General features: G+C 73.2%; 109 protein-coding genes and 2 pseudogenes (1 of these 111 running past the window's edge). 55 read left to right on the top strand and 56 right to left on the bottom strand.

Annotation, left to right across the window (positions count from 1 at the left end; genetic code table 11):
• On the bottom strand, positions 1–1,579 hold the 5' portion of the coding sequence (locus ABEA81_RS23560; RefSeq protein WP_345607474.1) for a thiamine pyrophosphate-requiring protein. It extends 152 nt beyond the left edge of the window; the window shows 1,579 of its 1,731 coding nt (coding positions 1–1,579); its start codon is at positions 1,577–1,579; its stop codon lies off the left edge, out of view.
• 270 nt (positions 1,580–1,849) lie between these two features.
• Here ABEA81_RS23560 and ABEA81_RS23555 point away from each other — a divergent pair, with 270 nt between their 5' ends.
• The 12 genes from ABEA81_RS23555 (at position 1,850) to ABEA81_RS23500 (ending at position 15,649) form a co-directional block, all read left to right on the top strand.
• The gene (locus tag ABEA81_RS23555; protein ID WP_345607473.1) at positions 1,850–3,208 is read left to right on the top strand and encodes a Rieske 2Fe-2S domain-containing protein; all 1,359 of its coding nucleotides are present in this window, start codon (positions 1,850–1,852) and stop codon (positions 3,206–3,208) included.
• Positions 3,209–3,284: 76 nt separating this feature from the next.
• Positions 3,285–4,907 carry an ABC transporter substrate-binding protein gene (locus ABEA81_RS23550; RefSeq protein ID WP_345607472.1) on the top strand — a complete coding sequence of 541 codons (1,623 nt, stop codon included), beginning with the start codon at positions 3,285–3,287 and terminating at the stop codon, positions 4,905–4,907.
• A 73-nt stretch (positions 4,908–4,980) separates the two neighbouring features.
• On the top strand, positions 4,981–5,322 hold the full coding sequence (fdxA, locus tag ABEA81_RS23545) for a ferredoxin (protein WP_345607471.1): 342 nt from the start codon (positions 4,981–4,983) through the stop codon (positions 5,320–5,322).
• A gap of 7 nt (positions 5,323–5,329) precedes the next feature.
• Positions 5,330–6,358, top strand: coding sequence for an ABC transporter permease (locus ABEA81_RS23540; RefSeq protein ID WP_345607470.1), 1,029 nt, complete (start codon positions 5,330–5,332; stop codon positions 6,356–6,358).
• Positions 6,351–7,241 carry an ABC transporter permease gene (locus ABEA81_RS23535; RefSeq protein ID WP_345607469.1) on the top strand — a complete coding sequence of 297 codons (891 nt, stop codon included), beginning with the start codon at positions 6,351–6,353 and terminating at the stop codon, positions 7,239–7,241. The genes ABEA81_RS23540 and ABEA81_RS23535 overlap by 8 nt, the downstream gene beginning before the upstream one ends.
• Positions 7,238–8,302: an ABC transporter ATP-binding protein gene (locus ABEA81_RS23530; RefSeq protein ID WP_345607468.1), complete on the top strand. Its 1,065-nt coding sequence runs from the start codon at positions 7,238–7,240 to the stop codon at positions 8,300–8,302. The genes ABEA81_RS23535 and ABEA81_RS23530 overlap by 4 nt, the downstream gene beginning before the upstream one ends.
• Positions 8,299–9,948: an ABC transporter substrate-binding protein gene (locus ABEA81_RS23525; protein WP_345607467.1), complete on the top strand. Its 1,650-nt coding sequence runs from the start codon at positions 8,299–8,301 to the stop codon at positions 9,946–9,948. Before ABEA81_RS23530 ends, ABEA81_RS23525 begins: the two co-directional genes overlap by 4 nt.
• On the top strand, positions 9,933–10,979 hold the full coding sequence (locus ABEA81_RS23520) for an ABC transporter ATP-binding protein (RefSeq protein WP_345607466.1): 1,047 nt from the start codon (positions 9,933–9,935) through the stop codon (positions 10,977–10,979). Before ABEA81_RS23525 ends, ABEA81_RS23520 begins: the two co-directional genes overlap by 16 nt.
• On the top strand, positions 10,979–11,857 hold the full coding sequence (locus ABEA81_RS23515) for a MaoC/PaaZ C-terminal domain-containing protein (protein ID WP_345607465.1): 879 nt from the start codon (positions 10,979–10,981) through the stop codon (positions 11,855–11,857). Before ABEA81_RS23520 ends, ABEA81_RS23515 begins: the two co-directional genes overlap by 1 nt.
• Positions 11,854–12,768 carry an amidohydrolase family protein gene (locus ABEA81_RS23510; protein ID WP_345607464.1) on the top strand — a complete coding sequence of 305 codons (915 nt, stop codon included), beginning with the start codon at positions 11,854–11,856 and terminating at the stop codon, positions 12,766–12,768. Before ABEA81_RS23515 ends, ABEA81_RS23510 begins: the two co-directional genes overlap by 4 nt.
• Positions 12,765–14,405 carry an AMP-binding protein gene (locus ABEA81_RS23505; RefSeq protein WP_345607463.1) on the top strand — a complete coding sequence of 547 codons (1,641 nt, stop codon included), beginning with the start codon at positions 12,765–12,767 and terminating at the stop codon, positions 14,403–14,405. Before ABEA81_RS23510 ends, ABEA81_RS23505 begins: the two co-directional genes overlap by 4 nt.
• 38 nt (positions 14,406–14,443) lie before the next feature.
• Positions 14,444–15,649: an MFS transporter gene (locus ABEA81_RS23500; RefSeq protein ID WP_345607462.1), complete on the top strand. Its 1,206-nt coding sequence runs from the start codon at positions 14,444–14,446 to the stop codon at positions 15,647–15,649.
• 108 nt (positions 15,650–15,757) lie between these two features.
• Here the strand turns inward: ABEA81_RS23500 and ABEA81_RS23495 are convergent, their stop codons facing one another.
• The 4 genes from ABEA81_RS23495 to ABEA81_RS23480 form a co-directional block, all read right to left on the bottom strand.
• Complete coding sequence (locus tag ABEA81_RS23495; RefSeq protein WP_345607461.1) at positions 15,758–16,663, bottom strand: alpha/beta hydrolase; 906 nt, start codon at positions 16,661–16,663, stop codon at positions 15,758–15,760.
• 16 nt (positions 16,664–16,679) lie between these two features.
• The gene (locus tag ABEA81_RS23490) at positions 16,680–17,366 is read right to left on the bottom strand and encodes a DUF4230 domain-containing protein (protein ID WP_345607460.1); all 687 of its coding nucleotides are present in this window, start codon (positions 17,364–17,366) and stop codon (positions 16,680–16,682) included.
• 146 nt (positions 17,367–17,512) lie between these two features.
• A complete protein-coding gene (locus ABEA81_RS23485) occupies positions 17,513–18,991 on the bottom strand; it encodes an aldehyde dehydrogenase (protein ID WP_345607524.1) in 1,479 nt (492 codons plus the stop codon).
• Between the two features lie 23 nt (positions 18,992–19,014).
• Entirely contained in the window at positions 19,015–19,887 is an 873-nt protein-coding gene (locus ABEA81_RS23480) for a methylenetetrahydrofolate reductase (RefSeq protein WP_345607459.1), read from the bottom strand.
• Positions 19,888–20,153: 266 nt separating this feature from the next.
• Here ABEA81_RS23480 and ABEA81_RS23475 point away from each other — a divergent pair, with 266 nt between their 5' ends.
• From ABEA81_RS23475 to ABEA81_RS23460, 4 genes are read left to right on the top strand one after another with little or no spacing between them, the layout of a single operon-like run.
• Entirely contained in the window at positions 20,154–21,257 is a 1,104-nt protein-coding gene (locus ABEA81_RS23475) for an amidohydrolase family protein (protein ID WP_345607458.1), read from the top strand.
• A 5-nt stretch (positions 21,258–21,262) separates the two neighbouring features.
• Entirely contained in the window at positions 21,263–22,321 is a 1,059-nt protein-coding gene (locus tag ABEA81_RS23470) for an amidohydrolase family protein (protein ID WP_345607457.1), read from the top strand.
• On the top strand, positions 22,321–22,764 hold the full coding sequence (locus tag ABEA81_RS23465) for a Rieske (2Fe-2S) protein (protein ID WP_345607456.1): 444 nt from the start codon (positions 22,321–22,323) through the stop codon (positions 22,762–22,764). Before ABEA81_RS23470 ends, ABEA81_RS23465 begins: the two co-directional genes overlap by 1 nt.
• 3 nt (positions 22,765–22,767) lie before the next feature.
• The gene (locus ABEA81_RS23460) at positions 22,768–23,898 is read left to right on the top strand and encodes an ROK family transcriptional regulator (protein WP_345607455.1); all 1,131 of its coding nucleotides are present in this window, start codon (positions 22,768–22,770) and stop codon (positions 23,896–23,898) included.
• On the opposite strand, the gene ABEA81_RS23455 is transcribed toward ABEA81_RS23460, so the two are convergent.
• The 6 genes from ABEA81_RS23455 to ABEA81_RS23430 all read right to left on the bottom strand — a co-directional run bounded on the left by ABEA81_RS23455 (position 23,883) and on the right by ABEA81_RS23430 (position 30,857).
• A complete protein-coding gene (locus ABEA81_RS23455) occupies positions 23,883–24,854 on the bottom strand; it encodes a DMT family transporter (protein WP_345607454.1) in 972 nt (323 codons plus the stop codon). The genes ABEA81_RS23460 and ABEA81_RS23455 overlap by 16 nt on opposite strands.
• A 31-nt stretch (positions 24,855–24,885) precedes the next feature.
• Positions 24,886–26,010 (bottom strand): cytochrome P450, encoded by a 1,125-nt coding sequence (locus ABEA81_RS23450; protein WP_345607453.1) that lies wholly within the window; start codon positions 26,008–26,010, stop codon positions 24,886–24,888.
• On the bottom strand, positions 26,007–27,629 hold the full coding sequence (locus ABEA81_RS23445) for a SagB/ThcOx family dehydrogenase (protein WP_345607452.1): 1,623 nt from the start codon (positions 27,627–27,629) through the stop codon (positions 26,007–26,009). The genes ABEA81_RS23450 and ABEA81_RS23445 overlap by 4 nt, the downstream gene beginning before the upstream one ends.
• A 1-nt stretch (position 27,630) precedes the next feature.
• Complete coding sequence (locus ABEA81_RS23440; RefSeq protein ID WP_345607451.1) at positions 27,631–28,572, bottom strand: aldo/keto reductase; 942 nt, start codon at positions 28,570–28,572, stop codon at positions 27,631–27,633.
• A gap of 38 nt (positions 28,573–28,610) precedes the next feature.
• Positions 28,611–29,555, bottom strand: coding sequence for a tetratricopeptide repeat protein (locus tag ABEA81_RS23435; protein WP_345607450.1), 945 nt, complete (start codon positions 29,553–29,555; stop codon positions 28,611–28,613).
• 108 nt (positions 29,556–29,663) lie between these two features.
• Positions 29,664–30,857 carry a multidrug effflux MFS transporter gene (locus tag ABEA81_RS23430; protein WP_345607449.1) on the bottom strand — a complete coding sequence of 398 codons (1,194 nt, stop codon included), beginning with the start codon at positions 30,855–30,857 and terminating at the stop codon, positions 29,664–29,666.
• Between the two features lie 541 nt (positions 30,858–31,398).
• Between ABEA81_RS23430 and ABEA81_RS23425 the strand changes: the two genes are divergently transcribed.
• A complete protein-coding gene (locus ABEA81_RS23425; protein WP_345607448.1) occupies positions 31,399–31,659 on the top strand; it encodes a DNA glycosylase family protein in 261 nt (86 codons plus the stop codon).
• A 4-nt stretch (positions 31,660–31,663) separates the two neighbouring features.
• Here ABEA81_RS23425 and ABEA81_RS23420 read toward each other — a convergent pair whose 3' ends face one another.
• From ABEA81_RS23420 to ABEA81_RS23390, 7 genes are all read right to left on the bottom strand, one after another.
• Positions 31,664–32,065, bottom strand: coding sequence for a transcriptional regulator GutM (locus ABEA81_RS23420; RefSeq protein ID WP_345607447.1), 402 nt, complete (start codon positions 32,063–32,065; stop codon positions 31,664–31,666).
• A 1-nt stretch (position 32,066) separates the two neighbouring features.
• The gene (locus tag ABEA81_RS23415) at positions 32,067–32,330 is read right to left on the bottom strand and encodes a hypothetical protein (protein ID WP_345607446.1); all 264 of its coding nucleotides are present in this window, start codon (positions 32,328–32,330) and stop codon (positions 32,067–32,069) included.
• Positions 32,327–33,652: an NAD(P)H-dependent oxidoreductase gene (locus tag ABEA81_RS23410; RefSeq protein WP_345607445.1), complete on the bottom strand. Its 1,326-nt coding sequence runs from the start codon at positions 33,650–33,652 to the stop codon at positions 32,327–32,329. The genes ABEA81_RS23415 and ABEA81_RS23410 overlap by 4 nt, the downstream gene beginning before the upstream one ends.
• A gap of 9 nt (positions 33,653–33,661) precedes the next feature.
• Positions 33,662–34,030, bottom strand: a complete 369-nt coding sequence (locus ABEA81_RS23405; protein WP_345607444.1) for a PTS glucitol/sorbitol transporter subunit IIA — start codon at positions 34,028–34,030, stop codon at positions 33,662–33,664.
• Positions 34,031–34,041: 11 nt separating this feature from the next.
• Positions 34,042–35,031 carry a PTS glucitol/sorbitol transporter subunit IIB gene (gene srlE, locus ABEA81_RS23400; protein ID WP_345607443.1) on the bottom strand — a complete coding sequence of 330 codons (990 nt, stop codon included), beginning with the start codon at positions 35,029–35,031 and terminating at the stop codon, positions 34,042–34,044.
• Positions 35,028–35,672: a PTS glucitol/sorbitol transporter subunit IIC gene (srlA, locus tag ABEA81_RS23395; RefSeq protein ID WP_345607442.1), complete on the bottom strand. Its 645-nt coding sequence runs from the start codon at positions 35,670–35,672 to the stop codon at positions 35,028–35,030. The genes srlE and srlA overlap by 4 nt, the downstream gene beginning before the upstream one ends.
• Positions 35,673–35,781: 109 nt before the next feature.
• A complete protein-coding gene (locus ABEA81_RS23390) occupies positions 35,782–36,048 on the bottom strand; it encodes an HPr family phosphocarrier protein (RefSeq protein ID WP_345607441.1) in 267 nt (88 codons plus the stop codon).
• Positions 36,049–36,154: 106 nt separating this feature from the next.
• On the opposite strand from ABEA81_RS23390, the gene ABEA81_RS23385 reads away from it, so the two are divergent.
• From ABEA81_RS23385 to ABEA81_RS23360, 6 genes are all read left to right on the top strand, one after another.
• Positions 36,155–37,111 (top strand): sugar-binding transcriptional regulator, encoded by a 957-nt coding sequence (locus ABEA81_RS23385; protein WP_345607440.1) that lies wholly within the window; start codon positions 36,155–36,157, stop codon positions 37,109–37,111.
• A 91-nt stretch (positions 37,112–37,202) separates the two neighbouring features.
• Entirely contained in the window at positions 37,203–38,189 is a 987-nt protein-coding gene (locus tag ABEA81_RS23380) for a thiamine pyrophosphate-dependent dehydrogenase E1 component subunit alpha (RefSeq protein WP_345607439.1), read from the top strand.
• Entirely contained in the window at positions 38,186–39,184 is a 999-nt protein-coding gene (locus tag ABEA81_RS23375) for an alpha-ketoacid dehydrogenase subunit beta (protein ID WP_345607438.1), read from the top strand. Before ABEA81_RS23380 ends, ABEA81_RS23375 begins: the two co-directional genes overlap by 4 nt.
• Positions 39,185–39,186: 2 nt before the next feature.
• A complete protein-coding gene (locus tag ABEA81_RS23370; protein ID WP_345607437.1) occupies positions 39,187–39,468 on the top strand; it encodes a biotin/lipoyl-containing protein in 282 nt (93 codons plus the stop codon).
• A gap of 46 nt (positions 39,469–39,514) precedes the next feature.
• Positions 39,515–41,188, top strand: a complete 1,674-nt coding sequence (gene ptsP, locus ABEA81_RS23365; RefSeq protein ID WP_345607436.1) for a phosphoenolpyruvate--protein phosphotransferase — start codon at positions 39,515–39,517, stop codon at positions 41,186–41,188.
• Positions 41,189–41,199: 11 nt separating this feature from the next.
• Positions 41,200–41,592 (top strand): hypothetical protein, encoded by a 393-nt coding sequence (locus ABEA81_RS23360; RefSeq protein ID WP_345607435.1) that lies wholly within the window; start codon positions 41,200–41,202, stop codon positions 41,590–41,592.
• A 26-nt stretch (positions 41,593–41,618) separates the two neighbouring features.
• Here the strand turns inward: ABEA81_RS23360 and ABEA81_RS23355 are convergent, their stop codons facing one another.
• The 3 genes from ABEA81_RS23355 to ABEA81_RS23345 form a co-directional block, all read right to left on the bottom strand.
• Entirely contained in the window at positions 41,619–42,458 is an 840-nt protein-coding gene (locus ABEA81_RS23355) for an alpha/beta hydrolase family protein (RefSeq protein WP_345607434.1), read from the bottom strand.
• A gap of 134 nt (positions 42,459–42,592) precedes the next feature.
• Positions 42,593–43,645 (bottom strand): maleylacetate reductase, encoded by a 1,053-nt coding sequence (locus ABEA81_RS23350; RefSeq protein WP_345607433.1) that lies wholly within the window; start codon positions 43,643–43,645, stop codon positions 42,593–42,595.
• Positions 43,635–44,498, bottom strand: a complete 864-nt coding sequence (locus ABEA81_RS23345; protein ID WP_345607432.1) for a dioxygenase family protein — start codon at positions 44,496–44,498, stop codon at positions 43,635–43,637. Before ABEA81_RS23345 ends, ABEA81_RS23350 begins: the two co-directional genes overlap by 11 nt.
• 119 nt (positions 44,499–44,617) lie before the next feature.
• Here ABEA81_RS23345 and ABEA81_RS42745 point away from each other — a divergent pair, with 119 nt between their 5' ends.
• A complete protein-coding gene (locus ABEA81_RS42745; RefSeq protein WP_425570639.1) occupies positions 44,618–45,598 on the top strand; it encodes a helix-turn-helix transcriptional regulator in 981 nt (326 codons plus the stop codon).
• Positions 45,599–45,609: 11 nt separating this feature from the next.
• Here the strand turns inward: ABEA81_RS42745 and ABEA81_RS23330 are convergent, their stop codons facing one another.
• The 7 genes and pseudogenes from ABEA81_RS23330 to ABEA81_RS23300 form a co-directional block, all read right to left on the bottom strand.
• The gene (locus tag ABEA81_RS23330; RefSeq protein ID WP_345607525.1) at positions 45,610–45,783 is read right to left on the bottom strand and encodes a hypothetical protein; all 174 of its coding nucleotides are present in this window, start codon (positions 45,781–45,783) and stop codon (positions 45,610–45,612) included.
• Positions 45,766–46,028 (bottom strand): annotated as a pseudogene (locus tag ABEA81_RS23325) (aminotransferase class III-fold pyridoxal phosphate-dependent enzyme); the annotation flags it as partial. The gene ABEA81_RS23330 and the pseudogene ABEA81_RS23325, both read right to left, overlap by 18 nt.
• 25 nt (positions 46,029–46,053) lie before the next feature.
• On the bottom strand, positions 46,054–46,686 hold the full coding sequence (locus tag ABEA81_RS23320; protein WP_345607431.1) for an EthD domain-containing protein: 633 nt from the start codon (positions 46,684–46,686) through the stop codon (positions 46,054–46,056).
• Positions 46,683–47,564: an amidohydrolase family protein gene (locus tag ABEA81_RS23315; protein WP_345607430.1), complete on the bottom strand. Its 882-nt coding sequence runs from the start codon at positions 47,562–47,564 to the stop codon at positions 46,683–46,685. The genes ABEA81_RS23320 and ABEA81_RS23315 overlap by 4 nt, the downstream gene beginning before the upstream one ends.
• A 9-nt stretch (positions 47,565–47,573) precedes the next feature.
• Complete coding sequence (locus ABEA81_RS23310) at positions 47,574–48,374, bottom strand: SDR family NAD(P)-dependent oxidoreductase (protein ID WP_345607429.1); 801 nt, start codon at positions 48,372–48,374, stop codon at positions 47,574–47,576.
• Positions 48,374–48,910 (bottom strand): carboxymuconolactone decarboxylase family protein, encoded by a 537-nt coding sequence (locus tag ABEA81_RS23305; protein WP_345607428.1) that lies wholly within the window; start codon positions 48,908–48,910, stop codon positions 48,374–48,376. The genes ABEA81_RS23310 and ABEA81_RS23305 overlap by 1 nt, the downstream gene beginning before the upstream one ends.
• 26 nt (positions 48,911–48,936) lie before the next feature.
• A complete protein-coding gene (locus tag ABEA81_RS23300) occupies positions 48,937–50,268 on the bottom strand; it encodes a cation:dicarboxylate symporter family transporter (protein ID WP_345607427.1) in 1,332 nt (443 codons plus the stop codon).
• A 102-nt stretch (positions 50,269–50,370) separates the two neighbouring features.
• On the opposite strand from ABEA81_RS23300, the gene ABEA81_RS23295 reads away from it, so the two are divergent.
• Positions 50,371–51,135 carry an IclR family transcriptional regulator domain-containing protein gene (locus tag ABEA81_RS23295; protein ID WP_345607426.1) on the top strand — a complete coding sequence of 255 codons (765 nt, stop codon included), beginning with the start codon at positions 50,371–50,373 and terminating at the stop codon, positions 51,133–51,135.
• Between the two features lie 10 nt (positions 51,136–51,145).
• Positions 51,146–52,126, top strand: a complete 981-nt coding sequence (locus ABEA81_RS23290) for a 2-hydroxyacid dehydrogenase (protein ID WP_345607425.1) — start codon at positions 51,146–51,148, stop codon at positions 52,124–52,126.
• A 5-nt stretch (positions 52,127–52,131) separates the two neighbouring features.
• Here ABEA81_RS23290 and ABEA81_RS23285 read toward each other — a convergent pair whose 3' ends face one another.
• Entirely contained in the window at positions 52,132–53,157 is a 1,026-nt protein-coding gene (locus ABEA81_RS23285; protein ID WP_345607424.1) for a DUF4185 domain-containing protein, read from the bottom strand.
• A 53-nt stretch (positions 53,158–53,210) separates the two neighbouring features.
• On the opposite strand from ABEA81_RS23285, the gene ABEA81_RS23280 reads away from it, so the two are divergent.
• Positions 53,211–54,020: a PaaX family transcriptional regulator gene (locus ABEA81_RS23280; protein ID WP_345607423.1), complete on the top strand. Its 810-nt coding sequence runs from the start codon at positions 53,211–53,213 to the stop codon at positions 54,018–54,020.
• Between the two features lie 10 nt (positions 54,021–54,030).
• Here the strand turns inward: ABEA81_RS23280 and ABEA81_RS23275 are convergent, their stop codons facing one another.
• The 4 genes from ABEA81_RS23275 to ABEA81_RS23260 are packed head-to-tail and all read right to left on the bottom strand — an operon-like array spanning position 54,031 to position 57,141.
• Positions 54,031–54,429, bottom strand: coding sequence for a RidA family protein (locus ABEA81_RS23275; protein ID WP_345607422.1), 399 nt, complete (start codon positions 54,427–54,429; stop codon positions 54,031–54,033).
• Complete coding sequence (locus ABEA81_RS23270; RefSeq protein ID WP_345607421.1) at positions 54,426–55,175, bottom strand: SDR family NAD(P)-dependent oxidoreductase; 750 nt, start codon at positions 55,173–55,175, stop codon at positions 54,426–54,428. The genes ABEA81_RS23275 and ABEA81_RS23270 overlap by 4 nt, the downstream gene beginning before the upstream one ends.
• A gap of 14 nt (positions 55,176–55,189) precedes the next feature.
• Complete coding sequence (locus ABEA81_RS23265) at positions 55,190–56,017, bottom strand: enoyl-CoA hydratase family protein (RefSeq protein ID WP_345607420.1); 828 nt, start codon at positions 56,015–56,017, stop codon at positions 55,190–55,192.
• Entirely contained in the window at positions 56,014–57,141 is a 1,128-nt protein-coding gene (locus tag ABEA81_RS23260; protein ID WP_345607419.1) for an acyl-CoA dehydrogenase family protein, read from the bottom strand. Before ABEA81_RS23260 ends, ABEA81_RS23265 begins: the two co-directional genes overlap by 4 nt.
• 57 nt (positions 57,142–57,198) lie before the next feature.
• Between ABEA81_RS23260 and ABEA81_RS23255 the strand changes: the two genes are divergently transcribed.
• Entirely contained in the window at positions 57,199–59,550 is a 2,352-nt protein-coding gene (locus ABEA81_RS23255) for a bifunctional salicylyl-CoA 5-hydroxylase/oxidoreductase (protein ID WP_345607418.1), read from the top strand.
• Positions 59,551–59,557: 7 nt separating this feature from the next.
• Here ABEA81_RS23255 and ABEA81_RS23250 read toward each other — a convergent pair whose 3' ends face one another.
• The 8 genes from ABEA81_RS23250 to ABEA81_RS23215 all read right to left on the bottom strand — a co-directional run bounded on the left by ABEA81_RS23250 (position 59,558) and on the right by ABEA81_RS23215 (position 68,321).
• On the bottom strand, positions 59,558–60,370 hold the full coding sequence (locus ABEA81_RS23250; protein ID WP_345607417.1) for an SDR family NAD(P)-dependent oxidoreductase: 813 nt from the start codon (positions 60,368–60,370) through the stop codon (positions 59,558–59,560).
• A 29-nt stretch (positions 60,371–60,399) separates the two neighbouring features.
• Positions 60,400–61,710, bottom strand: coding sequence for an MFS transporter (locus ABEA81_RS23245; protein ID WP_345607416.1), 1,311 nt, complete (start codon positions 61,708–61,710; stop codon positions 60,400–60,402).
• A gap of 45 nt (positions 61,711–61,755) precedes the next feature.
• Positions 61,756–62,787 carry a zinc-dependent alcohol dehydrogenase gene (locus ABEA81_RS23240; RefSeq protein ID WP_345607415.1) on the bottom strand — a complete coding sequence of 344 codons (1,032 nt, stop codon included), beginning with the start codon at positions 62,785–62,787 and terminating at the stop codon, positions 61,756–61,758.
• Position 62,788: 1 nt separating this feature from the next.
• Complete coding sequence (locus ABEA81_RS23235) at positions 62,789–64,252, bottom strand: FAD-binding oxidoreductase (protein ID WP_345607414.1); 1,464 nt, start codon at positions 64,250–64,252, stop codon at positions 62,789–62,791.
• Positions 64,249–65,766 (bottom strand): xylulokinase, encoded by a 1,518-nt coding sequence (locus tag ABEA81_RS23230; RefSeq protein ID WP_345607413.1) that lies wholly within the window; start codon positions 65,764–65,766, stop codon positions 64,249–64,251. Before ABEA81_RS23230 ends, ABEA81_RS23235 begins: the two co-directional genes overlap by 4 nt.
• Positions 65,763–66,440, bottom strand: a complete 678-nt coding sequence (locus tag ABEA81_RS23225; RefSeq protein WP_345607412.1) for a GntR family transcriptional regulator — start codon at positions 66,438–66,440, stop codon at positions 65,763–65,765. The genes ABEA81_RS23230 and ABEA81_RS23225 overlap by 4 nt, the downstream gene beginning before the upstream one ends.
• Before the next feature lie 132 nt (positions 66,441–66,572).
• Positions 66,573–67,376 carry a 2-keto-4-pentenoate hydratase gene (locus ABEA81_RS23220; RefSeq protein WP_345607411.1) on the bottom strand — a complete coding sequence of 268 codons (804 nt, stop codon included), beginning with the start codon at positions 67,374–67,376 and terminating at the stop codon, positions 66,573–66,575.
• Between the two features lie 9 nt (positions 67,377–67,385).
• Complete coding sequence (locus tag ABEA81_RS23215) at positions 67,386–68,321, bottom strand: LysR family transcriptional regulator (protein WP_345607410.1); 936 nt, start codon at positions 68,319–68,321, stop codon at positions 67,386–67,388.
• A gap of 88 nt (positions 68,322–68,409) precedes the next feature.
• Here ABEA81_RS23215 and ABEA81_RS23210 point away from each other — a divergent pair, with 88 nt between their 5' ends.
• From ABEA81_RS23210 to ABEA81_RS23200, 3 genes are read left to right on the top strand one after another with little or no spacing between them, the layout of a single operon-like run.
• Complete coding sequence (locus tag ABEA81_RS23210) at positions 68,410–69,273, top strand: HTD2 family dehydratase (protein ID WP_345607409.1); 864 nt, start codon at positions 68,410–68,412, stop codon at positions 69,271–69,273.
• Entirely contained in the window at positions 69,270–70,448 is a 1,179-nt protein-coding gene (locus tag ABEA81_RS23205; protein ID WP_345607408.1) for a CaiB/BaiF CoA transferase family protein, read from the top strand. The genes ABEA81_RS23210 and ABEA81_RS23205 overlap by 4 nt, the downstream gene beginning before the upstream one ends.
• Positions 70,449–70,472: 24 nt before the next feature.
• Positions 70,473–71,624: an acyl-CoA dehydrogenase family protein gene (locus tag ABEA81_RS23200; protein WP_345607407.1), complete on the top strand. Its 1,152-nt coding sequence runs from the start codon at positions 70,473–70,475 to the stop codon at positions 71,622–71,624.
• A gap of 90 nt (positions 71,625–71,714) precedes the next feature.
• On the opposite strand, the gene ABEA81_RS23195 is transcribed toward ABEA81_RS23200, so the two are convergent.
• Positions 71,715–72,005: a YciI family protein gene (locus tag ABEA81_RS23195; protein ID WP_345607406.1), complete on the bottom strand. Its 291-nt coding sequence runs from the start codon at positions 72,003–72,005 to the stop codon at positions 71,715–71,717.
• Positions 72,006–72,053: 48 nt separating this feature from the next.
• Between ABEA81_RS23195 and ABEA81_RS23190 the strand changes: the two genes are divergently transcribed.
• Positions 72,054–72,350: a YciI family protein gene (locus tag ABEA81_RS23190; protein ID WP_345607405.1), complete on the top strand. Its 297-nt coding sequence runs from the start codon at positions 72,054–72,056 to the stop codon at positions 72,348–72,350.
• A complete protein-coding gene (locus tag ABEA81_RS23185; RefSeq protein WP_345607404.1) occupies positions 72,347–73,165 on the top strand; it encodes an SDR family NAD(P)-dependent oxidoreductase in 819 nt (272 codons plus the stop codon). The genes ABEA81_RS23190 and ABEA81_RS23185 overlap by 4 nt, the downstream gene beginning before the upstream one ends.
• A 651-nt stretch (positions 73,166–73,816) precedes the next feature.
• On the opposite strand, the gene ABEA81_RS23180 is transcribed toward ABEA81_RS23185, so the two are convergent.
• A complete protein-coding gene (locus ABEA81_RS23180; RefSeq protein ID WP_345607403.1) occupies positions 73,817–74,584 on the bottom strand; it encodes an IclR family transcriptional regulator in 768 nt (255 codons plus the stop codon).
• Positions 74,585–74,663: 79 nt separating this feature from the next.
• Between ABEA81_RS23180 and ABEA81_RS23175 the strand changes: the two genes are divergently transcribed.
• The 9 genes from ABEA81_RS23175 to ABEA81_RS23135 are packed head-to-tail and all read left to right on the top strand — an operon-like array spanning position 74,664 to position 85,571.
• Positions 74,664–76,226 carry an ABC transporter substrate-binding protein gene (locus tag ABEA81_RS23175; protein ID WP_345607402.1) on the top strand — a complete coding sequence of 521 codons (1,563 nt, stop codon included), beginning with the start codon at positions 74,664–74,666 and terminating at the stop codon, positions 76,224–76,226.
• Positions 76,223–77,263 carry an ABC transporter permease gene (locus ABEA81_RS23170; RefSeq protein WP_345607401.1) on the top strand — a complete coding sequence of 347 codons (1,041 nt, stop codon included), beginning with the start codon at positions 76,223–76,225 and terminating at the stop codon, positions 77,261–77,263. The genes ABEA81_RS23175 and ABEA81_RS23170 overlap by 4 nt, the downstream gene beginning before the upstream one ends.
• Before the next feature lie 5 nt (positions 77,264–77,268).
• On the top strand, positions 77,269–78,087 hold the full coding sequence (locus ABEA81_RS23165) for an ABC transporter permease (protein WP_345607400.1): 819 nt from the start codon (positions 77,269–77,271) through the stop codon (positions 78,085–78,087).
• Positions 78,084–79,871 (top strand): ABC transporter ATP-binding protein, encoded by a 1,788-nt coding sequence (locus tag ABEA81_RS23160; protein ID WP_345607399.1) that lies wholly within the window; start codon positions 78,084–78,086, stop codon positions 79,869–79,871. The genes ABEA81_RS23165 and ABEA81_RS23160 overlap by 4 nt, the downstream gene beginning before the upstream one ends.
• Positions 79,872–79,895: 24 nt before the next feature.
• Entirely contained in the window at positions 79,896–80,783 is an 888-nt protein-coding gene (locus tag ABEA81_RS23155) for a beta-keto acid cleavage family enzyme (protein ID WP_345607398.1), read from the top strand.
• A complete protein-coding gene (locus ABEA81_RS23150; RefSeq protein WP_345607397.1) occupies positions 80,780–81,736 on the top strand; it encodes a 3-hydroxyacyl-CoA dehydrogenase NAD-binding domain-containing protein in 957 nt (318 codons plus the stop codon). The genes ABEA81_RS23155 and ABEA81_RS23150 overlap by 4 nt, the downstream gene beginning before the upstream one ends.
• The gene (locus ABEA81_RS23145; RefSeq protein ID WP_345607396.1) at positions 81,726–82,166 is read left to right on the top strand and encodes a thioesterase family protein; all 441 of its coding nucleotides are present in this window, start codon (positions 81,726–81,728) and stop codon (positions 82,164–82,166) included. Before ABEA81_RS23150 ends, ABEA81_RS23145 begins: the two co-directional genes overlap by 11 nt.
• Before the next feature lie 27 nt (positions 82,167–82,193).
• Positions 82,194–85,184, top strand: coding sequence for a DUF3604 domain-containing protein (locus tag ABEA81_RS23140; protein WP_345607394.1), 2,991 nt, complete (start codon positions 82,194–82,196; stop codon positions 85,182–85,184).
• Positions 85,185–85,238: 54 nt separating this feature from the next.
• Positions 85,239–85,571 (top strand): hypothetical protein, encoded by a 333-nt coding sequence (locus ABEA81_RS23135; RefSeq protein WP_345607393.1) that lies wholly within the window; start codon positions 85,239–85,241, stop codon positions 85,569–85,571.
• Here the strand turns inward: ABEA81_RS23135 and ABEA81_RS23130 are convergent.
• The 5 genes from ABEA81_RS23130 to ABEA81_RS23110 form a co-directional block, all read right to left on the bottom strand.
• On the bottom strand, positions 85,495–86,433 hold the full coding sequence (locus ABEA81_RS23130; RefSeq protein ID WP_345607392.1) for a DMT family transporter: 939 nt from the start codon (positions 86,431–86,433) through the stop codon (positions 85,495–85,497). The two genes, ABEA81_RS23135 and ABEA81_RS23130, sit on opposite strands and share 77 nt — an antisense overlap.
• A 109-nt stretch (positions 86,434–86,542) precedes the next feature.
• Complete coding sequence (locus ABEA81_RS23125) at positions 86,543–87,034, bottom strand: Lrp/AsnC family transcriptional regulator (RefSeq protein WP_345607391.1); 492 nt, start codon at positions 87,032–87,034, stop codon at positions 86,543–86,545.
• Positions 87,035–87,171: 137 nt separating this feature from the next.
• Positions 87,172–87,381 carry a hypothetical protein gene (locus ABEA81_RS23120; RefSeq protein ID WP_345607389.1) on the bottom strand — a complete coding sequence of 70 codons (210 nt, stop codon included), beginning with the start codon at positions 87,379–87,381 and terminating at the stop codon, positions 87,172–87,174.
• A gap of 97 nt (positions 87,382–87,478) precedes the next feature.
• On the bottom strand, positions 87,479–87,982 hold the full coding sequence (locus ABEA81_RS23115) for a CAP domain-containing protein (RefSeq protein WP_345607388.1): 504 nt from the start codon (positions 87,980–87,982) through the stop codon (positions 87,479–87,481).
• A gap of 106 nt (positions 87,983–88,088) precedes the next feature.
• The gene (locus tag ABEA81_RS23110) at positions 88,089–89,255 is read right to left on the bottom strand and encodes an aminotransferase (RefSeq protein ID WP_345607387.1); all 1,167 of its coding nucleotides are present in this window, start codon (positions 89,253–89,255) and stop codon (positions 88,089–88,091) included.
• 222 nt (positions 89,256–89,477) lie between these two features.
• Between ABEA81_RS23110 and mreB the strand changes: the two genes are divergently transcribed.
• Positions 89,478–90,473 carry a rod shape-determining protein gene (gene mreB / locus ABEA81_RS23105; protein ID WP_345607386.1) on the top strand — a complete coding sequence of 332 codons (996 nt, stop codon included), beginning with the start codon at positions 89,478–89,480 and terminating at the stop codon, positions 90,471–90,473.
• Positions 90,474–90,479: 6 nt separating this feature from the next.
• Here mreB and ABEA81_RS23100 read toward each other — a convergent pair whose 3' ends face one another.
• Complete coding sequence (locus ABEA81_RS23100; RefSeq protein WP_345607385.1) at positions 90,480–93,425, bottom strand: FtsW/RodA/SpoVE family cell cycle protein; 2,946 nt, start codon at positions 93,423–93,425, stop codon at positions 90,480–90,482.
• A gap of 20 nt (positions 93,426–93,445) precedes the next feature.
• Positions 93,446–94,624, bottom strand: coding sequence for a hypothetical protein (locus tag ABEA81_RS23095; RefSeq protein ID WP_345607384.1), 1,179 nt, complete (start codon positions 94,622–94,624; stop codon positions 93,446–93,448).
• A gap of 403 nt (positions 94,625–95,027) precedes the next feature.
• Between ABEA81_RS23095 and ABEA81_RS23090 the strand changes: the two genes are divergently transcribed.
• Positions 95,028–95,999, top strand: coding sequence for an EamA family transporter (locus tag ABEA81_RS23090; protein ID WP_345607383.1), 972 nt, complete (start codon positions 95,028–95,030; stop codon positions 95,997–95,999).
• A gap of 41 nt (positions 96,000–96,040) precedes the next feature.
• On the opposite strand, the gene ABEA81_RS23085 is transcribed toward ABEA81_RS23090, so the two are convergent.
• Complete coding sequence (locus tag ABEA81_RS23085) at positions 96,041–96,925, bottom strand: LysR family transcriptional regulator (RefSeq protein WP_345607382.1); 885 nt, start codon at positions 96,923–96,925, stop codon at positions 96,041–96,043.
• Positions 96,926–97,008: 83 nt separating this feature from the next.
• On the opposite strand from ABEA81_RS23085, the gene ABEA81_RS23080 reads away from it, so the two are divergent.
• The 5 genes from ABEA81_RS23080 to ABEA81_RS23060 all read left to right on the top strand — a co-directional run bounded on the left by ABEA81_RS23080 (position 97,009) and on the right by ABEA81_RS23060 (position 102,448).
• Complete coding sequence (locus tag ABEA81_RS23080; protein ID WP_345607381.1) at positions 97,009–97,695, top strand: CoA transferase subunit A; 687 nt, start codon at positions 97,009–97,011, stop codon at positions 97,693–97,695.
• Positions 97,692–98,357: a 3-oxoacid CoA-transferase subunit B gene (locus ABEA81_RS23075; protein WP_345607380.1), complete on the top strand. Its 666-nt coding sequence runs from the start codon at positions 97,692–97,694 to the stop codon at positions 98,355–98,357. Before ABEA81_RS23080 ends, ABEA81_RS23075 begins: the two co-directional genes overlap by 4 nt.
• Positions 98,358–98,428: 71 nt before the next feature.
• Positions 98,429–100,234: an ABC transporter ATP-binding protein gene (locus tag ABEA81_RS23070; RefSeq protein ID WP_345607379.1), complete on the top strand. Its 1,806-nt coding sequence runs from the start codon at positions 98,429–98,431 to the stop codon at positions 100,232–100,234.
• 13 nt (positions 100,235–100,247) lie between these two features.
• Positions 100,248–101,582, top strand: coding sequence for a M20/M25/M40 family metallo-hydrolase (locus ABEA81_RS23065; protein WP_345607378.1), 1,335 nt, complete (start codon positions 100,248–100,250; stop codon positions 101,580–101,582).
• 56 nt (positions 101,583–101,638) lie between these two features.
• Complete coding sequence (locus ABEA81_RS23060; RefSeq protein WP_345607377.1) at positions 101,639–102,448, top strand: SDR family NAD(P)-dependent oxidoreductase; 810 nt, start codon at positions 101,639–101,641, stop codon at positions 102,446–102,448.
• A 6-nt stretch (positions 102,449–102,454) separates the two neighbouring features.
• On the opposite strand, the gene ABEA81_RS23055 is transcribed toward ABEA81_RS23060, so the two are convergent.
• From ABEA81_RS23055 to ABEA81_RS23040, 4 genes and pseudogenes are all read right to left on the bottom strand, one after another.
• Positions 102,455–103,054, bottom strand: a complete 600-nt coding sequence (locus ABEA81_RS23055; protein ID WP_425570641.1) for a methionine ABC transporter permease — start codon at positions 103,052–103,054, stop codon at positions 102,455–102,457.
• 56 nt (positions 103,055–103,110) lie between these two features.
• Positions 103,111–104,121, bottom strand: coding sequence for a methionine ABC transporter ATP-binding protein (locus ABEA81_RS23050; RefSeq protein ID WP_345607375.1), 1,011 nt, complete (start codon positions 104,119–104,121; stop codon positions 103,111–103,113).
• 30 nt (positions 104,122–104,151) lie between these two features.
• Positions 104,152–105,063, bottom strand: a complete 912-nt coding sequence (locus tag ABEA81_RS23045) for a MetQ/NlpA family ABC transporter substrate-binding protein (RefSeq protein WP_345607374.1) — start codon at positions 105,061–105,063, stop codon at positions 104,152–104,154.
• 346 nt (positions 105,064–105,409) lie between these two features.
• Positions 105,410–105,535 (bottom strand): annotated as a pseudogene (locus ABEA81_RS23040) (DUF3761 domain-containing protein); the annotation flags it as partial.
• 223 nt (positions 105,536–105,758) lie between these two features.
• On the opposite strand from ABEA81_RS23040, the gene ABEA81_RS23035 reads away from it, so the two are divergent.
• The 6 genes from ABEA81_RS23035 (at position 105,759) to ABEA81_RS23010 (ending at position 111,904) form a co-directional block, all read left to right on the top strand.
• A complete protein-coding gene (locus ABEA81_RS23035) occupies positions 105,759–106,907 on the top strand; it encodes an extracellular solute-binding protein (RefSeq protein ID WP_345607373.1) in 1,149 nt (382 codons plus the stop codon).
• A 9-nt stretch (positions 106,908–106,916) separates the two neighbouring features.
• Positions 106,917–107,810: an ABC transporter permease gene (locus ABEA81_RS23030; protein ID WP_345607372.1), complete on the top strand. Its 894-nt coding sequence runs from the start codon at positions 106,917–106,919 to the stop codon at positions 107,808–107,810.
• Positions 107,810–108,616, top strand: a complete 807-nt coding sequence (locus ABEA81_RS23025) for an ABC transporter permease (RefSeq protein WP_345607370.1) — start codon at positions 107,810–107,812, stop codon at positions 108,614–108,616. The genes ABEA81_RS23030 and ABEA81_RS23025 overlap by 1 nt, the downstream gene beginning before the upstream one ends.
• Entirely contained in the window at positions 108,613–109,641 is a 1,029-nt protein-coding gene (locus ABEA81_RS23020) for an ABC transporter ATP-binding protein (protein ID WP_345607369.1), read from the top strand. Before ABEA81_RS23025 ends, ABEA81_RS23020 begins: the two co-directional genes overlap by 4 nt.
• Before the next feature lie 115 nt (positions 109,642–109,756).
• Positions 109,757–110,572 carry an inositol monophosphatase family protein gene (locus ABEA81_RS23015; protein ID WP_345607368.1) on the top strand — a complete coding sequence of 272 codons (816 nt, stop codon included), beginning with the start codon at positions 109,757–109,759 and terminating at the stop codon, positions 110,570–110,572.
• A 159-nt stretch (positions 110,573–110,731) separates the two neighbouring features.
• Positions 110,732–111,904, top strand: coding sequence for a class I SAM-dependent methyltransferase (locus ABEA81_RS23010; protein ID WP_345607367.1), 1,173 nt, complete (start codon positions 110,732–110,734; stop codon positions 111,902–111,904).
• A gap of 44 nt (positions 111,905–111,948) precedes the next feature.
• Here the strand turns inward: ABEA81_RS23010 and ABEA81_RS23005 are convergent.
• On the bottom strand, positions 111,949–113,018 hold a 1,070-nt coding region (locus ABEA81_RS23005), incomplete at its 5' end, for an HNH endonuclease signature motif containing protein (RefSeq protein WP_345607366.1).

Below are 113,018 nucleotides of genomic sequence, written 5' to 3'. Positions count from 1 at the left end.
GGCCGAGCTGGGCGAGAGGGGAGAGCCCGCCACCCGTCGCCGTGTGCCCGACGGGGTACATGCGCAGGGTGGAGCCCTGCACCGCGCCCCAGTGCGCGTTGGTGCACACGATGGTGAGCACGGGCAGGCCGTGCATCGCCATGGCGTGGTGGCAGGCGGCCGGGTTCGCGAACAGGTAGGCGCCGTCGCCGACGGCCGCGATCACAGTGGCGTCCGGCCGCGCCATCTGCAGGCCGAGCGCGGCCGGGAGCCCCCAGCCGAGGCCGCCGGCGGGCGGGGTGCCGAACCAGGTGCCGGGGAGGGTGGACGCGAGCAGCTCCGCCGACGCCCAGTACTCGTTGACGACGACGGCGTCGGGCGGGCGGACCTGCGCCAGCGCGGCGTTCAGGGCCGCCTTGGTGATCGGCCCGTCGGCCACTGCCTCGGCCTCGAGGACGCGCGCCCGGCGGCCGCGCCAGCCGCTCACCCGCGCCGCCAGCCGATCGGCCCGCGCGGGGTCGACGGAGCGCGCGTCGAGCGCGGACGCGAGCGCGCCGAGGAGCGCCGCCGACGTCGTGGTGATGGACAGGTCCGCGCGGTGGGTGCGCACCGGGTAGCGGCTGAAGTGGGGGTCCGGTCCGCACTGGACGACCACGGCGTCGTCCCGGGGCGCGGCGTTGCCGGGGATCCACGGGACGTCCAGGTCCAGGACGCAGAGCACGTCGGCCTCGCCCAGCACGGCGTCGACGGCGTAGCCGGCGTGCAGCGGGTGGTCGGCGGGGAGGCTGACGTGGCGCTGCCCGTGCTCGACGACCGCGATGCCGAACCGGCGGCACAGCTCGTCCAGCAGCGCCACCGCGTCCGGGTCGGCGCCCGCGTCGGCCGTGACGATCACCGGGAACCGGGCGCCCGCGAGCAGGTCGGCCAGCCGCGCGACGGCGGTGGGGTCGGGGTGGGGCGGTGCCGGGCGGGCCGGGGCGGGACGCGCCTCGGCGCCGGGCACCGGACCGGCCAGCACCTCGCGCGGCAGGGTGAGGTACACCGGGCCGCGCGGTTCGGTGCACGCCACGTCCAGCGCCCGGTCGACGACGTCGGTGACGTGCGCACCGTCGCGCAGCTCGTAGTCCCAGGCCACCAGCTCGCGCAGCATGCCCGCCTGGTCGAACATCTCCTGGGCCCAGTGGATGCCGGCGTCGCGGGCGCCGAGGCGGGAGTGCTCGTACAGCGGGGTGCGGCCCGCCGTCAGCAGGATCGGCACCCGGCTGCGGGCGGCGTTGAACACCGCGCACACGGCGTTGGCCGTGCCGACGCTCGTGTGCAGCATGACCGCCTGCACGCGCCCGTCGCCGAGGTAGGACCCGTGCGCCATCGAGACCGCCACGTTCTCGTGGGCGCACACGACCACGTCGGGCAGGTCGAGTTCGGACTCGTGGCGCCGCGCGTACGCCTCGACGAGCGGCGCGAAGTCCGTGCCGCTGTTCACGAACAGGCGATCCACCCCGCGTTGCCGCAGCCGCACGAGGAAGGCCTCTGCCACCGTCTCGGCTCGCTGGTCCCCGGGGTGGAGGCGTGCCGTCGGTTCGGCTGCTCGCAGCTCCATGCTCACCTCCGCCATCAGCGCCGGTGAAGCGTACGCATAACCAAGATTGTTGACAATATGGTTGCCGTAATTGGTTTTCCAGAGCTAAGGTCTGCGCATTCATCCCGCAGCCAGGGGGCCAGCCAATGGGTTCAGCCGTCGGAGCGGACGGACCGGAGGTCGAGGTCGGCGCGGCCGTTCCCGCGCCGGATCCCCTGGAGCGCGAGGAGGCAGCGGCGGTGGCCGCCGGCTGACACTCCCGACCCACCACCACACCCCGAGAGGCCGACGATGCTGTCTGCACAGGACAACGAGTTCCTGACCCGGGTTGGCCCGGGTACGCCGATGGGCGACCTGTTGCGCCGGTACTGGACACCCGCGTTGCTGGTCAGCGAGGTGCCCGAGCCGGGGGGTGACCCGGTACGCGTGCGGCTGCTCGGCGAGGACCTCGTGGGGTTCCGGGACGTCAACGGCAGGGTCGGGCTGATCCAGGAGAACTGCCCCCACCGCGGCGCGTCGCTGTTCTACGGCCGCAACGAGCTCGGCCCGGGCGGCACCTGCGGCCTGCGCTGCCCGTACCACGGCTGGCAGTTCGACGCCGACGGCGCGTGCATCGACATGCCCAGCGAGCCGCCCACCAGCACGTTCAAGGAACGCGTGCACGCCAAGGCCTACCCCACCCACGAGTCGGGCGGGATCGTCTGGACCTACATGGGCCCGGCCGACACGATGACGCCCTTCCGCGACTTCGGCACCGAGTCGCTCGAGCCCCACCAGGTCGCCGCCACCAAGTTGCACACCAGCTGCAACTGGATGCAGGCCATGGAGGGCAACATGGACACCTCCCACATCTCGTGGCTGCACCAGTGGAACGGGGTCGACGACATCCCGGACGACGGCAGCGACAAGCCCGGCTACCCCACGAACGCGATGTCGTGGAAGTTCTGGAAGCACGACCGCGCGCCGCGCCTGGAGATCGAGGACACCTGGTACGGGTTCAAGTACGTCGGCATCCGGGAGACCCCGGCCGGGCACACGCACGTGCGGATGAGCGCGTACTGCTTCCCGTACCACACGGTGATCGCGTCGGTGCCCTTCAGCACCCAGCACGGGCTGTTCGTGCCGGTCGACGACCACAACACCTACCGCTACAGCTTCTCCACCCGGGTGAACGAGGGGCTGGCCGAGGTCGGCGGCACCAACCTCTTCGCGCTCAGCCCGTTCGAGTTCGGCCCGTCCGAGGTGGGCCGCAACGGGATCATCCCGCGGCGCTACACCCTGGAGAACGACTACGGCATCGACCGCGAGGAGCAGCGCACCACCACCTACTCGGGCGTGCGCGAGTTCATCAGCCAGGACTTCATGGTCACCGAGACGATGGGCCCGATCTACGACCGCTCGCAGGAGCACCTCGGCACCTCCGACAAGGCGATCATCCGGATGCGCAGGCTGCTGATCGCCGCCGCGAAGCGCCTCGCGGAGGGCGGCGAGCCGCCGGCGGTGGACCCGGATCTCGACTACCGGAGCATCCGGTCCGCGGAGAAGATCCTGGAGCCCGGTGAGGACTGGCGCCTCCTGGGCACCGACGCCGACCCGATGGTCCAGAGGTACGACGCCGGCAACACGCGCACCCCGCTGGCCGGTAGCTGACGCGCCCGCGGTGCGCTCCGGCTCCCCCCGGTGCGCACCGCTCCCACCACCCCTCTCGAGACACCGAGGTTTCCGGATGAGGTTGCGACCCCGCACGTCCCGCGTCGTCGCGGGCGTGGCGCTCGCGTGCTGCGCCCTGCTGGTGGGGGCGTGCGGGGCGGCCGACCGGGGCGCGGTGTCCGAGGGAGCGCTGCAGGAACGCGACCCCTACGGCGGTGACCCGGCCGCCGAGGGCACGCCGAAGCCGGGCGGCACCCTCCTGCTCGGCATGGACCGCGAGATCGTGAGCTTCGACCCCACCGTCCAGAACTCGAACATGGCGGCGACGGCGGTCTACGACTCGCTGATGAAGCTCACCCCGGACGGCAAGGCCGAGCCCTACCTCGCGCGGTCGATGGAGACCACCGACGGCGGCACGACCTGGGTGCTGGCCCTGCGGCCGGCCGTCACGTTCTCCGACGGCACCCCGCTCGACGCGAACGCGGTGATCGTCAACACGCAGCGGCACATCGACAAGGTCTCCTCACCCGCGCACGCGTTCGCGGAGCGGATCACCTCGATGCGCGCGGTGGACCCGCTCACCGTGGAGTTCGTGCTGGACGGGCCGTTCGGTGACTTCCCGGTCGTGTTCGCCCAGCCGATCACCTACGGCAGCCTCGGCCTGATCGTCTCGCCCGCCGCGCTGCAGCGCTACGGCGACGACATCGGCCGCCACCCCGTCGGCGCGGGCCCCTTCACGTTCACCGAGTGGGTCCCGGACTCCCGGACCGTGCTCACGAAGAACCCGTCGTACTGGCAGGAGGGCAAGCCCTACCTGGACGCGCTGGAGTTCCGGCCGCTGCCGGACACCGAGACGCGCTACGCCTCCATCGAGAACGGCGACGTCGACGTGGTGTTCGGCGGCTACAACCAGGAGCTCGTGCGAGCGGGCCAGAACCCGAACCTGCGCGTCTACTACGGGCCGGGCAACGCGGGCGAGTACCTCTACTTCAACTTCACCGGGCCACCGTTCGACGACCGCCGCATGCGGGAGGCGCTGATCAGGTCGCTCGACCTGAAGGCGCTCGCGGCGAGCCAGTACAGCGGGCGGCTGGTGGCGGCCACCAGCCTGTTCACCGAGAGCAGCCCGTACCACACCGCGGCGGCGTCGGAGGCGTGGCCGGCCTACGACCCGGAGCGGGCGAAGCAGCTGATCGCCGAGTACCGCGCGGACGGCGGCAACCCCGACTTCACGTTCAAGACCACCCAGACGCGGGTGCCGTTCGGCGAGTTCCTCCAGGCGCAGATGGCCGCCGTCGGGATCGACGTGCAGCTGCAGTTCTACGACCTGGCGCAGTTCTCCTCGTCGGTCGTGCAGAGCAACGACTTCCAGCTCACGACCTGGATCGGCACCTTCGACAGCCCGTTCCCCGGCGTCACCCGGCTGCTGCACACCGGCGGCAACACCAACTACGGCAAGTACTCCAACCCGCGGGTGGACGCCCTGCTCGACGAGGCCGCGGCCACGTCGGACCCGGCCGTCCGCACCAACGCCTACCAGCAGGTGGAGACGCTGGTGGGGCAGGACCTGGCCATGGCGTGGTTCAGCCGCAGCTACCTGTCGACGATCACCAAGCCCGAGGTCAAGGGCGTCGACCGGTACGTATCCCGCGACATGTTCTACGCGACCACCTGGCTCGACCGCGACACCGCCCGCTGATGACCCCGACCACCCTCCCGACGACCACCCTCCCGACGGCCACCGCAGCCCGCCACCGAAGGGCCCGAACCCGATGACCTACCTGATCGCCGAATCCTGCGTCGACCTCATGGACCGCAGCTGCGTCGACGTCTGCCCGGTCGACTGCATCTACACGGGGGAACGCAAGCTCTACATCAACCCCGCCGAGTGCATCGAGTGCGGAGCGTGCGAGCCGGAGTGCCCCGTCGACTCCATCGTGCTCGAGCAGCAGGCCTCCGACGCCGAGGCCGTCCACATCGCCGACAACGCGGCCTTCTTCTACGACGTGCTCCCCGGCCGGGACGCCCCGCTGGGAGACCCCGGCGGGGCGTCGCTCACCGGCCCGATCGGCGTGGACACCCCGCTCGTCGCGGCGTTGCCGGTGAAGGGCTGAGTGCGCGATGGCCGACACGCTGAGTGCGACACCGCAGGTCACGGCCGCGGGTCCCGTCGCGCGCCGCGGCGGGGCGCGGAAGGCCGCGGTGCGCCGCGTCCGCAAGCGGCTCACGCACCTGCTGCTCGTGCTGCTCGCCGTCACGTTCCTGTCGTTCATCGTCGTCGACCTGCTGCCCGGCGACGCGGCCGTCGTGGTGGCCGGCGACAACGCGACCCCCGAGCAGGTGCAGCAGGTCCGCACGGAGCTGCAGCTCGACCGGCCGGTGCTCGTGCGCTACGTCGACTGGCTCGGCGGCGTGGTCACCGGCGACCTCGGCCGCTCGTTCCGGACCGGCCAGCCCGTGGTCGAGGCGCTCGCCCAGCGCATCCCCGTCACCTTCGAGATCACGATCATCGCCCAGCTGCTGGCGCTGGTGGTGGCGGTGCCGCTCGCCGTCTACTCCGCGTACCGGCCCGGCGGGCTGGTCGACCGGACGTCGATGACGCTCGGGTTCGGCGCCGCCGCCATGCCGAACTTCGTGTTCGGCATGGTGCTGATCGTGCTCTTCGCGGGCGGCGTGTCGAGCATCCTGCCCGCCACCGGCTACACGGGGTTCTTCGAGAACCCACTGGCCAACCTGCAGTCGATCGTCCTGCCCTGCCTGACGCTCATGATCGCCGAGGCGGCGGTCTACCGACAACTCCTGCGCTCGGACATGGTGTCGACGCTGCAGGAGGACTTCATCCTCATGGCCCGGTCGAAGGGGCTGCGCCCGGCGCGCATCCTCTTCCGCCACGCGCTGCGGCCCTCGTCGTTCTCCCTGATCACGCTCTCCGGGGTGAACATCGGCCGGCTGCTCGGCGGCACGGTGATCGTCGAGACGCTCTTCGCGATCCCGGGGCTCGGGCAGCTCATCGTGCAGGCGGTGTTCAACCGCGACTACATGATCCTGCAGGGCGCGCTGCTCTTCGTCGCCGTCGCCTACGTCGTGATCAACATGCTGATCGACCTCCTCTACCTGGCCCTCGACCCACGGGTGCGCAGAGATGCCTGAACACGTGATGACGGGGCAGGTGGTGCCCGAGAGCGCTGCCCCGAAGAGCCGGACCGGCAGGCGCCGCGCCGAGCGCACCCCGTTCGGCTGGTACGTGGCGTGGACCTGGCTCGGCGCGGTCGTGCTGGCGGCCGTGTTCGCGCCGCTGCTGCCGCTGTGGGACCCGGCGGTCCCCGACTACACGGCCGTGTTCTCGGGCATCACCCCGCAGCACTGGCTGGGCGGGGACACCCTCGGCCGCGACACGTTCTCCCGCGTGGTCTACGGGGCGCGGGCGTCGCTGCTCGTCGGCATCTGCGCCGTCGGGCTCGGTGCGCTCGTCGGGGGCTTCCTCGGGATGCTCGCGGGCTACTTCGGCGGCCGCACCGAACGGGCGCTCGCGCTGGTCACCGACGTGGTGCTGGCGTTCCCGGGGCTGGTGTTCATCATCGCGATCGTCGCGATCCTCGGGTCCAGCCTGACCCACCTGATCATCGGCCTCGCGATCCTGTCGGTGCCGACGTTCATCCGGCTGGCCCGCGCGGCCACCCTCGTGGTGGCTCAGCGGGAGTTCGTGCTCGCCGCCCGCGCGTACGGGTGCAGCCCGATCCGGATCATCGCCCGCGAGATCGCGCCGAACGTCGTCCTCCCCGTCGCGGCGTACGGCTTCATCATGATCGGCGTCTTCATCGTCGTGGAGGGCTCGCTGTCCTTCCTGGGGCTCGGCATCCCGCCGCCCACGCCCAGCTGGGGCGGGATGATCGCCGGCGGCCGCCAGGAGCTCCTGAACTACCCGCACATCTCGCTGTTCCCGGCCGCGGTCATGTTCCTCACGGTGCTGTCGATCAACTACATCGGCGAGCGGATCCGCAAGCAGTTCGAGGTCAAGGAGAGCAACCTGTGACTGACTTGCTGACCGTCGAGGACGTCGTCGTGCGCTTCCACACCAAGAAGGGTGTGGTGCACGCGGTCGACGGCGTCTCGCTGCGGCTCGAGGAGGGGGAGGTCCTCGCCGTCGTCGGCGAGAGCGGTTCGGGCAAGACCGTGTTCACCCGCCGCGTCATGGGGCTCGTCTCCGGCGGGCGCGGCACCGAGGTCGAGGGCACCGTCACGTTCGACGGCACGGCCCTCACCGAGCTCTCGGGCAAGGAGCTGTCCCGGTTCTGGGGCGCGGAGATCGCGCTGATCCTCCAGGACCCGATGACGTCGCTGAACCCCGTGAAGCGCATCGGTGAGCAGCTCACGGAGACGATCGTCCAGCACGAGCGCGTGACCAAGCAGGAGGCGCGGGACCGGGCCGTCGAGCTCCTGCGCTCGGTGGGGCTCTCGGAGCCGGAGCGGCGGGTGCGCCAGTACCCGCACGAGCTGTCGGGCGGCATGCGCCAGCGCGTCACGATCGCGATCGCGCTCTCGTGCAACCCGCGGCTCCTGCTCGCCGACGAGCCGACCACGGCGCTCGACGTCACGGTGCAGGCCCAGATCCTCGACCTGCTCGCCGATCTGCAGTCCCGCCTCGGCATGGCGATGCTGCTGGTCACGCACGACCTGCGGGTGGTGCGCAGCCGCTCGGACCGCATCGCCGTGATGTACGCGGGCCGGATCGTGGAGACGGCGCCGACGCCGGTGCTCTTCGCCGATCCGAAGATGCCCTACACCGAGGCCCTCATGAACGCGGTGCCGCCGCTCGCGGGGCCGAACCACACCCGGCTCTCGGTGATCCCGGGCCGTCCACCGGACCTGATCGACCCGCCCACGGGGTGCAAGTTCAGCCCGCGCTGCCCGGTGGCCCAGGACAAGTGCCTCACCGAGGAGCCGCCGCTGCGGGATGCGGGTTCCGCCGAGCACCGGTACCGGTGCTGGTTCCCCGTGGGCAGCCCGGCCTGGGCGGAGGCCAGGGCCCGCAACATCGAGCGAGGCGAGAGCGCCGCAGGCACTCCGCTGACCGAAGAGGTGGTCCTCGCATGAACGCGTACGAGCAACGGCGCTCGTCCCCCGGCACCCGCCGACGACTGCGGCGGGTGGTGGCGCTGCTGTTCGGGCTCACGGTGCTCGCCGCCTGCGGCAACGTCACGCCCGCCGCGACGGTGCCGGCGGGCACCGACGGCATCAGCGCGGTCAATGCGCGCGGCGGTGACCTCGCCGCCGAGGGCACGCCGCGCCGTGGCGGCACGCTGATGATGGGCACGGACCGGGAGGCGATCTCCTTCGACCCCGCCGTGCAGAACACGAACCAGGCCGCGCTCGCCGTCTACGACTCGCTGCTGAAGCTCGACGACAAGGGCGATCCCCAGCCCTACCTCGCCGAGTCGATGCAGACCACCGACGGCGGCGTGACCTGGCGCATGGGCCTGCGCGACGGCGTCGTGTTCTCCGACGGCACACCGCTGGACGCGCAGGCGGTGATCACCAACGTGCAGCGGCACGTCGACAAGGCGTCCTCGCCGGGCCACCTCTACGCGCAGCGGATCGCCTCGATGCGCGCGGTGGACCCGCGGACCGTCGAGTTCACGCTGTCGGGCCCGTTCGGCTCGTTCCCCTCGGCGTTCGCGCTGACCCCCACGAACGGCAGCCTGGGCGCGATCGTCTCGCCTGCGGCGTTGGAGCAGTACGGCGACGAGATCGGCATGCACCCCGTCGGCGCCGGCCCGTTCGTGCTGTCCGAGTGGGTGCGCGACTCCCGCATGGTGCTCACCCGGAACCCGCACTACTGGCAGCAGGGCATGCCCTACCTCGACGCGCTGCAGTTCCGGCCGCTGCCCGACACCGAGACGCGCTACGCGTCGATCGAGAACGGCGACGTCGACCTGATCTTCGGCGGCTACCACACGGAACTGCTGCGCGGGCTGCAGAACCCGAACCTGAAGGTGTACTACGGGCCCGGCAACGGCGCGGAGTACATCTACTTCAACCACACGAAGGCACCGTTCGACGACAAGCGCATGCGGGAGGCCGTGGTCCGGGGCATCAACCTCGACGCGCTCGCGGCCACCCAGTTCCGCGGCCAGATGGCGCGCGCGTCGAACTGGTTCGGCGCCGACAGCGGGTACTCGACGCCTGAGGCCGAGGCGGCGTGGCCCGCCTACGACCCCGAGCGGGCGCGCCAACTGGTGCAGGAGTACGTAGCCCAGGGCGGCAGCGCCACCGTGCAGTACAAGACGACGAACGCGCCCAACCGCGTCCAGTTCGCCGAGTTCCTGCAGGCGCAGATGGCCGAGATCGGGATCACGATCCAGCCGCAGTTCTTCGACCTCGCCCAGTACTCCTCGAGCGTCGTGCAGAGCCACGACTTCCAGATCGCGGGCTGGGTGGGCGGCCCGACCGACGTCCCCTACCCCGGCGTGCTGAACCTGATGCACACCGGCGGCAACGCCAACTACGGCGGCTACTCCAACCCGGAGGTCGACGCGCTGCTCGACAAGGCCGCCGCCACCACCGACGACGCCGAGCGGACCCGGCTCTACCAGCAGGTCGGCCTGAAGACCAACCAGGACATCCCGGTCGCCTACTACAGCAGGGGTTACCTGTCCACGATTGCGAAACCGGAGGTCAAGGGCGTGGTGCGCTATCTGACCAGGGACATGTTCTTCGCGACGACATGGCTCGACCGGTGACGGCGGCGCGCACCGAGCGGGGGCCGCACGCGGCGGGCGCGCCCGCCGCGTCCGAGGACAACGACGTCGTCCTCCGGTTGACGGACCTCGTCGTCGAGTTCCCGGTGGGCGGCGGGCAGACCGTGCACGCCGTCTCCGGGATCGACCTCGAGGTCCGCAGGGGCGAGACGATCGGGCTGGTCGGCGAGTCCGGGTGCGGCAAGTCGACCACCGGCCGGGCGATCATGCAGTTGCCCAGGCCGACGAGCGGGTCGGTGGAGTTCGAGGGCCGCGACCTCACCACGCTCACGCACCGTGAGCTGCGGGAGCTGCGGCCCAAGCTGCAGATGATCTTCCAGGATCCGATCTCGTCCCTGAACCCGCGGCGGCGGATCCCGGACATCGTCGGCGACCCGCTGGTGGTGTGGGGCCGCGCCGCCGACCGGGCCCGGGTCGTGCCCGAGGTGCTCTCCGCGGTCGGGCTCGACCCGGAGCAGGTGGCCGACCGGCGGCCGCACCAGTTCTCCGGTGGGCAGTGCCAGCGCGTGTCGATCGCGCGGGCGCTGGTGCTCGAACCCGAGGTGCTGATCTGCGACGAGCCGGTGTCGGCCCTGGACGTCTCGGTGCAGGCGCAGATCCTCAACCTGCTCGAGGACATGAAGCGCCGCTACGGGCTCACGCTGGTGTTCATCGCCCACGACCTCGGGGTGGTGCGCAACATCAGCGACCGGGTCGCGGTGATGTACCTCGGCCGGATCTGCGAGCTGGGGGAGACCACCGCGCTGTTCGACGACCCGGTGCACCCGTACACGCGGCTGCTCGTCTCGTCGATCCCGTCGATCGAGGCCCCGTCGACGGAGGCGGGGGCGAAGGCCGACCGGGGGCGCGGCGAGATGCCCTCGCCGATCAACCCGCCCAGCGGCTGCCGCTTCCGCACGCGATGCCCGCTCGCCGACGAGCGCTGTGCCGCCGAGGTGCCCGAGATGCGCGAGGTGAAGCCCGGCCGGTTCGCCGCCTGCCACCACCCCATCCTCGAGCCCGAAGGAGCCTGATGCCGATCGACCCCGGAGCCGTCGGCCGCCACGGTGAGCCGCGTTCCCGGACCTGGACCTCCACCGACGCCCTGCTCTACGCGGTGGGCGTCGGCGCGGGGCTGGGGGAGCCGACCCAGGAGCTCGCCTTCACCACCGAGAACTCCGCAGGCGTGCCGCAGCAGGTGCTGCCGACGTTCGCGGTGCTCCTGTCGCAGGCGCCGCCGCCCCCGTTCGGCACGTTCGACCGGGCGATGCTGGTGCACGCGGAACAGGAGATCACCCTGCACCGCCCGGTGCCGGTCGAGGGCACGGTCACGGCGACGTCCCGGGTGGCGGGCGTGTACGACAAGGGCAAGGGTGCCCTGGTCGTCACCGAGTCGACCGCGGTGCTCGCGGCGGGGCCGGACACGGGCCAGCCGCTCGCCACCAACCGCAGCGCCGTGTTCATCCGCGGCGAGGGCGGCTTCGGGGGAGACCGCGGCCCGCGCGACGACTGGGCCGCGCCCGACCGCGCACCCGACCACAGCGTGCGGTACGAGACCCGCCCCGAACAGGCGCTGCTCTACCGGCTGTCCGGGGACCGCAACCCGCTGCACTCCGACCCGGCGTTCGCGGCGCGGGCCGGGTTCGGCAAGCCGATCCTGCACGGACTCTGCACCTACGGCGTCACCGGGCGGGCGCTGCTGCACGCGGTCGCGGGCGGCGACCCGGCCCGCCTCACGGGCGTGTACGGGCGGTTCAGCGCAACCGTCACCCCGGGGCAGGCCCTGACCGTGGACATCTGGGACGAGGGCGGCGGGCGGATCCTGCACCGCACCCGCACCGAGGACGGCACCGTGGTGATCGACCGCGGTAGAGCGACCGTCGTCGCCGCCGTCGCGGGAGGGGAGCGATGACGGGCACGAACCCGCCCGAGCTGGTGGCGGCCGATCTCGTCGCGATCGACGTGCACACCCACGTCCACTTCTCGACGAAGGCCGCGCAATCCGAGGCGGGCGCCGAGCGCATGGCGCAGATGAAGGCGCACTTCAAGTCGGACGTGCTCGGCATGGACCTGCACCAGCTCGCCGCGTTCTACCGGGAGCGGCGCATGGCGGCCGTGGCGTTCACGGTCGACACGCTCGGCGACCGCGCCGAGCACGCCCCGACCAACGAGGAGATCGGCGAGATCGCCGCCGAGCACCCGGACGTGATCATCCCGTTCGCCAGCGTGCACCCCGCGCGTGGCAAGGCGGGCGCGAAGATCGCGCGGCGGTTGATCGAGGACCACGGGTTCCGCGGCTTCAAGTTCCACCCGAGCGTCCAGGAGGTCTTCCCGAACGACCCGGTCGCGTTCCCGATCTACGAGGTGCTCGCCGAGCACGGCCTGCCCGCGCTGTTCCACACCGGGCAGAACGGCGTGGGCGCCGGCACCCGGGGCGGCGGCGGGGTGCGCCTGAAGTACTCCAACCCGCTGGCCCTCGACGACGTGGCCGTCGACTTCCCGGACATGCCGATCATCATGGCGCACCCGTCGTTCCCGTGGCAGGACGAGGCACTCGCCGTGGCCACGCACAAGGCGCAGGTGTACATCGAGCTGTCGGGCTGGTCGCCGAAGTACTTCCCGCCGCAGCTCGTGCAGTACGCGAACACGCTGCTGCGCAAGAAGGTGATGTTCGGGACCGACTTCCCGCTGTTCACGCCGGAGCGCTGGATGGCGGACCTGGAGAAGACGGAGATCCGCGACAGCGTGAAGCCCGACATCATGCTGCACAACGCGGCGCGGCTGTTCGGGTTGGAGAAGGACCCGGAGGACGGCCAGGCATGAACATCGGGCTGGAGGACAACTTCGCCTCGCACTTCGAGCACATCGCCGACCTCGTGCCGCGGCGGGTGGCGATCGCCGCGGGTGAGCGGGAGCTGACCTGGGCGCAGTTCGACGAGCAGGCCGACCGGCTCGCCGGGTACCTGGCCGCCCGGGGCATCCGCGCGGGCGACCGGGTGGGGGTGGACGCGCGGAACTCGCCGGAGCACCTGATCGCGCTGCACGCGCTGTTCAAGCTGATGGCCGCGCCGGTGAACGTCAACTACCGGTACCGGGCCGCCGAGGTGCGGTACCTGCTGGAGATCTCCGGGGCCAGGGCCGTGATCGTCGACGACGACCTCGCCGGCGTCGTGGCGGAGGCCGCCGCGGCCGTGCCCGGCTGCGACCTGCTGGTCCGGATCGATCCCGCGGGCGGCTTCGGGGCCTCGGTCGCCGTCGCCGACCGGCACCCCCGCCGCCCGCGGGGGGACACCGAGTGGCGGTTGTTCACCGGCGGCACCACCGGGCACCCGAAGGCCGTGCTCGGGAGCCACACGGAGCGGCTGCGGTCGGTCCGCTCCGGCGGGTTCGCGACGCTGGGGCTCGCCGGCATCGACCCGGTGGAGGCGCTGCACCAGGCGCTCGACATCGACCCGCACGGGCCCCGTGGGATGGTGCAGCTGCCCGCGTCGCCGCTGATGCACGGCACGGGGCTCTACTCCGCGCTCGGCGCGCTGTCCGTCGGCGCGCCGGTGGTGCTCCTGACCGGGCGGCGCGTCACGGGTGACGCACTGTTGGCGGCGATCGAGCGGCACCGCGTCACCGACCTGGTGATCGTGGGCGACGCCTTCGGGCTGCGCCTGCTCGACGCCCTCGACGAGCGGGCCGCGGCGGGCCGGCCGCTCGGGATCGACTCCCTGCGCCGGGTCCGCAGCATCGGCGCCGCGTGGACCCCCGGCGTGAAGCGCAGGCTGCTCGCCCACGCCGACCTCACCCTGAGCGACACCGTCGCGTCGACGGAAGGCGGGGTGTTCGCCCGGTCCGAGACCACGCGGGCCTCGCTCGCCACGGGGATCGACGACGAGGCCGGCACCTTCGAGCTGGCGCCCGGCGCCCGCCTCCTCGACGACGACGGCCACGACGTCGTGCCCGGCTCGGGAACGATCGGGGTGCTCGCCGCGCCGGTCGTGCCCGAGGCGGGCTACGAGGGCGACGAGGAGCAGACCGCGAGCGCCTTCCGCGACATCGACGGCGTGCGGTACACGATGCCGGGCGACCTGGCCACGCTCGAGGCGGACGGGCGGCTGCGGCTGCTCGGCCGGGGCAGCACCGTGGTCAACACCGGTGGCGAGAAGGTGTTCACCGACGAGGTGGAGCTCGTGCTGCGCACCCACCCGGCCGTCCGCGACGCCACCGTGCTCGGGGTGCCCGACCCGCGCTGGGGCAACGTCGTGGCCGCGGTGGTGTCGCTCGAGCGCGGGGCCGCCGCCGACCCCGACGAGCTCGCGGCGTTCGTCGGTACCCGCCTGGCCGGCTACAAGAAGCCGCGCCGGATCGCCGTGGTGCCCGAGGTGCAGCGGCTCAACACCGGTAAGGCCGACCTCGGATGGGCGCGCCGGCAGTTCGGGGCGGCGGCCGCTCCGGCGCCGACCGCCCCGTGAGCCTGCGACCCTCGACACGGAGCGGTTGGTGGGTGGTGGTGGGCGGGTCGATCCTGCTCACCCTGCAGAACGGCCTGATCATCAGCGCCTTCGGCGCGTACCTCGTGGTGATCACGGCGGACACGGGCTGGTCGGCGGGAGTGGTCGCGCTCGGGTACGCGATCGTCCAGCTCGGCAACGGGTTCCTCTCGCCGCTCACCGGGTGGATCTGCGACCGGGTGGGGGTGCGTGCGGTTGCCAGGGCCGGAACGGTCGTCACGGCGGCCGGTTTCGCCATCGCCGCCGTCGTCACCGACGCGCCCCACTTCGTCGGGGCGGTGGTCGTGATCGCCCTCGGCTGTTCGGCGGCGGGCATCACGCCGCTGACCGTGGCGGTGGTGCAGACGATGACCGCGCGGCGCACGCTGGCACTGGGGTTGCTCCCGACGGGCATCGCACTCGGTGGGCTGGCCGTGCCGCTCGTGACGTGGGCGCTGGCCGGAGCCGGCTGGCGCGCCACCTTCCTCGGCGTCGCCGGGGTGATACTGGCGGTGGGCCTCGTGGCGGGCTCGGCCCTCCCCACCGATCGGCGCCCCCGCCCCGTCGCGAAGGCCGCGCCGCGCGACGGGCCGAGCGACCGGGGCAGCGACCACGACCTGGGCAGCGCCCTGCGCACTCCGGCGTTCTGGCTGCTCGTGGCGGGGCACGGCACGGCGCTGGTCGCGGTGAGCGCCGTGAACCTGCACCTGGTGCCGTTGATGACCCACCACAACGGCATCCCGCTCGCGACCGCGGGCCTCGCGGTCGCGGTGATGTCGACGGCACAGCTGCTCGGCCAGGTCGTCACCGGCATCGTCGCCGATCGCCTGGACAAGCGCAGGCTCGCCGCCGCGTGCATGGTCGTGCAGACCGGCGTGCTGGTCGCGTTCGCGACGGTGTCCGGCTTCTGGCTCCTCCTGGCGGCGGCCACCGTCCACGGCATCGCCTGGGGGCTGCGCGGGCCGGTGATGACCGCGATGCGCGCGGACTACTTCGGCGTCGGCTCGTTCGGCACGATCATGGGGTGGTCGGCGGGGTTCGTCTCGATCGGGCTGGTGGTCGGGCCCCTCCTCGTCACCGGCATCGCCGGCGGGACGGGCGGGTACCCGGCCGCCTTCCTCGTGCTGGCCGCGGTGACCGCCGCCGGTGCCGTCGCGTTCGTGGTGCTGCGGCGGCCGCGGGTTCGCGTGCCGGTGCGCTGCGGTGACGGCGCCGGCCGGGCATGAGCGCTCACGGGAGGGGCAGGACCGCGCCGACCCCGCCGCCGAAGGCGTGCACGTCCACCGCGCCGTCGGTGCGCAACATGCAGAGCGCGAGGCCGTCCCCGAGCGTGGTCAGGTCGCCGCGGCGAGGTGCTCGACGAACCAGTCGCGGGCCGCGCCGCTCGCTGCGTCGAACCCCTTCGTGTAGGCGTCGAAGTGGCCGCCGGGCAGGATCACCAGCTTCTTGGGCTCGCGCGCCTGCTCGTAGGCGTTGATCGCGAGGTGGGCGGGCGTGAGGTGGTCCTCCCTGGCGACGACGAGCAGCAGGGGTGTCGGTGAGACCCGCCCGATGTACGTTGCGGGTTCGTACTCGCCGAGCATCTCGACGGTGCGCAGGGTCACCTCGTTCCGCCACGACGGTGCGCGGGTCTTGCCGGTTTCGGTGAACCAGGCCCACGAGTCCGGCGTCGGCAGGGCGGAAGCTGCGAGCGGGTCCTCCGCCACGACGGGCACCATCGCGGGCGGGTCACCGGCGAAGCGCGCCACGCGGTCGGCGTCGAACTGCTCCCGGAAGCCCGCGCGGAAGTCGGAGCGCACCAGTTCGGCGACGTTCGCCGACCCGCTCACCAGGGGTACCTGGGCGGCGACGGCCTTCACCCGCCGGTCGATCGCCCCGACGACGAGCACGTGACCGCCCGAGTAGCTCGAGCCCCACACGCCGATGCGCGTGCCGTCGACATCGCCCAAGGTGCCGGCGTAGGTGATCGCGTGGCGGTAGTCGCGCACCTGCTGCCACGGGTCGATCTCCTGGCGCGGTTCGCCGTCGCTGGCGCCGAAGCCGCGGTTGTCGAAGACCAGCGCATTCACCCCGCCGGCCGCGAAGACCTCGGCGAACGCGTCGAGGTACATCTCCTTCACCGCCGAGAACCCGTGGGCCATCACGACCGTGGGGCGGCGCCCCGAGGCACCTTCGGCCGGGTAGAACCACCCGCGCAACGTGACGCCTTCGGCGTCGAACGCGATGTCGCGCCTCGCCATCGCCCCTCCTCGGGTGTCAGCTCGGATCGGTGAAGGTCACCGTGACCCGGTCGTACCCGAGCGAGCGCGCCAGCGACGTCAGCATGTCGCGGGTGTTGGTCTCGGCACGGGTGAGGAGGTCGCTCTGCCGGGCCGTCTCGTCCAGCTTCCGGGACGCCAGCTGGTAGAGCTCTTCGTCGTCGACGGGGTCGTTCTGGATCGCGCCCGCGATCCGCTCGACGATGCCCCGTTCCCGCCCGACGACGCGGCTCGCCGACGGGTCGAGGGTGGCCGGCGCCAGCCTCGCCGCCGGCAGCGTGAAGGTCACGGCATCGCCGCCGGCGGACACCTGCTCCGGCCCGAGACCGGACAGGTCGACCAGGGCGTCGACGTGGCCGGTGGCGAACATCGTGGTGCGTTCGCCGCTGATCAGGGCGGGGACGTGCGGGGTGTCGCGTTCGATGTCGACGAGCACCTGGAACGTGCCGGTGGCGGCGTGGTACTCGGAGACGTCGGCCAGCGCGGCCAGCAACGGGGCCGGGCCCCGGTCGACGGTCTGCGGCGCGAACGTGGCGGACAGCGCCGGGAACATGCCCACGGCCTGCGCGCCGATCGGCACGGCGATGGCCAGGGCGGCGACGGCCGCGAGGAACTTGAGCCGGCGGCGCCGCAGCAGCCGGCCGGTCCACGTCCTGGTGTCGGGCTCGAACAGGTGCTGCGGCATGGTGCGACTCTCTCCGGGGTCGAGCTCGGCGTCCGCGTCGAGAACACGCCCCGTCACCAGTCCGTGTCAAGGGGTCGCGGCGATGCGGTGCGCCAGGTGGACGCCGCCGCTGCTGCGCATGCCGCGCCGGTGCGGTGTCGATCCGGCTAGCCGAGCGTGAAGGGGTCGCGGGTGCCGCCGGTCAGCTCGACCCAGACGGCCTTCTCCTGGAGGTACTCGTCGATCGCGTGCAGCCCGTTCTCCCGCCCGAGCCCGGAGTTCTTGAACCCGCCGAACGGCACGCTGGGGGCGACGACCCGGTACGCGTTGATCCACACGCTGCCGGCCCTGATGCGGGCGGCGACGCGGTGGGCGCGGTGGACGTCCTTGGTCCACACCGCGCCCGCCAGGCCGTACGGGGTGTCGTTGGCGAGCCCGATCGCCTCGTCCTCGTCGGTGAAGGTCAAGGCCGCGAGCACGGGCCCGAAGACCTCCTCCCGGTACACGGTGGACCCGGGCGTGACGCCGGTCAGGACGGTCGGCTGCACGAAGAGCCCCCCGAGCGCGGCCGCCGGGCCGCCCCCGCAGGCCACCGTCGCCCCTTCGGAGCGGGCGGTGTCGAGGTAGCCGACGACCTTCTCGTACTGCGGCGCGTTGGCGACCGGGCCCATCTCGGTGCCGGGGTCGTTGGGGTCGCCCAGCCTGATCGCCGCGGCCCGCTCGGCGACCAGCCGCACGAGCTCGTCATGGACGTCGGCGTGCACGATCAGGCGGGACCCCGCCATGCAGGTCTGGCCGGTCGCGGCGAACACGCCGGCCACGATCCCGTTGGCCGCCGCGGCGAGGTCGGCGTCGGGGAACACGACCTGCGGGGACTTGCCGCCCAGCTCGAGGGTGACCTTGTTGATGTTGTCGGCGGCGGCCTTCGCGACGGCGCGCCCGGTGGCGGTGGAGCCGGTGAACGCCACCTTGTCCACGCCGGGGTGGGCGGCCAGCGCGGCGCCGGTGTCCCGGGACAGGCCCGTGACGACGTTGACCACGCCCGGCGGGAAGCCCGCCTGCTCGACGAGCTCGGCGAACCCGAGCGTGGAGACGGGCGAGTGCTCCGACGGCTTCACCACCACGGTGCAGCCCGCGGCAAGGGCCGGGGCGAGCTTCCAGGTCATCAGCAGCAGCGGCGAGTTCCACGGCGTGATCGCCGCGACCACGCCGACCGGCTCCCGCCGCGTGTAGACGAGGTAGTTCGGGTTCGGCGAGGGGATCTGGCGGCCCTCGATCTTGTCGGCCAGCCCGGCGAAGTAGTGGTACCAGGAGCCCAGCGCGTTCAGCTGGCCGATCATCTCGCGGTACAGCTTGCCGGAGTCGTTGACCTCCAGGCGGGCCAGCCGTTCGGCGTTCTCCCCGACCAGGTCCCCGAGCCGCCGCATGAGCGCGGCCCGGGCGAACCCGGTGAGCCCGCCCCACTCCCCGTCCAGTGCGGTGCGCGCGGCGGCCACCGCGGCGTCGACGTCGTCCGGCCCCCCGTCCGGGACGATCGCCCACGGCCTGCCGGTGTAGGGGTTGTGCGACTCGAAGGTGCGCCCCGACCGGGCGTCGGCGGCCTTCCCCCCGATGACCATGCGGAATCGCTCCAGCTCACCGGACATGCTGCCGTCCTCCTCGGTGTGGTTCACAGGGCGTCGACGACGGCCGGGACCGCTTCGGTCTCCCAGCCCGGCGCCATGACGTGCACGCCGCCGACCCCGGGGACGTCCCGCAGCCGGCTCACGATCTCGGCGGCGATGGCGATCCCCTCGGCCTTGGCGGCGTCGCCGGTGCGGCCCCGCATGCGCGCGAACGTCGCCTCGTCGACCTCGACGCCGGGGATGTTGTCGTGCATGTGCTGCAGCATCCGGGTGCTGCGCGGCGGGGTGACGCCGACGAGCAGCGGGGCCCGGTCGGTGATCCCGGCGGCCACCACCGGTGCGAGCCACGCGGCGAACCGGTCGACGTCGTAGACGATGTTGGTCTGGAACAGGTGCAGGCCGGCCTCGAGCTTCTGCTCCAACCGCTGCACGGAGTCGACCAGCGGATTCGCCGCCCCGACGATCCGGAACGAGGTCCCCGTCGCGAGGCGTTCACCGGCGAGCAGCTCGCCCGCGTTGAGGCCGGCGACGAGGCGGATCATCCCGAGCGAGTCCAGGTCGCGCACGTGCGTGGCGAGCGGCTCGTACCGGCCGACCTTCAGCGGATCACCGCTGAGCGCCATCACGGTGCGGACACCCAGCGCCCAGGCGCCGAGGAGGTCGCTCTGCGCCGCCATCGCGTTGCGGTCCCGCCCGGTGATCTGCAGGATCGGCTCCACCCCCTCCTGCAGGAGCAGGGCCGCTGCCGCCAGCGCAGACACCTTCACCGTGGCGGCCTGGTTGTCCGTGACGTTCACGGCGTGGACCCGCCCGCGCAGCGCGCCGGCCGCCGCCCGGATCGGGCCCGGATCGGGATCGAGGGGCGGCCCGAACTCGGCCGTGATCGCGAAGCCGTCCGTGAGCGCTGTCTCCAGCACGTCTTCTCCCGTCTCTGGGGTCGCTCCGCGGTGCGAACGGCACTTCGGGTTGCAGGGTGCGAGCGAACGCGCCGCTCGCCTCCTCCCACCTCGGCCACCACGCATCCCCAGATTTGAGGACGATCTCGGCGAGCGCAAGGGCCGGGGTTCGTCGCCGTCGCCGATGCTGGTTCGACGAGGTCGGCGACGCCGCAGACTGCGCGCCGTTGACACCCGTCGCAGACGCCATTTATGTTCGATGAAAAGACAGAAGCTGCGGGGGTCGGATGACGGAGATCGCCGGTGTCGCGCGCTACGCGCGCCCCGCTGGATGGCCGGAGGTCGACCTCGTCGACACCGACGTGCACATCACGCCACGCTCCATCGGGTCGCTGCTGCCGTACCTGCCCGCCCGCTGGCGCGACTACATCCGCGAGAGCGGGATCGCGAGCCTCGAGTCCGACCTCTACCCGCCCGGGGCGCCGCTGTCCGCGATCCCCGGCTCCCACCCCGCGGACGGGCCGCCGGGCTCCGACCCGGACCTGCTGCGCACTCAGCTCCTCGACCCGTGGCGCACGCGGATCGCGGTCACGCACTGCATCTACGGCGTCGACGGGATCCACAACGCCGACTGGGCCGTCGCGATGGCGCGCGCCGTCAACGACTGGCAGCGCGCCGAGTGGCTCTCCGGCGAACCGCGGCTGCGCGGGTCGATCGTCGTGGCCGGGCAGGACCCGGAGCGCGCGGCGGCGGAGATCGACCGCATCGGCGACCTGCCGGAATTCGTGCAGGTCCTGATGCCGGCGCGGGCCCGGCACCCGCTCGGCAGCCGCACCTACTGGCCGATCTACGAGGCCGCGGCGCGCCACGGGTTGGCGATCGGTGTCTACGCGGGAGGCACCAGCGGCAACCCGATCACGCCGGTCGGGGCGCCGAGCTACTACCTGGAGGAGTACGTCCTCATCGCGCAGGTGTTCCAGGCGCAGCTGGTGAGCCTGGTCAGCGAAGGGGTCCTCGCGCGGTTCCCGGACCTGCGGATCGTGCTCATCGAGGCCGGGTTCACGTGGCTGCCGCCGCTCATGTGGCGGTTCGACAAGAACTGGAAGGGGCTGCGCCGGGAGGTCCCGTGGGTCGACCGGCTCCCGTCCGAGATCATCCGTGAGTCCGTCCGGCTCACCGCGCAGCCCCTCGACGAGCCGGACGAGCCCGAGCGCCTGCTGGAGGTCATCGACCGGCTCGGGAGCGACCGGATGCTCATGTTCTCCACCGACTACCCGCACCACCAGTTCGACGACCCGGCGCGGTCCGCGCCCACCGGCCTCGGGGACGAGGCCATGACCCGGTTCCTCGGGCGCAACGCGCTCGAGACCTACCGCCTGAGCGGGGAGTGATCACCGTGTCCCGGCAGCGCCCGCCGCTCGTCGACTGCGACATCCACAACGAGCTCGCACCCGGCTCGCTGGATCCGTACCTGCCACGGCGGTGGCGCGAGTACGACGCCACCTACGGCAACCGCGGCGACGGTGGCTCCTCCTACCCGAAGGGGGCGCCACGGGCGGCGCGCACCGACGCGTGGCCACCGTCGGGGCTTCCCGCGGGCGGCGACCTCGACTTCATGCGCGAGCAGCTCCTCGACGCCTACGACATCCGCTACGGGATCCTCAACTGCCTGAGCAAGTCCAGCCGGCAGCAGAACCCGGAGTACGCGGCCGCGCTCTGCCGCGCGGTGAACGAGTGGCAGGTCGAGGAGTGGCTGGAGAAGGAGCCGCGCCTGCGCGCCGGGATCACCGTCCCCTACGAGGAGCCCGCGCTCGCGGCCGAGGAGATCGACCGGGCGGCCGTCCACCCCGGCTTCGTGCAGGTGCTGCTGCTCGTCCGCACCGACGAGCCGCTCGGGCGGCGCCGGTACTGGCCCCTCTACGAGGCGGCGGTCCGCAACGGCCTGCCGGTGGGGATCCACTTCGGCGGGGGCCGCGCCAACCCGCTCACCGGCTCGGGGTGGCCGTCGTTCTACATCGAGGACCACACGGCGATGGCGCAGGCCTTCCAGGCCCAGCTCGTCAGCCTCGTCGTCGAGGGCGTCTTCGAGCGGTTCCCGACGCTGAAGGTGGTGCTCATCGAGGGCGGCTTCGGCTGGGTGCCGTCCCTGATGTGGCGCCTGGACAAGCACTGGGCCCGCCTGCGCGACGAGGTCCCGCACCTCACCCGGCGGCCGTCGGAGTACGTGCGCGACCACATGTGGTTCACGACGCAGCCGATCGAGGAGCCGCCCGACCCGCGCCAGCTGCTCACCGTCTTCGACAACATGGGCGGGACCGACAAGATCCTCTTCTCCACCGACTACCCGCACTGGGACTTCGACGACCCGGACCGCGCGATCAGGGCGCGCCTCGAGCCGGACACGCGCGCGCGGATATTCGGCGGCAACGCCATGGCGCTCTACGGGCTGGACTGATGGCGAAGCACGTGGTCGGGACGACCGACGAGATCGGCCCCGGCCAGCGCAAGATCGTCGAGATCGACGGGCGGTCGATCGGGGTGTTCAACGTCGGCGGGCGCTATTACGCGCTGCGCAACCAGTGCCCGCACGCCGGGGCGCGGCTGTGCGACGGCGTCCTCACCGGGCTGGTGACCTCCAGCTCCCCGGGGGAGTACACCTACGTGCGCTCCGGCGAGATCCTGCGCTGCCCCTGGCACGGGTGGGAGTTCGACATCGCCACCGGGCGCTCGTGGTTCGACCCGGCGCGCACCCGCGTGCGCGCCTACCAGGCGACGGTGGAAGCCTCCGACGGCCTCGCCGACCCGGACCTGTCGGAGGCGGGGTACGAGCCCGGCCCGTACCGCGCGGAGCGCTACGACGTCGAGGTGCAGCGGCAGTTCGTCGTCGTGCACGTGTGAGCCGTGGCGTCGTCCTCCGCGCCGTCGGCGGGCTCGATCCTCGGGCTGATCCGGGAGACCGGCGGGCTCTCCCGCGCCCAGCTGCTGGACCGCAGCGGGATGGCCCGCTCCACGCTCTACGCCCGGCTCGAGGAGCTCGCCGCGCTCGGCGTGATCTACGAGGGGGAGCCGCTCGGGGCGGCCCGCGGCCGGCCGTCGCGCCGCATCCGCTTCGACGACCGCGGCCGGGTGATCCTCACCGTGGCGATCGGGCAGGCCGCTGCGCGGGTGTCCGTCACCGACACGGGCGGGCGCGAGCTGCGCAGCCGCACCGTGCCCGTCGTGCTGGCCCGGCCCGCCGACGACGTCGTGGACCCGCTGCTGGACATCGGCTCGGCGCTGCTCGCCCGGGGTGAGGTCCTCGTGGGGGTCGGCGTCGCCGTACCCGCCCCGGTCGACGTGCGCACCGGGCTGATCAGGGCGGCGACGACGATCGCGGCGTGGCCCGCCGACGCGGTGCTGACGGCGGTCGGGCGCCGCTTCCGCGTGCCGGTGGTCGTCGAGAACGACGGTCGCGCCGACGCGTTGGGGGAGGGCGTGCCCGACGAGACGATGGTCTACGCCAAGGTCGCCACCGGCATCAGCTGCGGGATCGTCGTCGACGGCCACGTGCTGGAGGGCGCGCGGGGCGTGGCGGGCGACATCGGGCACATCCTCGTGGACCCCGACGGCCCGCGCTGCCGGTGCGGGCGCCGGGGGTGCCTCGCCGCCTTCAGCTCGGGAGCAGGCATGCTGGAGCGCCTCGCCCTCCCGACCCTCGACGACCTGGTCGCCGCCGTCGAGGGCGGTGACGCCGCCGCGCTCGCCGAGCTGGACGCGGCGACGAACCACCTCGGACGTGCCCTCGCCGCGATCGTCGCGACGGTCAACCCAGGCCGGCTGCTCCTCGGCGGGGCCGTCGGGCGGCTGATGGTCGAGGGGGTGCGCGCGCGGGTGCGGGGCGACGTCGTGGACCGGGTGGCCGAGGGCCTGCGGATCGAGGCGGCCAGCTGGGGCGAGGCGGCGGCCTCCCGCGGCCTGGCCGACCTGGTGATGCGACGCGCGTACGCCCCGGAGGCGATCGACGCGCTCCTGGTGGGTCACGGGCCGGGCTGACGTCCCGGCCGGGAGGCCAGCGCCACGGCGCCGAACGTCACCGCGGTGCCGACCCAGACGGCGGCAGTGGGGCGGGGCCCGGCGGTGAGCGCGTCCATGGCGAGCGCGCCCAGCAGCTGGCCGGCCACGCTGGCCAGGCTGAAGACCAGCACGCCGACCTGCCCCACGACGCGGGCGGCCGTCGCGATCACGACGATCCCGATCAGGCCTGCCGCGTAGAGCCACGGCTCGGGAGGGAGGCGGTGCACCGGCGCCCCGTGAGCCGCGATCCCGACCAGCCACACCGCGGCGAGCGTCAGCTCGGCGACGGCGAAGCTCACCAGCGTGGCAGGCCACGGCGAGCGGGCGGTGGCGCCGACCCGGCCGTTGAGTGCGGACTGGGTGGCGACCGCGACGCCGGCGAGCAGCGGGAGCACCACGAGGGCCGCGATGCCCGGGACGCCGAGCCGATCGGACACCGCGACGGCGACCGCCGCGACGCAGGCGAGCGCACCACCGACCCGGGCCGGTGAGACCCGGTGCCGTCCGGCGGGCCCGAGCCCCCACCGGTCCGCCGCGAGGCCGCCGATCGCGCTGCCCGCGACGATCGCCACGGTGAACACGGCGACCCCGAGCGCGCCGACGCTGATCCCCTGGCCGGCCACGAACACCGCTCCGCCGACCCCGCCGAGGCAGTGCCACCACCGCAGCCCGCCGCTGCGGAGCCCGGCGCGGATCGCGGCCAGCCCGCGGCGCCCGGCCGGGAGTGCGGGCACGAGCGCCAGCAGCACGACCATGCCCGCGGTGGTCGACGCCAGCGACGCGGCGACCCCGTCGCCGATGCGCGCGCCGAGCTCCCCGTTCAACCGCGCCTGGGCCGCCAGCCCGACGCCGGCGGACACGGCCGCCCCCACTGCGACGACCCGCCTGCGACCGCGAGCGGTACGCGGCTCGATCACGTCCTCGAGAGCACCCACTTGCGGAGATTCTGACCTGCGCGCGCCGACCTCACCAGCGGGCGTGCAGGTTCTGTGGCTTGCGGAACACCAGACCCGACGGCGCGGCCGGGTGCTCCAGCGCGAGGCCCGGGAGCCCGACCAGCACGGTGCGGACGCCGATCACCGTCTCCAGCCGGGCGAGGTCCATGGCGGGGCAGAAGTGCGGACCGTGGGCGAACGCGAGGTGCTGGCGCGCGTTGGTCCGGCGCACGTCGAACGTGTCCGGGTCCGGGAACGTCGCGGGGTCGCGGTTGGCCCCCGCGAGCGACACGCTCACCGGGTCGCCCCGGCGGATCGGCGCGCCGGCCACCTCCACGTCGCGGGTGGCGTACCGGTCGACGACGGCGGCCGCCGGCTCGAGTCGCAGCGACTCCTCCACGGCGTTGGGCAGCAGGTCGAGGTCGTCCCGCACGGCCGTGAGCTGAGCGGGATCGCGCAGCAGGTGCCAGAGCAGGTTGAGGATCATGCCTTCGGTGGTCTCGATGCCGCCGAACAGCAGGACGGCCGCGTTCGACACCGCCGCGTCCGGTCCGAGGCCGCCCGCCACGGCCTCGCCGAGCAGGGATCCGTCACGGCCGGCGCCCGCGCGCACGTGCCCGGCGAGCGAGTCGAACGCCGCGGAGGCCTCCGGGGGCACCGGGCCGCCCGCGGTCACCTCCGACACGGCCGTGACGAACGTCGAGTACCACCGCAGGAGGGTGGCTGGGTCGATGTCCCGGATCCCCAGCGTCTCGGCGACCACCCGCACCGCGAGCGGCCCGGCGAAGCCCGCGCGCAGCTCGGCGCGGCCCGCCGGGCGGATCCCCGAAACCAGCCCGGTGGCGAGCTCGGTGATCCGCGGCGTGAAGCGGCGCGCCACCTCGGCGGGACGGAACGGGCCCACGAACGGTCGGCGCGCCGCGCTGTGCGCGGGCCCGTCGAGCGACAGCATGCTGGGCCCCACCACCCGTGCTGTGGAGAATCGGGGATCGTCCACGGTGAACGCGCCGGGGTCGCGCAGCACGCGCAACGCGGCGGCGCGGCTCGTCACGAGCCAGCGGCCGAGCTCGGGCACCCACGCGACCGGTGCGGTGGCGCGCAGCCGGGCGAGCGCGGGGTGGGGGTTCGCGGCGAACTCGGCGAGGTCCACGCTCATCCCGTGCGGCGCCGCTTGCCGAAGACCGTGACGAACATGTAGTCCTTGCCCGCCGCGTGGGGCGAGAAGAAGTCGATCACCTCGTCGTCGAACGACGTCGAGCCCACCGCACCCAGCCCCAGCGCGTGCGTGCCGAGGTGCAGCTTGCCCGCGTGCAGGGCGCCTTCGAGCTGGGCCAGGCGGTAGCCGCGGTCGCCGTAGCGGTCGAGGATCGACGGCAGGTGGGCGAGGTAGTAGAGGTTCACGTGGGCGTCGCCCGCGTACCGCTGGTTCGCCGCGATGCGGGTGGCCTCGTCGCGGAACGTGCCCGCGCGGATCAGCTCGACCGCGCCCCGCTCCGGGTGGTGCAGGTAGATGCCGGGAGTGAGCCCTTCGACGGCGTTGACGACGAGGTAGAGGTCGGTGAGTGGCGCGCCGGGGGTGAGCACGTCGGACGCCACCCCGCGGGTCGAGCGGTCCAGCAGCGTGGAGAACGCCTCGAACGGGATCTCGACGTCGGTGTCGTAGTTCCGGGTCGAGCGGCGGCGGAAGATGATCCGCTCCGCGGGCCGGGGGTCGAGCCGGTCGGCCGGGAGCGGGCGCAGCCCGGTCAGCCGGCCGGTCGGTTCCGGGGCCGGCCGGCGCCACCGGCGGGCCCGCCACGCCGCGGCGTCCGTGCCGGAACCGAGGGACGACGCCAGGTGCATGTCGGTGATCGCGTGGAACGTCACCTCGGCGGGCGACAGCCGCCTCGTGGGGAGGTCGAGCCGGCCGAACTCCGGTGCGGGCGGGGGTGGGGCGTCCGGGTGGCCCAGCGCGACGAGCGCCACCGTGGACTCGCGCCGCCCGTCGACGTCGAGCAGCGCGTTGACGGCTGCGTCGGAGTAGGAGAACACGAGCCGCGTGCCGACGCGCGCGGACGCGGCGACCGCGAGGATGTGGGAGAGCGACGTGCCGGCGTCCCAGAACGCGTGCCGGTAGGCGCGCTCCCGGTAGCGCCAGGCGTTCCGCCAGAACGTGCTCGTCATCGCCATGACCACGGGCGCGGCGGCGATCGACGGCTCGTCCCCGGTGGCGGCCGCGAGCGCGGAGCGGAAGTCGTCCGCGCGCAGCAGGCGCAGGCTGTGGTCGATCGCGGAGTAGTGGTAGACGCCCGCGTCCAGGTCGGGGAGGTCGGCGCAGACGAAGTAGAGCTCGAGGTGGTACAGCGCACCGGTGCCACCTGCCGTGCGGTACCGGGGGACGGAAGGGCCGACGGAGGAGGCCCGGGGCGGGTGAGGATGGTGCACGCGCCCGTCCCGCGTGGTCGGGGTGCGGTCGAGCGAGCCGTTCGTCAGCAGGCCGAGCCGGCCGAGCAACGCCCGGTCGGGGACGACGCGGGAGTCCTCGGCCCCCGTGGCGGCGATGGCCTCCAGCGCAGGCGGGCCCGTGTCCGGCAGGTTGCGGGTCAGCTCGATCGGCGGCGGTGTCTCGTACACCTTGTACAGGAACGGCTTGATGTCCCAGTCCTTCTGCCAGATCGCCGCGGTCCGCGCAGCCGGGTCGCCGATGCCGATGCGCTCGTCACCCGGCTCGGCATCGCTGAGCGAGTAGTACTTGGTGAGGGCGTGGAACGCTGGCGCCTGGCTGGAGTCGACCACCTCACCCAGTCTGCCGTCGCAGGTCGAGCCATGCGACCTGCTCCGGTGTCAGCTGCACCCTCGCCGCCTCGGTCGAGGAACGGGTCTCGTCCACCGAGCGGGGCCCGATCAGGGCGAACGTCGGGAAGGGCTGCGCGAGGACGTAGGCCAGCGCGATCGCGGTGGGTGTTACGCCCAGCTGCGCGCCGAGCGTCCGGGCTCGGGCGAGGCGTTCGAAGTTGCCGTCGCTGTAGAAGCAGCGGACGAGCTCGGGGTCGGAGCGGTCCTCCGGTGCCGCGCGGCCGGTGAAGAACCCGCGCGCCTGCGACGACCACGGGAAGAGCGGCGTCCGGGTGCGTTCGAACCACTGGCGGTCGGTGTCGTCGGTGACGTGCTCGCAGCCCTCCCACGGGACGTCGAGGGCGCGGGCCAGCCCGAAGTGGTTGCTCACGGCGGCGAAGCCGCGCTTGCCGTGGGCTGCCGCGTACGCGTTCGCCTCGTCGATCCGGTCCGTCGTCCAGTTGGAGCCGCCGAAGGCGCGGATGCGGCCGGCGTCGACGTGCTCGTTCAGCACGTCCACGAACTCCCCGACCGGCACGTCCGGGTTGTCGCGGTGCAGGAAGTAGATGTCGACGTGGTCGGTCTGCAGGCGATCGAGGCTCTCGTGCAGCTGGCTGGTGACCGACGGCGGGTCGCAGTTGGGCGTGTGCGCGCCCTTCCCGATGACGACGACCTCGGCGCGGGCACCGCGGTCGGCGATCCACTGGCCCAGGAGCTTCTCCATCAGGCCGTCGGCGTAGTGGTGGGCGGTGTCGAACGCGTTGCCGCCGCGCGCGACGAAGTCGTCGAACATCGCGGCGGCGTGCTCGGGCGTGCGCTGGTTGTCGCAACCCATGACGAGGCGGGAGATGTCGCGGTCGACGCCGGAGATCCGGCCGGAGGGCAGTGGGTTCGGATCGATCACCGCCTCATCCTGCCTCCCGCGGCGGGCCGGGGGTCAGCTCACCCCTGTGGAGCGGGCGCCGGAGGTCCCCCGACGGCATCAGGGGACAGCCCGAACTCGGCGAGCAGGACCGCGGCCCGGTCGATGTGCCCCATCGCCCGGAGCGCGGTGGCGACGGCCTGGGCGTTGGCGACGGTGCCGGGATCGGCGTCGCCGAGCACGCGGCGACGGCGCGCGAGGGTGTCCTCGTCGAGCTCGAGGGCCCGCTGGTGCTCGCCCAGGGCGTGGAGGTCGGCGGCGAGGTTGTTGGCCGAGTTGAGCGTGTTCGGGTGGTCGTCGCCGAGGGTGCGGCGGCGGCGCGCGAGCGTGTCCTCGTCGAGCGCGCGGGCCTGCTGGTGTTCGCCGAGCTCGCGGAGGTCGACGGCGAGGTTGTTGGCGTTGGCGAGGGTGTCGGGGTGGTCGTCGCCGAGGATGCGGCGGCGCCGGTGGAACGAGTCCTCGTCGAGCTCGCGGGCCTGCTGGAACTCGCCGAGCGAGCGGAGGTCGATCCCGAGGACGTGGGCGGACTGCAGGGTCTGGATGTCGTCGCCCCCGAGTACGCGCTGCCGCCCGAAGAAGGCGAGCTCGTCCAGCTCGCGGGCCCTCCCGAAGTCGCCCAGCGCGCGGTAGTCGCCGGCGAGGGCGCCCGCGTTGGCGAGGGTGCCGAGGTGGTCGTCTCCGAGGGTGCGGCGGCGCCGTTCGAGGGTGTCCTCGTCGAGCTCGCGGGCCTGCCCGCGCTCACCCAGCTCCCGGAGATCCGCGGCGAGGTTGTTCGCCGTGGCGAGCGTGCGCGGGTCGTCGGGCCCGAGCACGCGGCGGCGGCGTTCGAGGGTGTCCTCGTCGAGCTCGCGGGCCTGCTGGAACTGGCCCCGTGCGCCCAGCTCGACGGCGCGGTTGTGAGCGTCGGCGAGGGCGTCGGGGTGGTCGGCGTCGAGAGCGGGCCGACGGTGGAAAGGCCAGGGCACGTGGTCCTCTGAAGGGTCGAGATGATCAGGCGGTGTTCTGGCCCAGATCGTGGCAGGTGCCGGAGCGGTTGTCGCACCGACCCGCGCATCGACCGGCAGCTCGTCGCCTCAGACGATGGCGGGAGTGCTCCGCAGCCTACCGACCACGACCTGGGTGCCGAGGGAGAGCAGGGATGCGCAGACCATCACCACGGCCATCACGAGCGGGCTCGACCCCACGAGCGGCGACACGACCGCGCCGAGCGCGAACTGCAGTGCGCCCAGGAGCGCGGACCCGGTCCCGGCGACGTCGCGCACCTCGCGGGAGGCGAGCGCGGTCGCGTTGCCCATGATGAAGCCGAGGCTCGTCAGCGCGAGGAAGAGCACCGCGAGCACGGGCCACAGCGACGGCCCGGCCAGCACGATCCCGAGCAGCGCGACCGACAGCAGCACCAGCGCGCCGGTGGCGACCGCGAGCACCCGCTGCGGGTCGACCCGGCCTGCGAGCTGCCCGTTGGCGATGCTCGCGCCGATCAGGCCTGCGGCGTTCGCGCCGAAGGCGAGCGCGTACGCCCCGCTCGAGAGGCCGAGCACATCCTGCAGGACGAACGGCGAACCGGAGATGTAGGTGAACATCGTGGCGAAGGCCAGCGCGAACGCGACCGTGAAGCCGACGTAGCGCGGCCGCTCCAGGGCCGACCGGACGTCGCGGGCGGTCGTGCGCAGCCCGCCCCGGACCCGGCGCTCGGGGGGAAGCGTCTCGGGCACCGCGGCGAACGCGCCCACCGCCATGAGGAGCGTGAGCGCGCTGAGCGCCACGAATATCCAGCGCCAACTGCCCGCCCCGAGCAGCCCGCTGCCCAGCAGCGGCGCGACGACCGGGGCGATCCCGTTGATCGCCATCATGAGCGAGAACAGGCGCACCGTCTGGTTGCCCGTCGTGCGGTCGACGATCATCGCCCGGCTCAGCACGATGCCGGCGGCGCCGCCGAAGCCCTGGAGGAACCGGGCGACCACCAGGACGCCGACCGTCGGTGCCGCGACACACGCTGCGCTCGCGACGAGGCAGAGCAGCGTGCCGGCGAGTAGGAGGCGCCTGCGGCCCCACGCGTCGGAGAGGGGGCCGATGATCAGCTGGCCGGCGGCGAGCCCGACCAGGAAGCCGGTGAGCGTCAGCTGGACGTTCGACGCCGTGGTGCCCAGCTCCGCTGCGACGTCGGGGAGCGCCGGGAGGTACATGTCCGTGGCCAGCGGTGCGATCGCGGTGAGCAGCGCGAGCGCGCAGATCCACACCCCGAAGGGCGCCCGGGTGGCGAGCGACATGTTATCAATTTATATCTAATCTCTACGGATATCATCCGGGTGTGACCGACCTCGACGTGGAGCTCGACGACCTCGCCGAGGCCGCCCACACGCTGTCGCGGACGCTGCGGCGCACCGGTGAGGCCGAGGTGGGGCTCGACCAGCTGCCCACCTCGGAGCTGGACGTCCTGAAGTTCGTCGTGGCCAACCAGGGCGCGTCGGTGTCGGAGGTGGCACGGGCGCTGCGGCTGCAGACGAGCAACGTGAGCACCACGGTGGCGCGCGCTCGTCGAGCGCGGGCTGATCATCCGGGAGACGGATCCGCGCGACCACCGGCGCAGCCGCCTGCGGTCGAGTCCCCTGGCCGACGAGCACCGGCGGCTGCTCGGGCTCGCCTGGTCCCGGGCCATCGCGGGTGCGCTCGCCGAGCTGGACGAGGACGACGTGGCGGCCGTCCGGGCGGCGGTGCCCTCCATGACCCGGTTGGCCGACACCCTCCGTCGGCGGGCGGAGCGGAATACATGACAGTCGGTGACGCGTATCCGGATCGAGACTGGCCCGCATGGCGAAGCACGTGGTGGACACCGGGGTGATCGCCGAGCTCGTGGTGATCCGCGGCGCCAACCACCCCGACGCGCTGCCGGTCCAGGAGCCACGGGTGCGGGCCGAGGTCGCCGAGCGTTACGCCCCTGGCCGTGGGTTCGCGGAGGTCACCGATGCCTGGCGCCCGTACCGGACCTGGGGCGCGGTGCACCTGCGTGTCCTGCGCACGACGGAGCGGCTCACCCCGACCGCCGCCCGCGGCACCCCGGTCCCCGCGTAGCCGCTCACGCGCCTCCCCGGGCGCCGGGCACCCGGCGCCGGCGGCCCGGCACCTGGGAGCGCGCCTCGGCCACCGCGGCGGCCACCCGCGGCGAGGCGCCGGGCAGGGGTTCGCGGGCCGACCGGCCGACCCAGTCCGGCCTGCCCCTGAAGCGGGCCAGCACCGAGGCACCCTCCATCACCACGGCTGCCTTGATCATCTCGTCGTGCGTGCGCAGGACGAGCACGGCGATCGCACCCCGGAACCGGCTCCTGCCGCGCCCGGTGACGAGGATGTGGCCGGGCTCGTCGTGCTCGCGGGCGAGCCGCTTCACCGTGCGCGCGTAGTACTTGTGCTGGGCGATCGCGCTGATCCCGGTGAGCGACATGATCGCCACGACGAGCACGAAGACGGTGGCGTTGCCCACGTCAGCCCTCCTCTCGCCGGGGGGAGCGGATCGGCCACGGCTTCACCCGGCCCCGGGCGGCGGCCCGCTTCGCCCGGACGATGGCCTCCGGGTCGCGCGCCCGCAACTGGACGGTGCCGCAGTCCTCGCACATCCGCGCGGCCACCTCCGTGCTCACCTCGGTGGTGCCCAGCCGGTAGGTGAACCGGAGCGAGCCGACGATCGGCACGGCGATCCGGCCGTCGACCCACTGCCCGCCGCACGACGGGCAGCCTTCCCCGGTCATGCCGCCGGCACCTGCCCGACCCCGGCCGGCACCACGGGGTGGCCGTCGAGGAGGCGGTCCTGCAGCGCGCGCAGCTGCGCGATCGTCGTGCTCGTGTCGATCTCCACGTCGTCCCGGGTGAGGACGTGGTCCTGCCGGACGTCCCGGACCAGGCGTGCCCCCGCGAGCAGGCCCAGCGGCACGAACCCCTCCGCCTTGACGGCCTCGGCGCTGTCGATGACGCCGTACACGCAGTCGCCGCCGATGCCGTCGATCACCTCGCCCGCGCGCAGCGCCCGCTTCGCCCCCGCCGCGACCTCCGCCCGCCACGCGCGGGGCCGGATGTCGCTGCGGCCGTCCAGTACGGCGGCCGGGATCGAGAGGGGTGCCTCGATGCTGGCGAGGTGGTAGGGCCGGTAGAAGGAGTAGTACGGCCCGGCGCCCATGCCGAGGTACTCCATCTCCTCACGCACCGTCGGCTCGTCGCTGCGGGCCACCACGAAGACGCCGGGCGCCACCGGCCCGGTCGCCATGTCGACCACGCCGCTGCGGTCGAGGATCCCGCCGTCGGCGGCCGGCCGGAACACGTCGTGCAGCTCGGGCACCGTGGTGCGGTAGCCGGAGAGGCCCCGCCTGCTGACGCCGAGGTCGGCGGCGTTGGCCAGCGCGGCCATCTCGATCATCGCCTTGGAGCCGTCGACGAAGCTCGCGAGCATCTTCGGGTTCATCTTCTTGCGCCTCGCCTCGTCGGCGAGGCCGGCCGCCGTGGCGTGCGGGTGCAGCGGGTTGTTCTTGCCCTTGCCGGCGCACACGATGTCGAAAGCCAGGTCGCGAGCGAACTCGACGAGCTTGAGCGTCTCGGCCGGCTCGTCGCCCCGGCACAGGGTGTAGACAGCGCCGGACTGCGCGGCGATCCGCGACAGCATCCAGCCGACCGTCACGTCGGTCTCGACGTTGAGCAGGCCGACGTGCCGCCCGGCCAGCAGGCTCCGCAGCGCGACCTCGGCGCCGATCTCCGGCACCCCGGTGGCGTCGATGACCATGTCGACCGGCAGCGCGGCGGCCAGCGTGTGGTCGGTGACGGCGACGGTGCCCCCGTCGGCGACGACGCCGCTCAGCGCGTCGAGGTCGTCGCCCGTCGTGACGTGCTCGACGCCCGCGGCGCGCAGGGCGCCGGTGGCCCGCTGGAGGTCCAGGTCGGCGACGGCGACCACCTCCATGCCGCTGATCCGCCGGACCTGGGCGACGAACCCCCGGCCCATCTGGCCGGCCCCGACGAGCCCCACCCGCACGGGCCTGCCGGTCGTCCGCTCCCGTTCGAGGAGGCGTTCACGGTATGCCATGGGGACCCCCTATCGCAGCGAGCGGAACTCGATGACGTGGCCGGGCCGCGGATCGGGCACACCGCCCGCGGCGTGGACCGCCCCGGGCAGCAGCTTCTGGTCCGGCTGGTCGACGTAGAGCACGACGTGGCCGAGCTCGTCCAGGTTCTTCGCGGCGATCTCGCCGACCGCGGTGACGCTGAGCTCGTGCCCGCCGACGGACACGACGTCGCCGACGCCGATGGTGAGCGCCGCACTCCGGTCCTCGGGGCGGTGGACGACGCTCACGTCGGCCAGCGCGTCCGGGAGCGGCTCGGCGTACAGGATGAGGACGCCGGCGGCGAGCATGTCACCCGCCTCGGGCCCGACGCCGGTCACGGTCGTGCGGTAGTAGGTCATTCACTCTCCTGTCAGAGGCCGAAGCTCGCGAACCACGCGATGACGACGGCGAGCGGTGACGTGATGAGCCGGCTGAACAGCACGGCGGGCACGCCGATCTCCACCGTCTCCGCCCGCGCCTCGCCGAGGCCGAGGCCGACCGGCACGAAGTCGCAGCCGACCTGGCCGTCGATGGCGAACAGGGTGGGGAGGGCGTACTGGACGGGCAGGGCACCGGTGGCGATCTGCGTGCCCATCAGGACGCCGACGATCTGGGCCACGGCCGCGCCGGGCCCGAGGATCGGCGACAGGAACGGCAGCGCCACCACGGCGCTGATCGCGATGAGGCCGATCGGGTTGCCCGACAGCGGGGCGAGCAGGTTGCCGATCGCCGTGGCGATGCCGGTGTAGATGACGACGCCGAGCAGCAAGCTGACGTACGCCATGAACGGCAGGATCGTGTTCAGTGTCAGGTTGATCGACTGGCGGCCCGCGGCGAGGAACGTGTTGATGATGTGGCCGATCCCGCCGCCGAACCGCACCAGGAAGCCGCGGGGCGCCTCGGGTCCGGGTCCGGGTTCGGGTCCGGGTTCGGGAGGCCCCGCAGGTGCGCTGTCCGGCCGGGCGGCGGACGTCGCGTCGGCGAGCTCCACCTCGTCCGGCCCCACGGCCGAGACGAAGATGTCCTCGGTGATGAACTGCGCGAGCGGGCCACCCGGCTCCCCGGGGTAGACGTCGACCGTCGGGATCCGCTTGCGCGGGTACACCCCGATCCGGGCGGTGCCCCCGCAGTTGATGACGGCGGCGAGCACCTCGTCGTCGGGTACGCGGGTGCGGAAGCCGTCGACGACCTCGGCGCCGGAGAGGTCGGCGATCCGCTGCGCCACGGCGTGGATGCCGCCGCCGGTCACGGAGATGACCTTGTTGCGCTCCGCCGTGGGCGTCAGCTCGAGCCCCCGGCCCCAGCCGTTGGCCCCGGGGCGCACGGTGACCGTGCGGTAGGCGACCTCGCGAGTGGTCATCTCGCCGCACCGCCCGCCGTGCCGAACTCGGCGTCGAACGAGCGGAACAGCTCCGCCTTGCCCGCGCGCCGGATCAGGTAGGAGGTGATCAGCTCCGTGACCACGCCGCGGATGAGGATGACGACGATGCCCACGGCGAAGTAGCGCACGGCCAGCGGCACCGTCGACTGGCCGAGCTGGGTCACCCCGCTCGCGACGCCGAGCCAGACGAAGAGCTCGCCCGCGTTGGCGTACGGGAAGAACGTGGTGACGGGGTGGACGAAGGAGACCGCCGAGTCGTAGAAGGCGGGCTTGTGCCGCTCCCGCAGGAAGCGGCCGAACGTGTAGCACATCGGGTTGGTCAGCATCAGCACCGCGATCACCGGCATGACCGTGTACCGGGTGATCCACCAGCGCGACGACCACTGCACGGCCCGCGTCACGCGGTCCTCGCCGATGAACGCGATGAGCGCGTACATGCCGGTGAGCAGCACGATCAGGGTCGGGAGGATGCCGGTCACCAGCCCCGCGAACTGCTTGCCGGCCTCGTTGAAGATGCCGATGAAGTGCTCGCCCGCCCAGATGATCGCGTTGAGGACCGGGTTGTCGCTCCCCTCGGTGGGGGGCGGGGGAGCTTGGCTCAGGGAAAAGGTCACGTCCATGGGAGCCTTCCAGTGCCAAATTCACGTGTTCCATTTTCACGTACGTGCACACATCTCACATTTGCGCCGCTTGCGTTGATAGCACCGTGAGACCTGGAGCACAAGGCCGCTACTCCTCCAGCTCGCGCTCGAGCATCGCGGCGAGCTCGTCGAGCGTGGCGTCGGCGTGTTCGCCGTCGGCGTGGAGCGTGACGAGGTCGCCGTGCCCAGCGCCCAGCGTGAGGAGGTTCAGCAGGCTCCGCGCGTTGACCGGGGGCTGCCCGTCCTTCGCGATCCGCACCGGGACCCCCGCCCGCGCCACGGCCTTGGCGAACAGCGCCGCGGGCCGTGCGTGCAGGCCGACCTTCGAGCCGATCCGCACCTGCCGTTCGCTCATGGGCAACCTCCGTTGGTTGGGTCGAGTGTGCACATCTGTGCAGATGCAGCACCTGGTCGGCTACTATCCATGCTCACATCGGTGATTGACAAGGAACTTGGTGACGATGCCTGCGCCACGTGATCGCGGATCCCTCGCCAAGGCGGCCCGGATGTACTTCCTGGACGGCCGCTCCCAGGACGACATCGCCCGTGTGCTGGGCACGAGCCGGTCGAACGTCTCGCGGATGCTCACCGCGGCCCGCGCGCAGGGCGTCGTCGAGATCCGCGTCCACGACCAGACGGCCAGAGCGTTGGAGCTGGAGCAGGCCATGCGCGAGGCGTTCGGGCTCGCGCAGGTCCGGGTCGCCGCGTTCCGTCCGGGGGCCGACGTGGTGGCGGCGGCGGGCGACCTCGCGGCGCAGTGGCTCGACGAGACCGTCCGCGGCGGCCAGGTCGTGGGGCTGTCCTGGGGGACGTCCCTGCAGGCGACGGTCGCGGCGGTCGCCGCCGACAAGCCCCGCGACGTCGAGGTCGTCCCGCTCGTCGGCGGGCTCACGGTGGACGCGTCGCTCGTCGCGGGGCAGGAGCTGGTGCGCGAGCTGGCCGGCCGGCTCGGCGCGACCTACCGCTACCTGCACGCCCCGGCGCTGCTGCGCTCGGGCGCGGCCCGCGACGCGCTGCTCGCCGAGCCCGCGATCCGGGAGGCGCTGCGCTCGGCGCTCTCGGCCGACATCGCGATGGTCGGGATCGGCTCGGTCGGCATCGGGTCCAGCAACGTCATCGTCGACGGACTGGCGCTCACCGACGACGAGCGCGCGGCGTTCCTCGCCGAGAAGCCGGTGGGCGACACCTGCTGCCGGTTCTTCGACGCCGAGGGCCGCCCGATCGGGGGCGAGGTGCACGACCGCGTGCTCGCCGTCGAGCTGGAGGAGCTGCGCCGCATCCCCGTGGTGGTCGGGGTCGCCACCGGCGCGGAGAAGGTCGCAGGGGTCCTGGGTGCGCTGCGCGGCGGGTTCGTCGACGGGCTGGTCACCGACTCCGGGCTCGCGCACGCCCTGCTCAGCGCGGCCGCCGGCCGCTAACCGCACCCTTTACACCTGGTTGTCACGCGTGCTAGAGATGGTCACCATCGTGACTCATCCGCACGTAGTTGCGCTTGCGAGGGGAGCAGCATTGCGCGATCTCGCGAAGGAGCCCGAGGGGGCGCGCGGTGCACTCCGCACCATGTGGACGGCCCGCCGGTTCGAGGAGGCGGTCGACCAGCTCTTCGCCCGCGGTCTCATGCACGGGACGATGCACCTGTCCATCGGCCAGGAGGCCAGCGCGGTGGGCACGTGCCTGGCGCTGCAACGCGGCGACCTGATCACCTCGACGCACCGCGGGCACAGCCATTGCGTGGCCAAGGGCGCCGACCTGACCCGGATGATGGCCGAGCTGCTCGCGAAGGACACCGGGTACTGCCGCGGGCGCGGTGGCTCGATGCACATCGCGGACATCGAGACCGGCAACCTCGGCGCCAACGGGATCGTGGGCGGGGGGATCCCGATCGCCGTCGGCGCCGCGCTCGCGCAGCGGCTCGGGAGCACGGGCCGGGTCGTGGTCGCGTTCTTCGGGGACGGCGCCGCCAACGAGGGCGCGTTCCACGAGGCGGCCAACCTGGCGGCCGTGTGGGAGCTGCCGGTGGTGTTCGTCTGCGAGAACAACCACTACGGGATGTCGATGTCGGCTGACGAGGCGTTCGCGGTCGAGCACATCGCGAGCCGGGCCGCGGCGTACGGCTTCCCGGGGATCACGGTCGACGGGAACGACCTGCAGGCGGTCTACGAGGCGGTGGCCGCGGCCGCCGGCCGGGCCCGCGCGGGCGAGGGCCCCACGCTGGTCGAGAACGTGACCTACCGGTGGAAGGGCCACTCGAAGAGCGACAAGAACCTCTACCGCACGCGCGAGGAGATCGCCGAGTGGCAGGGGCGCGACCCGATCGCCCGTTTCGAGGCCGCGGTGCGGGACGCCGGCAGCCTCACCGACGCCGAGATCGACGCCGCCCGCGCGGAGGCGACCCACGACGTGCGCGAGGCCATCCGCACGGCGAACGCCGCGCCGCCCGCCCTCGCGGGACGGGACGTGCTCCTCGACGCCGTCTACGCCGGGGAGCAGGCATGACCACCGCCGCCGGTCTTCGTGAGATGACCTACGCCGAGGCCGTCCGGGAGACCCTCGCGGACCTCATGGAGACCGACGAGCGGGTCTTCCTCATGGGGGAGGACATCGGCGTCTACGGCGGCGCATTCGGCGTCACCACGGGGCTCCTCGAACGGTTCGGGCGCGAGCGCGTCCGCGACACACCGATCTCGGAGATCGCGATCGTCGGTGCCGGGGTGGGCGCGGCGTTGTGCGGCATGCGGCCCGTCGTCGAGCTGCAGTTCTCCGACTTCGTCACGTGCGCGATGGACCAGATCGTCAACCAGGCTGCGAAGATCCACTTCATGCTCGGCGGGGCGGCGCGGGTGCCGCTCGTCATCCGCGCCCCCGCGGGCTCCGGCACGGGGGCGGCCGCGCAGCACTCGCAGAGCCTGGAGGCGTGGTTCGCCCACGTCCCCGGCCTCAAGGTCGTCATGCCCGCCACCCCGGCCGATGCCATGGGCCTCCTGCGCGCGGCGGTGGCCGACCCGAACCCCGTGCTCGTCCTGGAGCACAAGCTGCTCTACAGGGAGCGGGGCCCGGTGCCGCTCGGGCACCACCTGCCGCTCGGGACGGCGACGATCCGGCGCCGCGGCACGGACCTGACGATCGTCGCGACCTCGGTGATGGTGGGCCGGTCGCTCGCCGCCGCCGAGGAGCTCGCCGCCGACGGGATCGAGACCACGGTCGTCGACCCGCGCACGATCACGCCGCTCGACGAGGCGACGATCCTCGGCGAGGTCGCGGCCACGGGGAAGGCGCTCCTCGTGCAGGAGGCTCCCCGCACCGGCGGCTTCGTCGCCGAGATCGTGGCCCGGATCGCCGAGTCGGACACCTTCCACGCGCTCAGGGCACCGGTCGTGCGGCTCTGCGGCCTGGACGTGCCGATGCCCTACGCGCCCGAGCTCGAGAAGGCGGCCGTGCCGCAGGTGCCGGACATCGTCACGGCCGCCCGCAGGCTCCACGAGGGAGGATGACCATGGCCGAGACGCCGATCCGGATGCCCAAGCTGTCCATGACCATGGAGGAGGGCGAGTTCGCCGACTGGCTCGTCGCGCCGGGCGATACCGTCACGAAGGGAACGCCGCTGGCCGTCGTCCTGACGGACAAGGTGGAGATGGAGATCGAGTCGGAGGTCACGGGCACGGTGACACGCCTGACCGCAGCCGAGGGCGACGTGGTCCCCGTCGGCGGCCCGCTCGGGTACGTCGACGCCACCGACGAGGACGGCCTCGGCGACCTGGACGACCTGCTCTCCTGACCAGCGGTTCTCAACACAGCCCGCCCTCACCGACGAGGAGCAACGCATGCACGAGGTCCTGCGTGGGATCGGAGTGAGCCCGGGCGCGGTCGCGGGCCCCGTCGTGCGGCTCGCACCCCCGCCTCCGGAACCACCCACCGACGGCGCCGTCGCGGACCCCGGTGCGGAGGCCGCCCGGGCCGGCGCCGCGCTCGCGGGCGTCGCCGAGTTCCTGCGGGCGCGCGGGGCGGCCGCCGGGGGAGCGGCCGAGGAGGTGCTCGAGGCGCAGGCGATGATGGCCGAGGATCCGGAGCTGCGCGAACGGGTCGCCGATCTCGTCGCCGGCGGTCGCACGGCCGCCCGCGCCGTCCACGAGGGGCTGACCTCCTACGCCGCGGCGCTCCGCGAGGTGGGCGGCTACCTCGGCGAGCGGGTGGCCGACCTCGAGGACATCCGCTGCCGGGCGATCGCGCTGCTCACCGGCGCCCGGATGCCCGGGATACCGCTACTGCGCAGGCCGTCCGTCCTCGTCGCGCGCGACCTCGCACCGGCGGACACGGCCCTGCTCGACCGCGAGCAGGTGCTCGGTGTCGTCACCGAGCTCGGCGGCCCGACCAGCCACACCGCGATCCTCGCCAAGCAGCTCGGCATCCCGGCGGTGGTCGCGTGCCCGGATGCCGCGGCCCTCGACGACGGCGCCCACGTGGCCGTTGACGGGTCCGGCGGGGAGATCACCGTCGACCCGCCGGACAGCGTCCTGGCCGGCATCGCCGCGCGCACCGCCGCCCGCGCGGAGCGGCCGGAGCCCCCGGGGCCGGGCCGCACCGCGGACGGGACTCCGGTCGCCCTGCTCGTCAACGTCGGCACGGTCGCCGACGCGCGAGCGGCCGCCGAAGCGCCGTCCGAGGGGGTCGGGCTGTTCCGCACCGAGGTCCTCTACCTCGGCCGCACCTCGGCGCCGTCCGTGGGGGAGCAGGTCGAGGCCTACCGCGCCGTGTTCGAGGCCTTCGCCGGGCGGAAGGTCGTGATCCGCACCCTCGACGCGGGCGCGGACAAGCCGCTGCCGTTCATCGACCACGCCCAGGAGGCGAACCCGGCCCTCGGGGTGCGCGGGCTGCGGGTGGCGCGCCGCAGGCCCGAGCTGCTGACCGACCAGCTCGCGGCCATCGCCGAGGCGGCATCGTCCTGCGCCGCGGAGGTGTGGGTGATGGCGCCGATGGTGTCCACGCCGGGGGAGGCCGCGGAGTTCGCCGGGAAGGCCCGCGCGTTCGGGCTGCCGACGGTCGGGGCGATGGTCGAGGTGCCTGCCGCCGCGCTCCGGGCCGCCCAGCTCCTGGAGCGCTGCGACTTCGTCAGCATCGGCACGAACGACCTCGCCCAGTACGCGTTCGCGGCCGACCGCACCACGTCCGCGCTCGCCGACCTCCTCGACGTCTGGCAGCCCGCGCTGCTCGACCTCGTCGCCACGGTTGCGGACGGGGGCCGCCGCACGGGCCGCCCCGTCGGCATCTGCGGCGAGGCGGCGGGCGACCCGCTGCTGGCGCCCGTGCTCGTCGGGCTGGGGCTCACGAGCCTGTCGATGGCCCCGGCCTGCCTGCCGGCCGTCCGCCACGCCCTGAGCGTGCACACCCTCGACGAGTGCCGCGACATGGCGAAGGCCGCGCGCGAGGCCGACGATGCCGCGTCCGCCCGCGAGAACGTGCGCAGGCTCGCTTCCCCCGAACTCCTGGCCGTGTTGTAGTGGGAGCCACCATGCAGCGCTACGTCGTCCCCCTGCAGTGCCGTCGCTGCGGGAGCGAGCGGGCCCACGCCGTCGTGTACCTCGGCACGATCATCGCCCGCGTCACGTGCTCGGAGTGCGGCGAGGTGGTGGCGCCCCGGCCCGACGTGCTCCTGGAGCGCTACCTGCGCGACTTCGAGCTGCGCCTCGCCGACAAGCCGGGCAAGATGCTGCGCCACGCCCGCACGCGACCGGTCGACTTCCTCTTCCACTACCTGCCGCTGGGCCTGATCCGCAAACCCGGCGAGATCCTGCGGGAGTGGACGGTGCTCGTGGGTGCCTCGTCGCCCGGCCCGGCCCGCACACCGGGCTGCGCCGAGCGGCGTCCGGCCGGCGTCCCGGGAACGGCGCCGCGGCGGTCCTGATCGGGGCCGCCCCGAACGGGTCGTCCTCAGCCGGCGAGCTGCCGGACGAACCACCGCGTCACGACCTCGTCGACCGCCCTGGCCGCGGGCAGCTGCGGCGCCGGTTCCATTCCCGGTTCGTCGGCCAGCGGGTGTGCCAGGTCCGGCACGGTGATCAGCTCGACGTCGCCGGGGTGTGCATACCGCTCGCGCAGCGCGTCGACGAGAGCGGCCGCGTCGGTGCGCAGGTCCGGGTGGTCCCGCTCCCCGCTGACGAGCAGCAGCGGCGGGTGCGCCGTGACATCCGAGGGGGCGAGGTCGGCGGCACGGGCGACGAAGTCCAGCTCGGCGGCGACCTCGTCGGCTTCCGCGGTCCACCGGTACGGGTGTCCGGCGAGGCCCTCGACGAGCGGGACGACCGACCGCACCCGCACGGCCGGGTTGACCAGCGCGACCGCCCTGATCGGAACCTTCCCCGCCGTCAGCACCCGCAGCGCCACGGCCCCGCCGAGCGACGCGCCGAGGACGCCGACCGGCTCGTCGTCGACCGGCAGCTGCTCGCGCAGCGCGGCGAGCGCGGCCGGGAACTCGCCGGCGGCCTGACGGGTGAACGGGGCCAGGAAGGCCAGCAACGCGTCCTCGCGGGCGAGCGCGATCGCGGCGTCGAGCCGGCCGTCGACCATTCGCGCCCCGCACATCGGCATGCCCAGGTGCACCCGCCAGGCGGGCACCCCGGCCATGGGCAGCGCGGCCGCGAACGCCGCGTCCGTGCGCGGCGCGTCCAGCATGTGCCACGTCACGACCAACGGCGCGGGGCCGTCGCTCGCTCCGGCGGGCGGCAGTGCCGTGTACGGCACCCCGGCCGCGGTCCCGGTGATCGTTCGCATGCCTCCCCCTCGGACCTGAGGTGTGCCACCGTAGACATCCCGGCGCGCGTCGCGACCCGCATTTCACCACCGGCGAAACCGTCCGCTCAGAACGGTGGTACCTCCTCGTCGTCGGGTGGCGGTGGTGGGGGTGCCTACGACGAGGTGGGGCGCTCGCCGCGACGGGCGGCCTCGACGAGCCGGGCGAGGTCGTCCTCGGTGACCGGTCGCGGGTTGGCGTACGGGGCGGCCGTGGCCTGCCGGACCACCTCTGCCGTGCCGGACTCCGGCATGCCCAGCTCGGCCAGTGAACGCGGGGCGCCGAGCTTCGCGGCCAAGTCCCACAGGACCCCGCCGGGATCCGACCCGAAGAGGGAGGCCAGGGCGGGCGACGCGCCGGCGTTGAATGCGACCACGTGCGGCAGGACGACCGTGTGGACCTCCGCGTGAGGAAGGTCGAAGGTGCCGCCCAGAACGTGGCAGAGCTTGTGGTGCAGCGACATCGTCGTCGCGCCGAGCACCGCGCCGCACAGCCACGCGCCGTACTGGGCGCGTGTGCGCCCGTCCAGGTCCGCGGGCCGGGTGGACACCTGCGGGAGCGCCTCGAGCAGGGCCTGTGCACCCTCGCGCGCCATGAGCGAGGTGATCGGCGAGGCGTCCGGGGCGTAGAGCCCTTCGACGGCATGTGCCAGCGCGTTGAACCCGCTGGTCACCGAGAGCGGGACGGGCAGCGTGAGCGTCAGCTCCGGGTCGTAGACGACGCTGCGGGGGAGCACGGCCGGGTCGCGGCCCGTGCGCTTGCGGCCGCCCTCGGTGAGGCCCCAGATGGGAGTCATCTCGGAGCCCGCGTACGTGGTGGGCACCGCGATGACGGGGAGCCCGTGCTCGAGGGCGATCGCCTTGCCGAGCCCGATCGTGGACCCGCCGCCGACGGCGACGCAGCCATCGGCACCCAGCTCGGCCGTCGCGTCGCGCGCTCGCGCCGCCACCTCGACCGGCACGTGCATCCGGGCGTGGGGGTACACGCCGGCGGATCGCGCGCCGAGCCCCTCGGCGACCCTCCGGCCGAGCGTCTCCTGCTCCGGCGTGGTCAGCACCAGGACGCGGTCGAGGCCGAGCCGCTCGACCTCCGCACCGAGACGGGTCGAGGTCCCGGCCCCGAAGACGACCCGCATCGGCAGGGACTGGTGGACGAACTCATCCCACACGATCGGCCTCCAGCACGATGTCGACCGAGGCCGCCCTGAACGGGCTGCTCACGCCGTATCGGCGCGCCTGCTCGGCGTCGTCGACCTCCGCGAACTCGGCGACCAGGCTCTGCTTCACGGCGAAGACGGCGTCGGAGTCCAGGTAGGGGCTGCCCGCGACGAAGATGTGGGTGGTCAGGCTCCGGTGGCCGGGGGCGTCGGCGATGAAGTGGATGTGGGCGGGGCGGAACGGGTGGCGCCCGGTGGCCAGGAGCAGCTGGCCCACCGGGCCGTCCGTGGGGATCGGGTAGTGGCTGGGCACGACCGTCCGGAAGTGGAACCGGCCCTCGGCGTCGGTGTGGAAGAGGCCGCGCCCGTTGCCGAGCGGCTGCACGTCGGGCTGCTGGACATCGTAGAACCCGTCGGCGCTGCACTGCCACACGTCGACGGTGCCGCCGGGGAGCGGCGCGCCGTCGATGCCGAGGACGCGCCCGGTGATCACGCACGGCTCGTTCCCGCCGAGGAGGTCGATCGTGTCGCCGTTCTCCCGCTGCGGGGACTCGACGACGTGGAACGGCCCCAGCACGGTGCTCTCGGTGCCGGCCTCCTGGCCGTTGATCGTCTCGACGAGCATCGAGATGCCGAGCACGTCGGAGAGCAGGATGAACTCCTGCCGGTTGGCGTCGCACCGCTGGCCGACGGCCGTGAGGAACTCGATCGCCGCCTCCCATTCGGGCAGCGTGAGACGTACCTTGCGGACGAAGTCGTGCAGGTGCGGCACGAGCTCCTGCAGGATCTCGCGCAGGCGCGGGTCCGCCGTCTCGGCGAAGCTCTCGATCACCGCTGCGGTGGTGCTCTCGGAGGTGAGGTCCATCGTTGGCTCCGGTGGGAAGGAAGCGCGACATGGGAACAGCCGGGTCGGGACCCACGCTAGGCGGCCCCGCCGCGGGCACGACAGCCGCTTCGCGCGATCGGTGGCCGGAATCCGCGACGGTGTTGGAGCGGCACGCGATCTGCGAGCACGCCCCTTTCGAGAGGTTCCGCAGCGAGCTCAACGCGCTCTTCTACCCGGCGCGGGTCGAGCCGCTCGGCCGGGCTCCCGCCGGCACCGGCCTGCTGCGCGGCGTGCGCACCGAGCACCTCACGGTCGGGCTGATGCGGTTCGGCCAGCCGACCCTCGTCGACCCCGGCCGGACCGGGGCGTACCACGTCAACGTCACGCTCGCCGGCCCGATCGCCTCCGCGTCGGACGACGAGGAGACGGTCTCGACCGCGGGCCACGCCACCGTGTTCGCCCCGCACCGCACGCACCGGCTGACGCACTGCGCGGAGGGCGCGGCGCAGCTCGGGATCCGGGTCGACCGCGCCCTGCTCGACGGTGAGCTGGAGGCGCTGCTCGGCCGCCCGGTGCGGGCGCCGGTGGAGTTCGCCCTCGAGTTCGACCTGGGCTCACCCGCGGGCCGGGCGTGGTCGGCGTCGCTGGAGCTGCTGCTGTCGGAGCTGGACGACCCCGACGGTCCGATCGGGCGCCCGGCGGTGCGCGCGTACCACGAGCGGCTGCTCGCCACCGGCCTGCTGCTCGCGCAGCGGCACAGCTACACCGAGGCCCTCCGAGATGGGGCGCTGCGGGGCGGGGCCGCCCCGGCGACCCCGCGTGCGGTACGCCGGGTGCTCGACGTCGTGCAGGGCCGGCCGCAGGAGCCCTACACGATCGCTGACCTGGCCCGCGTGGCCGGCGTGAGCGCCCGGCGGCTGCAGGAGGCCTTCCGCGAGCACGTCGGCAGCACGCCGATGGAGTACCTGCGGTCGGTCCGGCTCGACCGGGTCCACGAGGAGCTGCGCGCCGGCGCGGTGGGCGTGACCGAGACGGCGTACCGCTGGGGCTTCACCCACCCCGGCCGGTTCGCGCGCGCGTACCGGCAGCGGTTCGGCGTGCTGCCGTCGGAGACGGCGCGCACCTCGGCCCCGTGGTAGCGGGCCGGTCCTCAGGCGGAGGGCCCCGCGAGAACGGCCTCCAGGGACGCCTCGAGGATGTCGATGCCGGCGTGGAGCTCGTCCTCGCCGACCGTGAGGGGCGGGGCGATCCGGAAGATGTCGCCCATGCCGGGCAGCTGGACGATGTTGAGGTGCAGCCCGCGGTCGAGGGGCCGGCTCAGCATCCCGCTGAACAGGTGGTCCAGGAGGCGACCGACCGGGACACGGCGCGCACGATGTCCGGGTGCGCGTGCCCCAGTACCGCGCTCATCTGGCCGGAGGTGAAGTCGAGGATCGCCGCGCCGTCGCTGTCGTGGACGTAGGAGCCTGCCGCGCTCTCGATGATGCGCGGCGTGAAGCTCGCGCCGTACCGCACCACGTGCCGTTCGACGTCATGCCAGAAGACGTCGTCCCAGAAGGTGTCCACCAGGGCGCAGGGTAGCGGCGGCCGCCGCTCACCCGAGCCGCCGGTGGTGGGTGAACAGCCGACGCTCCCGGGCGCTGACGGTCCGGGCCACCGCCTCCCGCCACGGCGTCGCCACCGCCCGCGCGTACTGCGGGGTCTCGAAGACGGCAGGTCCGTCCAGCTCGTGCACGGCGAGCTGGTCGGGCCCGGCGCCCTCGACCCTGCGGTAGCGGACGGTGCGCAGCCATCCGGGCACCTGCCGCAGCATCGGCAGGTGCTCGCCCGCGTACCAGGCGTCGAGGCCCTCGGGGTCGGTGCTGGTCAGCGCCACGGTGAGCAGCAGCGGGCAGGCGTCGGGCGCGGGTTCGCCGGCACCGTCGATGCGCTCGTACACCCGCCGGTCGAGCACCGCCAGCCGCTCGACGACGGTCTGCTCGTAGGGGCTGCGTTCCCGGGCCGCGGTGTAGGCGGGGGAGCTCAGCGCCGCGAGCTCGAGGGGGTAGACCGCGAGCCACCCCGGCGAGCGGTGGTCCGCCGCGCGGAAGCGGTGCCCGCCGTGCACGCCGGGCACGCGGATCCGGGCGGGCGCGTGCTCCGTGTCGTACCAGCGGTGGAACTCGTCCAGCGGCACCGCGCCGGGCTCGGACAGGACGAGGAGCAGCCCGTCGGCGCGGGTGCTCACGGGAACCCGAAGCAGGTCGTGGGGTTGTCGACCAGGAGCCGCCTGCGGTCGGCCGGGTCGGGAGCCACCGCGGCGAGCAGGTCGACGAGATCGCCGTCGTCCGGGACGAAGCCGTCCGTGTTGGGGTGCGGGAAGTCCGTGCCCCAGACGACCCGGTCGGGGGCGCTGCGCACCAGCAGGGCCGCGAGCGCCGCCGAGTCGGCCATGGACGGCGGCGTGGCTGCGAGGCGGTCGGCCCCGGAGAGCTTCACCCAGACGTCGCCGGTGTCCAGCAGCGTGCGCAGCGCGGTGACGGCGGGGGAGCCGAGCCCCTGCCGCAGATCCACCCGGGCCATGTGGTCGACCACCACGCGCAGCGGCAGCGAGCGCACGAGGTCGGCGTGCTCGGCGATGCCCTCGCCCGCCACGTGCAGCGCGATGTGCCAGCCGTGCGGGGCGACCAGCCGCACCACGGCGTCGATCTCCTCGGCGGAGGGCGCCGTCCCCAGGTGCGGGGTGAAGTGCAGCCGGGCGCCCCGCACCCCGGCCTCGTGCAGCCGCGCCACCTCGGCCGGTGAGGTGTCCGGGCGGACCAGCGCTACGCCGCGGTACCGCCCGGCGCCCGCGGCCAGCGCGTCCTCCAGGGACGCGTGGTCGGTGCCGTGCGCCGCCGACTGCACGATCACGGCCCGGTCCAGGCCGAGCAGCCGGTGCAGCGCCTGCAGGTCGGCCAGGGGCGCCTCGGGCGGGGTGAACGTGCGGTCGGGGGCGTAGGGGAACCGCGCGGTCGGGCCGAAGATGTGGCAGTGCGCGTCGCAGGCCCCGGCCGGGAGCGCGAGGGCCGGGCGGTGCGGGTCCGGGTGCGGGCCGGGGTTCTGCGGGCCGGTCGTCGTGGTCACGTCTCCCCCTCAGTCGCAGCGCGCGGTCATGCCGCCGTCCACGACGATCTCAGTGCCGGTGACGAAGCGGGCCTCGTCCGAGGCCAGGAACAGCGCCGCGTACGCGGTGTCGCGGCCGTCGCCCGTGAAGCCCAGCGGGATCCGGGCCTGCCGCTGCGCGAGGAGGGCCGGCACGTCGCCGCCGGCGCGCTGGTGGGCCAACCGGGCCTCCACCATCGGCGTGTGCAGCTGCCCCGGCACGACGGTGTTCACCCGGATCCGCTCGGGCGCGTGCTGCACGGCCGTCACCCGCGACAGCTGGATCACCCCGGCCTTGGCCGCGGCGTAGCCGACCTGCGGAGAGCCGGTGAACCGCAGCCCCGACGTGGACGCGACGTTCACGATGGCGCCGCCGCCCCGCGCCCGCATCGCCGGAATGGCGTGGCGGGAGCCGAGGTAGACGCTGGTGAGGTTGAGGTCGAGCTGCGCCCGCCAGCCGGCCTCGTCGAGTTCGGTGGGCCCGCCGTTGCGGGAGCCGCCGACGTTGTTCACCAGCACGTCCAGGCCGCCGAAAGCGTCCACCGCGGCTCCGATCATCCCCGCGACGGCGGCCGATTCGGTGACGTCGCAGGTGTGGCCTGCGGCCGTGCCTCCCTCGTCGGCGATCAGGTCGAGGGTGGCCTGCAGCGGCGCCGGGTCGCGGTCGACGGCCAGCACCCGGGCGCCCTCCCGCGCGAACACCACCGCGGTGGCGCGGCCGTTGCCCCAGCCGTCGCCGACGCTCCCCGCGCCGGTGACGACGGCGACCTTGCCCGCCAGCCGGCCGCCCATCAGGCCGCCTCCCGTTCCCCGCCGCCGACCTGGAGAGCCACGAGGAACCGGGACACCAGGTTGTAGGCGCCGACGGTGACGGTCAGCTCGACGATCTCGCGGTCGGTGAAGTGCTCGCGGAGCCCGGCGAACACGTCGTCCGGAACGATGACCCGGGAGGTCATCGCGTCGGTGTAGGCGAGCACGGCGGCCAGGCGGGGAGCGAGGGCGTCCGGTGCCCGCTCGCCGCGCAGCACGGCGAGGTCGGCGTCGGTGAGGCCGCCCGCCAGCCCGAGCGGCTCGTGAGCGCGCCACTCGTAGTCCGCCCCGTTGAGGGCGGCGATCCGCAGGATCGCGAGCTCGCGGACGTCGGCGGTGAGCGTCGAGGCGGTGCGCACGGCGCCGAGGAGGCCGTTCCAGCCCTCGGCGAGCGGCGGGCTGTGCAGCAGCATCAGGTCGAGCGGGGTGAGCGTGCCGCCGCGGCGGGCGCGGATCCGCTCGGCGATGATGCCGTCCGGCCCCGGGAGGTCGGACGCGGCGTACTCGAGGCGGGCCAAGGGGGGCTCCTTCTACTCGTTCGAGGTCAGGCGGTCGGCACGGCCTCTGGCCGCGCCTCGGTCGGTTCGGTGGGTTCGGGCACGTCCACGCCGTCGAGCACGGCGCGGGCGCGGTCGACGTCGAGCCCGCGCTCCCACCGGGAGACGATCAGGCTTCCCATGATCTGGCCGGACAGGCTCACCAGGCCGCGCATGATGGACATGAACCGGTCGACGCCGATGATCAGCATGATCCCGACGACCGGCACCGCCGCCGTGGTGTTCAGCGTGGCGGCGAGGATCACGAAGCCCGCACCCGCGACGCCCGCGCTGCCCTTCGACGTGATCATGAAGACGGCGAGCAGGCCGATCTGCTGCCACAGCGACATGTCGATGTCGAAGGCCTGCGCGATGAACAGCGAGGCGAACCCCAGGTAGAGGCAGACGCCGTCGCCGTTGAACGCGTAGCCGGACGGGACGACGAGGCCGACGACCTGCTTCGGCGCGCCGAGGTGGATGAGCTTGCGCATCAGGGCCGGCATGACCACCTCGTAGTTCGAGGTGCCCAGGGTGATCAGCAGCTCGGGGGAGAAGTAGCGGTAGAGCTTGAGGATCCGCAGCCCGCAGATCCGGGCGACCACGCCGAAGACGAGCAGGCAGAAGACGATGCCGCTGACCCAGAACAGCAGCACGAAGCCGCCGAGGCTCATCAGCGTGGTCACGCCGAACCGGCCGGTGGTGTAGGCCATGGCTCCGAAGGCGCCCAGCGGTGCCAGGTACATGACGAGCCGGATCACGACGAAGGTGGCGTCCCCGATCCGCCCCACGGCACGCACGATCGGCTCGCCCGCCGGTCCCATGGCCTTGAACGCGATGGCGAACAGGATCGAGACCAGCAGCACCTGCAGCACGTTGCCCTCGGTGAACGCGCTGACCACGCCGTTCGGGATGATGTTCAGCAGGAAGTCGTACCAGTGCGTGCTTTCGGCCCGCTGCACGTACTGCTGGGCCGAGCCGGAGATCGAGAGCGACGCGGGGTCGGCGTGCAGCGCCGCGCCGGGCCGGAACACGTCCATCACCACGAGACCGACGACCAGCGCGATGGTCGTGACCACCTCGAAGTAGACGAGCGCCTTCACCCCGACCCGGCCCACCGACGTCAGCTCCCCGGCCGAGGCGATCCCCGTGACGATCGTGCAGAAGACGACGGGCGCGATCAGCATCTGGATCAGACCGATGAAGCCGGTGCCGATCGGTTCCAGGGATGCCCCGACGCCGGGTGCGGCGAGGCCGAGGGCCGCTCCCGCCGCGATCGCGACGAGCACGGTGACGTACAGCTTCGTGGTGAAGGCACTGCGCAGTATCGAACGGAGGGACATCGCTGTCTCCAGAGGTGTGCGACTGACGTACACTTGCTCGACGGACGCACAGACCCTCGGGCCTTCGGGCCCGGTTGTCAAGCGCGATGGGAGACTGCCCCGGTGTCCAGAGAGGATCCGGACTTCATCGACTCGGTCGACAAGGCGTTCCAGGTGCTGATGGTGTTCTCCGCGGAGAACCCGGAGCTCGGCGTCAGCCGGGTCGCGGAGCTGACGGGTCTGACCCGGGCCACGGTCCGGCGGCTCCTGCTGACGTTCGAGCGGCTCGGGTTCGCCGAGATGCGCGACCGCCGCTTCCGCCTCACCCCGAAGGTGCTGCGCCTCGGCTACGGCTACCTGTCGTCGGCGCCGTGGTGGGAGTCGGCCGAGCCGCACATGCGCAGCCTGTCGGCCGAGCTGCAGGAGTCCTCGTCGCTGGCCACGCTCGACGGCACGGAGATCGTGTACCTGGCCCGCGTGCCGAGCCCGCGCAGTGTGGCGATCACGCTGAACATCGGGTCCCGGCTGCCCGCCTACCCGACGTCGCTGGGGCGGGTCCTGCTGGCCGCGCTGCCCGACGGCGAGCTCGACGACTACCTCGCGACGGCGGACCTGCGGCCGCTCACCCCGCACACCGTCACCGAGCCGTCCCGGCTGCGGGAGATCCTCCACGACGTGCGCCGCGACGGCTACGCGCTGATCGACGAGGAGCGGGAGGTGGGCGTCCGCTCGGTGGCCGCCGGTGTCCGGCACCGCGGCCGGGTGATCGCCGCCCTGAACGTGTCGGTGAACGCGGCCCGGATGTCCGCTGAGGAGCTGCGCGAGCGGTGCGCGCCGATGGTCATCGAGCACGCCGAGGCGATCTCGGCCGAGATCGCCACGCGATGAGGGGACGGGTATGAAGATCGTGATCGCCGACACCAACCTGGTGCCGCTGCGGGCCGACCTGGAGGAGGGGCTGCCCGCAGGATCGGAGGTGCGCTGGCTCGACCCGCGCGACCTCCCGGCGGTCGAGGCCGCGGTCGCGGGGGCCGACGTGCTGGTCAGTGCGCGCTGCCGGGCCACGGTGGCGGCCGCGGGCACCTCGTTGCGGCTCGTGCACGCCGTGAGCGCCGGCGTCGACGGGATCGACGTCGGGGCGCTGCCCGCGGGCACGATCGTCGCCAACACGTTCCACCACGAGGACTCGATCGCCGAGTACGTCGTGGCCGCCGCGGTGCTGCTGCGCCGCGGGTTCCTCGCCCAGGACGCCGCGCTGCGGGCCGACCGCTGGGCCTCGCCCGCCTACGACCCGGGCCTGCCCTGGACCCACTCGCTCGCCGCCGCGACCGTGGGGTTCGTCGGCTTCGGCCACATCGGCTCCCGCGCGTGGGAGTGCCTGCGGCTCTTCGGGCCGCGCGGGGCCGCGGTCACCCGCCGCGGCGGCGTCGATGCCGCCGCCCGCGGGCTGGAGTGGGCGGGCACCACCGCCGACCTCGGCGCGCTGCTCGACGAGGCGGACGTCGTGCTCGTCAGCGCCCCGCTCACGCCGGAGACCCGGGGCATGATCGGGGCGGCGGAGCTCGCCCGCATGAAGCGCAGCGCCGTCCTGGTGAACGTCGGCCGCGGCCCGCTCGTCGAGGAGAAGGCGCTCTACGCGGCGTTGCGGGACGGTGACATCGCCGGCGCCGCGATCGACGTCTGGTACGGCTACCCCGGCGCCGGTGCGGTCGCGGCACCGTCGGAGCTGCCCTTCCGGGACCTGCCGAACGTCCTGATGACGCCGCACTCCTCCGGCGTGACGCGGCAGACCTTCGCGGGCCGCGCCCTGGACGTCGCCGCCAACATCCGGCGCCTCGCGGCGGGGGAGCGGCTGGTGAACGTCGTGGCGGTGGCCTGAGCCGGTCAGGCGAGCCCCGTCAGGTCCGTGCGGAACTGCATCGCCCGGTACGGCCAGCCCGTCGCGGTGTTCCAGTGGCTCACCACGAGGTGCAGCTCGCGCAGCGTCGAACCGGGCAGCACGTACCCGCCGTAGAGCTGCGCGACGTTCCCGCAGGCGTGGTCCTCGCCGCCCCAGTCGCAGCCGCGCAGCACGGTGGCCGGCGGGGCGCGGTGCAGGTCGGCGGTCGGCCCGTCCAGCACCCGGACGTCGATGCAGTAGCGGCCGGCGTCGAAGGCGGAGAGCAGCCAGCGGTCGGGCCCGTCGCCGGGTACGCGGCGCAGCGACAGCTCCCCGAACCGGCCGGGCAGCACGATCGTGGGCGGGTTCCCCCATCCCCAGCGGTCGTCGGCGATGCCCCAGGTCTGCCACGCGCCGGGGTCGGTCAGCGCGGTCTCGGGCACCCGGTGCAGCAGCAGGCCGTGTTCGCGCTGGAAGCCGGTGGTGAGGGCGTACACCCAGCCGTCGGTGCCGCGCTCCCAGGTGAGCATCTGGAACAGGCCGTCGTGGAGGTCCGCGGGCCAACGGGTGCCGGTGGGCCGCCAGGTGCGCCCGCCGTCGCGGGAGCGGTGCAGCTCCGTCCAGCGCACGTTGCCCAGCTCGCGGCACACCATGACGTGCAGGTACATGTCGTCCCCGACGGTGATCACGTCGGTGGGCAGGACGGTGGTGAGGCGCCGCAGTCGCATCCCGTTGCGCCGCCAGCCGTGGTGGACGTACCGCACCACCTGGCGCGCGCCACCGCGGCGGCCTGCCGCGCCGGTCCAGCGCAGGCCGGTCGGGACGCTCGCCGGGTCGGCGAACAGCACGACGGGCGAGCGCCATCCGGGTCCGCCGACGCCCGCCTGCCGGAACGTGTCCCCGAACACCGAGACCAGGTGCCCTTGCGGGGCGGTCGTGGTGGTGCCCAGGTCGGTGCCGCCGATGCCGAACCGGTCGGTGATCCCGGGCCCGGTGAGATCGGCGATCTTGGTGGCGAGGCGTTCCGGCACACCACCATCCTGCCTGGTCGGCGTCCGTGTGCGTGCTGCATAGAGTTGGCGGCATGGCAGACCTCGCCCCGCGCCGCCTGATCCTGACGCTGTACGGGCTGTACGCGCGCGAGGAGCACAACTGGATGTCGGTCGGCTCGGTGGTGCGGTTGATGGGGGACCTCGGGGTCGACTCCGCGGGCGTCCGCTCGTCGATCTCGCGGCTCAAGCGGCGGGGTGTGCTCGAGCCGATGAAGTCGGGCCGGGTCGCCGGCTACTCGCTCTCGACGAGCGCGCTCGACGTGCTCCGCGAGGGCGACACGCGGATCTTCGACCGGCGGCGGTCCGGCACCGCGGAGGGGTTCGTGCTCGTGGTGTTCTCGATCCCGGAGTCGGAGCGGGAGAAGCGGCACACGCTGCGCACCACCCTCTCGGGGCTGGGTTTCGGCACGGCCGCGCCAGGCGTCTGGGTCGCGCCCGACCACCTGCGTGACGAGGTGGGCCGCACGCTGGAGCGGCGCGGGCTCTCCGCCTACGTCGACCTGTTCACGGCCCACCACGAGGGCTTCAGCGAGCTCCGGCAGCAGGTGGCGCGCTGGTGGGACCTCGACGGCATCAACGCCCGGTACGCCGAGTTCCTCGACCGGTTCTCCGACGCGCAGGCGCGCTGGAAGCGCTCCGCGGACAGCGCCCGCACGGCGTTCGAGATCTACGTGCCGATGCTGACGGTGTGGCGGCGCCTGCCGTACCTCGACCCCGGCCTGCCGCCCGACCTCCTGCCCGACGGGTGGAACGGCGGGCGGGCCGCGGACCTCTTCGGCGACCTCGACGCGCTGCTGCGCGCCCCGGCCCGCGAGCACGCGCTCGCCGCGATCCACGCTTGATCGTCACCGCCTAGTCGAGGACGGCGACCCCCTGGATCTCGACCAGCGCGGCGGGGTCCCAGAGCCGGGCGACGCCGATGCCCGCCATGGCGGGGTAGCCGGTGCCGACGAGGCGCCGCCAGATCCGCCCGATCTCCCGGGTGCTGGCGAGGTAGGCGTCCATGTCGACGATGTAGATCGTGACGCTGGCCAGGTCGTCGCCGGAGCCGCCCGCCGCCGCGAGTGCCTGCAGGAGGTTGAGGAGGGCCTGCTCGAACTGCGTGACGATGTCGTCGCCGACGATCGTCCCGGACCGGTCGAGCGCCGTCTGCCCGGCGAGGTGGACGGTGCGCGGGCGGTCGGTGACCACGGCGTGGCTGAACCCGCGCGGCGTGGCGAGCTGGGGCGGGTTGATGCGCTCGAACGTCATGACTGGACCGCCCCTCCGTCCACGTTGATGCCCTGTCCGTTGATGGCGCCGTTCTGCACGCAGGAGAGTACGGCCGCCGCGACCTCGTCGGGCCGCACGAGCCGGTGGATCGGCTGCCGCCGCTCGAGCACGGCCCGGGCCTCGTCCGGAGACGTTCCCGTCCGGGCGGCGATGGCGGCGACCGTCGCATCCGTCATCGGCGTGTCGACGTAGCCCGGGCACACGGCGTTGGCGGTGACCCCGTGGCGGGCCACCTCGTCGGCCACGGCGCGTACCAGCCCGAGGACGCCGTGCTTGCTGGCCGTGTACGCGCTCACCTGGCGCTCGCCGCGCTTCGCGACCACCGAGGCGATCACGACGATGCGCCCGCGGCGGGCCTCGAGCATCGGCGGGAGCGCGCGGCGGATGCAGCGGAACGGCGCGGTCAGGTTCGTGTCGAGCATCTGCTGCCACTGCTCGTCCGTGGTCCGCGTGATCGGTGCGGCGAGGGACGTGCCGGCGCCCGCGACGAGCACCTCGGCGGGCTCCCAGGTCTCCTCGACGGTGGCGAACAGCCGCTCGACCTGGTCGGGCACGGTGAGGTCGGCCTCGACGCACAGCGTCGGGCCGGTGATCTCCGTGGCCGCCTCGTCGAGCTTCGCGCGGTCGCGGCCGACCAGCACGGTGCGGTAGCCGGCCTCGGAGAGCAGCCGCGCGGTCGCCAGGCCGATCCCCTGCCCGGCACCCGTGACGACAGCGACGTTCACCGATGGGACCGCCACTACCGCCCCTTCCAGTCGGGCTTGCGCTTGGCGTTGAACGCCGCGTGGAACTCGGCGTGGTCGTCGGTGGTCATCAGCAGCGCCTGGGTCATGGCGTCGAGCTCCATCGCCGCCGAGAGCGGCATGTCGAGCTCGCGGGTGAGCAGCGACTTCGTCTGCGCGTAGGCCAGCGTCGGGCCGCCGGCCAGCCGGGCGGCGAGCGCGGCCACGGCGTCGTCGAGCTCGTCGTCGGCCACGAGCTGCGACACCAGCCCGTACCGGTCGGCGGTGGTGGCGTCGATCGTGTCGCCGAGCATGAGCAGCTGCGTGGCCCGGCCGAGCCCCACGACGCGCGGGAGCAGGTACGCCGCGCCCATGTCGCCGCCGGACAGCCCGACCTTGGTGAACAGGAAGGCGAACCGCCCGGACGCACCCACGACCCGGAAGTCGGCGGCGAGGGCGATCACCGCTCCCGCGCCCGCGGCGATGCCCTGGATCTTCACGATGATCGGGACCGGGCACTCGCGCATCGCCCGGATCACGTCGCCGGTCATCTTCGTGAACCGCATCAGGTCGGCCGCCCGCATCTTCAGCAGCTCGCCGATGATCTCGTTGACGTCGCCCCCGCCGCAGAAGCCGCGGCCCTCACCCCGGATCACCAGCGCCTTGACGCCCTCGTGGTGCGGCAGCTCGGTGAGCAGGTCGCGCAGGTCGGAGTAGGACTCGAACGTGAGCGGGTTGAGCTTCTCCGGCCGGTTGAGGGTGACCGTGGCGACCGGCCCGTCGACGGCGAAGTCGAAGTGCTCCCAGTCGGTGGTCAGGGGCGCCGAGGCCCGGAAGCGGCTCACCTGTTCGTCCTTTCCCTGAAGATCTCTCGCGCGATGATCGTCCGCTGCACCTCGGAGGCACCCTCGTAGATGCGGGGCGCCCGGACGTCACGGTAGAGGTGTTCGAGCAGGTGCCCGCGCTGCAACGCCCTGGCGCCGTGCAGCTGCACGCACCGGTCGACGATGCGCCCCGCCGCCTCGGTGGCGAACAGCTTCGCCATCGCCGCGGACCGGGTGACGGCGGAGCGGTCGGCGCCGGCGTCGTAGGCCCGGGCCGCGGCGTGGACCATCAGCCGTGCGGCCTCCAGGTCGGTGGCCATGTCCGCGATCGCGTGCGCCACCGCCTGCTGGGCCGACAGCGGCCCGCCGTACGCCTCGCGGCTCGTGACGTGCGCGACGGTGGCGTCGAGCGCGGCCTGCGCCATACCGACCGCGAATGCGCCGACGCTGGGCCGGAACAGGTCGAGCGTGCGCATGGCGACCCGGAACCCGGCGTCGACCTCGCCGAGCACGTCGGCCCGCTCGACGCGCACGCCGTCGAAGGTGAGGCTGCCGATCGGGTGCGGCGAGAGCATGTCGAGGTGCTCGCCGGACAGGCCCGGCGAGTCGCCGGCCACGGCGAACGCGGTGACGCCGCGCGACCCGCTGCCGGAGGTGCGCGCGAAGACGGTGTAGACGTCCGCGTCGGGTGCGTTGGAGATCCAGAGCTTCTCACCGGACAGGCGCCAGCCGTCGCCGTCGGGCTCGGCGCGCAGCGACAGCGCGGCGGCATCGGACCCCGCGTCGGGCTCGGTGAGGGCGAACGCGGCGACGACGTCGCCCTTCACCACGCCGGGGATCCAGCGGTCGACGGTGTCGGGTGATCCCGACTGCAGGATCGGGTAGCTGCCCAGCCCCTGCAGGGCGAGCGCGGTCTCGGCCTCGGGGGAGACCGTGGCGATCGTCTCGCGCAGCAGGCACAGCTGCATCGCCGCGGCGTCGCGGGGCCGTTCGTCGGCGCGGCCACCGAACAGGTCGCGGAGCAGCCCCAGCTCGCCCATCGCGGACACGAGCGGGCGGTTGACCCGGCCGTCCTCGCCGGTGAGCGGGACGAGGTGCTCGGTGGCGAGCGCCCGGACGCGCGCGGTGTAGGCGACCTGCTCCATGCCGACATCGTATGTCGCATTGACAACGGGCGTCAAACAAACAATATACTAAGGGCTGTGCGCATCGCAGTCATCGGTGGCGGCCCCGGCGGCCTGTACTTCGCGGCGCTGGCGAAGCAGCTCGGCTCCCTCGAGGGGGTCGACCACGAGATCACGGTCTGGGAGCGCAACGCCGCCGACGACACGTTCGGCTTCGGGGTCGTGTTCTCCGACGAGACGCTCGGCGGCATCGAGCACGCCGACCCGGTGGTGCACGCGGCCATGCAGGAGGAGTTCGCCCGCTGGGACGACATCGACGTCCACTTCCGCGGGAAGACGATCACCAGCGGCGGCCACGGCTTCGCCGCGATGGGCCGCAAGCGCCTGCTCCAGATCCTGCAGGAACGCTGCCGCGATCTCGGCGTCGACGTGCGCTTCTCCACCGAGGCGCCCGACGTGGAGCAGCTGCGGCAGGGCCACGACCTCGTCGTCGCGAGCGACGGGCTGAACTCGGCCGTGCGCACCAAGTACGCCGACCGGTTCGGCCCGAGCCTCGACGTCCGCCGGTGCCGCTACATGTGGCTGGGCACCGACACGGTCTTCGAGGCGTTCACCTTCGACGTCCGCGAGACCGAGCACGGCGTCATGCAGATGCACGGCTACCCGTTCGACGAGCACGGCAGCACGTTCATCGTCGAGATGCACGACGACGTGTGGCGCCGCGCGGGCTTCCAGGCGAGCGAGGCGCTCGACCTGGCGCCGGGCGAGTCGGACGTGCGATCGGTCGAGGCCGTGCGCGAGATCTTCGCCGACGTCCTCGCCGGTGGGCGGGTGCTCGCGAACAACTCGCGGTGGATCAGCTTCACCACGGTGCGCAACGCGCGCTGGTGCCACGACAACGTGGTGCTGCTCGGCGACGCCGCCCACACCGCCCACTTCTCGATCGGCTCCGGCACGAAGCTGGCGATGGAGGACGCGCTGGCACTGGCCGCGTGCCTGCACGAGAACCCCGACGTCCCGGCCGCCCTCGCCGCCTACGAGGCCGAGCGCAGGCCCGTGGTGGAGTCGACCCAGCGGGCCGCGCAGGCGAGCCTGGAGTGGTTCGAGAACCTCGGGCAGTACGTCCACCAGCCGCCGCTGCAGTTCGCGTTCAACATCCTCACGCGCAGCCGCCGCGTCACCTACGACAACCTCCGGCTGCGCGACCCCCAGTTCGTCGCGGACGTCGACGCCTGGTTCGCCGATGGGGGCGAACCACGGCCGCCGATGTTCCACCCGTTCCGGCTCGGCGGGCTGGAGCTGGTCAACCGCGTCGTCGTGTCGCCGATGGACATGTACGTGGCCGTCGACGGCGTGCCCACCGACTTCCACCTCGTCCACCTCGGCGGCAAGGCGCTCGGCGGCGCAGGCCTGGTGATGACGGAGATGGTCTGCGTCTCGCCGGAGGGACGGATCACCCCCGGCTGCACCGGCCTGTGGACCGACGAGCAGGGCGACGCCTGGCGGCGCGTCACCGACTTCGTCCACTCCTCGTCCCAGGCCAAGATCGGCCTGCAGCTCGGGCACTCCGGCCCCAAGGGCTCCACGAAGCTGATGTGGGAGGGCATCGACCAGCCACTGGACTCCGGGAACTGGCCGGTCGTCGGCCCGTCGGAGCGGCCCTACCGCGCGGGCGTCAACCAGGTGCCGAAGGCGCTCGACCGGGCCGGCATGGGCGCGATCGTCGCCGACTTCGTCGCGGCCACCGAGCGGGGCGCGCGCGCCGGCTTCGACCTCGTCGAGCTGCACTGCGCCCACGGCTACCTGCTGTCGTCGTTCCTCTCACCGGTGACGAACCGGCGCACCGACGAGTACGGCGGCCCGATCGAGAATCGCCTGCGGTTCCCCCTCGAGGTCTTCACCGCGATGCGCGAGGTCTGGCCCGCTGACCGGCCCATGACCGTCCGGATCTCCGCCACCGACTGGGTCGAGGACGGCATCACCCTCGACGATACGCTGGAGGTCGTCCGCGCCTTCGAACAGGCCGGGGCGTCCGCGATCGACGTGTCCACCGGGCAGGTCACGCCGGACGAGCGCCCGGCCTTCGGCCGCTCCTACCAGACCCCCTTCGCCGACGCGATCCGCAACGTGCTGAAGGTCCCCACGATCGCGGTGGGCGTCATCTCCTCGCCCGACGACGTGAACACGATCATCCTGTCCGGCCGCGCCGACCTGTGCGCCGTGGGCCGCGCCCACCTGTACGACCCGAACTGGACGCTGCACGCCGCCGTCGAGCAGGACTACGACGGGCCGGGCGCCGTGTGGCCGGACCCGTGGCGGGCAGGCCGGCGCAAGCCCCAGACCGGCCGCACCGACGGGCCGAAGCCGCGGCTGGAGCTCATCCGGCGGCAGGCCGCCGACGGGCACCAGCGCTGGCGCCCGGGCTCCTGACGCACCTCTACCCTGCGGGGCGGTGCAGGCCCGCGGCGAACGTGGCCACGAGGCCCGTGTCGACGTGGATGGCCTCGCCGCTGATGCCGGCCGCGAGGTCGTCGGCGAGGAACAACGCGGTGTGGGCGATCTCCCGCGGGTCGAGGAAGCGGTGCTGCGGCACGCGGGCGAGCAGCCGTTCGCGCGCCTCGTCGGGGGAGGTGCCGTGGATCCGCGCCAGGTGGGCGACGAACGCGTCGGCGGCCATGGGCGTGTCGACCCACCCCGGGCAGATCGCGTTCGCGGTGATCCCCGCCGTGGCCAGCTCGGCCGCCCACACCTTGGTGAGGTTCACCAGGGCGGCCTTGCTGGCGGAGTAGGCGCTGTAGGTCTCCATCCCGATGGCCGCGGTCATCGAGGCGATGGAGATGATGCGGCCGCGGCCGTGCCGCTTCATGACCGGCACGACGTGCTTGGTGCACAGCTGCGCCCCGGTCAGGTTGACGTCGAGGACCCGGCGCCAGCTCTCCAGGTCCGTCTCCTCGACCGGCGCCTTGTACATGATCCCGGCGTTGTTCACCAGCACGTCGATCCCCATGCCCGACGCGACGACGAGCTGAACCGCCGCGCGCACCGAGGCCTCGTCGGTGACGTCGAGGGGGATCGCCTCGACCCGCGGGCCGATCGGGTCGAGGCGGTCCGGGAGCGCCACCGGTGGGCTGACGTCGCCGGCGAGCACGAGCGCTCCGCGCTCGGCGAACGCCTCGGCGATGGCGTGGCCGAGGCCCCGTCCGGCGCCCGTGACGAGGGCGAGCCGCCCCTTGAGTCCCTGTTCGAGCACGTGATGCCCTCCTGTCGGATGCCCGCGGTTCAGCGGAGCCGGGTGCGCGCCGTCTCGGGCGCGGTGAAGATCGCCACGATCGCCAGGACCGTCGCCGCCATGAGGTAGAAGGCGGGCGACCGGTCGTCGCCGGTCCAGTCGACGATCAGCGCGCAGACGAGGGGAGCGGTGCCGCCGAAGGCAGCGGCCGCGAGGTTGTAGCCGATCGCGACCGCGCTGTAGCGGGTCCGCGTCGGGAACAACTCCACCATCATCGAGAACGGGGCGCTGCCGTAGACCCCGAAGAGCAGCCCGAGGATCACCTGCCCGACGAGCACGCCGAGCAGGTTGCCGCCGCTCATCAGCATGAAGATCGGGTAGGCGAGCAGCAGGTAGCCGATCGCCGCCCCGGCGGCCACCGGGCGCCTCCCGATCCGGTCGGAGAGCGCCCCGGCCGCGGGGAGCACGAGGACCGCGGTCACCAGGGCCACGCTCGCCGCGAGGTACGGGCCGCCGCCGGGCAGGTCGTCGCGCCCGACGAGGTACGTCGGCAGGTAGGTCAGGATGATGTAGAAGGGCATGTTGTGCATCACGGCGAGCGCGAACGTCCGCGCGATGTTCGGGACGTTGCCGCGCACGCTCTCCCGCAGCGGTGCCGACGAGACCTCCCCCGTCTCCTGCAGGTCGCGGAACGCCGGCGTGTCCTCCAGCTTGAGCCGCAGGTAGAGCGCGGCGAGTCCGAGCGGGCCGGCGACGAGGAACGGGATGCGCCACGCCCAGCTGTTGAGGACCTCGGTGCCGAGGCCCGCGACGAGCGCGGTGACGAGCGAGGAGCCGGCGAGGGCGCCGAGGAACGCCGAGATGTTCTGGAAGCTGACGACGAACCCGCGGCGCGCCACGGGCGCGTACTCGGCGAGGAACGCCGTCGACCCCGCGACCTCGCCACCGGCCGAGAAGCCCTGCAACAGCCGCAGTGTGATCAGCAGGATCGGCGCGGCGACGCCGATCACGGCGTAGCCGGGCAGCAACCCGACAGCGAACGTCGACCCGCTGATCAGTAGCACGACGATGGCCAGCGTGTTCCGCCTGCCGATGCGGTCACCCATCGACCCGAAGAACAGCCCGCCGACCGGCCGGATGACGAACGACACGGCGAAGGCCGCGAACGTGGCGAGCATCGCCGTCGTCGGGTTCTCGGAGGGGAAGAAGACGACGGCGATCGAGGCCGAGAGGTAGCCGTACATCGAGTAGTCGAACCACTCGACGGCGTTGCCGACCGAGGCTCCGGCGACGGCGCGCAGCACGTCGCGGACGCTGCGAGGACGTTCGATCGTGGCGCGTGTCGACTCCGTTGAGGACATGCGTCTGCTCCGTTCGGTGGGCGGCGGGGATCGATCAGGGGTCGGTCAGGGGTTGATGCGCAGCAGGATCTTCATCGCGGAGCGGTCCTGGTCGAGCATCCGGTACGCGCCGAGCTCCGCGTCGGCGATGGCGACTTCGTGGGTGATGAGGGAGGCCGCGGGGACGGCGCCCTCGGCGAGCAGCGCGATGGCCTCGTCCACGTGCGCCGAGGTGTAGACGCGCGCCCCGACGAGGATCTGCTCCCGCAGGGTGACCACCTGCAACGGCACCGCGGGCGGCTCGTGGAACAAGCCGCCGACGAGGATCGTGCCGCGCACCCGGGTGATCTCGGGCGCCACCGCGATCGCGGACGGGTGCCCGGTGACGTCGAACGTCAGGTCGGCGCCCTCACCGCCGGTCCGCGCGGCCACCACTTCGGCGAGCTCGTCGGGGCGGACGGTGTGGACGCCCAGCCCGGTGAGCAGCGCCCGGCGGGCGTCGTTCGGCTCGGACACGGTCAGGCTGCCCGCGCCGCGATGGGTGGCGACGAGCGCGACGAGCGCGCCGATCGGGCCGCCGCCGAGGACGACGACGTGCTGGCCGGGTTCGAGCGCGGCCCGGTGGACCATGTGCACCGCCACCGCGGTCGGCTCGGTCAGGGCGAACGTCCGCAGGTCCGCGTCGCGGGGTAGCGGGTGCAGCGCACCGGCCGGAACCCGGACCCGGGCCGCGGCCCCGCCGTCGACGTCGACACCGATCAGCCGCAGCCGCCGGCAGACGTGCCGGGCGTCGTGCCGGCAGGCCCAGCACTCGCCGCAGGACAGGAGGGGCTCCACCGCGACCGGGGTGCCCACGGGGAGCCCGCTGCCGCCCGGGTCGGCGATGCGGCCGACGAACTCGTGCCCCAGCACGACCGGGGGGACCACGCGGGTCAGCCCGCCGTGCCAGACCAGGAGGTCGGTCCCGCAGATGCCGGTGTACGCGACGTCGATCACGACGTCGCCCACGCCGGTGCCGCGGCGTTCGGCCCGGAGCAGGTCGGCGTCGTCCGGGAGCGTCGCGATCCGGTCGGGTTCGAGGTAGACGATCGCGTCCAACTCAGACACCCTCCGCCAGGTCGGGCGCGGGGAACCCGAGCTTCCCCGGGTTCATCAGCCCGCGCGGGTCGATGCTGCGGCGGATTCCGGCGAGTACCTCGAAACCCTCGCCGTACTGGTCCCGCATGAACCGGCCGAGCTTGAGGCCGACGCCGTGGTGGTCGTTGAGGACGGCACCGGCGTCGAGGTTGATCGCGGTCAGCGTGTCCCAGATCCGGTCGTGCAGCGCGAGGGCCTCGGCCGGGTCCGCGGGCGGCTCGTCCACGTAGAACCGGTCGTAGATCATCGCCCCCCACGGGTACCAGTGGGAGAAGTGCGCCGTGTAGCGCGCACCGAGGTCGCGCTCGACCGCCTCCTTCTTGCGGCGGTACAGCTCCGGCAGTCGATCGAACGTGCAGCACGCATCGGTGGTGCCGTAGATCATCGGGGGCCTCGGGGCGTTCCCGACGGTGTGCGGGGCCTCGCGGTCCTCCCACCAGGTGCGGGCGGGGTCGGGCCCGAGGTCGGTGCCGCCCGCCGCGCGGACGACCTCCCCGATCGCCTCGCTCTCCAGCTCCACCAGGCGGCGGTCCCCGTCGCAGACCACCATCAGGACGACGCCGTCGACCCCGAGGTCCACGACGCCGCCGAGGTGCGCGGCGCCCGCGGGGTCGTACAGGCGCATCACCGCGGGCCGCCAGCGCGCCACCATCACCTCGCGGGCCGCGCGCAGGCCGTGGTCGACCGTCGGGAACGCGAACGTCAGGAACCGCCGCTCCTCGGGCAGCGGATCCAGGCGCATCGTGGCCTCGGTGATCACCCCGAGCGTGCCCTCGGAACCGATGAGCAACGGGAGCAGCCCGGGCCCCGCCGCGTGATTCGGGGTGGCCGGGGTGCGCACCAGACGTCCGGGCGGGAGCGCGGCCTCCACCGACAGCGCCATGTCCTCGGCCTTGCCGTACTTCGTGGACGCCACCCCGGAACCCCGGGCGGCGAGGTAGCCGCCGAGCGTCGCGCCGCGGTGGGCGCTGCCGGGGTAGTGGGCCAGCGTGAGGCCCTTCTCGTTCACCGCCTCCTCGAGGACGGCGCCGTCGATCCCGGCACCAGCGGTGACGGTGAGGCTGTCGGTGTCGATCGACTCGATCGTGGCGAGCCTGCGCAGGTCGAGGGCGATACCGCCGTAGGGGGCGAACGTCCCGCCCTGGGTCCCCGAACCCCCACCACGGGGAACCACGGGTGCGCCGTGGTCGTAGGCGATCTGCAGCACCCGGGCGACCTGCGCGGCGTTCGCCGGGGCCGCCAGTACGTCGGCCGTGGGCAGCGGGAGGTCGTGGTGCAGGAGGGCCCGCGCGGTCCACGACCAGTCCGCGGCCTGCTCCTGGAGCGCCGTCCGTTCGGTGCTCACGTGGTCGTGCCCGACGACGCGGCCCAACTCGTGGACGAGGGCCCGCTGCCGAAAGGCGCGGCGGCTCTGCTCCGGTGTCACGCGGTTCCCTTCGTAGCCATGTCCGTACTGGTGACGGTTCCGTAGTCGATGCCCGCGAGCTTCGGCACGAGATCGGCGGTGCGTTCGCGGGTCTCGACGTAGAGGGCGAGCAGCTCCTGGTAGCCCTCGTGCCGGCGCAGGTCTGGGTGGTGTTCCGCCGTCGGCGCCAACGATTCGGGCACCGAGGTCAGGTCGGGTAGCAGGCCCGCTCCGGCGCCGGCGAGCAGGGCGGCTCCGGCCGAGGCGTCGGTGAGCGACGGCTGCACGAGCGGGATCCCGAGGACGTCCGCGGCGATCCGGCGCCACACGGCGGTGCGGGCGCCGCCGCCGAGCACGCGGGCCGTGGCGATGGAAATGCCGGCTGCGGCGTAGCGCTGCACGCACTCGGCGAGGGAGAGCGCGACGCCCTCGAGGACGGCGCGGGTGAGGTCGCCGCGGGTCGTCGTCGCGGACGCGCCGGTGAAGCAGGCGCGCACGTTCGGGTCCCACACCGGGCTGCGCTCGCCCAGCAGGTAGGGGTGGAACAGCACGCCGCCGCTACCGGGCCGTGCGAGGTCCGCCTCGGCGAGCAGCTCGTCGAACCCGACCCCGCACACCCGCTGCCACCAGCCCAGCGACGTCGCCGCGGAGTTGGTGGCCTGGCAGTGGTACGCGAGACCCGGCACCGGGTGGCTGTAGGTGAGCCACTGGCGCCCGACCTGCGGCCGGTCGACCATCACGTTCACGTTGCCCGCGGTCGCGATCTTCACCACGGCCGCGCCGGGGTGCACGGCCCCGGCCGCGTAGCCCTCCGCGGCGGTGTCGGACGCCCCGGCCACGACGGGCACGCCGGACGGGATCCCGGTGAGGGCGGATCCGCGCGCGTCGACCACGCCGGTGACGTCGGTCGGCTCGCAGATCTCGGGGAGCTGGTCGGGTCGCAGCCCGGCCAGCGAGAGGAGATCCGGGTCCCACCGCCCTGCGTTCGCGTCGAGCAACAGGCTGCCCTCGGCGTCGATGCGGTCGGTCGCCAGCGATCCGGTGAGCGCGAGCCGCACGACGTCCTTGGCGAACACGAGCGTGCGCAGCGCCGCCCATGTCGCGGGCTCGGTCTCGGCGATCCAGCGCAGCTGCGGCAACGTCCAGGTCGGCGACACCGGGTTCCGGCCGCGCTGCAGGATGAGCTCGCCCGCCTCGCGTTCCAGTGCCGCGGCCTGCGGGGCCGAGCGGCCGTCGGTCAGCAGGATGCACGGCCGCAACGGGCGCAGGTCGTCGCCGAGCAGCACCCCGTGGTGCGTCGCCGAGCTGAGGCCTACCGCGGCGACCTCGCTCGGAGCGACGCCGCCGGACCACAGCCCGTGGCACGCCGTCCCGACCGCCGCCACCCAGTCGTCCGGGTCCTGCTCGGCCGCTCCCGGCGCGGGGTGGGACACCGGATAGTCCGCTGCTGCCGAGCCCGCGACCGCTCCGTCGAGCGTCAGAGCGGTGACCTTGGCCGAGGTCTGGCCGAGGTCGATGCCGAGGAGCACCGTCATCGGCCGGCACCACCGAGGAACGGGGAAGCCGCGTCGAGCAGGCCGTGCAGGCTCTCGCGCATGTGTCCCACGTGCCCACGCACCAGACGCGTGGCGCGGTCCGCGTCGCCTTCCGCGAGGGCGCTCGCGAGCTCGACGTGCTCGTCGCTGCAGTCGCGCAGCCGCTGCCTCCGGGCCTCGTGGTTCAGCCAGAAGCGGTGCAGCCGGGACCGCGTCGTCCTGGCCACCTGGGTGGCCCACTCGTTCCCGGCCAGCTCGTTGACGAGCTCGTGGAACCGGCCGTCGGCCGTCGACCACGCGTCCAGATCGGGCCCGTCGGCGGCCGCGCGCAGCCGCTGTGCGATCGCGGTGAGCTCGGCGGCCGCCGGACCGGCGACCGCGGCCGCCCGGCCGAACAGGTAGGAGTCCACCAGCTCGAGCAGGTCGCACAACCCGTCGACGTCGCCGTGAGTCACGCCGGCGACGACGAAGCTGCCTCGTTCGTCACGGACGACGAAGCGCTCCTCGTTGAGCCGCTGCAGCGCCTCCCGCACCGGTGTCCGGCTCACCCCCAGGTCGGCGGCCACCCGGTTCTCGCTCAGCCGGGCCCCGGGCGGTCGTTCGAGGTCGACGATGCTCGTGCGCAGCACCTCGTAGACCTGGTGCGCGCGCGTGGTGCCCCCGGTCCCGGTCATCGCCGTCCCCTCGATGGGGACGGGGCCGGGGTGGGGACGGTCCTTCCGGCGGAAGCCGGTACTCGCTGCAGCACACCGAGCTGTATACAGGTCTGTGTTCAGCAGAGTCAAGGGCGGCGATCGGGCAGGTGGCTATCCGGTGACGAACACCGTCGCCAGCGAGCCGAGATCGCCGAAGTCGGCTTCGACGGCATCGCCGGGTCGCACCGGCGTGGGGCCGCACAGCGCCCCGCTCAGGACGAGGTCGCCCGCCCGCAGGCCGTCACCGCGCCGGTGCAGGTCGGCGCACAGCCAGGCCACGGCGCGGGCCGGGTCGCCCATGACGTTGCCCGCGTCCCCGTCGACGCGCACGTCCCCGACGTGTCCCGTGACGCGCAGACCGGTCAGGTCGGCGGCGGGGTCGGCCTCGGCGCCGACGATCACCGCCGCGGCGCTCACGTCGTCCGCGAGCAGGGCGCCGACACCGGGCGGGCCGCCCGCCCACCGGCTGTCGACGACCTCGAAGGCGAGCGCCAGGTGCGCGGACGCCGCCCTGACCTGCGCGGCCGTCACATCCGGCCCGTCGAGGTCGCGGACCAGCAGGAACGCGATCTCGACCTCGACCCGCGGCGCCACCAGCCCTGCGCAGTCGAACTCCGGTGCCGCCGCGCCGATCGTCGACGCCGGCAGGTACCCACTGACCGGTTCGTGCGCGGACATCGCCTGCTGAGCCGCGCGCGAGGTGAGCCCCACCTTCCGCCCGCCGACGCGCTCGCCTGCCGCCGTGCGCAGCGCCAGGCCCGCGGCCTGCACCGCGTGACCGGCGGCGATGTCGAGGCCGGGCGCCGAGGGGTGGGAGAGCGGGGTCGCCGTCCGTTGCGCCGCCCACAGGAGCCGTGCGATGTCCTCGTCGCCCGCCGTGCTGTCGATCCGCGCGCTGTTGATCCCCTCGGCCATGGGGCGACCCTAGACGCGACCGGTGGGCCGCGCGGACGGCCACACAGCCGAGCCCACCAGCTCGCGGACCAGCCGGGTGAGCGCCGACGAGACGGCGTCGACCGGTGCGAGCAGCCTGCTGCGGCGCTGCAGCCCGAGCACCACCGAGCGCTCCACGTCCGGCGCGGTCAGCGGGGCGCCGGACAGGCGGCCTGCGGCGACGTCCGCCGCGACGCCTGCGGCCGGGAGCACCGTCCAGCCGTGCCCGGCGAGGACGAGGTTCTTCTGCAGGAGCATCGAGTTGGTCTGGACGACGACCCGCGGCTCCACCGGGACGGCGGAGCGGGCCCGGTCGATGAGCGCGCGCAGCCCGTGCCCGCTCACCGGCAGGACGAGCGGGTGGGCGAGCACGGTGGCCCACGGGACGGGGGAGCCCGCGACGAGCCCGGCGTCGGGTGGCGCCACCGCCCAGAGCTGCTCCCGCAGCAGCGGCACCACCGACAGCGACGGCGTGTCGCTCAGGTTGTAGAGCAGCGAGAGGTCGACCTCGCCGGTGTCGAGCCAGTGTTGGAGGTGGCCGGAGTAGCCGGTGAACAGCCGCAGCTCGATGCCGGGGTGGCGCTCCGCCACGGCGTCGGTGAGCGGCTGGGCGAGGATGTCGAGGACGCTCTCCAGCAGGCCCACGCTCACGATGCCGGTGACCTCGCCGGGTTCGGGCCGCAGCTCCGCCCGTGCCCGCTCCAGCTCGTCGAGGGCGCGGCGTGCGCGCATGATCAGCACCTCGGCGGCGGGCGTCGGGACCATCCCCTGCCGGGTCCGCTCGAACAGCGGGAGCCCGAACTCCTGCTCGAGGAGGCGGATCTGGCGCGTGACCGCGGGCTGCACCACGTGCAACAGTTTCGCCGCCCCGGTGACGCTGCCGACCTCGGCGACCGTGACCAGGGCCGTGAGCTGTCTGAGTTCCACGGTGGTGCGCCTCCTCATGCCGGGGCCGCATCCCCCCATCACGAACCAGTATTTCACCCATGCCGGGATCACCGCGCATGATGGAGCAATGAACCGCGATGTCGCGCAGGTGTCACTGGCCGACGCGCTGGAGGGCTGGCGGCCCGCCCCGGTCGAGATGGCGAGGCGGGCCGACCCGTGGTTCGCGGAGGCCTTCGCGGACCTGCTCGACGCACCGCGGCCCGCGCTGCTGCCCCCGCTCTGGCACTGGTTCGTGCTCCTGGACCATTTCGCGGGCTCGAACACCGGCGCCGACGGCCATCCGGCCGATGCACCGTTCCTGCCGCCGATCCCGGGGCGGCGCCGGATGTTCGCGGGCGGCCGGCTGCGCCAGGACGCGCCGATCCCGCTCGGAGCGGAGCTGTCGAGCCGCGCCACCGTCTCCGACGTCACCGTGAAGACCGGCCGCAGCGGCGAGATGGCATTCGTGACCGTCCGGACCGAGCTGTTCGCCGACGGTGCGCCGGTCGGGGTCGAGGAGCAGGACATCGTCTACCGCTCCGAGCCGGCGGGCACACCCCCGCGCGCGTTGCCACCGCCCGAGACCGATCGCCCCGAGCCCGAGGGGGCGTGGCGGCTGGAGCTCACCACCGATCCGGTGCTGCTCTTCCGGTTCAGCGCCTTGACCTACAACGGGCACCGGATCCACTACGACGAGCCGTACGCCACGGGAGCCGAGGGGTACCCGGGGCTCGTGGTGCACGGCCCGCTGCTCGCACTCCTCGCGCTGGAGCTCCCGCGCCGGCACGCCCCCGAGCGCGCCGTCCGCTCCGTCGAGTACCGGCTGGTCCGGCCCGCGTTCGCCCCGGCGCGGATCGTGGGCGCGGGCAGCGTGCAGGGCTCGGAGGCCGAGGTGGTCGTCGCCGCGCAGGGTGCCGCCCCGTCCCTCACGGCGAGGGTCGGCCTCGCATGACGCCGCCGCTGCAGGGGATCACCGTCGTCAGCCTCGAGCAGGCGGTGGCCGCCCCGTTCGCCACCCGCCAGCTCGCCGACCTCGGCGCGCGGGTCATCAAGATCGAGCGTCCCGACGGCGGCGACTTCGCCCGTGGCTACGACGAGTCGGTGCACGGCAACTCGAGCTACTTCGTGTGGCTCAACCGCTCCAAGGAGTCCCTCACCCTGGACGTGAAGGCCCCCGAGGGCCGGGCCGTCCTCGACGAGCTGCTCGGCCGCGCCGACGTGCTGGTGCAGAACCTCGGCCCGGGCGCAGCGGGGCGGCTCGGCGTCGACGCGGCGAACCTCGCCCGGACGCACCCGCGGGTGATCCCGTGCACGGTGTCCGGGTGGGGCACCGACGGTCCGTGGGCCGGGCGGAAGGCCTACGACCTGCTGGTGCAGGCCGAGACCGGGGTGCTGGCGCTCACCGGAACACCCGAGCACACGGCCAGGGTCGGCATCTCCATCGCCGACATCGCGGCGGGCATGTACGCCTACTCCGGGATCCTCACTGCGCTGCTGCGGCGCGCCACCACCGGCGAGGTCTCCGCGGTGGAGGTGTCGCTGTTCGAGGCGCTCGCCGAGTGGATGGGGTCCCCGGCCAACTACACCGCCTACGGCGGCCGCCAGCCCGCCCGCAGCGGTGCCGATCACGCCACCATCGCGCCGTACGGCCCGGTCGCCACCGCCGACGGCGCCGTCGTGCTCGGGCTGCAGAACGACCGGGAGTGGCGCTCCCTGTGCACCGTCGTGCTCGACGACCCCGACCTCGCCGACGACCCGCGGTTCGTCACCAACTCGGCCCGCGTCGAGCACCGCGGCGAGCTGAACGCGCTGATCGAAGCCAGGCTGGCCGACCTGGACATGGATGCGGCCTCGGCCCTTCTCGACGAGGCGGGCATCGCCAACGCCCGCCTGAACCAGGTGCGCGACTTCCTCGACCACCCGGTGCTCGAGAAGCGCGAGCGCTGGCGGCCGGTCGACGTGCCGGGCGGGACGATCGCCGCGCTGCGCCCGCCGGTCGACATCGCGGGCGTCGACCCGGTGATGGGGCCGGTCCCCGCGCTCGGCGCGCACACCGACGCGATCCTGCGCGAGCTCGGGCGCACCGACGGCGAGATCGCCGCGCTGCGCGACCGGCACGTCGTCTGAGAAGCCCACGAACACGAGGAACCCATGAACACCGAGGAACAGGCCATCGTCGAGGTGGTGCGGGACTTCGTCGACCATGACGTCCGGCCGGTGGTCCGCGAGCTGGAGCACGCCAACACCTACCCCGAGAAGCTCATCGAGCAGATGAAGGGGCTCGGGATCTACGGCCTCGCGGTGCCCGAGCCGTGGGGCGAGGTGGCGGTGTCGATGCCCTGCTACGCGCTGGTCACCGCGGAGCTCGCGCGGGGCTGGATGAGCCTCGCGGGGGCGATGGGCGGGCACACCGTCGTCGCGAAGCTGCTGGTCGCGTTCGGGACGAAGGAGCAGCAGGACCGCTACCTGCCGCGGATGGCCACCGGCGAGATCCGGGCCACGATGGCGCTCACCGAGCCCGGCGGCGGCTCGGACCTGCAGGCGATGACCACGCAGGCCCGTCGCGATGGCGACTCCTACGTCGTCTCCGGCTCGAAGACGTGGATCAGCAACGCGCGCCGCTCACAGCTGATCGCGCTGTTGTGCAAGACCGACCCGGCCGCGGAGCCGAAGCACCGGGGCGTGTCGATCCTGCTGGTGGAGCACGGTCCCGGCCTGACGGTCTCGCAGGATCTGCCCAAGCTCGGCTACAAGGGCGTCGAGGCCTGCGAGCTGGTGTTCGACGACATGCGAGCCCCAACCGACGCGGTGCTGGGCGGGACCGAGGGCCGCGGGTTCGCCCAGATGATGAAGGGGCTCGAGACCGGCCGGATCCAGGTGGCCTCCCGGGCGCTCGGGGTCGCACAGGCGGCGTTCGACGACGCCCTGCGTTACGCGCAGGAGCGGGAGAGCTTCGGCGAGCCGATCTGGCAGCACCAGTCGATCGGCAACTACCTCGCCGACATGGCCACCAAGATCACCGCGGCCCGGCAGCTGATCCTGCACGCCGCCGAGCGGTTCGACGCGGGCGAGCGCAGCGACATGGAGGCCGGCATGGCGAAGCTGTTCGCCTCCGAGATCGCGATGGAGGTCGCGCTGAACGCCGTGCGCATCCACGGCGGGTACGGCTACTCCACCGAGTACGACGTCGAGCGTTACTTCCGCGACGCCCCGTTGATGATCGTCGGAGAGGGCACCAACGAGATCCAGCGCAACGTCATCGCTGCCCAGCTGGTCAAGCGCGGGGGCCTGGGGAAGGCGTGACGGGCACGGCCGGCAGGCGCGCTTCTGGTCGGACGAGCGGCACCGTCGTCCGAACCTGTGGGACGAGGGTGCCGCTCGTGCAATGCGCGGTTACGTGAACTGTCCGGCCAGCGGCCCGAGCGGCGGGGCCCACTCCCGGATCTGCGCGTCGGCGACCACGCCCGCCTTCGTGTACGGGTCCTCGTCCACGATCGCCTGCACGGCGGCCTTGTCCTCGGCGCGGAAGATCAGCAGGCCGCCGGGTGCCTCGCCGGGGACCCAGGCACCCGCGACGAGCAGGGTGTCGAGTCCTCGCAGGTAGTCGCGGTGTGTGGGGCGGGTGGCCTCCCGGAGGTCGGTGTCGTCGGTGTAGGTGTAGATCACGGCGAAGGTCGAGGACATGGCGTCGATACTTCCATCCGCGGGTTCCCCCGAACCAGAATGAGGCCCATGACGATCTACGCGGTGACGTACCGGTACTCCGACGACGTGGCCACCCGCGACCGCGTGCGCCCCGAGCACCGCGAGTACCTGCGCGGGCTCGCCGACCAGGGCCTCCTGCTGCTGTCGGGCCCGTTCGGCCCCGAGGAGCCGGCCGGTGGCCTGCTCATCCTGCGGGCCGAGGACAAGGCCGCGGTCGGCGCGTTGATCGAGAAGGACCCGTTCACGGTCAGCGGCGTGATCGTCTCCAGCGAGATCGCGGAGTGGGAACCGGTGATCGGCCCGCTGCGGTCCGGCATCTCGTGAAGCCGTACGAGTTCGCGGGACGCACGGCCGTCGTCACGGGGGCCGGCAGCGGGATCGGCGAGCAGCTCGCCCGCGCACTCGCCGGTCGGGGCAGCCACCTCGTGCTCCTCGAGCGCGACGGGGAACGCCTGGAGCGGGTGTCGGCGGCCGTCCGTTCCGCACGCCCGGAGATCGCGGTGGCGCAGGTCCAGGTCGACCTTGCCGACCGCGCCGCCACCACCGCGGCGGCGCAGCGGATCGCCCGGGACCACCCTCGGATCGACCTGCTGATCAACAACGCCGGGGTGGCGCTCGGCGGCCGGTTCGACGAGGTCACCCTCGAGGAGTTCGAGTGGGTGCTGGAGGTCAACTTCCACGCGCCCGTGGTGCTCACCCACCACCTGCTGCCCACGATGCAGGCGGGCGCGCACCTCGTGAACGTCTCCAGCCTCTACGGGCTGATCTCCCCGCCCGGCCAGTCGGCGTACTCCGCCTCGAAGTTCGCGCTGCGCGGCTTCAGCCAGGTCCTGCGCGCGGAGCTGGCCGACCGGGGGATCGGCGTGACCACTGTCCACCCCGGCGGGATCGCCACCAGGATCGCGGCGGACGCGCGCGTCGGATCCGGGGTCGACCGGGAGGCGCACGCGGTGGGACTGGAGGAGTTCTCCCGCCTGCTGACCTACCCGCCGGACCGGGCCGCCGCCGACATCCTCCGCGCCGTCGAACGGCGGAGGGCCCGCCTGCTCATCGCCACGAGCGCGAAGGTGCCCGACGTGCTCGCCCGGCTGTTCCCGGTCGGCCACATGACCGCGATCTCCCGGGTGCTGTCCCGCTGACGGGCCTCGCCGAGGCGTCCGGACCGGTGCCGTCCGGTATCACCGGCCGGCACCCACCTCCTCACGTCGGACCGCCGGTCCGCAGAGGAGGAACCATGACCGCCCTTCGTCGCAACGTCTGGGTCCTGGGCACGGAAGCCGATCCGTGGCACCCGGTGCTGCGCGGTTGCGCGCACGCGATCCGGGCGATGCAACGGCGCCCGCTGACCGACCCGCGCAGCTGGCGGTACCAGGCGGCGATCCACGGCATCGCGAACGCGGCGACGCCCGGCGGCGCGCCGTGGAACCAGTGCCAACACGCGTCCTGCGGCGGCGTGCCGGCGGCCTGCCCGGATCCGCCTGCGCGCCGCGCTGCCGGACCCGGTTCGCGCGGGGCCGGCCCACCGAACCGGCCGAGGGCTCGGCCCGGATCCACGCGGCGCCGGAGCGCACCTGGGCCGCTACCGGTGAGCAGCGCGGCGACGTGCACGTGCTGGGCCGGATGGCGGTGGCCCACGTGAGCGGGTCCGAGGCGTTCGTCCGGGAGCTCATCGAGCAACCCGAGGTCACGCGGCCGTCGCCGACGAGAGATCGAGCGGATCCGAGGCCGACTGACGGCGGCGTGGGCCGGCGCCTCGCCCTGCGCGCGGTCACCGACCGGCCACCCACCGGTCACCCGGCGCGCGGGCCCAACCGCGCGGCCGCCCCGACGACCACGGCACCCAGCTCGGCGAACCGCTCGGGTGGGACCCGGTCCCGCGGGCCCCAGACGGAGAGCACCGCCAGCGGCCGGTGGTTGCGGTCGAGCACCGGCGCCGAGACGCCGTACAGCGACGACTCCAGCTCGCCCGCGCACACGCCGTACCCGCGGTCCCGGGTAGCGGCGAGCTCGGCACCCAGCGCGTCGGGATCGGTGACCGTGGTGTCGGTGAACCGGGTCAGGGTGCCTGCGAGCACCCGGCGCACCTGCGGTGCGGGCATGAAGGCGAGCAACGCCTTGCCGGTGGAGGTGGCGTGCAGCGGCACGGTGCGGCCGAGCCAGCTCGCGGTCAGCACGGCCGAGGGCGTGACCTCGTCGACGTAGGTCAGCCCGCCCATCCCGGGCACGGCGAGGGACGCGGTCTCGCCGGTCTGCTCGCACACGTGCTCGAGCACCGGGTGCGCGGCGGCGAGCAGCGCGTCGGGCCCGGCCGCGTTGCCGAGCTCCATCGTGGTGAGCCCGATGGAGTACCGGCCGGTCGACTCGTCGACACTCACCAGGCCCCGCACCTGCAGCGTCTTGAGCAACCGCCACGCCGTCGCGCGGTTGAGCCCGCACGTGCGCGCCAGCGCGGGTGCGGTGGCCGCTTCGGGCTGCGCGGCGGCCACGGCCAGTAGAAGATCCACCGCACGGTCCACCGACTGGATCCGGACGGACGCCGCAGGCTCGCGTGTCGCCACGACGCACCATCCCCATCAGCTGCGTTGACGCTCGACCTCGGTGTGGCTAGGTTCACATTACTCCGAGGGGGTTCGCATCATGCGACAGACAGCGCCGTCCCGTCGAGATGTGCTGAAGTTCGGCCTGGTCGCGGGCGCTGCCCTGGCGGGCCTGCCGGGATGCAGCGCGGTGCCCGGCCGCCCGGATCCGGGCACCCCGCCCGTCCGCGGCGGGATCTACAGCCACGGCGCCACCGGTGGTGGGCTCAAGGACACCCTCGAGCCGTACTTCCCGGTCACCAACCCGGACATCAGCCGCTGCATGCAGCTCTACGAGCCCCTCCTGCGGTGGGACCCGAACTACGAGATCGAGCCCTCGGTCGCGGAGTCGGTCACCCCGAACACCGACAACACGCAGTGGACGGTCCGGCTCCGCGACGGCGTGGAGTTCCACCACGGCAAGACCGTCACGGCCGAGGACGTCATGTTCAGCCTGGCCACGGTCACCGACCCGGACAACACCGGATCCGGCGGCACGGAGCTTGCCACCGTCCTCGAGCTGAACAACTCGAAGATCGTCGACCCGCGCACGATCGTGCTGCAGCTCAACTCCCCGTACGCGGTGCTCGACCAGCTGCTCGCCGAGTACACCGTCGGGATCATCCCCACCGACTTCGACATCTCCCACCCGGTCGGCACGGGGCCGTTCGCCTACGAGCACTTCGTCCCCGGCCAGCTCTCCCGGTTCGTCCGGCACGAGAACTACTGGGACGGCCCGGCGTGGGTCGACGAGCTGTTCATCTACGACTTCGCCGACGACGCGGCCAAGGTCAACGCCCTGCTCGCGGGCCAGGTGCAGAGCATCGACAACCTGCCGAACTACCTGGCGGGCACCATCGAGCAGCAGGGCGCGTCCCCGCTGGTCTCCGAGACCGGCGCGTGGGTGCCGTTTACGATGCGCGTCGACGTCGCTCCGTTCTCCGACGTGCGGGTGCGGCAGGCGCTGCGGCTGATCGTCGACCGCCAGCAGATGATCGACCAGGCGCTCAACGGGTTCGGCATCCTCGGCAACGACCTGTACGCCCCGTTCGACCCGGCGTACGCGAGCGACCTGCCGCAGCGCGTGCAGGACATCGACCAGGCGAGGTCGCTGCTGCGCCAGGCCGGGCAGGAGAACCTCGAGGTCGAGCTGGTCACGTCGAGCGCGGTGGGGGCGGGCGCGGTCGAGTCGGCCAACCTGTTCGTCGAGCAGGCCCGGCAGGCAGGCGTCACGGTCCGGCTGAACAAGGCCGACGCCAACGTCTTCTACGGCGACCGGTACCTGTCCTGGAACTTCGCCCAGGACTTCTGGAACACCCGCAACTACATCCCGCAGGTGGCCACGTCCTCGGTGAAGGGCGCCACCTACAACGAGACCCACTTCGAGGACCCGACCTTCACCGCGCTGATCGAGCAGGCCAAACGGGAACCGGATCCGGCGCGGCGCAGGCAGCTCATGCACGACGCGCAGGAGATCGAGTACAACACCGGTGGCTACATCATCTGGGGCTTCAAACGCCAGCTCGACGCCTACTCCAACCTGGTGCAGGGCCTCGAGCCGCACCGGTACCTGCCCTGTTCGAACTTCCGGTTCTCCCGCGCGTCCTTCGTGAGGCAGCCATGACCGACCTCGTGACGCCGAGCCCGGCAGCAGACACCGCGCCGAGCGCGCCTGCGCGCTCGGCGCCGGGTGGTTGGCCCTGGCTGAAGTGGTTCGCCCGCCGCATCGGCCTGGCCGTGCTGACGCTCTGGCTGTGCTCGGTGCTGGTCTTCTTCGCCACCGCCGCGCTCGGCGATCCGGTGCGCGCGATCCTCGGCAAGGACTACGGCTCCAGCCCGGAGCGGGTGGCCGCGCTGCAGGCCGAGCTCCACCTCGACCGGCCGGTGATCGCCCGCTACGTCGAGTGGCTCGGCGGGCTGCTGACGGGCAACCTCGGCAACTCGGTCGCCAACGGGCTGCCGGTCGGCGAGCTCGTCGGCGACCGGATCGTCAACTCCGCGGTACTGGTGATCGTGGCGGCGATCGTCATGATCCCGGTCGCGTTCGGGATCGCCATGGTGTCGGCGAACAACCGGGGGAAACGCGCCGACGGCGTGATCCAGATCGTCATGATCACCCTGGCCGGGCTGCCCGAGTTCGTGGTGGGCATCCTGCTCGTGGCGCTCTTCTCCACCACGGTGCTGCACGTGCTCCCCGCCGTCACCATCGCGGGCGGCGGCGCCCCACCGTGGTCCGCCCCGGGGTCGATGATCCTCCCGGTGCTCACGCTGGTGATCGCGGTGGCGCCGTACGTGGCGCGGATCGTCCGCTCCAGCCTCCTGGAGGTGCTCGACTCCGACTACGTCGAGCTCGCCCGGCTCAAGGGTGTGCCCGAGCGCGTCGTCATGCGCAAGCACGCCCTGCTCAACGCGATCGTCCCGGGAATCCAGGTGATCGCGCTGCAGCTGGCGTGGCTCGCCGGCGGCATCGTGATCGTCGAGTACCTGTTCTCCTACCCGGGCGTCGGGGCGAGCCTCGTCGACTCCGTGCGCAACTCCGACTTCCCGATGGTGCAGGTGCTGGCCATGGTGATCGCCGCGGTGTACGTCGGCGTCAACCTGGTGGCCGACGTCCTGTCCATCCTGTTCACCCCGCGAGCGAGGACGGCGATCACGTCATGAGCGTCATGACCACGACGCGCCGGATCGGCCGGCAGCGCAGGCTGGTCACCGGCCTGGTGATCACGGTGGTGATCGCGGTGGTCGCGATCATCGGGCCGTGGCTCGCCCCGTACGGCGACAACGAGATCGTCGGCAGGCCCTTCACGATGGAGGGCTCCTGGCTGGGCACCGACTACCTCGGCCAGGACGTCTGGAGCCGGGTGCTGGCCGGTGGCGGCTCGATCCTGCTGACCTCCGCGTTCGCCACCCTGCTCGGCATGGTGGCCGGGATCGTCATCGGGGTCGTGGCCGCCTATGCGGGCGGCTGGCTCGACGAGGCGATCATGCGGCTGAACGACGTCGCGCTCGCCTTCCCGCAGATCCTGCTGGCGCTGCTCGTGCTTACCGCGGTGGACCAGCCCGCCGCGTGGATGATCGTGCTGCTGGTCGGCTTCTCGCACGCCCCACGCGTGGCGCGGGTGGCCCGGGGCGTGGCGCTCGGCATCGTGTCCCGCGACTTCGTCCGCTCGGCGGAGGCGCTCGGGGAGTCGCGGCTGCGGGTCATCCTGGCCGAGGTGTTGCCGAACATGAACGCCCCGCTGCTGGCCGAGGCCGGGCTGCGGCTCACGTACTCGATCGGGATGGTCGCCGGCATCGGGTTCCTCGGCTTCGCGGCCAACCCCGGTGCCGCCGACTGGGGGCAGATGATCAACGAGAACAGGCTGGCGCTGTTGGTGCAGCCGTGGGGCGTGCTGGCGCCCGTGATCGTGATCGGCATCTTCACCGTCGGCACCAACCTGATGGCCGACGGGATCGCACAGCTCGCGGGGCGGGGGACCAGATGACCATCCTCGAGGAGGACACCGGCGCCGGCTGCACGCTCTCCGACCTGCGCGTCGCACTCACCGGCCGCGGTCTCGACGTCGTCGACGAGATCAGCATCGAGCTGCGGCCCGGCGAGGTCGTCGGGCTGGTCGGCGAGTCCGGGTCCGGCAAGACCACGGCGGGCACGGCACTGCTCGGCTACGCCCGGCAGGGCGCGTTCATCGAGCGCGGCAGCCTGCTGTTCGAGGGCCAGGACGTGCTGGCGATGCCGTGGGAGCAGGTCCGCGCGATCCGGGGGCTGAAGATCGCGTACGTGCCGCAGGACCCGGGCGCTGCACTCAACCCGGCGATCCGGATCGGCAGGCAGATCGTGGAGCTCCTGGAGCTGCACGGAATCGGCACCGCCGAGGAACGGCTCGCGGGGGCGCGGGCCGGCCTGCGCGAGGTCGGCCTGCCCGACGACGACGAGTTCCTCGCCCGCTACCCCCACCAGCTCTCGGGCGGGCAGGTGCAGCGCGTCGCGCTGGCGATGGCGTTCCTGCCCCGGCCGAAGGTGCTGGTCCTGGACGAGCCGACCACCGGACTCGACGTGACCACCCAGGGCATGGTGCTGCGCACCATGGCCGAGCTGTGCCGCAGCTACCGGGTGGCCGCGCTCTACGTCACCCACGACCTCGCGGTGGTGGCCAACATCGCCGACCGGGTGGCCGTCATGTACGCGGGACGGATCATCGAGCTCGGCCCGCGCGAGGCGATGTTCACCCGGCCCGCGCACCCGTACACCCGGGCGCTGCTGGACGCGATCCCACACCTGTCCCAGGCTCGCGCGCTCACCGGCATCCCGGGCAGCACGCCGGGCCCGGGCCGCCGCCCGTCGGGCTGCCGCTTCCACGACCGCTGCGAGTACGTCCAGGACCGCTGCGCGCAGATCGATCCGCCGGATGTCGAGGTCGGCCCGGACCACACCGCGAAATGCCTGCGCGTCGGCGAGATCGGTACCTGGGACATCAACCGGGGACGGGTGGCCGACACCGACCCGAACAAGGAGCGGGACATCATCCTCCGCGTCGAGGACCTCCGGGTGTTCTACGGCCACAAGGAAGTGGTGCACGGTGTCGGCTTCGACGTCGGCAAGGCCGAGGTCGTGGCGCTCGTGGGGGAGTCGGGCAGCGGCAAGACCACGATCTCGCGCTGCATCGGCGGCCTGCACCGGGAGTGGACCGGCGCGGTGACGTTCGACGGGCGCGCCCTCGGCAAGGGCGCGCGGGCGCGCAGCGTGGAGGACCGCAAGCGGATCCAGTACATCTTCCAGAACCCGTACCTCTCGCTGAACCCGCGCCTGACGATCGCCCAGATCGTGGCCCGGCCGATGGAGCTGTTCGGCATCGCCAAGGGCAAGGCGGCCCGGGACCGGGTGGTGGAGCTGCTCGACGCGGTGGCGCTCGGACCGACCGTGCTCGACCTGCGCACCGACCGGCTCTCCGGTGGCGAACGGCAGCGGGTGGCGATCGCGCGGGCCCTCGCCGCCGAACCGGACCTGCTGGTCTGCGACGAGATCACCTCGGCGCTCGACGTGTCGGTGCAGGGCTCGATCGTGGCGCTGCTGGAGGACCTCCGGAAGACCCGGGGGATCAGCATGCTGTTCGTCACCCACAACCTGGCCCTCGTCCGCTCGATCGCGGCCAGGGTGCAGGTGCTCAGCGCGGGCGAGCTGGTCGAGTCGGGGTTCGTGGTCGAGGTGCTCGACTCGCCGCGGCAGGAGTACACGAAACAGCTGATCGGCAACTCGCCCGCGGTCGGCTGAAGGGAGTCAGGGGGTGAATCGGTCGTGAACAGAAAGGTCATCATCACCTGTGCGCTGACCGGTGCGGGGGACACGGTCGGCAAGTCCGAGCACGTGCCGGTCACGCCGGAGCAGATCGCCGGGTCCGGCATCGAGGCCGCCCGCGCGGGGGCGGCGATCGTGCACGTCCACGTGCGGAACCCGGGCACCGGCGCCGGATCGCGCGACGTGGCGCTCTACCGGGAGGTGGTGCGGCGGCTGCGGGAGAGCGACGTCGACGTGGTGATCAACACGACGGCGGGCATGGGGGGCGACCTGTACCTGAACGCGGAGGACCCGTCCGGGTTCGCCGAGGGCACCGACCTCGTGAGCGGGATCGAGCGGCTGGCCCACGTCGAGGAGCTGCTGCCCGACATCTGCACGCTCGACTGCGGCAGCCTGAACTTCGGCGAGGGCAGCCTCGTCTACGTCAGCACGCCGGACATGCTGCGGGCCGGGGCCAAGCGGATCCAGGAGCTCGGCGTCCGGCCCGAGCTGGAGATCTTCGACACCGGGAACCTCTGGTTCGCCAACAAGCTCGTGGACGAGGGCCTGATCGACCCGCCCGGCATGTACCAGCTGTGCATGGGCATCCCGTACGGCGCCCCGCCCGAGCCCGCCCTGCTCGCGGCGATGGTGGCGCAGATCCCGCCCGGCGTGGTCTGGGCCTCGTTCGCACTGGGCCGGATGCAGATGCCGTGGGTGGCGCAGTCGGTGCTGCTCGGCGGGCACGTGCGGGTGGGACTGGAGGACAACCTCTACCTGGGCCGGGGCAACACGGTCAGCAACGCCGCGCTCGTCGCCAACGCGGTCACGATCATCGAGGCGATGGGCGCCGAGGTGGCCACCCCGGACGAGGCGCGGGAGATCCTCTCCCTGCGGCCGCGCGCATGACCGACCGCACCGCACCCGACCGGGTACGCACCATCGCCTGCGTCGGGGCAGGCGTGATCGGCGGCGGCTGGGTCGCCTACTTCCTGGCCCACGGCTTCCGGGTGCGGGCATGGGACCCGGCGCCGGACGCCGAGCCGCGGCTGCGCACGCTCGTGGAGGCGGCATGGCCCGCCCTCGCGGAGCTGGGCCTCGCCACCGGGGCCGGCCCGGAGAACCTGACCGTCACCCGCGAGCTGGCCGAGGCCGTCGCCGGCGCCGACTACGTCCAGGAGAGCGCCCCGGAACAGCTCGACCTCAAGCGCAGGCTGCTCGCCGACATCGACGCGGTCACGCCCGAGCACGTCGTCATCGGATCCTCCACCTCGGGCTACGGCATGACGGAGATGGCCGCCGACGCGGCGTCCGGGCACCGCCTCGTCGTCGCCCACCCGTTCAACCCGCCGTACCTGATCCCGCTGGTCGAGGTCGTCGGGGGCGAGCGGACCGCGGAGGCGGTCGTCATGTGGACGGCCGAGTTCCTGCGGCACGTCGGCAAGTCGGTGATCGTGATGGACCAGGAGGTGCCGGGCTTCATCGCGAACCGGCTGCAGGAGGCGCTGTGGCGGGAGGCGCTGCACATGGTCGCCAACGGCGAGGCCACCCCCGCCCAGATCGACGCGTCGATCATCGACGGGCCGGGCCTGCGCTGGGCCTTCCACGGTCCGATGCTCACGTTCCACCTGGCGGGCGGCCCGGGCGGCATGGCGCAGATGCTCGACCACTTCGGGCCGTCGCTGCTGTCGCCGTGGACCCGGCTCGACGCGCCCGAGCTCACCCAGGAGCTGCGCGACAGCGTGGTGACCGGCACCGAGGACGCGGCCGCCGGGCGGAGCATCGCCGACCTCGTGCGCGAGCGCGACCGGCGGCTCGTCGACGTGCTGCGGGTGCTCGGCAAGGTGCCCGGTGGCTCCTGAGCCCGCCGTATGGACCGAGGACGTCCGGCCGGAGTGGATCGACTACAACGGCCACCTGTCCGAGGCCTACTACGTGCTGGTGTTCGGGCACGCCACCGACGCCGTGATCTTCGGGCTCGGCATCGACCCGGCCGTCACCGGCACCTCGCTGTACACGGTGGAGGCGCATGTCCGCTACCTCGACCAGGTGCCGCCCGGGTCCCGGCTGGAGGTGCGGACCTCCGTGATCGGGGTGACGCCCAAGCTGCTCCGGCTCTGGCACGAGATGTGGTCCGACGGCCGCCTGCGTGCCACCGAGGAGGTCCTCGCCGTGCACGTCGACGCCGGGGCGGGGCGGTCGAGCCCGTTCCCGGACGAGCTGCGGCGGCGCGTCGAGGCGATGCGGGTGGCGGTGCCGGAGCACGCGTCACGGAGGATCACGCTGGGATGACGGCACTCGGAAAGGGGCGATGAGCACGTGGGGCACGGGCACGGGCACGGGCACGGCTGCGCGGCGGACCACCACCGCGGGGAGTACACCGATCGGCAACGGGCCGATCTGGATCTCGTGCTGGCGTTCAACCACCGCCTCGCGCACGCCGTCGAGAGCTGCGTCGACATCACCGACACGGTCGCCGCGCTCGACCCGGATCCGCTGCGCTACATGTGGGTGGACGAGGGCGCCGGGCAGATCCCGGCGCAGCTGGAGCGGGCCGCGGCCGTGCTGGACGGCGCGCCGCCGCTGGCCGGCCAGACCCGCGGTGCCGCCCGGCCGCTGGCGGCCAGCCGCAACGCCGCCCGGCCGACCGTCGCGACGGGCGGCGGCCGCACGCTGGTGGGCTGGCTGGAGTGGGTCCCCGACCGCGGCGACCGGCTCGTCGCCGAGCTCGACGGGGAGACCGCGGTGGTGGTCGACGGGCCGGAGGACCTGTTCCGGCCCACCGCGGCGATGACCGCCGACGGCACGCCGTGGCTGCTGTTCGGCCGGTCCGTCGACGGCGGGGTCGCGGTGTGGGCGAGCCGGTTCGACGGCACGGCGTGGACCGAGCCGGAGCTCGTGAGCACCACCGATGGACCGTCGTTCAACCAGGAGGTGCTCGCCCACCCCGACGGCAGCCTGCACGTCTGCTGGCAGGGCCGCGTCGGCGGCGGCTTCGGGATCTTCGCCCGCCGGTTCGCCGGCGCGTGGGAGCGGCCCCGGTGGGTGAGCGAGGGTGCCACCGGCAACGCGTGGGACCCGACCCTGGCCGCCGTGCCGGAGGGGATGGCCTACGCGTGGTCGGAGTACGACGGCGGGAGCTACGCGATCGTGCTGCGGCGCGGTGACGCGGTCCGCCGGCTCACCGGCGGCACCGACTACGCCCTGCACCCGAGCCTGGCCACCACCACCGACGGCCGCCTGTGGTGCGCCTTCGACGTGATCACGGTGCACGGCCACGGCGGCAGCGGGCCGACGAAGCTGCGCCCCCGGCAGCGCACCGCCGACGCGGTCCACGGCATGCGCGCCCCGGGGGACAGCGTGCCGCCGGAGCTCCTGCCGGAGGTGAGCGCCGGGATCCGGGTGGTGTGGGTCGACGGCGACGAGCTCGTCACGCCGCCCGGCGAGCTCGCGCCGGGGCTGAACGTCGTCCCGTCGGCACTGCCCCGGCTGCAGGCCACCCCCGACGGCGGCCTCGTCGTCGGCTTCCGGGTGCACCGCCAGCTCCCGCTCATGACCTACTACTGGGAGGCGGCCGCGCAGGTGCTCGGCCCGGACGGCTGGCTGCCCCCGACGACGTACACCGGCACCGACGCCACCCTGGAAGAGGTGGCGCTGGCGGACGGGGTGCTCGTCACCCAGTCCGACGGACGGCTGGACCGGGCCCTCGGCTGGACCGAGGGGTTCGGCGGGCGTGAGTGCCCCTACCTCGCCGACCACCACGGCGCGGTGATCTGGCACGGCGTGCACGGCGCGGGCCAGGTCGTGCTGGCGGAGGTCGGGTCGGCGGGGCCCGCCGCGGTGGGCGGCACGCGGGCCGCCGTGATCAGCTCGGACGGACGCCGTGAGGACCGCCGGTGGGTCGCCGCCGCGGCGGAGGAGCGCTACCGGGTCGGGGACCACACCCTGTACTGGGGGGACCTGCACCGGCACTCGCTGGTGAGCCGGTGCACCTCCGGCGACGAGCCCTCGCTGGAGGACTTCTACCGCTACGCCTGGGACGTCAACTCCTACGACTTCTGGGCGGTCACCGACCACGCCGAGAACTCCACCGCCTTCCAGTGGTGGAGCCTGCAGAAGATCGCGGACCTGCTGCACGTGCCCGGGCGGTTCGTGCCGCTCTACGGCTTCGAGTGGACCTCGGCCGACACCGGCCACCAGAACGTGATCTACGGCGACGTGCCGCGGGGCGCCCCGATCTTCTCCGCCTTCGCCGCCGGCAGCACCACCCCGGACGGGCTGTGGCGCGGCCTGGCGGAGCACCCCGACCACCCGGCGATCACGATCCCGCACCACCCCGGCTCGGCGATGGTGCACAACGACTGGGGCTACCACGACCCCCGCTACAGCAGGCTGGTCGAGGTGTTCCAGGCCTGCCGTGGCAACTACGAGTCGGAGAGCTGCTTCCGGCAGTACTCCGACGGCACCGCGGCCGGCACGTTCATGCTCGACGGGCTGCGGCGCGGGCACCGCTTCGGGCTCATCGCGTCCTCGGACCACGGCCACGGCGCGAGCTACGTCGGCGTGCTGGCCCGCTCGCTCTCCCGGGCGGACGTCTTCGACGGGCTGTGGTCGCGGCGCACCTGCGCCGCCACCACGCGGGGGGTGATCGCCGACCTGCGCCTGGGCCCGCACCTGATGGGTTCCGAGGTCGCGTGGAACGGGCCGCGCCCGCTCAGCGTGCACGCCCGCGGGTACGCCGAGCTGGCCCGGGTCGACATCCTGCGGGACGGAGAGGTGGTGCACAGCGTGCGCGGCGAGCCCGCGCTGCGCGACGGCCACCTGCGGGTCGACCTCCGGGTGGAGTGGGGCAGGGCCGACGTCACGATGTGCTGGGACGGCCGGCTGCGGGCGACGGGCGGTGGCCGCCTGCTGCTGCCCGAGTTCGTCGGCCCGGAGGTGGTGGCGATGGACGAGGGCTCGGTCGCGTGGGAGCACGTGACGCACAGCTTCGGCGAGCCGTACGGCGCGCAGCGCGGCGGGGTGGAGGTGAGCGTCTGCGGGCCGCCCGACGCAGTGGTGCACGTCGAGTGCGGAGGCCGGACGGCGGCGTTCGAGCTGACGAAGCTGGCCGCGGGTGCCGTGGTGCTCGACGACGAGCTCCCCGGGGAGCTGGCGCTGCAGCCGGCCGTCGGCGCGCTGCTGGGGCTCGGTGTCCACGAGCTGGACGTGCCGCTCGTGGACGACTCCACAGCGCCCGCGTTCTACTACGCCCGCGTCTTCCAGGTCGACGGGGAGATGGCCTGGACCTCGCCCATCTGGGTCGAGTAGCGGCGTCCCGGCGTGCCGCTTGTCCCGCCCGCGGAGAATCACGAGACTCGGGGTGTGAGCGAGTACCCGGTGGACCTGCAACTCGACGACGCCGGGTTGGCGGCCGAGTTGCCTCGACCCGACAACCCGCAGGACCGGATCCACGACGTGCCCTTCCGGCCGGTCGAGTTCCGCGACGACGACCTGCCGGCGGCGCTGGAACGCGCGGCCGCGTGGTTGCGGCGCACCCAGGAGTGGCTGGGCGAGCCGGTCGATGTGATCGCCGTTCACCTCGATTACGACGACGAGGCCGGTTCGCCGTACTACGAGGTCAAGCTGCTGTGCAATGACGAGGACCTCGCGGGCGCGCCGGTCGCGCAGCGGGCGGCCCGCCGATCCGGCGGTTGAGCGAGACGAGCACCAGCCCACCCAGGAGGAGGACCGCGCCCGCGGTGACCGGTGCGGACGGACGTTCGCCGAGCACCACCACCGCGAGCGCGGCGGCGACCAGCGGCTCGACCAGGGAGAGCGTGCCCGCGGTCGCGGCACTGACCCGGTGCAGTCCGGTCACGAAGCACCAGTAGGCGGCCGCGGCGGTGACCGGGCCGAGCCACAGCACGAGCGCGAGGATGCGGGGCTCGGTGAGCGCGGGCAGGGCCGCTATGGTCCACGGCAGCAGGACGCTCCCCCCGACCAGGAGCGTCACCGCGACCGCCGCCGGCATGGCCGCCCCGTGCCCGATGAGCCGCTTCGCGGCGACGGTGTAGACGCCGAAGCACCCGCCGGCGAGCACCCCGAGCGCGAGACCGGCCACGTCGACCGGCACCCCGCCGGCCGGGGTGACGAGCACCGCGCACCCGAGGACCGCGCAGACCGTGCCCGCCACCCAGCGCCGCGACAGCGCGGTGCCGAGCGCGACCCGCTGCGCCACGCCGGTGGCGACGGGCGCGACGCCGAAGGTCACCGCCGTGGCCGCTGCGGCGCCCGTCGTCGCCACCGACATCAGGAACGCGGCCTGGAAGGTGGCCGTCGCGGCCGACGCCGCGAGCAGCGCGGGCCATCGGCGGGTGACGAGGCCGCGCAGGGAACCGGGGTCGGTGGCCAGTACGGCGGCGGCCAGCACCAGCCCGCCGAGGAGGATCCGGGCGCCGCCCAGTGCCACCGGTTCCACGGCGGGACCCGCCAGTACCTGCGCGGGCCCGACCGTTCCCCAGAGCGCACCGGCCGCCAGGACGAGCAGGACGCCGGATCGCTGGTCTCGTTGCTCCACACCCGGCAGGATGCGCGCATCGACGGCGCGCTCGAGGATCGACCGAACGTCGTTCGGTCACGGCGAGCGTCGCGGTCCTTCGTTCGATCCGGAGGCGCGCGGACGCTCCTCAGCCGGACGACGTTCGGTGATCGCGCCCTGTGGTGTCCGGAAGTTCGGACTGCTCGCGCGGCTGCACGTAGTCGAAGACGACCGTGGTGCGGACGTCGACGAACTCCTTGCGCCGCGCCAGCCGGTCGAGGACGAAGTCCCGCAGGTACCGCGTGCTGGGCACCGCGACGTGCACGAGGACGTCCTCGTTGCCGGTCACGACGAACACGCCCAGGGTCTCGGGGAGGGCGGCCATGCTGTCGCGCACGTTCTCGATCGCCTCCCGGGACTGCGGCCGGATCCGGATCGAGATCAGGGCCTGGACCTCGCGCCCCAGCGCCGACGGGTCCACGGTGGCGTGGAAACCCGTGATCACCCCGCGGGCCCGCAGCGCCCGCGTCCGCTCCAGGGCGGTGGACGGGGCGACGCCCACCGCGTCGGCCAGCTCCCGGTTCGTCTGACGCCCGTCGCGCTGCAAGCGCCGCAGGATCGCCTCGTCGAGCGCGTCCACGACAGCCCCTCCCACGCCCTCCCACGAGCCGAACGTCCTTCGCCCGGCACTCGGCCGATCGGCAGATCCGCCGAAGGTCGTTCGGCGATCATCTCAGCCCGTGGAGGCAGCGGCCGCCGAACCGGCCCGGACGGGGGTCACTCGTCGGCGTCGGCTCGTTCCGCGTCGTCCTTCTCGACGGCCCGGCGGAACAGGCCGGTCATGGTCAGGACGAAGAACACGACCGCCGCGCCCGCCTCCAGGGCCCGCCACTGCCTGTCGAGCGCGAACAGACCGACCACGATGGCCAGCGAACCACCGGCGAGCAGGAGGTGCGAGGACGGCCACCCGTGGACGAGCTTCCCCATCCCTGCCCCCCGTTGCAGCGGATAGCGGCGTTCACGATGCACCATTCGGCCGGTACCCGCGCCGTCGCGGTGCTCAAACCCCTGGGGGTCGGTCCGTTCAGCCGCCGAAGTCCTGCACCCAGTAATGGCCGTTCGCCGCGTAACCGACGCCGATGTGCGTGAACGCGCAGTCCTCGATGTTCGCGCGGTGCCCGGCCGAACGCATCCACACGTCCATGACCTCGGCCGCGCCGGGGTAGCCGTTCGCCAGGTTCTCGCCGGTGACGTTGCCGTAGCCCGCCGAGCCGATCCGCTCATCCGACGACGTTCCGTCACGGTCCTCGTGCTCGAGATAGCGGTGGCGCGCCATGTCCGACGCGTGTTCCTGCGCGATGGAACGCAGCCGCTCATCGGCCCTGACGGGAGAGCAGCCCGCCTCCTTCCGGATGGCGTTGGTCCGTGCGATCACGTCCGCGGCGAGGCTCTTGGCCGCGCTCGCGGCCGACGCGGCGGGTGCCGCCGCCGCGGCTGCGCCGCCGAACAGCAGCAGCACGACGAGTGGAACACCGAGGACGAGTGGAAAACCGAGAACGATGCCGGAACGAGGCCCGCGCCTGACCATGGCGGAAAGCTAGCAACGGGGTCCCGACACGGAAGAGGACTCCGCGCGTCGCCCGGACAGGACCACAGCCGGTCACGCGGAGTGACGAGGGGCGTTCCGATGACGCCTACCGGGCAACGGCCGTGGCCGCCGTGAGGCGGCCGGCGAAGTCGGTGAGCGAGTCCCGGTCGGCGTTGCTGAGGCTCACCCGGAACGTGCCGCGGTCGTCCGGGAGGAACGCGGTGCCCGGGATGACCAGCGTGTCGTGGTCGACGACGAGCTCGCGCACGACGTCCTCGGTGGGACGCCCGGCGAACGGGTGGCGCACCCAGCCGAACAGCCCGCCTGCCGACAGCAGCTCGAAGCCCCCCGGCCGGTCGGCCATGATGGCCCGGAACCACTGCCGCCGGTCGGCGATCTCGCGGGCCCGCTCCCGCCGCCACTCCCGGGCCATCGTGAGCCCGGCCCACGCCGCCTCCTGGCCGACCCGCGGCGCGCAGATCGCGACGCAGTCGAGCAGCTTCGTCACCTCGCGGCCCAGCTCCGGGGACGCGACCAGGGCGCCCACCCGGTAACCGGGGATGGCGAAGTCCTTCGAGAAGCTGTGCAGGCTGACCACGGTGCGCGTCCACTCCGGGTCGGTGAAGAGGGCGTGCGGCGGCGCTTCGGTGTCGCGGAACGAGCGGTAGGTCTCGTCGAGGATCAGCGCGACGTCGTGCCGCGCCGACACCTCGGCCAGTGCCGCGATGCGCTCGGGCGGCGCGGTGGCGCCGCTCGGGTTGCCGGGGGTCACCAGCACGATGGCCCGGGTCCGCGGGGTGATCAGGGCCTCCGCGGCCTCCGGGGTGGGCAGCAGGTCGGGGCCCGGCTCGAGGTACACCGGCACGATGCCGGCCATCCGCAGCCACATGTCGTGGTTGAAGTAGTACGGCAGCGTCAGCACCACCTCGTCACCGGGCGCGGCGAGGGCCGACGCCACGAGGCAGAACGCCTGGTTGCAGCCGGCGGTGACGATCACGTGCTCGGGGCGCACGCGCCCGCGGTAGGCGGCGGAGAGATCGGCGGCGAACGCCTCGCGCAGGTGCGGGAGCCCCTCGGTCTCCACGTAGTCCCCGCCGCGCGGGTCACGGGCGGCCGCGACGACGTGGTCGAGCACCTCCGGCGCGGCGGGGTACTGGGGCGCCGCCTGCGACAGGTCGAGCAGCTCGCGCTCCTTGGCGCGCCGGTCGAGGAGCGCGTACGCCGTGCCGATCGGCGAGTCGGTCGCCCGGACCGTCCAGTGGTTCAGTCGCACGCGGTCCTTCCTACCCGGTCGAGGCCGCCGACGACGGCGGGCCCGGCGGCGTCCGACCGGCCGGCAACCCGATCGGGCGCGGTGGTGGACCCGCGGCCCGGGTACTCGACCATGCAAGTCCTCGGCGACGGAAGAGCGCGACGATCGGTGCCGGTGCACTAACACCGCCGACGCGGGCGCCGAGAGACCAGGAGCGGTGGGAGTCGCACAGGGGGAGGCGGCGTGTCGGACTTCGGGATCGACCTCGGTACTGCCAACACCGTCGTGTACGACATTGCCCAGGGGGTGGTGTTCGACGAGCCGTCGGTGCTGTTGCGGCGGCGCAAGGGCGGTCGGCGCGGCGGGATCGTCGCGGTCGGGCGCGAGGCCGCAGAGCTCCTCGGGCGGGTGCCCGCGGGCATGGTGGCGACGCGGCCGCTGCAGGACGGCGTGATCACCGACCTCGAAACGGCGCGGGCGTACCTGCGGACCGTGGTCCGGCGGGCGGTGTCGAGCCCGTGGAGCCGCTGGCACGGGCGAGCGGTCATCGGCGTGCCCGCCGGCGCGACGGAGCTGGAACGCCGCGCCCTGCTCGCGGCGGCCGACGAGGCCGGGATGCACCGGGCCATCGCCCTCGACGAACCGATCGCCGGTGCGGTCGGCTGCGGCATCGACCCGATGGACCGGCGCGCCTACATGGTCGTGGACATCGGTGGCGGCACGGCGGAGGCCACCGCGTTCTGCTACGGCGGCGTGCTCACCTCGCGCTCCTGCCGCGTCGCCGGCGACGAGATGACCGTGGCGCTCTTCCGGCACCTGCGCGAGCACCACCAGCTCGTCGTGGGTGAGCGGACCACCGAGGACGTCAAGATCCGGATCGCCACCGAGACCGAGCCGAGCATGGCGGTGCCCGGGCTCGACGCGGGGACGGGGCACGCCCGGCTCGTCACCATCCCGGTCGCGGAGATCGCCGAGGTGATCCGCCCGATCACGGAGGAGATCATCCAGACCCTCGCCGCGGCCCTGCACGACCTGCCGCCGGAGGCCGCGAGCGACATCCTGGCCGACGGCGTCGTCGCCTTCGGCGGGGCCTCCATGACGCGGGACTTCGACCAGGGGCTCGAGAAGGCGCTCGGGTTCCCGGTGAAGATGGCGGAGAACCCCCTCACCTGCGTCGCCGAGGGTGCCGCCCTCAGCCTGCACAGTCCGGGCGTGCTCGACGCCTTCGGCTGGCGGTAGCGCCCCTCACCCGGCCGGCTGCTGCACCGGGCCGGTCGCGAGCACGTCCGCCTGCCGGCCCATGTAGTACTGCATCGCGTCGGACACGACGCCCTTGACGTTGTTGCCGCCGGTCCCCGGGCCCTGGACGACTGCCGACACGACCAGGGACGGGTCGGGCGCGGGCGTCACCGCCGAGAGCCAGTTGTCGTAGGAGCTGCCGGGAAGGCTGCCGTCCTGCGCCGTACCCGTCTTGCCCGCCACGGGGAAGGGCAGCCCCGAGAGCGCGGCCGCGGTCCCGCCGGTCACCGCGCCACGCATGCCGTCCCGGATCGGGCCGAGCTTGTCGGCGAACGGCAGCGGAGCCGGCGCCGGGGCGGGCAGCGCCGTGTAGACGCTCTGGTCGGTGCCGGTGGCCAGCCCCAGCCGCGGGGTGACCATCTGCCCGGTGGCGACACCGGCGGTCCACCGGGCGTTCTGCAGCGGTGTGGTCTGGAGGTAGCCCTGCCCGATGCCGAGGATCACCGTCGAGCCCCCGTACCAGTGCCCACCGGCCGCGTCCACCGAGTCGGGGGTGCCGAGGTAGCCGGGCGACTCCGCGGGGAGGTCGATGCCGGTCGGGGCCCCGACCCCGAGTGCGCGTGCGGCGTCGATCACCGGCCCGGGGCCGAGGGCCTGTGCGAGCTTGTAGAAGTAGACGTCGTTGGACCACGTGATCGCCTGCCGGAGGTTCATCGGGCCCATCGGCTTCCAGTTGTCGAACGTGTGGCCGCCCACGGTGAAGCTCGCGCCCGTCGGGATCGCGCGCTCCGGCGGGAACACCGGGTTGAGCACCCCTGCCGTGGCCACGACCAGCTTGAACGTGGACCCGGGCGGCATCGCCGCCTGCGTCACCTTCTCCAGCATGGGGTGGCCCGGCGCACCGGCGAGGGACTGCAGCGCACCGGCGTCGACCGGCGGGCCGTACACGCTGTTGTCGTAGGACGGCAGGCTCGCCATGGCCAGGACCTGCCCGTTGCGGGGATCCATCGCCACGGCGGCGGCGACCGCGGTCCGGGCCTGGCCGCGCAGCGAGTTCGCGAGGCTCGCGGTGAGCCGTCGCTGCAGGCCGAGGTCGAGCGACGTCCGCAGGTCGGCGCCGGGGGTCGGCTCCACCCGCTCGGCCATCGCCACGGGCACGCCGGTCGGGCTGACGTACACGCACTGGCGGCCGTTCACCCCGCGCAGGAGCGCGTCGTACTGCCGTTCCAGTCCGGCCCGGCCGACGATCTCGCCGGACGGCAGGTCCGGCCACCGGTCGGTCTCCGTCGGGGTCGCGATGCCGACGAACCCCAGCACGGGACCGAGCAGCGTCCCCGTGGGGTAGCCGCGGCGCAGTGCGGGCACGACCAGCACGCCGGTGAGCCCGGCGGCGGTGACGGCGTCCGAGACCGATCCGTTCACCTCGGCCACGGGCGCCGAGAGGGTGGTCGGCGGGACCCCGGCGAGGGCGGCGCGCACGTCCTCGGCCGGCCGGCCGACGAGCTGCGCGAGCCGGGTGAGGTCGTCCGGCCGGGAGAGCACGATGTTCGGCACGGCGCGGACCTCGTGGGTCGGCGCGTCCGACGCCGTGCTGCTCACCGCGAGGGGGGCGCCGTGCCGGTCGGTGATCGCCCCACGCTCGGCGGGGATGCGGATGCAGCGCGTCATCTGGGCCTCGCCCGCCGCGGCGAGCTCCGCACCGCGGTCGGCGAGCATGGTCCACGCGTACTGGCCGAACACGACGAGCAGCGCGGTGAGCCCCAACGCGATCGCCCGCACGAGCCGGGGGCGCCTGTTCCGCCAGCGCGACATGATCCACAGCCGCCGCCGCGCGCCGTCGCGCCGGACGCCGAGGGCCACACCGAGCGCCGCGAGGTGCACGACGAGCGCCGTGCCGCCGTAGCTGACCAGCGGGAACGGCACGCCGGCCAGCGGGAGCAGGCCGAGGTTGCCCCCGACCGACACGATGACCTCGATGCCGAACAGGACCGCGAGGCCGGCGGCGACGAGCGCTCCGCCGGCCGGTCGCGGGGCGCGGCTGGCCATGACGAGGCGCCAGATCAGCACGATGGCCGCGACGACGGCGATCGCGGCGGCCACCAGCCCGTACTGCTCGACCAGGCTCGCCAGGGCGAGGTCGGTCTCCTTCTCGGGCAGGTACTGGGACAGCAGGTCCGTCAGCGGGTGGTCGGCCGAGCCGAGGAGCGAACCCCAGCCCATCGCGATGTGCGACTGGAGGACCGCCCACCCCGCGCTCGTCGGTGACTCCTCGGCACCGACGAGGAAGCTGCCGAGGCGCTGCAGCTGGTAGGGGTGCAGCAGGTCGACCGCCAGCGGCGCGGCGATGGCCGCCGTTCCGAACAGCGGGACGAGGAAGCGCGCCGGTACCCGCCCGATGATCAGCATGACGATCGTCAGCGCGAGCAGGAGCAGCGTGGTCGACAGGTCCGGCTGCAGCACGGTCAGGACGATCGGGACGGCCGCGAGCGCGACCGCGGACGCGAACCGCTGCCACGGCGGCCGCGACGAGCCGAGCGCGGCGGCGAGCGCCAGGAGCAGCCCCAGCTTGGCCAGCTCCGACGGCTGGAACGTGAACGCGCCGATGGCGATCCACCGGGTCGCCCCGTTGTAGGTCACCCCGACGACGTGCACCGTGGCCAGCAGCACGACGGCGGCGACGTAGGTGATCCAGCACAGCACCATGAGGACGCGCATCCGGAACTGCCACAGCGCTGCCAGCAGCGCCACGCCCACCCCGGCGATCGTCGCCTGCCGGACCGCCATCTCGACCCCGTCGACGGCGTAGAGGTTGGCGAGCCCGAGACCGACGAGCACGAGGGCCGCCAGCACGGCGACGACGTCGAACGCGACACCGCGCGTGTCCCGGCGGCGCATCCGCCTGCGCTCCGGCTCCTCCGGCACGGGGTGATCACCGTGCTCCACGATGAGCATGCCGCCGTCCCCCTCTCACGTCAGTTCGCGCAGGCGCCGTCCCCCGCGCCTTTCACCGTGACGGCCACCGGGCCGCTCGCCGCGACGAAGGGCTGGTTCGTGACGGCCACGACGGCGAGCGCGCGTCCCTCGGGCAGCGCGACGGTGCTCACCGCGTCGGCCCGGTCGGCGTCGGGTGGCACGGTGACGGTGCCGCCCGGCGCGGTGCTGGCCGCACCGGTGCACCGGTCGACGATCCGCAGGTCCCACGTGATCGTCTGCGGCTGTGGCTGCGCGGCGACCGCCAGCTGCGTGCGCAGCGCGCACCCACCCCCTGGGGTGCACGGCTGGACCGGCCGCAGGTCGACCCTGGTGATCGTGCCCGCTGCCGGCGGCGCCGCCGGAGCCACCGGGGGCAGGGGCGGTGCGTCGGTCGAGGCTCCCGACCGGCCCGCGTCGAGCACGGTCTGCACGTCCTGGTTGATCTGGTCGTGGAGGAAGGCGATCTCGGTGACCACGATCGCGCCCAGGAGCACCACGGACAGCACCCACTTCCAGCTGCGGGCGACCGCGGCTCTGGCCACCGAGCGCGGCCGCCGGCGCGGGGGGCGGCGGGGCCCTCGCGGCCGCGGCTCCGGGGCCGCGGTGAGCTCCGGCGCGGCGTCGCCTGCCACGAGGGCGACCATCCTCGACAGCTCCGCCCGCGCCCGCGGGCCCGATGCCGCGTCGGACTCGCGCAGGATCGCCGCGACGAAGGCGAGGCGCCCCTCGGGGGACCGCGCCTCCGCGCCGGCCCGCTCGAGCGCGGCGAGCAGCCCCTGATCGGCCGGCGCGCCGGCTCGGGTCGCCGCCGCGAGCCGGTCGAGCAGGCCTGCTGCCGCGGCGAGGCCCGCGCCGTTCGCGGAGGGCGGAGCGCCGTTCCCGGGGTCCCCGGCCACGCGGGCCCGTCCGTCGCGCCCGACGCGGGCCTCTCCTGGCCGGAGCGGGACCCGTGCCGGGCCCGCGCGATCCTCGAGACCGGCGACGAGATCGGTGCCGAGCGCGACGGCCTGGCCGGGGGTGAGCCGGACGACGGAGAGCAGCCGGATGAGGGCGACGTCCTGCGTCGTGGCGGTGTGCGGCGCGGCGGGTACGGGCCCGCGCGGAACCGCAGTCGCTCTCGTGCGGGTGCGTGCACCCCTCGGCGCGAGCACCCGCCGCCGCGAACCGGAGCGGGTCATGACCGTCCCATCGTCGGAACCGTGTCGATGTTGCGGCGCCACCCGGGTCCCGCCGCGCGTGTGCGAGCGGGTGCAACGGGGACGACGCCGGGCCGGTGGGTCTCAGGCCGGCGCGAGCGCGCTACTTCGTGACGTGGACGGGCGAACCCGCTGGAAGCGATGCAATCTGCTGCGACCCCGTGTCGGGCCCATGGCGCCCCCTGACCCCTCGCCCTCCGACAATTCCACCATGGAAATACCCTGCTTGGGCAGGAGGAATCGTCTGCGGCCGTTCGGCGGGCCGCCCTTTCACCCGTTGGGGGCGCGGATTCCGCTCGGCGCGGCGGCCGGTCGCGGGGAATGGGCGCGGAGTGGTGCCGGTTGGTCTTGCGGGGTGTCGGTTCGTGGTGGTGGGGGGTGGAAGGTGGTCGCTGTCACCGGACGGACGGGTGCCGGCCTGGGGCTCGCGGTGGTCTCGGCCGTCACGTTCGGGCTGTCGGGGCCCCTGGCGAAGGCGTTGACGGACGCCGGGTGGTCGGCGGGCGGCGCCGTGCTCGTCCGGCTCGGAGGCGCTGCGGCCATCCTGCTCGTGCTCCTCGCGCTGACCCGCCCCGGCGTGCTGGCCGCGCTCCGGGCAGACGGCCCCGCGCTGGTGCTGTACGGGGCACTCGCGGTGGCCGGCGTGCAGGTGGCGTTCTTCCACGCGCTGCTGTACGTGCCGGTCGCGATCGCGCTCCTGCTGGAGTTCCTGGGCCCGATCCTGGTGCTGGGGTGGGTGGGGCTGGTGCGCCGGCAGCGCCTGGGCCGCCGCACACTGGCCGGCGCGGTGGTGGCGCTCTTCGGGCTGTCGCTGGTGGTGCAGGTCTGGACCGGGGTGGAGCTGCGCTGGGAGGGACTGGCCTGGGGCCTGGGCGCCGCCGTGTGCCAGGCGTCGTACTTCCTGGTCGCCGACCGCGCCGGCAGCGCCACTCCGCCCGTTGTGCTCGCCGGCGTCGGGATGACACTGGGCACGGCCCTCGTGGCGGTGCTCGGGTTCGCCGGCGTGCTGCCGATCGTGATCGACACGACCGCCACCGGCGTCCTGCTCGCCGGCGTCGACGTCGGCTGGTTCGCGGCCGCCGCGATGCTGGTGGTCGTCTCGTCGGTGATCGCCTACCTCGCCGGGGTGGGGGCGATCGCGCGCATCGGTGCGTCCCGCGGCTCGCTCGTGGCGCTGCTCGAGGTGGTCGCCTCCGCGCTGGCCTCGTGGCTGCTGCTCGGCCAGGTGCCCACGGCCGTGCAGGCGGTGGGCGGGGCGCTGATCCTCGGGGGCGTCGCACTGACCATCGCGGCGCGGCGCCCCGCCGCGGTCGCACCCGAGGTCCTCCCTGCACCGGCGGGCCGCACGGAGGGCTGACGCCGTCTCGCCGGAGCGGGCCGGCAGGCGGGCGACGCCGGTCAGCCGGCGCCGGTCCCGATGTGCCCGAGCAGGCCGGCGAGGGCGGCGGAGTCGTGGTCCCGGCGCCAGACCGCGGCGAGGTCCAGCCGGTGCGCCGTGCCGTGGACGGGGCGCAGGGCGACGCCCGACCGCCGCAGCGTGGCGGCCGAGGACGGCACGACGGCGAGGCCGATGCCGGCGGCCACGAGCCCGAGCAGGGTCTGGATGAGCCAGACCCCGCGCTGCGCCACGCGCGGGGTGATCCCGGCGTCGGCGAACAGCGCGGTGATCGCGGCGTGCAGGCTGGGCACGTCGTGCCGCGCGGGGAGCACGAAGGCATCTTCGGCGACGTCGGCGAGTGCGACCGCGGCCGCCGCGGCCGCCGGGTGGGTCTCGGGGAGGGCGAGCAGGAGGTCCTCGGAGGCGAGGTGGCGCTGCTCGAGGTCGGGCTCGCTGATCGGCAGGTACAGCACGGCGACGTCGAGCCTGCGCTCGTGCACCGCACGCAGCAGCGCGTCGGGGGCCATCTCCCGCAGGGTCAGGTCGACCGCGGGGTGCGTGGTGCGGAACGCGCGCAGCAGGTCGGGGAGGACGCCGTTGATCGCCGACGGGACGAACCCGACGGCGAGCCTGCCGGCCGTCGCCTCGCCGACGGTGCGCACCATGCGTACGGTCTCGTCGAGGTCGGTGAGCAACCGGCGGGCCTCGGGCAGGAGCGCGGCACCGGCCGCGGTGAGCCGGATGGTGCGGCGCGAACGGTCGAAGAGCGGGGTGCCGATCTCCTTCTCCAGCAGGGCGATCTGCTGGCTGAGCGGAGGCTGCGCCATGTGCAGGCGCTGTGCGGCCCGGGTGAAGCTGAGCTCCTCCGCCACCGCCACGAAGTAGCCGAGCCGTCGGTACCGCACCGGCCGATCCTATATGTAGATCGTTTTGATCAAGATGAATCAGATGTTGGACGTATGGGCATGGCTCGTGGTCAGCTCGTCACATGTCCACTCTCGTCGAGCGAGTCACCGTTGATGTCGCCGAGGCGGTCTCGCGCGTCCCGGACGGGGCCACGGTGATGGTCGGGGGCTTCGGCCTGGTCGGTGCGCCGCTCACGCTGATCGACGGCCTGCTCGCGCACAGCACCGCCGCGAACCTGACGGTCGTCAGCAACAACCTCGGCGAGCCGGGGCGCGGGCTCGGCAGGCTGCTCCTCGAAGGCCGGGTCCGCAAGGCGATCGGGTCGTTCTTCACCAGCAACCCCGACGTCGTGGCGGCGTACCAGGCCGGGCGGCTGGAGATCGACCTGATGCCGCAGGGCACGCTCGCCGAGGCGATCCGGGCCGGTGGCGCGGGGATCGGCGGCTTCTACACGCGCACCGGCTGGGGCACCGCGCTCGGCGAGGGCCGCGAGGAGCGCACGATCCGGGGCGAGCCGCACGTCTACCAGGAGAGCCTGCGGGCCGACGTCGCGCTGGTGCGGGCGCGGGCCGCCGACGAGCTGGGCAACCTCGTGTACTCCAAGACCGCGCGCAACTTCAACCCCGACATGGCCACCGCGGCCGACCTGGTGATCGCCGAGGTCGACGAGGTCGTGCCGGTCGGCGCCCTCGACCCGGAGGCCATCGTGACCCCGCACCTGTTCGTCGACGCGGTGGTGCTCAGCGAGACGGGGGTGCGCGCCCGATGAGCGACGTCCAGAACCGGATCGCCTCCCGCGTCGTCCCGCACATCCGGCCCGGTGCGGTCGTCAACCTGGGCATCGGCATCCCCACGCTCGTCGCCGACCACCTGCCGCCCGGGCACGTCGCGCACCTGCAGACCGAGAACGGCCTGCTCGGGGTGGGTCCCACCCCTCCGCCGGACCAGGTCGACCCCGACCTCGTCCACGCCGGGAAGCAGCCCGTCACGGCGCAGCCGGGGGCGTCGTACTTCGCCAGCTCGGCGTCGTTCGGGATGATCCGCGGCGGGCACGTCGAGGTCGCCGTGCTCGGTGCCCTGCAGATCGACGCGGCCGGCCGGATCGCGAACTGGGCGATCCCCGGCAAGCCCGTGCTCGGCGTCGGCGGCGCGATGGACCTGCTCGTCGGGGCCCGCACCGTGGTGGTTGCCACCACCCACACCGCGAAGGACGGCTCGCCCAAGATCGTGCGCGAGTGCACCTTCCCGCTCACCGCCCAGCGCCCGGTGGACGTCGTCGTCACCGAGGCGGCGACGTTCCGCATCGACGCCGCGGGCCTGGTGCTCGTCGACGTGGCGGCCGGGACGACCGTCGACTGGGTCCGCGAGCACACGGATGCGCTCTTCCGGGTCGATCTGGCGGACGGCCTGCTGCCGCAGGCAGGCCACTGAAACGCCCTAATTCGGTCGCATTTCGCCATCGCCTTCGCCAGCATGAATCCCCTCGTGTGAGGGGAAATCGAATGGCTGCGCCGCGGCGCAAAACGGCGGTGCTGCTTGCGCTGCGCCACTACGGGCGTGAGCTCGCCCGCAACCGGCTGATCACCGTTCCCGCGCTGCTGCTGCCGGCGTTGGGGAACACCTGCCAGGCCTACATCGGCCCGCTGATCGTCGCCGCGCTCGCCGGCCGCATCGCAGGCGGGCAGGACGTCGGCACGGGCACCGTGCTGCTCTACGTGCTCGGGTTCGCCGCCGTGCTGCTGCTGGCCGAGGCGCTGTGGCGGGTCGGGGTGCACTGCCTGAACCGGGTCGACGGACGCGGGATCGAGAACCTCTACGTGACCGGCATGAACGAGCTGCTCGCGAAGGACGCGGCCTTCTTCCACGACAACTTCGCCGGGTCGTTGACGAAACGGGTGCTCAGCTTCGCCACCCGGTTCGAGGAGTTCGTCGACACGCTCGCGTTCTCCGTCATCGCCAGTTTCGTGCCGCTCGTGTTCGCGTCGGTGGTCCTCTGGCAGTACGACCCGATGCTGGTCGTCGTCCTGGTGAGCCTCATCGTGGTGACCGCGCTGGTCATCGCCCCGCTCGTGCGCCGTCGCCAGGCACTCGTGGACCGGCGGGAGGCCGCCATCGCCCGGGTGTCCGGGCACGTCGCCGACAGCTTGGTGAACATGGAGACGGTGCGCGCCTTCGCCGCGGAGGAGCGCGAGGCGGCCGAGCACAGGACCCGCGTCGCCGAGCAGCGCAGGCTTTCCATCCGGTCGTGGGACTACGCCAACCTGCGGATCGACACGGTCGTCGCGCCGATGTACGTGCTCACCAACGCGCTCGGCCTGTTCGTCGCCATCCGTCTCGGCGGCGGGCAGTCCGGTGTGGAGGCCATCGTGGTGACGTCCACCTACTACTGGAGCGCCACCCGCGTCATGTTCGAGTTCAACCAGATCTACCGGCGGCTGGAGAGCTCGATGACCGAGGCCGCCCAGTTCACCGAGCTGCTGCTCACCCAGCCGACGGTGCGCGACCCGGTGTCCCCCGAGCCGCTGCGCGCCGGAGCGGCCGACGTGCGGTTCGAGAACGTGACCTTCGCCCACGACGGCGCGCCGCCGCTCTTCACCGGCCTCGACCTGGCCGTCGGGAACGGGGAGAAGATCGGGCTGGTCGGGCGTTCGGGTGGTGGCAAGAGCACCCTCACCAAGCTGCTGCTGCGGCTGATGGACGTCCACGGCGGGCGCATCCTGATCGGCGGCCAGGACATCTCCCGGATCAGCCAGGCCGACCTGCGGAGCCTGATCTCCTACGTACCGCAGGACCCGGCCATGTTCCACCGCACCCTGCGCGAGAACATCGCGTTCGGCCGTCCCGGTGCGAGCGAGGCGGAGATCCGCCGCGCCGCCGAGGCCGCGCACGTCACCGAGTTCGTCGACGCGCTGCCCGACGGCCTCGACACCGTGGTCGGGGAGCGCGGGATCAAGCTGTCGGGTGGCCAGCGCCAGCGGGTCGCCCTCGCGCGCGCCATCCTGCGGGACGCGCCGATCCTGCTGCTCGACGAGGCCACCAGCGCGCTCGACTCGGAGAGCGAGATCCTCGTGCAGGACGCGCTGTGGCAGCTGATGGAGGGCCGCACCGCGCTCGTGGTGGCCCACCGGCTCTCCACCGTGGCCCGGATGGACCGGCTCGTGGTGCTCGACGGCGGCCGGATCGTCGAGCAGGGCAGCCACGCGGAGCTGCTCGTGGCGCGGGGCGCGTACGCGGCGCTGTGGGAGCACCAGTCCGGCGGTTTCATCGACGGGCTCGACGACCGCGATACGGTCGGGGCCACGACCTGACAGGAGCTCGACCGTGTCGATCGACCACGCCCTCCTCGAGGAGGAGACGATCGACCTGGTGCGGGACCTGATCCGCATCGAGACCGTCAACACCGGTGACGCCGAGATCGGTGACGGCGAGGCCCGGGCGGCGCGCTACGTCGCCACACGGCTGGCCGAGGCCGGGATCGGGAGCGAGTACGTGGAGCCCGCGCCCGGGCGCGGCAACCTCGTCGCCCGGATCCCCGGCAGCGACCCGTCGGCCGGTGCGCTGGTCGTGCACGCCCACCTGGACGTCGTGCCCGTCGACGGCGCGTGGACCGTGCCGCCGTTCGCCGCGGAGGTGCTCGACGACCGGCGCCACGGCGAGGTCCTGTACGGGCGCGGTGCCGTCGACATGAAGGGGTTCGCGGGCACGGTCGTCGCGGCGGCCAGGGCGCTGCGGCGGGCCCGGGTCGTGCCGCGCCGCGACCTCGTGCTCGCGTTCTTCGCCGACGAGGAGGCGGGCGGCACGTGGGGCGCGCAGTGGCTGGTCGAGCACCGGCGCGACCTGTTCGACGGCGCGACGGAGGCGATCGGCGAGGTCGGCGGGTTCTCCGTGCCCGTGGCCGGGGTGGCGCGGCGGGCCTACCTCCTCGCGACGGCCGAGAAGGGGGTCGGCTGGGGGATCCTGCGCGCCCGCGGGACGGCGGGCCACGCCTCGCGGCCGACGCGGGACAGCGCGGTGGCGCGGATCGCGCGGGCGGTGGCGGCGGTGCACGACCACGAGTTCCCGGTGCGGCGCACCGAGGCGACGGCCGCGTTCCTCGCCGCGTTCGGCGAGCTCACCGGGCGTGACCTCACCGGTGACGGCGCCGGCCTGGATCGCGAGCTCGACCGGCTCGGGTTCGTGGGAGAGATCGCCAGGGCGGGGCTGCGCAACACGGCCACCCCGACGGTGCTGTCCGCCGGTCGGAAGGCGAACGTGATCCCCGGGGAGGCCCTCGCCGAGATCGACACGCGGATCCTGCCCGGCTGCGAGGGTGAGGTCGAACGCGAGGTGGAGCGTCTCGTCGGGGACGGCGTCGAGGTCGAGTGGCGGTCGATGCCGCCCATCGCCGCGCCCGCCGGAGCGCCGCTGGTCGAGGCGCTGCGCGCCGCGGTGGCCGCCGACGACCCCGACGGGGTCGTGGTGCCCTACCTGCTGCCCGCCTCGACCGACAACAAGAACCTCGCGCGGCTCGGGATCGCCGGGTACGGCTTCGCGCCGCTGCGGGTGCCCGACGACTTCGACGCCTTCGGCATGTTCCACGCGGTCGACGAGCGCGTGCCGCTGTCGGCGCTGCGGTTCGGCGCCCGGGTGACCGCGCGGATCTTCAGGACGGCCTGACAGGTGAGCAGGAATCGACCTTCCCGCCCGCCGAGGTGTCGATATCGTCCGACGCCATGGGACAGAGCAGGGTCTGGTTGATCACGGGGGCCTCCTCGGGCTTCGGGTACGCGCTCGCCACCGCCGCGGTCGAGGCCGGCGACACCGTGGTCGGCGCCGCACGCCGGACGAGCGGGCTTCCGGACGGGGTCGACCCGGTCGAGCTGGACGTCACCGACACGGCGGCCGGCAAGGCGGTCGTCGACGGCGTGGTGGAGCGGCACGGCCGGCTCGACGTGCTGGTCAACGCCGCGGGCCGGGCGCTGATCGGCGCCGCCGAGGAGACCACCGACGCCGAGCTGCGCGACCTCATGGAGGTGCATTTCTTCGGGCCCGTCGCGCTCACCCGCGCCGCGCTGCCGCACCTGCGTGCGCAGGGCAGCGGCGCGATCGTGCAGTTCAGCAGCCTCGGCGGGCGGTTGTCGTTTCCCGGGGTCGGCGGCTACAGCGCCACGAAGTTCGCGCTCGAGGGTTGGTCCGAGGGGCTCGCGGCCGAGGTCGGACCGCTCGGCGTCCGGGTGCTGATCGTCGAGCCCGGCGCGTTCCGCACCGGCCTGCACGGCGGCGGTATGCGCATGACGGAGCCGATCCCGGCGTATGACGACATCGTCGGGCCGGTGCGGAAGATGCAGCAGGACTTCGACGGCACGCAGCCCGGCGACCCCGCCAAGGCCGCGGCCGCGATCCTCGACGCGCTCGCCGCCGAGGAGCCCCCGCTGCGCCTGGCCCTCGGGGGCGATGCCGCCGACGCGATCGCGGCCTCCCTCGAGGCGAACACCACCGAGCTGCGCGCATGGGAGCAGGTTGCGCGCAGCACCGACCTGTGACGGGTCCTATCGGCGGAGGGCCTTGCGGGCCAGCCGGTTCCCGACCAGCTGCGCCAGCTGCACGATCAGCACGATGATCACGACCGTGACCAGCGTGACCGTCCAGTTGAACTGCTGGTAGCCGTAGCTGATGGCGAAGTCGCCGAGCCCGCCGCCGCCGACGTAGCCCGCCATCGCCGACATGTCCACGACGGCGATGAAGATGAACGTGTAGCCCAGGATCAGCGGTCCGAGCGCCTCCGGGATCAGCACGCTCCAGATGATCCGGAACCGGCTCGCGCCCATCGCGCGGGCCGCCTCGATCACACCCGGGTCCACGGACACGAGGTTCTGCTCGACGATCCGGCCGATCACGAACGTCGCCATCGCCGACATCGGGAACAGCACGGACCGGGTGCCGATGGTCGTGCCCATCACGAGCAGCGTGAGCGGGCCGATCGCGGTGATGAAGATGATGAACGGGATCGGGCGCACGATGTTCACCAGCACGTTGAGCAGCCCGAACAGGGGGCCGTTCTGCAGCAGGCCGCCGCGGCGCGTCGCGTAGAGCGCCACGCCGAGCACCAGCCCGAGCGCCCCGGCGATGAGCATCGTCCAGAAGACCATGTACACGGTCTGCTGGAACGACAGCCACAGGACGGGGGAGAGCGTCGCCCAGTCGGTCACGACGCCTCCTGCGTGAGCTCCTCGACGTACGTGTGCGCCCGCAGGTCGGCGATCAACGCCTCGACCGCGGGGTCGTCGCCCGCGAGCTCGAAGGTGATGGAGCCGAACGGCTTCTCGGCCAGCTCGCGGATCCCGCCGTAGATGATCGTGCTGCGCACGTCGTGGCCGGCGATCACCTGCGACACGGCGGTGCGGACGGCAGGGTCGTCACGGACCGCCACGGTGACGATGCGCCCCGGGAAGTGCTCACGCAGCCGCGCCAGGGTCTCCTCGGACGGCCGGTCGTGCAGCACGCTGTGCACGAAGCGGCGGGTCGCCGGTTCGCGCGGGGCGCTGAACACGTCGTAGACCGGGCCGCGCTCGATCACCCGGCCCCGGTCCATCACCACGACGGTGTCGCAGATCGAGCTCACGACGTCCATCTCGTGGGTGATCACGACGATCGTGGTTCCGAGCTCGCGGTTGATCCGCTTGAGCAGGGCGAGCACGTCCTTGGTGGTCTCCGGGTCCAGCGCGCTGGTGGCCTCGTCGGCGAGCAGGATCCGGGGCGAGGTGGCCAGCGCGCGCGCGATGCCCACCCGCTGCTTCTGCCCGCCGGACAGCTGCGCGGGGTACTGGCGCGCCTTCTCGGCGATCCCGACGAACTCCAGCAGCTCGGCCACCCGCTCCCGGCGGCGCTCGCGCGACCAGCCCGCGATCCGCAGCGGGTAGCCGACGTTGCCCGCGACGCTGCGCGAGGCGAACAGGTTGAACTGCTGGAAGATCATCCCGACCTCCCCGCGCAGCTCGCGCAGCCCGCGCTCGCCGAGCTCACCGGTCACCCGGCTGCCGACGGTCACCGTGCCCTCCGTCGGCAGCTCGAGCGCGTTGATCATGCGGACGAGCGTGCTCTTCCCGGCCCCGGAGTGGCCGATGACTCCGGTGATCTCCCCGTCCTCGACGTCGAGGTCGACGCCGTCGACGGCGCGCACCACCCGGCCGCGGCCTGCCGGGAAGGCCTTGCTCACTCCGCGGAGGGAGATCAGCGGGGCCACGGCTCAGGAACCCGCCGCGCGGAGGTCGTTCTCGATCTTCGTGGTCGTGGCCTGCAGGTCGGCGACGTCGTTCGACTTGAACACGCCGGTGTCGCCGAGGTCGGCGCGGATGGCCGCCTCGACCTCCGGGTCGTGGTACAGCGCCGCGAGCTGCAGGTAGACCGGGTTGTCCTTGTCCTCGGCCCGCGAGACGAAGGCGTTGATGTAGGGCTTGGACGACTCGCTGTTCGGGTCGTCGGCGAAGATCCGCTGCTGGTCGGTCAGCTTCGCCGCGGTGGCGTAGTTGTTGTTGACGATCGCGGCGTCGACGCTCTGGATGTTCGCCGCCGTCTGGGCGGCATCGACCGGGACGACCTCGACCTTCGCGGACTCGATCTCGCCCGGGGTCGAGAGCGAGTTGCCGCCGCCCCGCAGCGTGACCAGCCCGGCGGCCTGCAGGACCAGCAGGGCGCGCGCCTGGTTCGTCGGGTCGTTCGGGATCACGACCTGCCCGCCCTGCGGGATCTGGTCGACCGAGGTGTGCTTCGCCGAGTACAGCGGCAGCGGGTAGACGGCCGTGGCGCCGATCGGCACGAGGTCGTCGTCGCTGTTGGCGGCGGGGTTCTTGACGTTGTAGTTCGCGAGGTACTGCAGGTGCTGGAACTCGTTGAGCTGCAGCTGGCCCTGCGACAGCGCCGGGTTGGGCTGGTTGTAGTCGGTGAAGTTGACGAAGTTCACCGTGATGCCCTGGGCGGCGGCCTTCTGCTTGTAGACGTTCCAGTAGTTCTCGCTGGCGTCGGTGACGCCGATCGAGACGACCTGGCCGGAGCCGTCGTCGGAGGACGGCGCCGAGCCCGGCGCCGCGCAGGCCGCGGCGAGCACGGCGAGGGGCAGGAGCAGCAGGGCAGAGCGGGTCCGGCGCGAGAGGCGCGACATGGGGAGGTTGGTCCTTTCGGGGGTGCCCTCGGGATTCCGATCGGGCACGTCGGTTCTGCGCTGGGTCGCGGGCGGGCTCACGCCCCGGGGCCTGGCGACGCGATCAGGCGCACAGGCTCAGCGGAGGCGAAAGCCCCGTATACAGCAACCACGACAGCAGCCGCCCGCGGGCGGCCGCGGCATCGGCGCGCGGCACCCGATCGGGTACTCCAGGAGGCGAAGGGTGGCGCCCGCTCCACCTCCGACGGGCGCGGCCGCCGGACCGCCCTTGCCCGTCACGGTCAGCAACGATACACGCCCGTTCGGGGTAGCGGCGCGACCGGCAGCTGGTACCGACTGCTGTTCGTCAGAGCCACTCCGCGACGCCGCCGTGGCGCGAACAGGTCCCACTGCGGTGCTCGCTGAAGCTGTAGGTCCTGTCCTTGCACCTCGCGGTCGCGCCGTCCGGCGCCGACGGCGCGGCCTCGGGCCGGTGGACGCACGCATCGGCACCGGGGGCTCATCGCGGCCCCGACCACGACCATCAACCCGCAGATCACGACATTCGCCGACGGGAGACCTCGGCTGCCATCGGTGAGCCTGCGCGCGCGAACCCGGCCACGCCCGGTTCACGCGGAATCCAGAACACGGTCTATCGAAGATCCGGATGTCATGTCATGATCCCGAGGCTCCCCGACATTCGCAGAAGGCAACCGATGACCCGACGCCGCATTCTCTCCACGGCGGCCGTTCTCGCCGTGGCCGGTCTCCTCACCGCATGCGCCGGCAACGGCCCCGGCGCCACGGCCCAGGGGGCCGGCAACGGCCAGAACGTCCGGGTGTACCTCGCGGACGACACGAACATCCAGGAGCTCTGGCAGAACACCCTGATCCCGGCGTTCACCGCAGCGAACCCGGGCATCGGCGTCGATGTGCAGTTCGACCTGCACGGGGCGAACAAGACCCAGACCATCGCGAAGCTCGCGGCGGCGGAGCAGCAGGGCAAGGACCCGGGCATCGACCTCGTCGAGGGTGGCGCCACCGAGGACGCGGGGCCGGCCGGCCTGCTGCTGGATCCGGCGGGGCTCGTCTCCGGTCTCGCCGGCATCGACCCGAAGATCGTCGCAGCGGCCGGGCCCGGGTCCGTGCCCTATCGGGCCTCGTCGGTGCTGCTCGCCTACGACTCGACGAAGGTGCAGGACCCGCCGCGCACCCTCGACGACCTGCTCGCGTGGATCAAGGCGCACCCCGGCCAGTTCACCTACAACTCGCCGAAGACGGGCGGGTCGGGCCAGGCGTTCGTGACCACCGTGCTGGACAAGTTCGTGCCGCCCGACGTGCGTGAGCAGATGACCACGGGCTACCACAAGGAGCTCGAGGACAACTGGCAGGAAGGCTGGCGGACGCTCGCGGCGCTCAACCAGTACGTGTTCCAGCACGGCGTCTACCCGAACGGCAACAACGGAACGCTCGACCTGCTCGCCAGCGGCCAGGTGTCGATCATCCCGGTGTGGTCGGACCAGTTCCTCAGCGGCCAGCAGCACGGCACCATCCCGCCGACGGTCAAGGCGCTGCAGATCAGCGACCCGCCTCTCACCGGCGGCGCCACCGCGGTCGGCATCGTCAAGGGAACCGACAGGCAGGACAACACGGTGAAGCTGGTCGACTTCCTGCTCGAACCGGCCCAGCAGCAGGCGATCGCCCAGAAGATCGGCGGCTACCCGGTCATCTCGCTCGACAAGCTCTCGGCCGACGTGCAGACGGCCTTCGGCGACGCGCACCCCGACCAGCTGCGCCCCACCTACTTCACCGACCACAAGAACGACCTGAACAACCTGTGGGACCAGCTCGTCCCCGGCCACTAGGCACCTGACATGCGCAGAAGACCGATCGCCGGGTTGCTGATGGCGGCCCCGCCGGTGTTGGTCGTCGCCGTGTTCGTCGGCTTCCCGATCGGCACGGCGATCGCCTACAGCCTCGGCCACGTGGGCGGGCTTAACACCACGATCGCGCGCATCGCGCGGGACCAGCACACCGTGGACGCCTGGTGGCAGCAGACCCTCGGCGCCTACGCCGACGTCCTGGCGGACGGACGGGTCCTCCGCGACCTGCTGACCACTGTCGCGGTCACGCTCGTGACCACGGTCGTCGTCGTCGGGCTGGCCTGGGCGATCGCGCTCTACCTGCGGCTGTCCGGCTCCCGGGCAGCGCAGGTCCTCGCCGCGATCGCCGTGATCCCGATGTTCATCCCGGTCGTGATCGCGTCCTGGGCGATCCTCACCTTCTACGCGGGCGACGGATTCGTCCGGTCGCTCGCCGCGATCCTCGGCGGGGACGCGCCGACCTTGGGCTACACGGTCGTCTGCATCACGATCGCCATGATCTGGACCCAGCTCCCGTTCGCCACGTTGATGGTCACCTCCGGCGTGCAGGCCGTGCCGACCGCGCTGATCGAGGCCGCCGCCGACGCGGGTGCGTCCTTCCCGCGGATCGTCCGGTCGGTGCTCCTGCCGCTGGCGGTGGTGCCGACCGTGATCGCGGCGACGTTCACGGCCATCGCCACCCTGGGCGCCTTCACGGTGCCGTACTTCACCGGGCCGAACGCGCCGACCATGCTCGGCGTCGACATGGCCGCCTACTTCCAGTCCTACAACCTCCCCCAGCAGGCCGTGGTGATCGCCGTGGTCGTGTTCGTGATCGCGGCCGGGATCGGTGCGCTCTACGTGTGGGCGAACCTCCGGGCGGCGCGCGCCGCGGGACGGGCGTGATGACCGCGACGGGGCGCGTGCTCGGCGGCATCGCGATGGTGCTGCTCGCCGTCTTCATCGTCGGGCCGCTCGGCTGGCTCGCAGTCCGCGCGTTCGCCACCGGGTGGACCTACCCGCACCTCCTCCCCGACGGGTGGACGCTGCACTGGTTCGGTGAGGTGTTCGCCGACCCGTTGCTGTTCTCCTCGATCCAGCTCTCACTCGCGTTCGCGTTCACCACGATCGCCGTCGCCGCCGTGATCTGCCTGCCCGCGGCGTACGCGTTCGCGCGGTTCGACTTCCCCGGACGCCGCCTGTTCCTGATCGGCCTCTTCGCGACGAACGCGTTCCCGAAGACGGGGCTCTTCGTGTCGATCGCCGCGCTGTTCTACGCGTTCGACCTGATGGCGACGTTCACCGGGATCGTGATCGTGCACCTGCTCGGCACGGTGGTGTTCATGACGTGGATCCCGGCGGCGGCGTTCGCGGCCGTGCCGCGCAGCCTCGAGGAAGCCGCCCGGGACGCGGGGGCGCGGCCGCTGCGCGTGTTCGCGTCGGTGACGCTGCCGCTGGCGCTCCCCGGGATCCTGGTGGCGCTGACGATGTCGTTCCTCGCGTCGTTCGACGAGGCCCAGGGCACCTACCTGGTCGGCGCTCCCGTCTACTACACGATGCCGACGGAGATGTACTCATTGGTGCTCAACTACCCGCGCCAGGTGGCCGCGGTGTTCTCGATCCTGCTGTCGATCCCGTCCGTCGCGCTGCTGCTGCTCGTGCGCCGGCACGTCATGGGTGGCCAGCTCGCGGAGGGGTTCCAACTCAGGTGAGCTTGCATCTGTCCGGCGTCGCCAAGGATCTGGGCGGGCGCCGCATCGTCGACGACCTCGATCTCGACGTCGCCAGCGGGGAGCTGGTGTGCCTGCTCGGACCGTCGGGTTGCGGGAAGACCACCACCCTGCGCATGGTCGCCGGCTTCCTCTCGCCCGACCTCGGGAACGTCGTCATCGACGGCCGGGACGTCACCACGCTCCCCCCGGAGCGCAGGCCCACCGCGATGGTGTTCCAGAACTACGCCCTGTGGCCGCACATGAGCGTGTTCGACAACGTGGCGTTCGCTCTCAAACTGCGGCGACTGCCCAGGGCGGAGATCACCCGACGGGTGGGGGAGATGCTGGAGCTCGTCGGGCTCACCCACCACCTGCGCAGCCGCCCCGCCTACATCTCCGGGGGTGAACAGCAGCGCGTCGCGCTCGCCAGGGCCCTCGTGCAGGAGCCGGCCGTGCTGCTGCTGGACGAGCCGCTGTCCAACCTCGACGCGAAGTTGCGGGTACGCGTGCGGGAGGACATCCGCGACATCCAGCAGCGGCTCCGGATCACCACGCTGGTCGTCACCCACGACCAGGACGAGGCGCTGTCGATCGCGGACCGGGTGGCCGTGATGAACGGCGGACGGATCGAGCAGGTCGCGCCGCCGGACACCCTGTACCGGCGCCCGGCCACCCGGTTCGTCGGCGGCTTCGTCGGAGCGATGAACAGCCTCCCCGGCAAGATCGAGAACGAGGTGGCGCTCCTCGCCGACGGTACGAGCATCGCCGTGCTGACGCCCTGCGCACCGGGCGGCACGGAGATCGCGGTACGTCCGGAGGACGTCGTGCTGGCGGCCGGGGGTACCGCCGCGCGGGTGCAGCGCGTCGTTCCCCGCGGGCACTTCACCGAGGTCGTGCTCGAGGTCGGGGAGACGCGGCTGCGCGCCTACCTCGGCCCGGACGATCCGCGCCCCGCACCGGACGACACCGCCGCGATCCAGTTCCGCCGAGCGCTGAGCTACGCGGACGGGCAGCTCATCGGATGATTCCGATGACTCCGGGCTGCGCCGCAGGCACGGCACTGGCGATCGCACATCGCGGAGACCCCCGTCCGGAACCCGGAGAACACGCTGCCGGCCATCGCCGTGGCCGTGGTGCTCGATGAGCTCGACCGTGCAGCCTGACGAGCTGGCCGAGGCGGCGCGGGTGGCCATGGATGCCGCCCGCACGGCGATGCGGATCGTCCGGTCCGATCCGCTCGGCGTGGTCCGGGAGAAGGCGCACGCCGCCGATCTGGTCACGGACGTCGACCAGGCCGTCGAACGCGAGGTGCGGGCGTTGGTCGCGAGCCGGCTGCCCGGGCACACCCTCGTGGGCGAGGAGTTCGGTGGCGTCGCGGCCGACGGCCCGACCTGGTACTGCGACCCCGTCGACGGCACGACGAACCTCGTGGCCGGCCTGCCGTGGACGGCGTTCTCGCTCGCGCTCGCCGTGGGCACGACCCCGCTGGTCGGCGTCGTCGCCGACGCCTGGCGCGACGAGGTCGTCCTGGCCGTCACGGGGCAGGGCGTCACGCTGAACGGCCGGCCGGTCCCCGAGGTGCGCCCGACCCACCGTGCGCGGCTGACCGGCGGGGTCCTCCTCACGGAGTGGGCGGCGCACCGGCCCTGGCCGGGGATGGCGCAGCTGCTCACCGCGCTGGCCGACCGCGCGTGCACCGCGCGGGTGATGGGCAGCGGCACCCTGGCCCTGAGCCATGTCGCCGCCGGCAGGGGCACCGGGGCGATCATCAGCGAGTTCCACCCCGAGGACCACCTCGCTGCCGCGTTCGCCTGCGCGGAGGCCGGGCTGGCGGTGCGCGACGAGTCCGGGGCGCAGCAACCGTTCCCGGACGGCGGCGGCATCCTCGTCTGTGCGCCGGAGGCGGCGGACGAGCTGTTCGCGGTGTGGCAGGAGGTGTTGGGCAGCGGGCGCTGAGGCCCGGGGGAGCGAACGGCGCCCGAGCCGCCGGCGCACGGTTCACGCCGGCGCGAACGCCCGCACGAAGGTGTCGACGGTCGCCCGGGCGACCTCCCGCAACTCCTGCTCGGGCACCCGGCGGGTGCCGAACCGGGTCACGACGGGTCGCCGTCACCGGTGGCGTCGTCGCGCTGGCGGGGGCGGTGCTGCTCGCGACCCAGCCGGCTGGCGCCCGTCGTCGGGGCGCTGGTGCTCGGGCTCGGCCTCGGAACGGTCGGCGTGCCCGCCATCGGCTCCGTGTTCCGCACCGTGCCACCCGGCTCCGCCGCGCAGGGCAGCGCCCTGCTCTACGCGTTCAACCAGCTCGGTGCCGCGCTCGGCATCGCCGTCGGGGCGCTGCTCGTGGGTGTGCCGGACGTGGCGTCGATCGGGAGCTTCCGCCCGGGGTTCTGGCTGCTGGTGGCCGCCGTCCTCGTCGGGCTGGTGGCGAGCACGCGCCTCCCGGGCCGGGCGTACGACGGGTCGCCGGAGCCGGTGGAGGCCCCGGCCCGAAGGCCCTACGGTCGGATCATGCCCGGATCGCCCGCCCCGTCCTTCGGAACCGTGGCAGCGACGTACGCCCGCCACCGGCCCGGTTATCCGGCCGAGGCAGTCGCCTGGGCCCTGGCACCGCTGGGCGAGCCGCCCGAGCGACTCCGCCTGCACCTGCTCGACCTGGGTGCCGGTACGGGCAAGCTGACCGAGGCCCTCGTCGGCCGCGTGAGTTCCGGCGGTCGGGTCACGGCCGTGGATCCGGACCCGGCGATGCTCGCGCAGCTGCGGTCCCGCCACCCGTCGGTGGACGTCCGGGAGGGCACCGCCGAGCGCATCCCGCTCCCCAACGCCTCGGCGGACGCGGTGCTCGTCGGCCAGGCCTTCCACTGGTTCGACCGGGACCGGGCGATGCCCGAGATCGCGCGCGTGCTGCGACCCGGCGGGGTGCTGGCCGCATTGTGGATCGGTTCCGACGTGCGCGTCGGTTGGGTGCGCGGCTTCCACGAGGCCGGCTCGTGGGACCCGGACGCGCAGTTCCACGACGACGCGAAGCGCTTCCCCGAGGGCTACGGTGTCGCGCCCGGCGAGTTCGCGAGGTTCCCCTTCACAACCCCCACCACGCTGGACGACCTGATGGCGGAGATCAGCACGCACTCGTGGGTGCTCACCACCCCGCTCGCCGAGCGCGAGGCCGGCCTCGCGCGGGCGCGCGCCTACCTCGCCCGGCGGCCGGAGATCTCGGGAGGGGAGTTCGAGCTCCCCCGGATCGCCGACGTGCTGCGCGCCCGGCGGGCGGCTGGCCCGCCGCGGCCGTAACACCCTCGACCGGGGCCACCGGCGCGTTCCGCGGAACGCCGCCGTCAGGCTGCGGTGGTGATCCGGCGGGGCAGCAGCACGTCGAGGATGGGTTGGGGGTCGAGGCGGTCGCCGTCCCAGTCCGGGGTCAGGGTGGTGTGGTCGATCCGCAGCCGGGCCCGGGTGTGCATCTCGATCAGGCTTTCGGTGTTCCCGGTCAGCGGCTCCGCAGTGGTGGGGATGGGGGTGCCGTCGGGGCGGAGGAACTCCCAGCGTCCGGACAGCCGGCGGATCCGGTAGCCGTGGTCGTGGATCACCTGGTGGTGGAAGGAGCACAGCAGGATCAGGTTGTCGATGTCGGTGGGCCCGCCGAACAGCCAGGACAGCACGTGGTGGGCGTGCAGGAACCGGGTGTGGGTGCAGCCGGGGAACTGACACCGGCCGCCGTCGCGCCTGGTCAGGGCGGCGATCTGGGCGGGGCTGGCGAGGCGGCGGGTGCGCCCGAAGTACATCCGGTTACCTCGCCGGTCATCGAGGAGTGCCTGTACCCGGGCGTCGCAGGCCAGCCGTTCGGCGGTGGTGGCGGGGATCTCGGGGCCGTCTTCGATGCGGGCGGTGCCGGTGGGGACCTCGACGTGCACCACCACCCGGGCGTCGCCGCGTTCCACGACCGGGCCGTCCTCGTCGGTGCGGCCGGTGACCAGGGCCAGCAGCGCGTCCGCGCGGCGGGCCTCGGTCCGGTCGGCGGCCGGGCCGGGTGGCTGTTCACAGGCGCGTTCATCCAGGTCCGGCGGCGCCGGTGGGGTCGGGTGGGTGGTCGGCGCCCGGGCCGGAACCAACGATTCGATGGCGGCGATGAACGCGGCCCCGGCATCCGGGGTGAGCCGGGCCCGCACCACCAGTGCGCCGTCGTCGTCCCACCGCCAGGACAACGACCGGCGGGCGGCGCTGTCGGGTGGTGGGGTGTGGCGGCGGCGCACCGCGCGGACCAGGGTTTCGACGTGGCCGGCGGTGCCGCACAACGCGAGGGTGAGCAGCACCTGCTCGGCGGTGGCCGGGTCGGCCACGGTGGTGGTGCGCCACCGCGGTTCGCCGGCGGCGATCTCGGCACCGATCCGGGTCAACGTCGCACTGT

Source organism: Pseudonocardia adelaidensis (genome assembly GCF_039543345.1).
Taxonomy (GTDB): Bacteria; Actinomycetota; Actinomycetes; order Mycobacteriales; family Pseudonocardiaceae; genus Pseudonocardia; species Pseudonocardia adelaidensis.
Note: the sequence above shows the minus strand (reverse complement) of the source record. Positions and strands in the feature narration are given on the sequence as shown.

Coding starts and splice junctions, on each gene's coding strand:
- ABEA81_RS23225 (WP_345607412.1), bottom strand. CDS start 66,440: ATGACCGGGACCGGGGGCACCACGCGCGCGCACCAGGTCTACGAGGTG.
- ABEA81_RS23070 (WP_345607379.1), top strand. CDS start 98,429: ATGGCTGCGCCGCGGCGCAAAACGGCGGTGCTGCTTGCGCTGCGCCAC.
- ABEA81_RS23220 (WP_345607411.1), bottom strand. CDS start 67,376: ATGGCCGAGGGGATCAACAGCGCGCGGATCGACAGCACGGCGGGCGAC.
- ABEA81_RS23525 (WP_345607467.1), top strand. CDS start 8,299: ATGAACGCGTACGAGCAACGGCGCTCGTCCCCCGGCACCCGCCGACGA.
- ABEA81_RS23115 (WP_345607388.1), bottom strand. CDS start 87,982: ATGGTCAGGCGCGGGCCTCGTTCCGGCATCGTTCTCGGTTTTCCACTC.
- ABEA81_RS23360 (WP_345607435.1), top strand. CDS start 41,200: ATGCAGCGCTACGTCGTCCCCCTGCAGTGCCGTCGCTGCGGGAGCGAG.
- ABEA81_RS23495 (WP_345607461.1), bottom strand. CDS start 16,663: ATGGCGAGGCGCGACATCGCGTTCGACGCCGAAGGCGTCACGTTGCGC.
- ABEA81_RS23415 (WP_345607446.1), bottom strand. CDS start 32,330: ATGACCGGGGAAGGCTGCCCGTCGTGCGGCGGGCAGTGGGTCGACGGC.
- ABEA81_RS23075 (WP_345607380.1), top strand. CDS start 97,692: ATGAGCGACGTCCAGAACCGGATCGCCTCCCGCGTCGTCCCGCACATC.
- ABEA81_RS23210 (WP_345607409.1), top strand. CDS start 68,410: ATGAACCGCGATGTCGCGCAGGTGTCACTGGCCGACGCGCTGGAGGGC.
- ABEA81_RS23425 (WP_345607448.1), top strand. CDS start 31,399: ATGGCGAAGCACGTGGTGGACACCGGGGTGATCGCCGAGCTCGTGGTG.
- ABEA81_RS23485 (WP_345607524.1), bottom strand. CDS start 18,991: ATGTCCGGTGAGCTGGAGCGATTCCGCATGGTCATCGGGGGGAAGGCC.
- ABEA81_RS23375 (WP_345607438.1), top strand. CDS start 38,186: ATGACCACCGCCGCCGGTCTTCGTGAGATGACCTACGCCGAGGCCGTC.
- ABEA81_RS23310 (WP_345607429.1), bottom strand. CDS start 48,374: ATGGGCGGCCGGCTGGCGGGCAAGGTCGCCGTCGTCACCGGCGCGGGG.
- ABEA81_RS23550 (WP_345607472.1), top strand. CDS start 3,285: ATGAGGTTGCGACCCCGCACGTCCCGCGTCGTCGCGGGCGTGGCGCTC.
- ABEA81_RS23275 (WP_345607422.1), bottom strand. CDS start 54,429: ATGACGTTCGAGCGCATCAACCCGCCCCAGCTCGCCACGCCGCGCGGG.
- ABEA81_RS23330 (WP_345607525.1), bottom strand. CDS start 45,783: ATGCTGAGCCGGCCCCTCGACCGCGGGCTGCACCTCAACATCGTCCAG.
- ABEA81_RS23230 (WP_345607413.1), bottom strand. CDS start 65,766: ATGACGGTGCTCCTCGGCATCGACCTCGGCCAGACCTCGGCCAAGGTC.
- ABEA81_RS23475 (WP_345607458.1), top strand. CDS start 20,154: ATGACGGAGATCGCCGGTGTCGCGCGCTACGCGCGCCCCGCTGGATGG.
- ptsP (WP_345607436.1), top strand. CDS start 39,515: ATGCACGAGGTCCTGCGTGGGATCGGAGTGAGCCCGGGCGCGGTCGCG.
- srlA (WP_345607442.1), bottom strand. CDS start 35,672: ATGGACGTGACCTTTTCCCTGAGCCAAGCTCCCCCGCCCCCCACCGAG.
- ABEA81_RS23170 (WP_345607401.1), top strand. CDS start 76,223: ATGACCGACCTCGTGACGCCGAGCCCGGCAGCAGACACCGCGCCGAGC.
- ABEA81_RS23345 (WP_345607432.1), bottom strand. CDS start 44,498: ATGGACCTCACCTCCGAGAGCACCACCGCAGCGGTGATCGAGAGCTTC.
- ABEA81_RS23150 (WP_345607397.1), top strand. CDS start 80,780: ATGACCGACCGCACCGCACCCGACCGGGTACGCACCATCGCCTGCGTC.
- ABEA81_RS23390 (WP_345607441.1), bottom strand. CDS start 36,048: ATGAGCGAACGGCAGGTGCGGATCGGCTCGAAGGTCGGCCTGCACGCA.
- ABEA81_RS23290 (WP_345607425.1), top strand. CDS start 51,146: ATGAAGATCGTGATCGCCGACACCAACCTGGTGCCGCTGCGGGCCGAC.
- ABEA81_RS23385 (WP_345607440.1), top strand. CDS start 36,155: ATGCCTGCGCCACGTGATCGCGGATCCCTCGCCAAGGCGGCCCGGATG.
- fdxA (WP_345607471.1), top strand. CDS start 4,981: ATGACCTACCTGATCGCCGAATCCTGCGTCGACCTCATGGACCGCAGC.
- ABEA81_RS23490 (WP_345607460.1), bottom strand. CDS start 17,366: ATGCCGCAGCACCTGTTCGAGCCCGACACCAGGACGTGGACCGGCCGG.
- ABEA81_RS23095 (WP_345607384.1), bottom strand. CDS start 94,624: ATGACCCGCTCCGGTTCGCGGCGGCGGGTGCTCGCGCCGAGGGGTGCA.
- ABEA81_RS23015 (WP_345607368.1), top strand. CDS start 109,757: ATGAGCTCGACCGTGCAGCCTGACGAGCTGGCCGAGGCGGCGCGGGTG.
- ABEA81_RS23060 (WP_345607377.1), top strand. CDS start 101,639: ATGGGACAGAGCAGGGTCTGGTTGATCACGGGGGCCTCCTCGGGCTTC.
- srlE (WP_345607443.1), bottom strand. CDS start 35,031: ATGACCACTCGCGAGGTCGCCTACCGCACGGTCACCGTGCGCCCCGGG.
- ABEA81_RS23100 (WP_345607385.1), bottom strand. CDS start 93,425: ATGCTCATCGTGGAGCACGGTGATCACCCCGTGCCGGAGGAGCCGGAG.
- ABEA81_RS23190 (WP_345607405.1), top strand. CDS start 72,054: ATGACGATCTACGCGGTGACGTACCGGTACTCCGACGACGTGGCCACC.
- ABEA81_RS23280 (WP_345607423.1), top strand. CDS start 53,211: ATGGCAGACCTCGCCCCGCGCCGCCTGATCCTGACGCTGTACGGGCTG.
- ABEA81_RS23175 (WP_345607402.1), top strand. CDS start 74,664: ATGCGACAGACAGCGCCGTCCCGTCGAGATGTGCTGAAGTTCGGCCTG.
- ABEA81_RS23205 (WP_345607408.1), top strand. CDS start 69,270: ATGACGCCGCCGCTGCAGGGGATCACCGTCGTCAGCCTCGAGCAGGCG.
- ABEA81_RS23510 (WP_345607464.1), top strand. CDS start 11,854: ATGACGGGCACGAACCCGCCCGAGCTGGTGGCGGCCGATCTCGTCGCG.
- ABEA81_RS23160 (WP_345607399.1), top strand. CDS start 78,084: ATGACCATCCTCGAGGAGGACACCGGCGCCGGCTGCACGCTCTCCGAC.
- ABEA81_RS23120 (WP_345607389.1), bottom strand. CDS start 87,381: ATGGGGAAGCTCGTCCACGGGTGGCCGTCCTCGCACCTCCTGCTCGCC.
- ABEA81_RS23505 (WP_345607463.1), top strand. CDS start 12,765: ATGAACATCGGGCTGGAGGACAACTTCGCCTCGCACTTCGAGCACATC.
- ABEA81_RS23165 (WP_345607400.1), top strand. CDS start 77,269: ATGACCACGACGCGCCGGATCGGCCGGCAGCGCAGGCTGGTCACCGGC.
- ABEA81_RS23520 (WP_345607466.1), top strand. CDS start 9,933: ATGGCTCGACCGGTGACGGCGGCGCGCACCGAGCGGGGGCCGCACGCG.
- ABEA81_RS23030 (WP_345607372.1), top strand. CDS start 106,917: ATGCGCAGAAGACCGATCGCCGGGTTGCTGATGGCGGCCCCGCCGGTG.
- ABEA81_RS23260 (WP_345607419.1), bottom strand. CDS start 57,141: ATGGAGCAGGTCGCCTACACCGCGCGCGTCCGGGCGCTCGCCACCGAG.
- ABEA81_RS23055 (WP_425570641.1), bottom strand. CDS start 103,054: ATGGTCTTCTGGACGATGCTCATCGCCGGGGCGCTCGGGCTGGTGCTC.
- ABEA81_RS23025 (WP_345607370.1), top strand. CDS start 107,810: ATGACCGCGACGGGGCGCGTGCTCGGCGGCATCGCGATGGTGCTGCTC.
- ABEA81_RS23465 (WP_345607456.1), top strand. CDS start 22,321: ATGGCGAAGCACGTGGTCGGGACGACCGACGAGATCGGCCCCGGCCAG.
- ABEA81_RS23540 (WP_345607470.1), top strand. CDS start 5,330: ATGGCCGACACGCTGAGTGCGACACCGCAGGTCACGGCCGCGGGTCCC.
- ABEA81_RS23515 (WP_345607465.1), top strand. CDS start 10,979: ATGCCGATCGACCCCGGAGCCGTCGGCCGCCACGGTGAGCCGCGTTCC.
- ABEA81_RS23450 (WP_345607453.1), bottom strand. CDS start 26,010: ATGAGCGTGGACCTCGCCGAGTTCGCCGCGAACCCCCACCCCGCGCTC.
- ABEA81_RS23555 (WP_345607473.1), top strand. CDS start 1,850: ATGCTGTCTGCACAGGACAACGAGTTCCTGACCCGGGTTGGCCCGGGT.
- ABEA81_RS23200 (WP_345607407.1), top strand. CDS start 70,473: ATGAACACCGAGGAACAGGCCATCGTCGAGGTGGTGCGGGACTTCGTC.
- ABEA81_RS23535 (WP_345607469.1), top strand. CDS start 6,351: ATGCCTGAACACGTGATGACGGGGCAGGTGGTGCCCGAGAGCGCTGCC.
- ABEA81_RS23430 (WP_345607449.1), bottom strand. CDS start 30,857: ATGTCGCTCGCCACCCGGGCGCCCTTCGGGGTGTGGATCTGCGCGCTC.
- ABEA81_RS23370 (WP_345607437.1), top strand. CDS start 39,187: ATGGCCGAGACGCCGATCCGGATGCCCAAGCTGTCCATGACCATGGAG.
- ABEA81_RS23045 (WP_345607374.1), bottom strand. CDS start 105,063: ATGTCGCGCCTCTCGCGCCGGACCCGCTCTGCCCTGCTGCTCCTGCCC.
- ABEA81_RS23355 (WP_345607434.1), bottom strand. CDS start 42,458: ATGCGAACGATCACCGGGACCGCGGCCGGGGTGCCGTACACGGCACTG.
- ABEA81_RS23245 (WP_345607416.1), bottom strand. CDS start 61,710: ATGTCCTCAACGGAGTCGACACGCGCCACGATCGAACGTCCTCGCAGC.
- ABEA81_RS23035 (WP_345607373.1), top strand. CDS start 105,759: ATGACCCGACGCCGCATTCTCTCCACGGCGGCCGTTCTCGCCGTGGCC.
- ABEA81_RS23195 (WP_345607406.1), bottom strand. CDS start 72,005: ATGTCCTCGACCTTCGCCGTGATCTACACCTACACCGACGACACCGAC.
- ABEA81_RS23300 (WP_345607427.1), bottom strand. CDS start 50,268: ATGTCCCTCCGTTCGATACTGCGCAGTGCCTTCACCACGAAGCTGTAC.
- ABEA81_RS23405 (WP_345607444.1), bottom strand. CDS start 34,030: ATGACCTACTACCGCACGACCGTGACCGGCGTCGGGCCCGAGGCGGGT.
- ABEA81_RS23410 (WP_345607445.1), bottom strand. CDS start 33,652: ATGGCATACCGTGAACGCCTCCTCGAACGGGAGCGGACGACCGGCAGG.
- ABEA81_RS23080 (WP_345607381.1), top strand. CDS start 97,009: ATGTCCACTCTCGTCGAGCGAGTCACCGTTGATGTCGCCGAGGCGGTC.